Raw genomic sequence first — 115,343 nt, 5'->3', positions numbered from 1 at the left:
GCGCTGCTTCGACGGCTGATCGGCGCGCGGGTCACGGCCGACCCCGCGGCGGCCGCCGAGCTGGCGGGACACTGCGCACGGCTCCCACTGGCATTGCGGGTCGCAGCCGAGCTCGCGGCAACCGACGAGCACACCGGCCTCGCCGCGCTCAACGCCGAGCTCGCCGACCGGCCCCGCCGCCTGGACCTGCTGGATGCGGGCGAGGTCCGGTCCGCGGTGCGTTCGGTGTTCTCCTGGTCGTACCGGCGGCTCCCGGCCGATGCGGCGCGGGTGTTCCGGCTGCTCGGTCTGCATCCCGGACCGGACGCCGACCGGCACGCCGTCGCCGCCCTCGCGGGGGTCACCGTCGATCACGCGGCGCAGATCACCGCCACCCTGGCCCGGGCGCATCTGGTCCACGCCGCCGAGCCCGGGCGGTACGGCCGGCACGACCTGCTCCGGGCGTACGCCATCGATCTCGCCGCCGCGCACGACGCGGAGGCGGACCGGCGGACGGCCCTGACCCGCCTCTTCGACCACTACCTCGGCACCGCCGCGGCCGCGATGGACGCGCTGCACCCGGCCGAGCGGCACAAACGGCCCGCGACGGCGCGTGCGGCGACGCCCGCGGCACCGCGCGCCTGGCTGGACGCGGAAAGGCCGAACCTGGTGGCGATGTGTGCCCACGGGGCGGCCCACGGCTGGGAGAACCACGCGATCGCGCTGGCGAGGACGCTGTTCCGTTACCTCGACATCGGCGGTCACCATGCCGAGGCGCTGGCCGTGCACGCCGATGCCCACCGCGCCGCACGGTTGCTCGGCGACCGGTCCGCCGAGGCCCGCGCGCTGAACAACACCGCCGCCGTCCATTGGTGGCGGGCGGACTACCGGACGGCCGGTGGGCTCTACCGGCAGGCGGCGAGCCTCTTCCGGGCGTGCGGCGACGACGAGGGGGAGACCGACGCGCTGGCCAACCTGGGCGCCGTCCATCAGAGCCTGGGTGACCTGCCGGCCGCGGCCGCCTACCGGCAGGAGGCCCTGGACCGGCACCGCCGCGTGGGCAACGCGATCGGCGCGGCGCACAGCCTCACCGGCCTCGGCGTCATCCGGATGATGCAGGGCTCGGCCGCGGTCGCCGCCGACCACCACCGCGAGGCGATCGACCTCTTCCGCGCGGCGGGCAAGCCGGACGGGGAGGCCGACGCCCTGGCCAACCTGGGCCTGGCACTTCTCCGCCGGGGCGAGCGGGCTGCGGCGCTCGAACCGCTGGAGCGGGCGCTGGCCCTCTATCGGCGGCACGGCTACACCGGCGGCGAGGCGCGGACGTTGACCTACCTCGGCCGCGTCCACCACGCGCTGGACGACCTCACCCGCGCCGCCCGGTCCTTCCGGGAGGGGCTCGCACTCCTGCGGCGGGGCGGCACGCGGCACGGCGAGCCGGCCGCCCTGAACGGTCTCGGCCGCACCACGCTGGCCACCGGCGCCACCGCCGAGGCGCGTCGCCACCACACCGCGGCGCTGGCCCTGGCGCGCGAGCTCGGCGACCGCTACGAGCAGGCCTGGGCTCACCAGGGTCTGGCGGCCACGCTCGGCGCGGTCGAGGGCCGCGACCACCTCGAACGGGCGCTGCTGATCTTCACCGAGCTGGGCACGTCCGACGCCGACGACGTCCGCGCCCGGCTGATCCGGCATGATCGATGCGATGACGGGGAGCCTGTTCGCGGTCAGTGACCTGCACGTCTCGTACCCGAGGAACCGGAGGGTCGCCGACGGCCTGCGACCGGAGACGGCCGACGACTGGCTGATCGTGGCGGGTGACGTCGGCGAGAACTTCGCCGACGTCGAGCGCACCCTCGTGGCCCTGCGTGACCGGTTCGGCACGGTGATCTGGGCGCCGGGCAACCACGAGCTGTGGACCCACCCGAACGATCCGGTGCGGCTGCGGGGCGTGGAGCGCTACGAGGCGCTGGTCCGGATGTGCCGGGACAACGGCGTGCTCACCCCGGAGGACGACTACCCGATCTGGGCAGGCCAGGGCGGTCCGGTCACGGTCGCACCCCTCTTCCTGCTGTACGACTACTCGTTCCGCGTGCCGGGTGCCGCCGACAAGGAGGAGGCGCTGCGCCGGGCGTACGACGCCGGGGTGGTCTGCACCGACGAGGTGATGCTGCATCCGTCGCCGTTCCCGGACCGGGAGTCGTGGTGCCGGGAGCGGGTGGCGCTGACCGCCCGCCGGCTCGACGCGACCGACGCGGCGATGCCGACCGTGCTGATCAACCACTGGCCGCTGCTCCGCGAGCCGACCGAGGTTCTGCGCTATCCCGATTTCGCGCAGTGGTGCGGCACCGAGCTGACCGCCGACTGGCACCTGCGTTACCGCGCGGCCGTGGCGGTCTACGGCCACCTGCACATCCCGCGGACCACCCACCACGACGGGGTCCGCTTCGAGGAGGTGTCGCTCGGCTATCCCAGGGAGTGGCGGCAGCGCGGCGTGCCGCCACGGCCGATGCGCCGGATCTTAGGCCCACCCACCACATTGGATTGACCGCCGTCGAATCCGTCGTGTTCTGCGTCCTACCCGTCGACGCATTCCGCACCAATTTTGTGCACTTTCATTCGGGTGTTTTGTCTCATGTTGATCTCTCCGGGGTGAACGACCAGATTGTTGCCATCTCAGCACAAAGGCGTGATGGCAGAGGAGACAGCTGTTGACCGGCACCCTGGCGGATCTGTTCGCAACCCGGGTCGAGCGTGGCGGTGACGAACTCGCGGTGATCGCCGAGGACGCCTCGGTGTCGTTCCGGGAGCTGGACGAGCGGTCGAACCGGCTGGCCCGCGCGCTGGTCGCCCAGGGGGTCGGACCCGAGGTCGCGGTCGGGCTGCTGCTGAACCGGTCGATCGAGTTCGTGGTGGCGGCGCTGGCCGTGGTGAAGGCCGGCGGCATCTACGTGCCGGTGGACGCCGCGTACCCCGCCACGCGTGCGGCGTTCATGATGTCGGACGCGCGGGTGCGGTGCGTGGTGACGACGATCGCCGCGCGGACCTCCGTACCCCCGGGGGTTTCCGAACTCGTCCTGGACGACCCCAAGACGGCCGACGACATCGCGGGGCAGGACGCCCACGCCCTCGCGGACGCGCACCGGAACGCCCCGCTCCTGCCGGACCACGCGGCCTACGTCATCTACACGTCGGGCTCGACCGGGCTGCCCAAGGGCGTCGTGGTGACCCATCGCAGCGTGACGAACCTGGCGACGGCGCAACGGGACCTGCTCGGGCTGGGGCCCGGCAAGCGGCGCCTGCAGTTCGCCTCGGTCAGCTTCGACGCCTCGGTCTCCGAGCTGTGGACGACGCTGCTGTCGGGTGCGGCGCTGGTCGTCGCGGACGGGTCACGGCTGGTGCCCGGCCGGGCGCTGGTGGATCTGGTGGAGAACCGCGGCGTCACCCATGTGACGTTGCCGCCGTCCCTGCTGTCCGCGGTCGAGGCCGGGGGCGGGCTGCCGGACCATGTGACGCTGGTCGTCGCCGGGGAGGCGTGCCCGCCCGCGACGGTCGCGCGCTGGTCCCGCAACCGGCTGATGCTCAACGCGTACGGGCCCACCGAGACGACCGTGGCCGCCACCGTGAGCGAGCCCCTGGGCGAGGGCGGGACGACGCCGCCGATCGGCCGGCCGATCAGCAACGTCCGCGCCTACGTGCTCGACGACTCCCTGCGCGAGGCGGCGGTCGGCGAGCTCTATCTGGCGGGCGCTGGGGTGGCACGTGGCTATGCGGGCCGTCCGGCCCTGACCGCGCACCGGTTCGTGGCGGATCCGTTCGGCCCGGCCGGCGAGCGGATGTACCGGACCGGCGACGTGGTGCGCCGGCTCGCCGACGGTCAGCTGGAGTTCGTCGGCCGCGCCGACGCCCAGGTGAAGATCCGCGGCGTCCGGGTCGAGCCCGGCGAGGTCGAGGCCGCCCTGATGCGCCTGGCCGGGGTCGGCCAGGCGGTGGTGCTGGTCCACGGCACGGGCGCGGACCGGCGGCTGGTCGCCTACGTGGTCGGGGATTCCGCCCTGGATGCGGGCGGTCTCCGTCGCCGGATGGCGGCCTCCGTGCCGGACCATCTGGTGCCGTCGGTGTTCGTGCTGATGGACGCCCTGCCCGTGACGGGGAACGGGAAGGTCGACCGGCAGGCGTTGCCGGACCCGGGGGTGGCGTCCGGCGAGCGGGCGTACGAGGCCCCGGTCGGTGCCGTCGAGCAGACCCTGGCCCGCCTGTGGGAGGAGATCCTCGGCGTGGCCAGGGTGGGCCGCAACGACGAGTTCTACACCCTGGGCGGGCACTCGTTGCTGGCCACCCAGCTGGTCAACCGGGTCCGGTCGGTGCTCAAGGTGGAGCTGCCGGTCCGGGACCTGTTCGAGACGTCGAACCTGGCGGAGCTGGCCCGGCGGGTGTCGGTGCTGAAGGGCGGGACACGGCCGGTGCTGAGGCGCCAGACCCGCCCGGCGGTGGTGCCGCTGTCCTACCCGCAGCAACGGCTGTGGCTGACCGCGCAGCTGCGGCCGGACGACACGGCGTACCACATCCCGGTCGTCACCCGGCTGAGCGGCGAACTCGACATCGACGCCCTGCACGCGGCCGTCGCGGACATCGTGCGCCGGCACGAGCCCCTGCGCACCGTCTTCCCGATGCTGGACGGGCAGCCGCAGCAGCGGCTCGTGCCGATGGCCGACCTCGGCACGCTGCTGACCCGCGAGGACGTCGCGGCCGACGAACTGCACCGGGCGGTGGACCGGCTCGTTCGCCGGCGCTTCGACCTGACCGCGGACATCCCGCTGCGGGCGCACCTGCTCACCCTCGGGCCGGACGACCACGCCCTGGTCCTGGTGCTGCACCACATCGCGGCCGACGGATCTTCCATGGAGCCGCTGATGCGCGACTTCAGCGAGGCGTACGAACTGCGCCGGGCCGGCCGTGCCCCACAGTGGACCGAGCTTCCGGTGCAGTACGCGGACTTCGCGCTGTGGCAGCGGGAAGCGGTGAAGCTCTTCCGGGACCAGGTCGCGTACTGGACCGGCCTGCTCGCCGGCCTGCCCGACGAACTCCCGCTGCCCACCGACCGGGTCCGCCCGGCCGTCGGCACGTATCGCGGCGGATCGGTGCCACTGGCGGTTCCGGTCGGCGTACACCAGAACGTGGTCGCCTTGGCGAGACGGCACGGCGCCAGCGTGTTCATGGTGGTGCAGTCGGCGGTGGCGGCATTGCTGTCCCGGCTGGGCGCGGGCACCGACATCCCGCTCGGCTGGCCCGTCTCCGGGCGGGTGGACGAGGCCCTCGACGAGCTCGTCGGCTTCTTCGTCAACACCATGGTGCTGCGCGCCGACCTCACCGGCGATCCCACGTTCGACCAGCTGCTGACCCGGGTCCGCGAGCAGGACCTGTCGGCCTTCAGCAACCAGGACGTGCCGTTCGAGAGCGTGGTCGAGGCGCTGAGCCCGGCCCGGGTGCCGGGCCGCCACCCGCTGTTCCAGGTCATGGTGGCGTTGCAGATCGGCCGGTCGGCGGCGTTCGACCTGACCGGCGTCAACCAGAAACGGGTCGCGGTCGGGTCCGGGTCGGCGAAGTTCGACCTGAGCTTCCAGTTCGTCGAGTTCCAGGACGCCGCCGGGCTGCCCGCCGGGATGGGCGGCGAGCTGACCTTCGCCGCCGACCTCTTCGACCGCGCCACCGCCGAACGCATGACCGCCATGCTGGGCCGGCTGCTGGCCGCGGCCGTGACGGAACCGGATCGGCCGATCGCCCGGCTGCCGCTGATGAGCGACGACGACCGCCGGACGGTCGAGGCGGCGAGCAGCGGAGAAGTCCGGGACCGGGCCGGGCGGCCGTGGGCGCATCAGCTCGTCGGGCAGCGGGCCCGGCTGACCCCGGACACTCCCGCCGTGCGGTTCGAGGGGCAGGTCCTGACGTACGCCGAACTCAACCGCCGGGCCAACCGGCTGGCCCACCGCCTGATCGGCCGGGGCGTCGGCACGGACGTCCTGGTGGGCATCAGCATGGAACGTGGCTTCGACCTGGTGGTGACCGTCCTCGCCGTGTGGAAGGCGGGCGGCGCCTTCGTACCCCTGGATCCTGATCTGCCCTTGGCCCGGCGGGCGGCGATGGTCGACGATCTGGCCCTCGAGATCGTGCTCACCCACACCCCGGAACACGACGGGGGACCGGAGCACGACCCGGACGTCCCGGTGGGCGCCGAGGACATCGTGTACGTCCTGCACACGTCCGGCTCGACCGGTGTGCCGAAGGGCGTCGTGAACGTCCGGGGCGCGGTGCAGAACCGGCTCGACTGGATGACCGGGAAGTTCGGTCTGGGCGAGGACGACCGCGTCCTGCAGAAGTCCCCGTTCACCTTCGACACCTCGGTCTGGGAGCTGGTCTGGCCGCTGATGACCGGGGCGACCATCGTCCTGGCCCGGCCCGGCGGTCACCGCGACAGCCGCTACCTGGTCGACGTCATCGCGGCGGAACGGGTCACGTTCGCCGACTTCGTCCCGTCGATGCTGGAGATGTTCCTGCGGGAACCGGGCGTCGAGGGCTGCACCGGCCTGCGTCACGTCATCGCCGGCGGGGAGGCGCTGCCGCGGAGCCTGCGCGGCCGCTTCTTCGAGGCGCTGCCCACCACCCGGCTGCACAACCTCTACGGCCCGACCGAAGCGGCGATCGGCGTGACCTGCTGGGACTGCCGGCCGGACGACGAGGGCCGCAGCGTGCCGATCGGCTTCCCGATCGACAACACCCGGGTGTACGTGCTCGGCCCGGCCGCCGAGCATCTGCCGCCCGGGGTGCCCGGCGAGATCTGCATCGCCGGACGGCCGCTGGCCAGGGGATATCACCACCGGCCGGCGCTGACCGCGGAACGGTTCGTGGCGGACCCGTTCGTGCCCGGCGAACGGATGTACCGCACCGGCGACCGGGGGCTCCGGCGTGCCGACGGCGCGATCGAGTTCCTCGGCCGGCAGGACGACCAGGTCAAGATCCGCGGCGTGCGGGTCGAGCTGGGTGAGGTCGAGGCAGCTTCGGCGGCTCTTCCCGGCGTACGGCAGGCAGCGGTCGCGGTGCACGGCTCGGGCGTGAACCGCCGCCTGGTCGCCTACGTGGTGGCCGACCCCGCGACCGACGTGGCGGTCCTGCGCCGGGAGATGTCCGCCGCCGTGCCCGACCATCTCGTGCCGTCGGCGTTCGTCGTGATGGACGCCCTGCCGGTGACCGTCAACGGCAAGGTGGACCGGCTCGCCCTGCCGGATCCGGGCGCGGCGCTCGACGAGCGTGCGTACGAGCCGCCGGTCGGTGCGGTGGAGCAGACCTTGGCCGGGCTGTGGGAGGAGACCCTCGAGGTGGCCCGGGTGGGCCGCGACGACAACTTCTTCGTCCTGGGCGGCCACTCGCTGCTGGCCATGCAGATGCTGCACCAGATTCGCTCGGTGCTGCACGTGGATCTCCCGTTCCGGGCCGTCTTCGAGAGCGCGACGCTGGCCGACATGGCCCTCCGGATCTCTTCGCTGCCGCAGCTCGCCTTTCCGGGGTCCGACCACGAGGACCGTATGCGCGCGCTCTTCGCCGCGGCGCTCCAGGTCGAGCAGGTGGCCGCCGAGGACAACCTCTTCGACCTCGGTGGCGGCCGGGACACCGTCGAGCTGCTGAGCCGGGCGATCGAGGCGGAGTTCGGCGTCACCATCAACCCGCTCGTGGTCGCGGCCGTGCCGACTCCCCGCAACCTGGCCGGCTGGGTCGCGGCCGAACCGGACGACTCCACGCTGGACGTCCTCGTGCCGTTGCGGCCGGGGGCGACCTCGTCGCTGTTCTGCGTCCACCCGCTGGGCGGGCTCAGCTGGCTCTACTACCCGCTGGTCAACGCCGTCCCGCGGGAGGTCGGGGTGTACGGCGTCCAGGCCCGCGGCCTGCGCCCCGGCGACGCGATGCCGGAGACCCTGACCGCGATGGCCGCCGACTACGTCCGGGAGATCCGGGCGGTCCAGCCGGAGGGCCCCTACCACCTGCTGGGCTTGTGCGCCGGCGGCGAGATCGTCCACGAGATGGCTGTCCAGCTGCAGCGCGACGGGCAGCGGGTGGGTCTGCTGGCGATGCTCGACTCCCGGCCGACCCCGCACCGCCGCGCCACCCAGGTCGCCCGGCTGAACGCCGTCGCCCGGCACTTCGACCTCGACGTCCCCGCCGAAGAACGACCGCTGCTCACCGGCGACATCCTCTACGACCAGCTGCGCCGGCGGCAGGGACCGTACTCGTTCCTGATGCGGCAGAAGGGCCGGGCGATCGTCGACTTCTACGAAAACATGATCAAGCTCGTGGACAACCACCAGTTCGCGGTGTTCGACGGGGACGTGCTCTTCGTCGAGGCCGCGGCGGCGCGAACGCCCGAGCAGTACTTCGCGCCGATGTGGCAGCGCTACGTCACCGGCCACATCGACGTCATGGCACTCAAGTACCTGCACCGGCAGCTCGCCCGTGCGGAAGTGCTGGAAATGATCGGCGCCCGGGTGGCCGAGCACATCGGCCGCGACACCATCGAAAGGCCCGCACAGTGAGCAACCCCTTCGAACGCGACGACATCGGCTACCTCGTCCTGGTCAACGGCGAGAACCAGCACTCGCTGTGGCCGGAGACGATCGACGTGCCGGCGGGCTGGCGGGTGGTCCTCGGCCCGGACACCCGCGACGCCTGCCTGGCCCACATCGATCGGGAGTGGACCGACATCCGACCGGCGAGCCTGCTCGGCTGATGGCAGACCGATCCGGCCTTCTCTTCTTCTGGGGCACGCCCCGCTCGATGTCGACCGCGTTCCTGCGGATGATGCTCGAACGCGGCGACCACGAGGTCTACCACGAGCCGTTCTCCAGCATCGTCGTCCAGGGACACGTCCAGGTCGGCGAGCGGACCGCCACCAGCCACGGCGAACTGCTGAAGCTGCTGGAGGAGCGGGCCCAGGACCGCCGGGTCTTCATCAAGGAGACCACGGAGTACGACTACCTGGGCTGCGGCGGCGAGGACATCCCGGCCGTCGGGTCGCACACGTTCATCGTCCGGGATCCCCGCTCCGTGCTCGCCTCGCACTACGCGATGAACCCGGACATGGCCTGCGCCGAGGTGGGCTACCGCCACCAGGCCGAGCTCGCCTGGCGGGCCTGGGCGGCGTCGAAGTCCAAGCCCCTGGTCATCGAGGCCGAGGCGCTGGCGGCCACGCCGCTCGACGTGATCAAGCGCTACTGCGACCACGTCGGGATACCATTCGTCGCCTCGGCGCTGACCTGGGAACCCGGCGACCAGCTCGTCTGGAGCCGGACCAGGCCGTGGCACCGCGACGTGGCGAACAGCACCGGCTTCACCGAGCCGCGCCGGACGTACGCCGAAACGGTGGACAACAACGCCAAGCTGGCCTCCTGCTACCGCTGTCACCTGCCGTACTACGAACTGCTGCGGACGTGGGCCCGGGCCGCCGACGCCGGGCCCGAGCCCAGCATCTGAGGCCCAGCAGTTAAGGCCCAGCGTCTGAGGCCCGGCATTTGAGGAAGGTTCTTCACGTGGAAGCCCGAACCGGGACCGCCGACGTCTCGCTGCGCCGCATCGCCCGGCTGTTCGCCGGCCAGCGCCCGCGGCTGGCGGTGGTGACCGTCCTCATCATGACGTCGTCCGTGCTCGGCATGGCCTCACCGTTCCTGCTCCGCGAGATCATCGACCGGGCGCTGCCCCGGCAGGACCTCACGCTGCTGATCTGGCTGGTCGCCGGAATGGTGGGCGTCGCCGCGCTGACCGCCACGCTCGGCCTGGTCCAGACCTGGATCTCCACCACCGTCGGCCAGCGGGTCATGCACAAGCTGCGGGTGGACACCTTCGCCCACCTCAACCGGCAGTCCGTCGCGTTCTTCACCCGGACCCGCTCCGGCGAGGTGCAGTCCCGCATCACCAACGACATCGGCGGCGTGCAAGGGGTGGTCACGTCGACCGCCACCTCGATCACCTCGAACCTCACCACCGCCATCGCCTCGGCGGTCGCCATGGTCGCGTTGTCCTGGCAGCTCTCCCTGGTCTCGCTGGTGGTGCTGCCTCCCGCGCTCTACCTGAGCCGGCGCGTCGCCCGCCTGCGCAAGGAGATCACCGCCCAGCGCCAGCGCGAGCTCGCCGACCTCACCGTCACCATCGAAGAGGGCTTGTCGATCAGCGGCGCCCAGCTGAGCAAGACGATGGGCGCCGGCGCCGCGATGGTCGACCGCTTCGCCGCCTCCTCGAGGCGCCTCATCGACCTGCAGCTGCGCTCCCAGCTGGCCGGCCGCTGGCGGATGGCGTCGATGAACATCATCTTCGCGGCCATTCCCGCGGCCATCTACCTCAGCGCCGGCCTGCCACCGACCGCGGGCACGCTCAGCATCGGCACCCTGGTCGCGTTCACCGCCCTGCAGTCCGGCCTGTTCCGGCCGATGATGGGCCTGCTCGGCGTCGGGGTCTCGCTGACCAGCTCGCTGGCGCTGTTCGCGCGCATCTTCGAATACCTGGACCTGCCCGTCGACATCGACGACCCGGCCGAGCCGGTAGATCTGCCGCGGCCGGTGCGCGGCCACCTGCGCTTCGAGAAAGTCACTTTCACGTACGCGGACAGCAAGATTCCCGCGGTCGACGGCATCACCCTGGACGTGCCGCCCGGCACCTCCCTGGCGCTGGTAGGGGAGACAGGCTCCGGCAAGAGCACGGTCGCGGCCCTGATCACCCGGCTGTACGACCCGACGGCCGGCCGGATCACCATCGACGGCGTCGACCTGCGCGACCTGCGACTCAACGACCTCGCCGGGGTGGTCGGGCTGGTCAGCCAGGACACCTACCTGCTGCACACCTCCGTGCGGGAGAACCTGCGGTACGCCCGCCCCGACGCCACGGACGAGCAGATCGAACAGGCCGCCCGGGCCGCGCAGATCCACGACCTGATCGCCGGCCTCCCCGACGGATACGACACGGTGACCGGCTCCAGAGGCCACCGGTTCTCCGGCGGCGAGAAGCAGCGCATCGCCATCGCCCGGACGCTGCTGCGCGATCCCCGCATCCTGGTCCTGGACGAGGCGACCAGCGCCCTCGACTCGTCGACGGAGCGGGCCGTGCAGCGCGCCTTCGACGAACTGGCCCGCGGCCGCACCACGGTGATGATCGCGCACCGGTTGTCGACGGTGCGCGACGCCGACCAGATCGTCGTGGTCGGCCGCGGGCGGATCCTTGAACGAGGCACCCACGACACCCTGGTCGCCAACGGCGGCCGGTATGCCGCGCTCTCGGCCTGACCCCTCTCGCCTGCCCTCTCGCGCGCCTGCCCTCTCGCGCGGGGGCGTTCTCTCACCTCGCCTTCTCACCCCGCCTTCTCACCCCGCCTTCTCACCCCGCCTTCTCACCCCGCCATCTCACCCCGCCCTCTCGCCCGCCTTCGCGTGCCGCTCTCTCACGTCGCCCTTGCGCGCCGCCTACTCACCAGCCCTGGCGCGTCGCTCTCTCACCTCGCCCTTGCGCGCCGCCTTCTCACCCGCATTTGCGCGCCGCCTCTTCACCCGCCTTCGCGCGCCGCCTTCTCACCTCGCCCTTGCGCGCCGCTCTCTCACCTCGCCCTTGCGCGCCGCTCTCTCACGTCGCCCTTGCGCGCCGCTCTCTCACGTCGCCCTTGCGCGCCGCTCTCTCACGTCGCCCTTGCGCGCCGCTCTCTCACCTCGCCTTCGTGCGCCGGAGCGGCGGCCCCTTCCTTGACCTGGTGAGTGCGGCGTGACGCACCGCCCGGAAATCCAGATGCGCGGCGGCACCTGAATTCCGTACGCTGGAAGACTTTGTTTCTCCCAGGAGGTCGCTTTGAATCACTATCCGCGCGAGGTGCGGGAACGCTCCGTCGCCACCCCGGAACAGATGGCCGCGGGCGTGGTCGGCGAGTGGCCGCGCAAGGACCAGCCCATCGTCGTCGAGGAGTACGACCCGGCGTGGCCCGGCCGCTTCGACGACTTCAGCGCCCGCATCAAGAAGGCCCTCGGCGAGGTGCTCCTCGGCATCGAGCATGTCGGATCCACATCGGTCCCGGGCCTGCCGGCCAAGCCGATCATCGACATCGACGTGCTGGTCGACGACACCGCGGACGAGGCCCGCTACCTGCCCGCGCTGGAGGCGGAGGGCTGGCGCCTGATCCTGCGCGAGCCCTGGTGGTGCGGGCACCGGATGCTCGTCGACGACATCGAGGAACTGCACCTGCACGTCTGGCCGAAGGACGCCCCCGAGCCGATCCGGCACCGCCTCTTCCGCGACTGGCTGCGCACGCACGAGGAGGATCGCGCCCTGTACGCCGGGACCAAACGCCGCCTGGCCGACGAGACGGCCGAGCGCCCCGGCGACTACAACCTGGCCAAGAACGAGGTGATCGACCAGATCTTCGAGCGGATCTTCGCCGACCCAGGAGATCGGCAGGGTGGTCGATAGGTAGGACATGAGCAGGTGGCGGCCGTCCTCGCGGGCTGCCGCCGTACTGGTCGGTCTGGTCGCCGCGACCCAGGTCGCGGCGCTGGCCGACCCGGGTCTGCGGCGTGCTGTCCTGTTCACGTCGCTGGTGCTGCTCGACATGATCGGGGCGGTCTGCAGCTTCCGGGCCGAACGGCACAGCCCGTACCCGTGGGCCTGGCGCCTCGTCGGCCTGGCCCGGGTCAGCGCCGTGGCGGCGTTGTTCCACCTCCTCTGGTACGCGCAGACCGGCGAACCGGCCGCCTACTGGCTGGGCATCGCGCTGCGGTCGCTGATGGTCGCGCTGCTCACGGCGGCGACGTTCGCCTCCCGGCTGGCCGAGATCCGTGGCCGCGGGCGGTGGTCGTTCCTCGCCGAGATCGTCATGATCGTCTCCGCGGGCGCGATGCTGGCCTGGTACTTCGTCCTCGGCCCGGCGGTCGGCGCCGACGGGGGATGGTTCGAGCTGGCGCGGATCCTCGCGTACGTCGTAGGTGATCTGCTGCTCCTGACCGCCGTCTGCGCGCTGGTGCTCGGCGGCGCCCTGCCCTGTCTGACCCATCCGGTGACGTCGCTGGCGGCCGGGCTGATGGTGCTCCTCGTGACGGACACCGTGTGGAACGCGATGGACGTCCGCGGCGCCTCCGACCCGGCCGGTTACTGGCCGCTGGACGCCGCGATGGTCACCGGAAGCCTCCTGCTCACCGTGTCGCCGCTGCTGGTCGCGGCGCACACCAGGGAGAGCGGACGGCTGGTCGTGCGGCCGGTCTGGTCCCGGCGGCTGGTGCTGCTGTCGCTGCTGACCGGTGCGGTGATGCTGACCGCGGTCGCGATCCGCGAGCACGCCCTCTACCCCTGGGGCGGCCTGGTCTTCTGCCTGTTCCTGACGTTCGCCGCGGTGATGGTGCACATGACGGCGTCGCTGCGGTCCACGCAGGCCCTGGTGGTCGCCGACCCGCTGACCGGCCTGGCCAACCGCACCGGCCTGGCCAACCGCACCGGCCTGGCCAACCGCACCGGCCTGGCCAACCGCACCGGCCTGGCCAACCGCACCGGCCTGGCCAACCGCACCGGCCTGGCCAACCGCACCGGCCTGGAGTACGCGATCGCCACGGCGGTCCGGCGATCCGACGCGGTGGCGCTGCTGCTCATCGACCTGGACGACTTCAAACTCATCAACGACGCGTACGGCCACGCGGCCGGCGACATCGTCCTCAACGAGTTCGGCCACCACCTGCGGGCAGCCGTCCGCACCAACGACACCTGCGCCCGGATCGCCGGCGACGAGTTCGCGGTGCTGCTGCTCGACGCCAGGTCCCCCGAGCTGGTGGCGCAGCGCATCCTGGCGGCGCTCGCGGCGAGCCCCGTCCGCCTCGGCGAGGACACGGTGACCGTGCCCGCCAGCATCGGCATCACCGACAGCCGCCCCGGCGACACGATCAAGGAACTGCTCCGGCGCGCCGACCTGGCGATGTACGCCGCCAAACGATCCGGGACGCACACCTGGACACGACACGACGAGTCCATGGTGGACCGCCGGGCCCTCGACGCCGCCCTGGCCGAGGAACTGGCCGGCGCCGCCGGGCGAGGCGAGCTGCGCGTCCACTACCAGCCGATCGTGGACATCGGCACCGGCACCCCGGCCGGCTTCGAAGCCCTGGTCCGCCGGCAGCATCCGACCCGCGGCCTGGTCCCGCCCCTCGACTTCATCCCGGTCGCGGAACGCACCGGCCTTGTCTACGACATCGGCCTGCACGTGCTCGACCAGGCCTGCCGCGACATGGCGGACGTGCGGCAGTGCATCTCGGTGAACCTGTCGCCGAGGCAACTGCAACGCGACACCCTGATCCACGACGTGCTGGCGGTCGCCCGGCGTACCGGAATCGCCCTCGACCGTCTGGTCCTCGAGGTCACCGAGTCGGCCATCGTCGACCAGGCGGCCATCGGGGTACTGGCGAAGCTGCGCGGCCACGGCATAGGCATCGCCGTCGACGACTTCGGCACCGGCTACTCGTCGTTGCACTACCTGACCCGCCTTCCCGTAGACATCCTGAAGATCGACCGCAGCTTCGTCGCCGAACTCGACGGCACCCCGACCGGAGCGGCGACCGCCGAGGCGGTCATCCGGCTCGCCCAGGTGCTGCGGCTCCGAACCATCGCCGAGGGCATCGAAACCCCGGAGCAGGCCGCTGAGCTGGTCGCCCTGGGCTGCCACACCGGCCAGGGCTACCTCTACGCGCCGCCGCGGCCCGCCGACGAGGTCCTGAACGCCGTCCGCAACCACTCCGGCGCCGACTCCACCTGACGTTTCAGGCCTCCCTCTCCCCGGACTCCTCCCTCTCCCCGGACTCCTCCCTCTCCCCGGACTCCTCCCTCTCCCCGGACTCCTCCCTCTCCCCGGACTCGGACTCGTCGCCGACGATCGTGCCGACGAGCATCGTGAGCTCGGCACGTTGCCGGGCGGTGAGGTGCTCGGTCAATGCGAACACCCGGTCCCGGATCTCCGCCTCACCCCGCTCGGTCACCTCGCGACCGGCAGCCGTGAGCGACACCAGCACCACCCGCCCGTCGTGCGGCGAGGCCGATCGCCTTACCAACCCCCGTTTCTCCGCCCGGCTGACGAGCCCGGTCACCGACGACTTGTCCAGACCCAGGTGGACACCGAGCTCCAACATGCCGGGCTCACGATCGCGCAGGATGCCGAGCATCCGGACCTGAACGACCGACAGATCATGCGCAGCGCCCGCCGTGGCGATCGCGCGCTGCACCACGAACGACAACTGCACCAAAGCATCCACCGGATCGAGAGGCATGACACCCACTTTAGTACGTGACACAAACCACCTTGCAGTGGTTCGCGCCACAAACTAACTTAGTACGTGCCACCAACTACTTCAGGAGGAGCCATGAAGGTGCACGCCGCAGTGGTCCGCTCGTTCGACCGCCCGCCGCTCTACGAGCCGTTCGAGCTCCCTGATCCGGCCGGCGACGACCAGGCCGAGGCCGAGGTGCTCGCCATCGGCCTGCATCCGCGGGTCCGCAGTGCCGCGGCAGGGCTTCATTACACGAGTACGGGTGAGTTGCCGATGATCCCCGGCGTCGACGGGGTCGCACGGCTCCCCGGCGGTCGCATCGTCTATTTCGTCGCCGACGACGGGCTGCCCGGCCCGATGGCCACCCATGCCGTCGTCGATGTTCGCCGCAGCGTTCCGATCCCGGCCGGCACGGACCTGCCGAGGATCGCCGCGGGCATGAACCCGGCCATGTCCTCCTGGGTCGCGCTGAGGCGCCGCGTGCCGATCGCTCCCGGTCAGTCCGTTCTGATTCTCGGCGCGACCGGTAACGCCGGTCAGATGGCGGTCCAGATCGCCAGGCGACTGGGCGCCGGGCGGGTGGTCGGCGCCGGCCGTGACCGCACCCGCCTGGCCCGGCTGCCTGATCTGGGCGCCGATGACATCGTCGCGCTCGACGACGGCCCGGGCGCGCTGGCCGAGGCTGCCGCCGATGTCGACCTGGTCCTCGACTACCTGTGGGGCAAGCCGGCCGGCGACGCGATCCTGACGTTGTTGCGCGCACGCGCCGACCGCAGTCGCGAGATGAACTGGATCCAGATCGGCTCCGTCGCCGGCCCGACCATTCAGCTTCCGTCGGTGGCTTTGCGCTCGGCGAATTTCCGCCTTCAGGGCAACGGCCAGGGCGCCGTCTCGACCCGCGCCTACCTCGAGGAGCTGCCCGCCCTGATCGAGGAGATCGATTCCGGCGCGATTGCGGTGACCGCCCGGGTCGAGCCGCTGGCCGAGGTGGAGTCGGTGTGGTCGGCGCCGGAGTCGCCCGGTGTCCGCACTGTCTTGATCCCTTGACGTGACAATCCCTGACACAGGGATGTCGACCTTGGTCGATGCTGCGTAACGTGTTGTGTCGGTTGCCCACAGTGGAGGTTTTGCGATGGCTTATCCGGCACTGCCGATCCCGCGCGAAGAGGAATGGCCGTTCGACCCGCCTCCTGAGTATGCGGAGCTCAGGGCCACGTCCCGGGTCGTCCGGGTGGCGTGCCCTACCGGGATCGACGCCTGGCTGGTCTCCGACTATGCGGGGGTGCGCGAGGTTCTGGGGGACGGGCGACGGTTCTCGGTCCAGCCCGGGACCGCCTCTCACGTTCTGCACGGCTTCGACCCGGAGGCGCCGCCGCGGAGCTTCACCCAGATGGACGGGCCCGAGCACATCCGGATCCGGCGCAACTTCGCGCCGCAGGTGACGCACACGCGCCGCCTCGCCGAGCTGAGCCCGTTGGTCGAGCAGATCACCGAGGACGCGATCGACCGGATGCTGGCATCGCCTCAGCCATACCCGTTGCACAGCCAGTTCTCCACGGCGATCACTACCGGCGTGATCGCGGAGCTGATCGGCGTGCCTCCGGAGCAGCGGCATCTCATGCGTGACGCGGCCAGCGCGCTGTTCACGGGCGCTACCACGCCGAAGGAACTGGAGGCCGCGCTCGAGCCACTGTTCGGTTACCTCTACCAGGCGGTGGCGAGCCGCCGCGACGAGCCGGGCGACGACGTGCTCAGCCGGATGATCGTGCACTCCCGTGACGCGGAACGCCCGCTGACGGACGCCGAGCTCACCACGATGAACGGTGCCCTGCTGATCGCGGGCTTCGACACGACGGCGTCGATGATCACGTACGGCCTTGTCGCGCTGCTCTCCACTCCGGGTCAGTGGGATCGCCTCGTCGCCGATCCGTCCCTCGCCGCCTCGGCGACCGAGGAACTGGTCCGCTATCTCGGCGTCGGGCTTGGTCTGTTGCGGCGGGCCACAGTGGACGTCGAGCTGAGCGGCCAGCAGATCAAGGCCGGCGACTACGTGGTGGCGGCGGTGCAGTCCGGCAATCGGGACAAGAGCCTCTACCCCGACGCCGACGTGCTCGATGTGGCCCGCAAGCCAGGGGCGCATCTGGGCTTCGGGCACGGCGCGCACGCTTGCGTGGGTCAGCAGATCGCCCGCATGGAGCTGACCACGGTGCTCGGGGCGCTGGCCCGGCGGGTGCCGTCGTTGCGGATCGCGGTTCCGCTCGACGAGATCGCCTGGAAGCAGGACACGCCGGTCCGTGGCCCTGCGGAGTTGCCGGTGGTGTGGCAATGAAGGTCACCGTCGACCGCGACATGTGCATCGGGGCGGGCAACTGCGTACTGACCGCCCCGGCGGTGTTCGACCAGGACCAGGAGGAGGCCATCGTCGTCCTCCTCGACGAGACCCCGCCCCCGTCCGAGCTCACGGCCGTCCGCGAGGCCGTCGACCGTTGCCCCGCGGCGGTGATCCGCTTGGAAACCTGATCGGTCGCACGCCCTGCGGCCACGTCGGGCAAGCCGTGCTGGTTGCGGGTCAGCGGTGGTGTCGGGGCGTGCGTCGGGCAAGCCGTGCTCGTTGCGAGGCCAGCGGTGGTGTCGCGGCGTGCGTCGGGCAAGCCGTGCTCGTTGCGAGGCCAGCGGCCGCGTCGGCCTTCCGTGGCGGGATCACGCTGGTTTTATGGCGTGTGACCGCGCCAGGCCCTGCGGCGGCCGTCCGCGGAGTTCGTGTGGCCGGTCGCCCCGTCGCCTTCCAGCAATGAGACGGTGCCCGTCGCGCGGCTTCGGGCCACGTCCTGGTCCTACGCCGGCTGGTCCTGCGCCGGGGCGGTCCTGGGGCCGGGGCAGTCCTGGGGCCGGGGCGGTCCTGGGGCGGGGCGGTCCTGGGGCGGGGCGGTCCGCGATGTCAGGCGTTAGTGGCCGGCTGGTCGATGCGGAGCAAACGGCAGCCGTGGGCCGGGACCTCGGCCGAGAGATCCGGGCCGTTCGCCGGCAGGGTCTCGTCCGTCCACAGGTCGGTGATCGCCGCCGCGCGGTGGAAGCCCAGGTCGGCGGCGCGTACACGAATGGCTGTGGGGTGGTTGTCCAGGTTGAAGAGGCCGGCGTAACGGGCGTCGCGGTCGGTGGCCTCCGCGGTCCACGCGACCAGGGCGCCGTCGCGGATGACCTGGCGGTTGTTGTGGCTGCTTCGGAGAATGTCGAGCACCGCGGTGTTGGTGAGCAGGGCGATCGTCTCGGCCGGTGACGTCGGCAGGTCGCCGCCCATCATCAGCGGGGAGCGCCCCAGGCACCACAGCGATATCAGGGTGCGCTGCTCGTCGGGGGTGAGGAGGGACATGCGGTCGTCGCCGCGTTCGGCTCGGATGCCGATGTGGCCCAGCGGGAGCATGTCGGCGTCCGGCCAGGCGCCGGGGCGGGCGTGCGGCGCCCATGCGGCGAGGCGGGCGAACTGCGCCTCGACGTCCTCCCAGCGGTCCCACAGGTCGTCGGAGATGCGCCACATCGCGGCGTTGGCGCGCAGATGATCGAGGCGCTCCAGGGACATGGCCCTGCCGGGGGAGAGGCTCAACGTCATCTCCCGGCCCGAGCGGCGCAGCGCTGTGGCGAACGCTGCGATCTCACGCTCGTGGTAGGGCCAGAGCATGTCGTCGGCCTTGACGAAGTCGACGCCCCAGCCGGCGAAGAGCGTCCCCAGTGAGTCGTAGTAGTCCTGCGCGCCAGCCCGGTCATGGTCGAGGCCGTAGTTGTCGCTGTTCCAGGGGCACACCGCGTCCCGGTCCGCGATGTCGCCGAGCCCGAGGTCGAGCAGACCGCCGGCAGCCGTCGACGGGATAACGCCGCAGTCGGCCGCCGGTGCCGCCACGCTGTGCTCGGCCGCCGGCCGCGAGCCGCTGTGCTCGGCCGCCGGCCGCGAGATGCTGCGCTCCGCCGCCTGCTGCGAGCCGCTGCGCTCCGCCGCCTGCCGGGGCGCGCTGCCCTTAGCCGCCGGAGGTGAGTCGCTGTCAGCAGTCACCTGGGAACCACGACGGCGGCCGTCGGCGGCCAGGCGGGGAACGCCGCGCATGATGTGCAGACCGAAACGCAGGCCGAGATCGCGGATCCGGTCGGCGAGCGGACGGAAACCGGCGCCGTCGGCCGCGGACGGGAAGCGGTTGATCGCGGGTACGGCCGGCCGAGCTCGTCCAGCCGCAGCGGCGCCCCGGCGTTGTAGCCCCCGGCGCGGGCGGTCGGCTCGTACCACTGGATGTCGACGACGATCGTGTCCCAGCCGTACGGAAGCAAATGCCCTGCCATGAACGAAGCGTTGGCCAGCACCTCCGCCTCGGTGACCGTGGTCCCGTAGCAGTCCCAGCTGTTCCACCCCATCGGCGGCGTCTGCGCGACAGTCATCCGTCCATCCTGATGCGTCCGGCCGCCGCAAGCGCGGGGATAGGGGAAGCGCGGGGATAGCGGAAGCGCGGGGAGAGTGGGGAGGGCCGGAAGCGTGGGGAAGAGGGGGAAGCGCGGGGAGAGCGGGGAGACCGGGGAGGGCCGAAAGGCGCGGGGAGGGCGGGATGCGCAGACGCTCAGACGCGATCCGCGGAGGCGGCAAGCCGTCCCGCCAGCGCCCGCACCAGCTCGCGCAACTCCTCCGGCCGCTCGATGACGAACGGCAGATCGAGCGACGCGAGCACCCCCGGAATCCAGTCGAGGCTCTCGGCGCGGATGTCGACGTGGCACCAGGGTTCGCCCTCGCGCACGACGGCGACGCTGGCCGGTAAGCGTTCACGGATCTGAGCCGGCGTCCCCTGAACGCGCAATGTGACTTCGTGTCGATAAGGCGCCGTGGCCAGCCCGTCCAGCACACGCTGCGCGGGGTCGACTCCCGGCGGCCGCGTGAACGACCCCGGCAACGCCCGCGCATGTGCGATGCGGTCGAGGCGAAACGTCCGGTCCTCCCCGATCCCGGCGTCCTGCCCGGTCACGTACCAGCGACCGGAGTGCGCGACCAGCCCGTACGGATGCAGGGTGCGGTCGCGTTCCGCGTACCGGATGGTGACCGGCCGGTGGTGACGCACCGCGTCCGCGATGGTGAGCAGGACCCCGGTCTCGGGTGCGGGCGGCGAAGCGGGCGTGGCCGTGAAGGCGAGCGACTCGAGGACGGCTTCGAGCCGGGAGGCGAGGCGCGCCGGGAGAACCCGCCGGATCTTCGCGGCGGCGGTCTCGGTGGCGGTGCCGGCCGCCGCGGTCGTGAGCCCGGACCGGCTCCCAGCGACCAGGCCGAGCAGCACGGCGAGCGCCTCGTCGTCGCTGAGCATCAGTGGCGGCAGCCGATAACCGCTGGCCAGCCGGTATCCGCCGTAGCGCCCGCGCACCGACTCGACCGGGACGTCCAGGTCGATCAGGTGGTCGACGTAGCGCCGTACCGTGCGCGGGTCGACGCCGAGGCGGTCGGCGAGTTCGGTCATCGTCCGGACGCCGCCCGACTGGAGCAACTCCAGCAGCGTGAGCACCTGAGCGGTCGGGCGGGCCATGTCCGGGAATCTACCCGGAATACTGGACCGAATCTGTCCAGTATCAGTTCTAGCGTCTTGCGCATGGACTTCGTATCGATTCGCGTCATCACCGAGAACGTCGCACGGCTGGCCGACTTCTACGAGAAGGTCACCGGAGTGCCCGCCGAGCGGCTCAACGACGACTTCGCCGAGCTGGTCACCTCGTACGGAACGCTTGCGATCGGCAGCACACGCACCGCGCCGGCGGCGATCCGGCCGGGGGAGAACCGCAGCGTGATCATCGAGTTCCGCGTCGACGACGTGGACGCCGCCTTCCGCGACCTGGCCGGCTTCGTCTCGCCGGAGCAGGAGCCCACCACGATGCCGTGGGGCAATCGGTCGCTGCTGTTCCACGACCCGGACGGCAACCTGGTCAACCTTTTCGCGCCGGTCACGCCCGCCGCGAGCGAGCGGTTCAGCCGCCGATCTCGTTGACCTCGGCGAACGGGCGGTTGACGTTCCAGACCGCGTGAATGATGAAGCTGTGGTTGGTCTCGTTGAAGTAGACCGCCAGGTTCTCCGGGCTGTTCTGCACCGTCGCCACCTCGAAGCCGTTGCTCGGGGTGGCGCTCACGACCCCGACCTTGCCGTCCCGGATGCGGATCACGGCCTGCCCGCCGTCGACCCGGAACGACCGCACATACGTCTCGACGCCGTCACCGGCGGTGGTCACGGTCCAGCCGTCGACCACCCGCGACTCGGCAGCCGGGGGAGCGCTGGTCGGCGAGGTCGTCTTCGTCGGCGGGGTGGTGCGCGGCGGCTTGGTGGTGCGGGTCGGTGAGGGCTCGCCGGTGGGTTCCGCTTCGTCGTCCGGCTCGGCCGCGGGGGTGGCCGGGCTGGGCGATGTCGGGGGTACGGAGGGAAGCGGAAGCGGGTTGCCCGCCCCGGAGCGGCGCAGCTGATCGGCGGAGAGCAGACCGCCGTCGTCGCCGGTCGCGGTGCGCAGCACGGGCAGCATGGCGACCGACGCCAGCACGATGCTGGTCAGCGTCGCGGCCATCCAGCCGAGAAGCGGGAACCAGGTCCGGGGACTACGCACCGGGCAATGATGGCACCTCGACGCCGCCGCGACGAAACGCCGGGGCGTCGATCTAGGGTGTGTGCCATGGCGCTGATCCTGCTGGTCGAGGACGACCGGTACATCACGGCCGCCCTGGTGCGGGCTCTGGGCGATGCCGGGCACGTGGTGCGGCCGGTCGGGCAGGCCGGTGCGGCGCTGAAGATCCTCACCGAGGATCAGCCTGACCTGGTCATCCTGGACCTCGGCCTGCCGGACATCGACGGTGCCGACGCGTTGCGGATGATGCGGCAGGTTTCGGCCGTGCCGGTCATCGTGGCGACCGCGCGGCGCTCCGAGCAGAACATCATCACGTTGCTGGAGGCGGGCGCCGACGACTACGTGACGAAGCCGTTCTCGGCGGGGCACATCCTGGCCCGGATCTCCGCCGTGCTCCGGCGGGCACGCACCGCCCCGGAAGCCACACCCTCAGTGATCACCGTGGGCGGGTTGGAGATCAGCCCCCGGCAGCGGCAGGTGATTCTCGACGGCGCCCCGTTGCAGTTGACCCGGCGCGAGTTCGACGTGCTCACCTATCTGGCCGAGCGGGTGGGCGAGGTGGTCAGCCGCCGGGAGCTGCTCGCCGAGGTGTGGGACCAGGCCCGGGTCGGTGAGGAGCAGACGATCGACGTCCACATCTCCTGGCTGCGGCGCAAGCTGGGCGAGACGGCGGCGGCTCCGCGCTATCTGCATACCGTACGCGGGGTCGGGGTCATGATGGTCGTCCCGAAATGAGGCGGGCGCTGAATCTGCTGGCGCTGGCCATCACGGCGATGGTGGCGCTGGCCTTCCTGGTGCCGCTGATCGTGGCGACCCGGACGATCGCCCACGACCGGGCGATCGGCGAGGCGCGGCAGCAGGCGTCGGCGATGGTGGCCGCGCTGGCCGTGCAATCGGATCCGGCTTTGCTGACGGTGGCGGTGGCCAGCACCCCGGCGGGCAGCGCCGGCCGGCTCGCCGTACACCTGCCCGGGTTGTCGCCCATCGGGACCACCCACGTGGCCGCGGCGGACGTCTCCCTGGCCGACCGCGCACGCCGGCCGATCACCGCGACGGCCCTGGGCGGCCTCGCCTATCTGCAGCCCAGCGTGCTCAGCGACGGGCGCGCGGTGGTGATCGAGGTGTACGTGCCGGAGGGCGAGATGTGGCGCGGGGTGTGGCCGGCCTGGTTCGCGCTGATCGGGCTCGCCGTCGTGCTGGTCGCCGGGTCGCTGCTGCTCGCGGACCGGCTGGGCGGGCGGCTGGTGCGGGCCACCCGGGAGCTGTCCGAGTCGAGCCGCAAGCTGGGCGGCGGTGACCTGTCGGTGCGGCTGACGCCGTCGGGGCCGCCGGAGTTCCAGGACGCGGCGGTGGCCTTCAACTCGATGGCCGACGACCTGAAGCGGCTGCTGCACAACGAGCGTGAGCTGGCCGCGGACCTGTCGCACCGGCTGCGGACGCCGCTGACCGCGCTGCGTCTGGACGCCGACTCGATGCCGCCCGGGCCGGTGGCCGACCGGATGCGGCAGGCCTGCGACATGCTCGACGAGGAACTGGAGCAGATCATCAGCACGGCGCGGGCGGGCACCAGCGCGCGGTTGCGGGCCGAGCACACCGATCTGGTCGAGGTGCTGGCCGACCGGCTGGCGTTCTGGTCGGCGCTGGCCGAGGACCAGGGGCGACGGTACGACGTGCGCGGCGGCGAGCGCCCCGTGTGGGTGCCGGTGGCCCGCAGCGAACTCATCCTGGCCGTGGACGCCATGCTCGGCAACGTGTTCGCGCACACCCCGGAGGGCGTGGCGTTCCGGCTGAGCGTGTCCCCGGGCGGCGTCTACCTCGACGACGCGGGCCCGGGCATCGCCGACCCGGCGACGGCCATGCAGCGCGGTGTCAGCGGCGCCGGGTCGAGCGGCCTGGGGCTGGACATCGTCCGGCGGGTGGCGGAACAGACGGGCGGCCGGCTGGCGATCGGCCGCAGCCCGCTCGGCGGCGCGCGCGTCGCGATGCTGTTGGGCCCTTCATGAACCTTTAAGGCTCCGTTATGGGAGGCGTGGCTACGTTCCTTTTCGTCAGTCACCGCACCTGGAGTTGGGAGACCCCCGTAATGCGCAGAGCGATCACCTATCCGTTGGTGGCACTCGGGGCCGCCGCCTCGACCATCGTGGTCGCCTCGCCCGCGCTCGCACACGGCTACGTCTCGTCGCCGCCGAGCCGGCAGTCCCTCTGCGCCACCGGCGGGGTCGCCGACTGTGGACAGATCCAGTTCGAGCCGCAGAGCGTCGAGGGCGTCAAGGGCCTGAAGAGCTGCGACGGCGGGGTCGCCGGATTCTCGGTGCTGAGCGACGAGAGCCGCGACTGGCCGGCCAAGTCGGTCGCCGGCAAGGTCACCTTCACCTGGGTGATGACGGCCCGGCACCGCACCAGCAACTGGGAGTACTTCGTCGGTGGCAAGAAGGTCGCCACGGTGGACGGCGGCAACGCGCAGCCGGACGCGGTGGTCAACCACACGGTCGACCTGAGCGCCTTCCCCGGGCGCCAGAAGGTGCTGGCGGTGTGGAACATCGGCGACACGGCGAACGCGTTCTACAGCTGTGTCGACCTGAACGTCGGAGGCGGCGGGGGGACGGTTCCTTCCACCCCGTCCGACCCGCCGCCTTCGTCGGAGCCCACCAAGCCGGCCGACCCGAAGCCCGCCGACCCGAAGCCCGCGCCTCCGGTCGAGGAGAAGCCGACCCAAGCCCCGGCCAAGGGTGACTGGGCCGCCAACGTCTCTTACAAGACCGGAGACAAGGTCAAATTCAAGGGTCAGACGTACGAATGCCGGCAGGGTCACACCTCGCTGAGCAGCTGGGAGCCGTCGATCTACACCCTCGCCCTGTGGCTGCCGCTGTGAAATACCGAGCAATCGCGGTCGTCGTCGCGGTCCTGGCCCTGACCGGCTGCGGCACTGACAAGGCGGCGGAGAACACCAAGGTGGCCGCCGCCGTCCAGGCCGGCGACAAGTACAACGACACGGATGTCATGTACCTGCAGATGATGGTCGCCCATCACGAGCAGGGCCTGGAGATGGTCGAGATCGCCGAGAAATCGGCGAAGAAGCCGGAGCTCCTGGCCTTGGCCAAGGCGGTCGACGTGACCCAGGCCGACGAGGTCACCCTGATGAAGGGCTGGCTGGAGGGCTGGTCCAAGCCGACCACGGTCGACCACGCGCCGAACGCGCACGCCGACCACGGCGGCCTGCCCGCGACCGGCCCCGAGGAGATGAGGGCGCTGCGCGACGCCACGGGCGGCGAGTTCGAGACGACCTTCATCAACCTGTTCGTCGCCCACCAGCACAACGCGGTGGAGATGGCGAACATGGAACGGACCGGCGGTGCCAACACCGAGGCCAAGGCGCTCGCCGAACGGGTCCGGCAGTCACGCACCGATCAGATCCGCCAACTGCTGACGATGCTGAACGGCTGATCCGCCCCGGACCGCCGTACGGACCGGGTTCGTCCTTCCCATCCCCAGGGACGAGCCCGGTCCTTCGCTATGCGCAGACCCGGTTGCGGCCGCTGTTCTTGGCGCGATACAGGTTGCGGTCGGCAACAGCGAGGAGCTCGGGTACGCCGTGAGCGACCCCGATGCTGACGGTGACCGTGAGCCCGTCGGTGACCGCACTCCAGTCGTAGCTCTCCACGGCGACGCGCAGCCGCTCGGCCGCATCACCCGCGCCGTCGGAGCCCATCTGGTCCAGCACCACGGCGAACTCCTCACCGCCGAACCGGGCCGCGGTGTCACCGGCCCGGCAGGTGATGCCCAGGATCATCCCGAGGCGCCGCAGCACCTCGTCGCCCGTCAGGTGCGAGTACGTGTCGTTGACCCGTTTGAAGTTGTCCACGTCGACCAGCAGGACGGCGCGGTCCACGGCTTCGACGGCGAGAATCTCGTCCAGGGCGCGACGGTTCGGCAGCCCCGTCAGCGAGTCGTGCCGGCTCTCCCGGAGCAGCTGCGCGGTCTCCCACCGGACGGCGGCCACGCTGGCGCTCCGCTTGGCGGCGTCGGAGGCGATCCGTTCGAACAGCGCCCGGAACGCCTTGAAGTGGTCCAGCGCCCGGCGCAGGTCACCCGCCTTCTCGTACGCCTGGGCCAGATGATCGTGGTAGGTCATGGCCGCGGTCTCGCCCTCGGCCAGCGCCAGCGCCTCGGCGAACATCGCGATCGCCTCGTCGTGCCGGCCCAGCTCGAGGTAGACCCACCCCCGGCTGTCCAGGTAGTGCGTCATCACGGCCGCGGCGTCCTGTTGGGGGTCGAGCCGGAACCCTTCCAGCAGCCGCAACGCCTCGTCGGGCCGCCCGCCCAGGGCCACGCCTTCGGCGAGGTTGGCGACCGCGACGGCTTCGTACCGCCGGTGCCCGTGCCGCCGCGCGATCATCATGGCCTCGGTGGACAGCTCCGCGGCCAGCGTCAGCTCGGCGTCGGCCATCGCGTAGTCGTGCCGCGCCCGGGCCGGCTCGACCCGCCCGAGGTGCCCACAGGCCATCGTGTCGAGCAGCATGCCCACGGCCAGCTCATCGGCGAACCCGCGCGCGAGCTGCAGCCCGCGCAGACAGTGCTCGATCCCCACGTCATGCTGCTGAATGCTGACGCACACGGCCCCGAGCGTGGTCAGCGCCTTGATCCGGGCAGTCCGGTCCCCGGACCGGTCAGCGGCCACCAGAGCCCGGTCCGCTTCGGCCACGGCCTCATCACTCTGCCCGACAGCAACAAGCACCCGGGCATCGATACACCGGGCGATCGCTTCCCCGGCAAGGTCCCCGATGCGCTGCCAGATCTCCAGCGCTTCGAGTACGACCCGCATGCTCTCCGGGTATTCATCCCGGGCCCGATGCACCCCGGCCATGATGGTGAGCGCCCGAGCCAGCGCGGCCTCGGAGTGCCGCCCAGCCCGCGCGTCCTCCATCACCCGCCCCGCAACTTCCATCGCGGCCACCGTGTCGAAGAAGTCCAGCCGCTCCTGGGCATGGTCCAGCGCTTCCGTCACGCTGACCCCAGCCACAGCTATCACGGAACGAGAATCGGCGCATACGGGACACACTTGAGGGTTCCTACGGCGTCAGCGATCCGAACGCGCCTCGTTCCACGCGCGCTCGAACTCGTCCGGTGTGATCACCACCGCGTTGAATTCAGGTTGATCGGAAATCTCGTTCAGCGGGGGAAATGCGACTTCAGCGAGTCCGGCGGTGTCGGTTTCATGACTTTGGTCCGCCCATTCTGATCTACCATTCCGATAGTATTGAACCTTGCGAGTCTCGTACCCGTCGGCACCGAGTTCGCTCAAATAAAGCACGGGCTCATCGGTGAAGTCGTGAGTCCATGTGACCTTGACATACTTCACCGCTCATTCCTTCCGTAGCTACGGACACGGCCTGTGATATCAAGCGGCCCACTATTCAGGATCACGTAGACTCCCTCCCGGCCTTTCTTGACGTCCAGCCCCGTGACGTCGATCTCGACGTAGTGGGAGTATTTACGCCCGAGCCATCCGACTTTCAAGAAAGCTGCCGAGAGCTGGTTGTTTCTCTTGGTTCCAGGCTTGATGTCCGTCAGGTATTGGCCGTCACCGTAGCGGGCATCGGCCGGATTGTTCGCCTTCACTGAAGGGTGCAGTTCGCCGCTGGACAGGATTCTAGGCAGATTATCTTCACTGGTGTAGTGGTAGAGGGTTGTCGGTACCTCGGGCGCGGTCTCCACTTCCTTGACGGTTGCGGCAGCCGGACTCGCCGGGGACTCTGGGGCCTTGTCTCCGGTCGGGGCACGCGGTGCGGGGTCACCCTTGCCGACCGACGGCTTGTCCACCTTGTCGGGCTTCGCCCGCGGGGATGAGGTGTCTGAGGCGCGCGGTGGCGTGGCCTTGCTCGGGCTGGCGCCGGCGGTGGTGGCGGGGGTGGCGCCCTTGCTCGGCTTGCCGCCCTTGCCGATGCGGGACGGGATCAGGCCGTCGGTGACGGCGCTTACCGCTACCTGCTTGAGGTCGATGCTGCCGGTGTCGATGAACTGGGTGACCGCGTCCTCGACGCCGGAGGCGACCGCGTCGCCGGCCTTCTCGATGACGGCCCGGCCGAGGTTGGAGCCGGCCTTCGCGACCAGCGGGCCGGTCAGCTTGCCGACGACCTGGCCGGCGTAGGGGCCGCCCAGCAGACCCGTCACCGCGCCTACGCCGAAGGACTGGGCCGCGTCGCCGAGGTTCTTGATGTCGCCCTGTGCGGCGTCCTTGGCCAGGTTGATGATGGCCGCCGTGCCGACCATGCAGGCCACCGCCCCGGCGCCTGCTGTTGCCGCAGTGCAGGCCAGGCCGGCGACCACCCCGCCGACGATGGCTGCCGCCTCGATCAGCAGTTCCTTGTGGTCCTTGGCCCACTTGGCCGCGTCCTTGACCTTCTGCGAGACGGACGTGACGGCCTTCTTGGCTATCTTCTTCCCCTTGGCGGCCAGCGACTTGAGGCCCGCGCCGAGGGATTTCTTCAGGTTGAACTTGGAGGCGCCGAGGAAGGCTCGGCCGGATATGCCGCCGCCCGTCTTGAGGTTCTTCGAAGCCGCGAGGACGGTTTTGCCGACGGATGTGGTCGCCACGTTGACGGCTGCCGTGCGGACGGCCTGGTTGGCGGCTGCGACCACGGTGGAGGCGGCCTTCTTGACCTTGCCGGTGACCTTTTTGACCCGGTCCTTGAGCTTCTTGAAGGACGGCCAGTGACCGGTGGGGTCGGTGTCCATCAGCGGGGAGTTGTCCGCGTACGCGAAGCGGTTGGCGCTGACCGAGTCGGGCACCGGGTCGTTGGCGACCGAGTCGCGGGAGTCGAACTGGCCGGTGTCGGGGTTGTACCAGCGGGCGTGCATGTTGACCCGGCCGGTGGCGCTGTCCGTGTACTCCTGCTGGAAGCCGAGCGAGCCGGCCATGCCGCTGGAGCGCAGCGGCTTGCCGAGCGGGTCGAATGTGGACGAGCCGGTCAGGGTGGCGCCGGCGCCGGTGAACTGGGCGACGTGGTCGGTGTGCTTGTCGGTCCACGAGTAGAGGCCGGTGCTGCCGTTGACGGTGCCGAAGAGGTCGTCGGTGGCGTCGCGGACGTACGCGGTGGTGCCGTCCGACGCCAGGTTGTTGCCCTGGCCGGTGTAGCTGAAGCCGGCGCGCAGCACCCGTCCGAGCGCGTCGTAGGAGTAGGTCTGGCTGGCGCCGCCGCCCGGGGCCTGCTGGCTGATCGTCTGGCCGTAGGCGTCGCTGCGGGTCAGCGTGGTGGTGCCGTTGACGACCGCCTGCGCCAGGGTGCCGCGGGCGGTGTACGTGTACTGCGTGCCGTCGCTCGACGACATCAGCTGGTCGCGGACGTCGTACGTGAGGGTTCTGGCGCCGATCCTGGTGCGGTTCCCGGCCAGGTCGTACTCGTAGGCGACCGTGGCGACCCCGTTGTTCCAGGAGGTCAGCTGGTCGGCCAGGTCGTAGGTGTAGGTGTTCTCGGTGGTGCCGCCGAAGCCGGTGGTGGTCTTGTCGGTCAGGTTGCCCTTGACGTCGTACAGGTAGTCGATCGCCGCCACTTCGCGTCCGGCGCTGGTGTGCAGCTGGTCGCGGGAGAGCCGGCGGAACGCGTCGTACTCGAAGGTGCGGGTGTTGCCGCCGGCGTAGGCGATCGACGCGGGCTGGGACAGCTCGTTGTAGCCGTAGGTGGCGGACAGGCCGGCCGTCTGGTTGGCCAGGGTGCGCAGCCGCCCGGCGTTGTCGTAGGTGTAGCTGGTGGTGCCGGCGCCGTCGGTCCGGGCGGCCGGTTTGTTGTCCGCGGTGTAGCTGAAGGTCGCCGCGCCGGACGGGCCGGTCGTGGTGCGCAGCAGCCCGCGGTCGTCGTAGGTGAAGGCGTCGGTGCCGCCGGGCGCGGACGCCGAGGTCATCCGGCCGCCGTTGTCGTAGCCGAAGACCCGGTCGGTGGTGGCCACCTCGGCGCCGGTGCCGGTCTGCCGGGCCAGGTTGCCGGCCTCGTCGTACTGGTAGCCGACCGCGACGTTGCCGGGGGAGCGGTCCGCGGCCACCTGCCCGGCCGCGTCGTACACGCGGGTGAAGGTGCGGTCCGCGGTGCTGGGGTACTGCGCCGTCGCCGGCTCGATCACCGACTCGGGCAGGTTCAGGCTGTTGTACGTGGTGAGGAAGGCGTTCCCGCGGCCGTTGGTGAAGCGCGTCCGGTTGCCCAGCGCGTCGTACCCGAACGTGGTGTTGATCGAGCGGGTCGCCGACACCGGCTGGTTCTCCGAGGTGAGCAGCCCAGCAGCGTCGTACGTGAAGGTGGTCCTGGTGCCCCGCTCGTCGATCGCGGCGGTGGTCTTGCCCTCCAGGTCGTACTCGGTGAACGTGCCCGCCAGGTAGTCGCCCTCAGGGTCGAGCTCGTAGGTCTCGACCGGGCGGCCCGCCTTGTCGAACGCCACGCCCTTCTCGGTGTTGTTCGGCAGGATCGTGACGTTCTGCCGGCCGAGGCCGTCGTAGAGGAGCTTGCTGGTGCTGCCCGCCTCGTCGGTGGCGGTGACGACCTGGCCGGTCGCGTTGTACGTCTGCGACGCGATCACCCCAGCCGGCGACGTGGTCGAGCCGAGCCAGCCGCCGGCGTTGTAGCCGTACCGTGTGGTGTGGTTGGCGTTGTCCTGCCGGACCACCTCGGTGCTGGTCAGCGTGCGGCCGAGGTAGTCGTAGGTGGCGGTGTCCACCGCGCCGGTCGGGTCGATGGTGGAGAGCCGGTCGCCGAGCAGGTCGTAGGTGTGTTTGGTGACCAGGTTGCCGGGCTCGGTCTGCTTCACCACCCGGCCGAGCTGGTCGTACGTGATGGTGGTGGTCCGGCCCAGCGCGTCGGTGACCGTTTTGACCTGGCCGAGTTCGTCGTAGGTGCGGGTGGACTGCGGCGTCACCGGGGCGCCGCCGGGCGGGGTGTACGCGGGCAGGATCGTGGTCGTCGGCCGGTCGGCGGCGTCGTACCGGGTCTCGGTGACCTGACCGGCCGCGTTCTTCACCTCGACCGCGTTGCCGAACGTGTTGTAACCGGTGGTGGTCACCGCGCGGACCGACACGGGCGCGCTGCCGGCGGTCTCGGTCTGCACGGCCGGGGCGGTCAGCACCGTCGGCCGGCCGGCCTCGTCGTAGCTGTGGTCGGTGGTGTCGCCGTTCGGGTCGGTGGAGGCCAGCACCAGGCCGTCCTCGTCGACCCGGTACGACGTACGGATGACCCGCGCGTCGCCGCCCGGACCACCCCCGTCGCGGACCGCGGCTACCTCGGAGGTGCTCAGCGCCTTCTGGTAGAGCTGGACGTCGTCGACGGAGCCCTGCCAGAAGTCGGTGACCGAGCCGTTCCACCGGCCGGCGCCGACCGTGATGCCGCCGGACGACGGGAACGGCCGCACGCCGGTGTCGGAGTCCTGCTGGGAGCCGTTGACGTAGAGCCGCATGGTCTGCGAGGCGGCGTCGTACACCCCGGCCAGGTGGGTCCAGGTGCCGGCCGACGGCACCGAGGTGGAGGTGGAGCCGACCGCGCCGGGGGTGCTGGAGTCGGACTGGCTGGTGACGAACTGCCAGCGGTTGCTGGGCCCGTCGTAGCGCAGCTGGAACGGGTTCTGCTTGATGCCGTCGGCGCTGACCGCCTGGCGGGTCGTCCCGGTCGCGCCGAGCTTCACCCAGGCGGCGACGCTGAAGCTGCGGCTGGTGTCGACCGGCGTCGCCGCGCTGGTCAGGCGTCCGTCGATGCCGTTGAGGACGGCCGCGCCGCCGCGCTCGGAGGAGAACGTGACGCTGCCCGACGACGGGGTGAGCTTGCCGTTGCCGACGTCGTCGGCCGCCCGCCCGTCGGTGAGCCCGTCGAGCCTCCACCGGGCGGTGCGATCCGTGCCGGTCAGCCAGAGCCATTCCGAGGTCTGGTTGCCGGCCGCGTCGTACGCGTAGTTCATCCGTTCCAGCGCCGTGCCGGAGCCGACCCGCCGGTTGGTAGCCAGCAGGGCGTCGTCGTTGTCGTACTCGTACTCGGTGACCCGGTTGACGCCGGCCGGGTCCAGCGCCGACGAGGTGCTCCGCCCTGCTGCGTCGACGGTGTACGTGGTCGTGGTGACGCCGTTGTTGGTCTTGCGGGCGGTCAGGTTGCTGTCCGCGTCGTACGTGTTCTGCTCGGTGACGAACGCGGCGTCGGTCGCCGGGTCGCGGCGGGTGATGGTCGCGGTCAGACCGTTGTCGGTGTACGTGTACGCGGTCACCCAGTTCATCGCGTCGACCTCGGTGGCCACGCGACCGGCCGGGTCGTACGTCTTGGCGAGGATCCTGAGTTCCCGCCCGGGCGACGGGTTGTTCGGGTCACCGCGCCAGTCCTCGAGCACCGTCGAGGTCAGCTGCCCGTTGTAGTCGTAGGTGTTGCGGGTGACGTCGCCGTCCGGTTCGGTCTCGGTCACCACGTTGCCGAGCGCGTCGTACGTGTAGAAGGTGCTGTTGCCGACCGAGTCGACGGCCTCCGCCTGCTGGCCGTGCACGTTGTACCTGTAGAAGACGGTCCGCGCCGCGTCGCCGCCGGTCGAGTCCTGCACGTGCTGCTCGACCAGGTAGCCGTCGTTGTCGTAGGACATCGACGTGGACGCGGTGTGCACCGCGCCGGTCACCCGGTTGGTGACCCGCGGCTCGACCTTCCAGATCATCCGGCTGAGCTCGTCGTACCCGTAGGTGGTGGTGCGACCGGCGGCGAACGTCGAGGTCGTCACGGTTTCGTCGGTGACCCGGCCGGCCAGGTCGTACACGTAGGAGGTGACCCGGCCGGACGGCTCGGTCTTGGTGGCGACGTCGCCGTTGCGGTAGTACGTGACGCTCTGCCGGGTGCCGCCCGGCGTGGTCATCTGCAGGGGCAGCCCGGCCGGGACCAGCCCGCCGCCGACCGCGCCGCCGGTCCCGTCGGAGTAGATGGTCCGGGTGACCCGGCCGAGCGGGTCGGTCACCGCGGTCCGGTTGCCCTTGGCGTCGTACGTGTACGTGGTCAGGTACCGGTTGTCGGTGGCCGACGACGAGCGCCCGTCGCGTTCGGTGAGGATGACGTCGTTGCGCGGGTCGGGTGTGAGCTGCGTCGAGGTCGCGTCCGGGTAGTACGTGTAGTAGATCGTCGAGCACCGGCCGGCGGACTGGTCCTGGCAGGTGGCGGAGGAGACGACGTTGCCGCGGACGTCGTGCTCCTCGGTGGTGGTGCTGCCGTTCGGGTCGGTCGTTGTGCGCAGGAAGCCGGCACTGTCGTACCCGAACTTGGTGGTCTTGCCCAGTGCGTCGGTCGAGGCGACCTTGCGGTCGGCGGGCAGTTCGTACTTGTCGGTGAGCCACCGGCCGTTCGGGTCGACGGTGATGACCTGCTTGGCCGGCTGCCCGGTGGACCGGCCGCGCGCGTCGAACTGTGCCTTGACCTGGTCGGCGGAGAGGTTGGCCCGGTAGTAGGCGAACTCGGCGAGGTGACCCGGGAAGAACCCGTTGGTGCTGTCCGCGGCCGCGGACGGCCAGTTCAGCGTGGTGCCCGCCCCGACGTAGGGGTTCCAGGCGTCGCTCGCCTCGACCGTGCGGTTGACCGTGCCGGCCGCGTTGCCGTCCAGGTAGAGCACGGTGTTGCTGCCGGCGGTGAGGGCGACGTGATGCCACTGACCGTCGTTGACCGTGCCGGCCGTGGTGACCGGCGTGGCGCCGTCGCAGTAGCAGAACTGGCCGCGCAGCTTGCCGTCCCGCCCCACGTACAGCGCGGGCACCCAGTTGTCGGTGAGCTCGTCCGGGTCGTTCCAGATCTCGTGGGACTGGAACGAGTAGAGCACGCCGCCGCGGGTGTTCCCGGCGTCCATCTTGAACCACAGGCTGACCGAGACCGGCCCGGCCTGCGGCACGTTCTGGTCGCTCAGCCCGACGTGCGACGCCTCCCCGTCGAAGGCCGCGACCTTGCTGTCCTCGAACGGCCCGCCGGTGCGGCCCAGGCCGACGTCGCTGTACCAGGCGTCGTTGCCGATCACCTGGTTGACCGCGTGCCAGGTGCCGGACTCACTGAACCGCCAGTAGTCCTGCGGCCGGGCGGCGAGAACCGCGGCCTGGTAGACCCTGCTGGTCCCGGAGACGGTCGGCTTGCCCATCTTCCAGACGCCGCCGTTGATGTCGTTGACCGTGTCGACCGTGCCGTCCACCCGGTCGTAGTCGATGGCCGCGGTGGTGCTGCCGGACGGCCGGAGGATCTTGACGACCGGGTGCGAGTCGGTGGTGCCCGAGCTGCGCAGGACGGCGATCTCGTCGGCGGTCAGCGGCCGGTCGAAGTGCGCCGCCTCGGCCAGCGAGCCCTTGAAGAAGCTCGGCGTGACCGCGCTCGACGATTGGTCCGGCCAGCCACCGCCGTTGAATCCGGCGCCCAGGTAGCGGCGGTTGGAGGCGCTCAGGGCGGCCAGGGCGACGTTGCCGGTCTTGGTGCCGGCCTCCACGCCGTCCAGGTAGAGCCACTGTTTGCTGGCCCCGGCGACCAGCGCCGCGTGGTGCCAGTTGCCGTCGTTGACCGCGGCCGCGGTGGCGATCGTGGTGCGGGAGCCGTCCCACAGGCCGCCGTGCAGCTTGCCGCTCACGCCGATGTAGAGCGCCGGCGTGAAGTGCCCGCTGGTGGTGCTCTTCGTGATCGGGTCGGCGGAGTAGCCGAGGAGCACCCCGCGGTCGCCGGGCGCGGCCTTGAACCACAGCGAGACGGTCTGCACGCCGGCCGCGTCGGCCAGCTGCGCCGGCAGTTCCACCCGCGACGAGGTGCCGTTGAACCCGGCGGCGGTGGCGCTGGCGCCGGCCAGCGGCCCCGGCCGGCCCAGGGCCACGTCCACGTAGCCGGCGGTGTCGACGCCCTGGTTGTTGACGACCGCGCTGGCCGCGCTGCTGCCGGAGGTCTCGGTGAGCCGCCAGTACGAGTCGGGACCGGCGTTGCCGACGATCGACGGGTGCTGCGAGGCCGAGGTGTGCTGGTACGCGGTGCAGGTGCCGTCGTTGCCGGGCGGGCAGACCCGGGTCAGCTCGTCGTCCGGCCCGTACCGGTACTCGTGCGTGTAGCTGGTCTCCGGGTCGTCCGGGTCGAGGCGCTCGGTGCTGACGTACTGCACGTGCCAGCGGCCCGAGCCGGTCGCCATCCAGTCGATCCACAGCCGCCGGCCGGACGCCGCCGTGATCGATTCGGTGCGTCCCGCGGCGTAGCCGAAGGTCAGGGCCCTGTTCTGCACGTCGGTCATGGACGTGACGCGGTAGCGGCCGGTCCCGGCGGCCACGGTGAACACGTACGCCGTGCCGTCCTTGTCGACCAGCCGGTAGCCGCCGCTGATCGCGGTGAACGTGGCGAAGCGCCCGCCCGGCGGCACGTACGAGCCGTCGGCGTTGCGGCCGAAGCCGACCTCCTGGCCGTTCGGGTAGGTGACAGTGACGCCCTGGAGCACGCCCGCCCGGTCGCGGACCTCGGTGGCCTTCGCGTCCAGGATGCTCGACCAGCCGGCCCCGAACGCGGTGTCCCGCCGCACGTCGAGGGTGTTGTAGTAGCGCTCCATCGCGAGCGCCGGGCCGACCGTCGGCACCGTGACGTCGGTGACCGTGGTGGTGTAGTTGCGGGTGTTCGGGTCGAAGCCGCGGTCGCCGTTCTGCGACAGGCCGCCGCCGATCAGCGGCTGCGGGAACCGGGGGAGCAGGGCGTTGCTCTCCTGCGAGGTGCTGCCGGCCGAGCCGTCGCTCGCGGTCACCGTCCAGGAGTACGTCTGGCCCCAGCGCAGCGTCCCGGACGGCACCGTCCAGCTGCGGGCGGACCGGGCGCCGGACTGGGCGACGACGGTGCCCGCGGCGTTGGTGACGGCGAAGGCGTACGTGACCGAGCCGCCGTCCGGGTCGTGTCCGGCGGCGAGCAGTTCCGGGGTCAGGGTCGGCACCGAGGCGCCGTTGGCCGGGTACTGCGCGTCGATCTGCGGCGCGACGTTGGCCACGAGCGCGCGGCCGGCGACGGCTCGCGGGGTGGTGGACCGCTCGACGACCCGCTCGAACGTGGGCGCCGGGGGCAGCGCCCCGATGCCTTTGCTCTGCTTACTGCCCGCGCCGCCGTTCGCCCGGGTGTCCTGCGTGACCTTGGCCTTGCCGCCGTCGGCTTGCTTGGGCAGCCCTTTGAAGGCGTCGTCCGACGGGCCGCGGAGCGAGAAGCCGTACCTCTGCCTGATCTGGGCGATCGTCTCGGTGACCGGCGGTGGGCGCTCCAGCGTCCCGGCCAGCTGCAACGGAACCGCGCCGCTGATCGCCAGCGATATCGACGCGGACATGGAAATCGCACGCCGCATTGACCTGGTGGCCATGGCCGTCCCCCCGTAACCGAGTCACCGTCCCCGGTTTATACCTGCCCTCCATCGATAAGCGACGATCAATAAGGTCGTTTTGGCGCTAGCCGTGATCGCTTGATTACTTAACAGTCACGCTCTACTGTGGCCGGTCACCAGGCGGGAGCGAGCGTCGCGTGCGCGGGCGTGGGGTTGATGGTCTTGTCGATGTAGATCGCGTGCCACAGGCAGAACATCGCGACCGTCCACACCTTGCGCGAATTGTCGGCCACGCCGGCCCGGTGGTCCGCCAGCAGTTTCCGCGCGTAGGTCAGGTCGAGCAGGTACCCGGCGTGGGACGTCTCGAACAGCCAGCTCACCCACTCGCCGATCCGGCCCTTCAGCCACACCCGGGTCGGCGTGGGGAACCCCAGCTTCCTGCGGTCCCGGACCGACTCCGGCACGATCCCGCGCATCGCCTCGCGCAGCGCGTGCTTGGTGGTCCTGCTGTGCGCGGGCAGTTTGAGCTCGGTCGGCAGGCCGGCCGCCGCGGCGTACACGGCCTGGTCGAGGAACGGGACGCGCAGCTCCAGCGAGTGGGCCATCGACATCCGGTCCGCCTTGGCCAGGATGTTGCCGGGCAGCCAGGTGTGCAGGTCCACGTACTGCATCGAGGCCACGTCGTCGACGTCGGCGGTCTCCGCGTACAGGTGGGCGGTGACCGTGGTGTGCGGCGGCGCGGTGAAGCGCATCAGGTCGGGCTTCTCGGCCGGCGAGAAGATGCGCGCGTTGCCGTAGTAGCGCTCCTCGATCGGCGTGGTGCCGCGATCCAGGAAGCTGCGGCCCTTCATGCCCTCCGGCATCGCGTGCGAGATCGTCCGCAGGCCCTTCTTCATCCGCTCCGGCAGCTTGTCGATGCTCGACAGCGACGCCGGCTCGCGGTAGATCGTGTAGCCGCCGAACAACTCGTCCGAGCCCTCGCCGGAAAGCACCACGGTGACGTGCCGGGACGCGGTCTGAGCCAGGAAATACAGGGGTACGAGCGACGGATCGGCGACCGGGTCGTCGAGCAGGTGGACGATCCGTGGCAGCTCCCGCAGGACGTCGTCCTCGGTGACGACCGTGGGCGTGATGCGTACGCCGAGCTGGGCAGCCGTGTCGGCCGCGATCTCGATCTCCGAGTAGCCCTCGTCCGCGAACCCGGCCGTGAAGACGTGCAGGTCCGGCTTCACCTCCTGGGCGAGCGCGACCACCGCGGACGAGTCGATGCCGCTGGACAGGAACGCCCCGACCGGCACGTCGGCGTGCATGTGCTTGCGCACGCTGTCGCGCAGCGCGTCCTGGATCGCGTGGTAAGCCGCCTCCGGCTGGAGGTTGAGCGGCCGCAGCGACGGCTGGAAGTACCGCTCCACACGCTGCCCGCCGGCCGCGGTCCAGGTCATCCGGTGGCCCGGCGGGAGCCGCTTGACGTGCCGGTGCAGCGTCCCGGGCTCCGGGACGTACTGGAAGGTCAGGTAATGGGCGAGCGCCTCGGTGTCCAGCGCCGCCCCGGGGTCGCCGGCGAACGGCTCCAGCGCCTTGCGCTCGCTGGCCAGGTGCAGCCCGTCGGTGGTCTCCAGCACGTAGAGCGGCTTGATCCCGAACGGGTCGCGGGCGGCGTGCACGGTGCCGGTGTGGGTGTCGTACGCGACGAACGCGAACATCCCGCGCAGCCGGGGGAGCGCGGCGACACCCCAGTAGTGGAACGCGGCCGCGAGAACCTCGCTGTCACCCTCCGTGGCGAACGTGGCGCCGTGCGCCCGGGTCAGCTCGGAGCGCAGCTGGCGGTAGTTGTAGATCTCGCCGTTGAACACGACGGTCCAGCGCTCGCCGTAGTGCACCGGCTGGACGCTCTCCTCGCGGTCGACGATCGCCAGCCGCTTGAAACCGAAGGCGAGCCCGTCCGCGAACTCGATCCGGGTGTCGTCCGGCCCGCGGTGGTGCATGGTCTCCAACGCGCCCGCGAAGGCGGCGGCGGTCGCCGGGTCGGGCGGGCCGGCGCCGGGGCGGCTGCTCACGAAGACGCTGAGGCCACACATGGGCGTCACTCCTGTCGGTAGCGGCGAGTTACGTGGCGGAACGTACGTTCAGCGCTGTGAAGAACCTGTGGGGAAGTGGCTGAGAATCGCGTTCTCACCGGAACCGGGCGCCTTCTTCACAGGAATCCGGCAATTCTTGGCCCGGTTTGCCTGCGTGAGCGAGAATCGCGCCCGTGACCGCACGTGTTCTGGTGGCTGACGACGATCCGAAGCATGCCCAGCTCATCCGGCTCTATCTGGAGCGAGAGGGGCACCAGGTGATGACTGTCGGTGACGGTCGGGCGGCCTTGGAGATGGCCCGCTCGCGGCGTCCGGATCTGATCGTGCTCGACATCATGATGCCGCTGGTCGACGGCCTGGACGTCTGCCGGATCCTGCGGGCCGAGTCCAACGTCGCCATCCTGCTGGTCACCGCCCGGGCCTCGGAGAACGACATGCTGCTCGGGCTGGACATCGGCGCCGACGACTACCTGGCCAAGCCGGTCAGCCCCCGGGAGCTCACCGCCCGGGTACGCGCCCTGCTGCGCCGCACCGGGGCCGGTGAGGAGTCGTCCTCGATCATCCGGGTCGGTGACTTAGAGGTGGACACGGGCCGCTTCGAGGTGCGCGTGGACGCCGAACCGATCAACCTGACCGCCAAGGAGTTCGGCATCCTCGAGCTGCTGGCCCGCGAGCCCGGCCGGGTCTTCACCCGCGGTCAGATCATCGACAAGACGTTCGGCTTCGAGCACGACGTCTCCGAGCGCACGGTCGACGCGCACGTGGTCAACCTGCGCCGCAAGATCGAGGCGAATCCGGCCGAGCCCCGGTACGTGCAGACCGTCTACGGCCGCGGGTACCGGATGGCCGAGCCGTGAGTTTCCGCCTGCGGATCTTCGCGCTCGTCGTGCTGATCGCGCTCACCGCCATCGGGGCCACCGCGTGGCTCACCCTCAGCCTCACCTCCCGGGAGATCGCCCAGTCCGAGGAGAACGAGGCCACCCACCAGACCCGGATCCTCGAGGAGGTCCGCCAGTACGGCCTGCGGCACGGCCGGTGGCCCGGCATCTCGGTGGTCGTCGGGGAACTGGCCCGGTCGACCGGCCTGCACATCCAGGTGCGGACGATCGACGGCGCGGTGCTGGCCGACTCGGACACCATCGAGGGCCGCCGCTCCGGCCCGGTACGCGGCGCGCCCCTGACCGTCGATCCGCAGCCGGAACTCGCCGGCGTGGTGCGCGTCGGTACGCCGGTGAGCTGGCCGGTCGACGGCCTGGTGAAGCTGCCGGCCGACCTCTTCGGATCCACCGGGGCCGACGGCGGCCCGGCGGTGCTGGCCGTCCGGCAGCTGGCGCAGTACCGCGCCGCCCTGATCGCGGTGCGCTGCATCGCCGATGAGAATCCGGCGGAACCGGCGCTGCTGCTGGACCGGGTGCCCTACCTGACGCCGACGCAGATCAGCGGCCAGCCGGCCTGTGTGACCGCGGCGGCGAACCGGGTCGTCACCGACACGGCGTGGCTCAAGGAGGTCTCGCAGTCCTTCGCGCCGTGCGTCGGGCCGGTCGATCCCGACAAGGTGACAAGCTGCCTGCGGCTGGCGTTCGTGCGGAACGTGGGCGACTTCTCCGCGGTGCCGCTGCGGCTCTACCTGGGCTTCCGCAGCGACCGGGACATCGCCGACCTGGGCTCGCCGGCACTGCTGGGCGTGGCCGGGCTGATGGTGGTGGCGCTGGTCGGCACCGCGCTGATCGCCCGCCGGGTCAGCCGGCCCGTGTGGCTGCTGACCGAGGCGTCGCTGCGGCTGGCCGACGGCAAGCTGGACGTGCGGGTGCCGATCAAGGGGCGCGGCGAGCTCGCGTTGCTGTCCGCGTCGTTCAACGCCATGGCCGAGGCGGTGCAGAGCAGCGAGGAACGCCAGCGCCGGCTGATCGCCGACATCGCGCACGAGATGCGTACGCCGTTGTCGAACCTCCGCGGCTATCTGGAGGGCCTGTCCGACGGCGTCGTCGAGCCCAGCCGTGAGCTGTTCGTCTCCCTGCACGAGGAGACCCTGCTCCAGCGCCGCATCCTCGACGACCTGCAGGAACTCGCTCTCGCCGAGGCGGGTGACCTGACCTACACGCGCACCTCCTTCGACCTGGCCGAGCTGGCCACGAACAGCGCCACGGCCCACCGTGCGGTGGCCGCCGAGGCCGGGGTGGAGTTGGTCGTGGAAGCCCCGGGGGGCACCTGGGTCCGCGCCGACCCGGAACGGCTGCGCCAGGTCCTCGGCAATCTGCTGACCAACGCGATCCGGTACACCGACCGCGGCGGCCTGGTGGAGATCAAGGCCCGCCCCGAGGTCTTCGAGGCGGTGCTGATGGTGCGGGACACCGGCGTGGGCATCGCCCCCGAGGACGTACCCCGGGTGTTCGACCGGTTCTGGCGTGCCGACCCGGCCCGGCAACGCGCCACCGGCGGCAGCGGCCTCGGCCTGACCATCGCCCACCGCATCGTCACCGATCACGGCGGCCGCATCAGTGTCACGAGCACCCCGGGTAAGGGCACCACGTTCGTCGTCCGCCTGCCGCTGGATCCGTGGGGAGGATCGTGACACGGTGATCGGGTGACCACGTCAGAGGAGCCGATCAGGATCGGGCTCGCCCTCGGTGGCGGCGCCGTCCGGGGGACCGCGCACATCGGCGTCCTGGAGGTGCTGGAGAAGGCCGGTCTGGAACCGGCCATCCTCACCGGCACCAGCGCCGGCGCCCTGGTCGGGGCGCTGTACGCGGCCGGGCTGACCGCCGCGGAGATCAGCGCGCAGGCACACTCGCTGCGCTGGGCCAAGCTGGTCCGCCCGGCTCGCACCCGCAAGGCCCTCTTCGACACCCGGCACCTCGGGGCGTACCTGGAGGAGCTGCTCGGCGGGCGCGAGTTCACCGAGCTGGAACGCCCTTTCGCGGCCGTCGCCTGCGACCTGATCACCGGCGAGCGGGTCGTCATGCGGGACGGGCCGGTCTCCACGGCGGTGCTGGCCAGCGCGGCCATCCCCGGGGTCTTCCCGCCGGTCGACCGGGACGGCCGCATGCTGGTGGACGGCGGCCTGGTCGACATGGTCCCGGCCCGGCTGGCCCGTGAGCTGGGCGCCGACATCGTGGTCGCGGTCGACGTCTCCGGCCCGTTGCCGCGCCGGCCGCCGACCACGCTGGTGCACGTGATGGTCGCGGTCAGCGCCATGCAGCCGGGCGGGACGCAGCGGCTCACCGAGGACGCCGATCTGGTGCTTGCGCCCGAGGTCGACGGGTACGCCTTCTGGGAGCTTTCACGGATCACCGAGTTCGAGGATGCCGGCCGGGCCGCCACCGAGCAGGCGCTGCCGCTGCTCACGGCCCTGACCGGCACCGCCGTGGCCCGCCGCGAGTGGGAACGCACCCAATCAGGAGGTTCGCATGTCTGACGGTCAGCTCGCGGCGCGGTTGTACGGCGCCGGTGACGTCCGGGTACAGACCGAGCAGCGTCCGGTGCCCGGCGAGGGGGAGTGGCTGGTCGAGGTGACCTCGGTCGGGCTGTGCGGGTCCGACCTGCACTGGTTCGCCGAGGGCGGCATCGGCGACGCCAAGGTCTCCCGCCCGCTGGTGCTGGGCCACGAGATGGCCGGGGTGGTGCGGGGCGGGCCTGCCGACGGCACGCGCGTCGCGATCGACCCGGCCGTACCCTGCGAAGCCTGCCCCGAGTGCGCGAGGGGCGACGTCAACCTGTGCCCCAACGTGGTCTTCGCCGGTCATGGCGGCTGCGACGGCGGGTTGCGGCAGCTGATGGCGTGGCCCAGTCACCGCCTGATCCCGCTGCCGGACGCGCTCTCGGACGACGAGGGGGCCCTGCTCGAGCCGCTCGGTGTCGCGGTGCACGCCCTGGACTTCGGCCACCTGCGCGTGGCGAGCACGGTCGGCGTGGTCGGCTGCGGCCCGATCGGCCTCTTCCTGATCCAGCTGGCGCGGCTGGCCGGCGCCACCCGGGTGCTGGCCGCCGACCCGCTGCCGCACCGGCTGGAGGCGGCCGTGAAGTTCGGCGCCGAGCCCGCCGGGGACGGCGACCAGGGCACGGCCGACGTGGTCTTCGAGGTGAGCGGCTCGGACGGCGCGATCGACACGTCGCTGCGGCTGGCGCGTGCGGGCGCCCGGGTGGTGCTGGTCGGCATCCCCGACGGCGACCGCACCTCGTTCTCCGCCTCGGTGGCCCGCCGCAAAGGTCTGACCCTGGTCATGTCCCGCCGGATGGGCGAGGTCTACCCGCGCTCGATCGCCCTGGCCACGAGCGGCCGGCTGGACCTGTCGTCGCTGGTCACGAGCGCTTACCCGCTGGGGGACATCGACGCCGCCCTCTCCGCGGCGGTCGCCCGCACCGGCCTGAAGGTCGTCATCCATCCACAGGAGGCTATGGCGTAACGGTCGTCATAGTTTTAACCTTCGTGAAACAGGTTCGTGTTTCGCGAGGGTGGTCGCCATGCTCCGACGTGCGCTTCTCGTCCTTCTCCTCCTCCCCGCCGGCCTCATCCCCCTTCGAGCCGAACCGGCCGCCGCCGCGTTCGCGCCCGACGACTACTGCCTCGGCGAGTGCTCCGACATCCTGCCGCCCGGCGAGAACGGCGACGCCGACCTGGTGCAGATCCTCGCCAACCAGGCCTTCGGCACCATGCCGCCGCACTCCGACGATCAACTCACGCCGTACGCCGACCTCGGCTACCGGTACACCGGGCTGACCGGCGACCAGATCAACTCGTTCTTCAACGACAGCTCCTTCGGCGTCGCCCCCGCCGACGTGGAGCGCACCTACTCGCCACGCGCGGACGTCACGATCGTGCGCGACAAGAAGGCCGGCATCCCGCACATCACCGGCACGACCCGCGCCGGGACGATGTTCGGGGCCGGCTACGCGGGCGGGCAGGACCGGCTCTTCCTGATGGACCTGATGCGCCACGTCGGCCGGGGCACGCTCACCCCGTTCGCCGGTGGCGCCGACGGCAACCGTGAGCTGGAGCAGAGCGTCTGGCGGACGTCGCCGTACCTCGAAACCGACCTGACCGCGCAGATCAACAACCTCAGGGCTTCGGGTACGCGCGGAGCGCAGCTCTACACCGACGTGCAGAGCTATCTCGCCGGGATCAACAAGTACATCGCCGACTGCATGGCCGCCCGGGACTGCCCCGGCGAGTACGTGCTCACCGGGCACCTCGACGCGATCACCAACGAGGGCGGGCCGGAGCCGTTCGTACCCGAGGATCTGATCGCGATCGGTGGCGTCATCGGCGGACTGTTCGGCGGGGGCGGCGGCCACGAGATGCAGTCCGCGCTGGTGCGCATCGCCGCCCGGGCCAAGTACGGCGCCACCGCGGGCGACCAGGTGTGGCAGCAGTTCCGGTCGCAGAACGACCCGGAGGCGGTGCTCACCCTGCACAACGGACAATCCTTCCCGTACGGTGCGGGCGACCCGAACGCCGCCGGGGTCGCCATGCCGGACGCCGGCAGCGCCGCACCCGCCCCCCTGATCTTCGACCGGACCGGCTCGGCGGCCTCGGGTTCCTCCGGCGACAGTGCGATCGCTGACTCCTTGCGTACCCTCAGCTTTGAATCGCACCGCGGCATGTCCAACGCGGCGATCGTCTCCGCCGCACACAGCTCGAGCGGGCACCCGGTCGCGGTCTTCGGACCGCAGACCGGCTACTTCGCCCCGCAACTGCTCATGCTGCAGGAACTGCGCGGGCCGGGGATCAGCACCCGCGGCATCGCGTTCAGCGGGCTCAACCTGTACACGCTGATCGGCCGCGGCCCCGACTACGCGTGGAGCGCCACCTCGTCGATCCAGGACATCACCGACACGTTCGCGCTGCGGCTGTGCGAACCCGGCGGCGCCGCGCCGACGGTGAACTCGAACAGCTACCTCATGCGTGGCCAGTGCCTGCCGATGGAGAGCCTGACCAGGACCAACGCGTGGAAGCCGACCACCGCCGACAGCACCGCGGCCGGGTCCTACCGGCTGACCGTGCAGCGCACCCGTTACGGCCTGGTCGGCTGGCGTGGCCTGGTCGGCGGCGTACCCACGGCGTTCGCCCACCTGCGGGCGACCTACCGGCACGAGGCCGACTCGGCGATCGGGTTCCAGATGTTCAACGAGCAGGACCAGATGGGTACGACCGGCGCGTTCCGGAACTCCGCCTCGCAGATCTCGTTCGCCTTCAACTGGTTCTACGTCAACTCCACGGACACGGCGATGTACACCTCCGGCGCCCAGCCGCTGCGTGCGCCGGGGGCCGACCCCAACCTCCCCACGTCCGCGGGATTCGATTGGCAGGGCTGGGATCCGTCTGCCAATACGTTCTCGCAGCAGCCGGTCGCCGCGCATCCCCAGGCGGTCAACCAGGACTACTTCGTGAGCTGGAACAACAAGCAGGCCGCCGACTTCAGTGCCGCCGACGGCAACTTCAGCTTCGGGTCGGTGCACCGCGGTGATCTCCTGGACGCTCCGCTGCGAGCCGGGATAGCGGCCGGTCGCCGGTACGACCGCGCGTCCCTGCTCCAGCTCGTGCAGTCGGCGGCGACCGTGGACCTGCGCGGCTCCGACGTGCTGCCGGTGCTGCTCCGGGTGATCGACACCGCCCCGGTGACCGACCCCGCGTCCGTGGCTGCCCTGGCCAAGCTGCGCGCCTGGCTGGCGGCCGGCGCACACCGGCAGGAGACAGCGGCCGGATCGAAGATCTATCGGGACGCGGACGCCATTCGTCTTTTCGACGCGTGGTGGCCCCGGCTGGTGGTCGCTGCCTTCCAATCGATGGATCCGGCGTTGTTCACCTCCCTCGTGGACGCCCTGCAGATCAACGAGTCGCCGTCGGGCGGGCAGACCGGGCCGGTGTCGACGCTGCCCACCTCGGCCAACGAGTCGCAGGCGCACAAGGGCTCCTCGTTCCAGTACGGCTGGTGGGGCTGGGTGGACAAGGATCTGCGGGCCGTCCTCGGCGACGCGGTGCCGGGGTGGTCCGTCTCCTACTGCGGCGGCGGCAGCGTGCCGGCCTGCCGGAGCGCCCTGCTGACGAGCCTGTCGGCGGCGCTGGCCGAGCCCGCGGCCACCACGTATCCGGCCGACACGTACTGCTCGGCCAGCGACCAGTGGTGCGCGGACGCGATCGTGCAGTCGCCGCTCGGCGGCATCAAACACCGGATGATCGCGTGGCAGAACCGGCCCACCTACCAGCAGGTGATCTCGTTCCCGGCCGGGCGCGGCGACGACATCAGCAACCTCGCCCTCGGCCGGCCCGTCACCGCATCGAGCACACAGAGCGGCAACCCGGCGGCCAACGCGGTCGACGGGAATGTCGGCACACGGTGGGCCAGTTCCTGGGCGGACAACCAGTGGCTGCGGGTCGACCTGGGGAGCTCGCGCACGGTGGCGCGGGTCCTGATCCGGTGGGAGGCGGCGTACGCGTCCGCGTACCGCGTCGAAACCTCGCCGGACGGCACCACCTGGACCACCGCGGCCACCGTGACCGGGGCGAACGGCGGCCTCGACACGGTCACCTTCCCCGCCCGGAGCGCCCGATATCTGCGCGTGTTCGGGCAGACCCGGGCCACGTCCTACGGCTTCTCCCTCTATGAGCTGGAGGTTTACGCACGGTAATCCACGATCGGGTGTTCGCTGCAACAGTTCGCGCCCCCCGAGCGTCGAACAGGCATGCGGGGGAACGCTTGGCAACGTCTCATGTCCATTGTGGTCGGTTGTGTCCTGGTGGCATCGACCCAGGCCGCGTCGTCGGCACCAACGACGGCGCGGCCCATCTGGCCGGACATCCCGGCCGCCGACTCCCGCTGCGGGCCACCACAGCGCGACCGCCTCCCGGAGACCGGGAAACCGATCACGGTGCGTCTGCAGCCGGCGCAGCCGTTCGTGGTCGGGCGCATCCCCGCCACCACCTGGCGAAACACGCCCGTCGCCGACCTGGGCTGGAAACTGCGGTTCCTCGGGCTGGCCTGGATGCGACCGGTGGCGGTCCGCGCCTACAACGATGGCCGGTCGGACGTGCTGGCCGAGCTGATCGCCCAGACCGTCGCGTTCCACCGGGAGAACCCGGACCCGCACAACGTCAAACACGGGTGGGACGAGGGCACCGCGATGCGCCGCCTGGAAACCGCCAACTGCCTGTACGCGCTGACCCGGGCGCCCGCCCTCATCCCCGGCATGGTCGCCGACGCCGCGGTGCAACTGGACCAGCGCTACTACGGGCCGCCCTACCGCCCCGTCCACAACCACGGCCTGATGGCCTGCATCCAGCTGTTCCGGGCGGCTGACCTGCTGCACCGCCCCTACTGGAAGAAGGTCGCCCTGCTCCGGATGTCCCGGGAGGCGCCCAAGGCGTTCTCCCCGATGGGCACCTCCATGGAACAGGCATCCGGCTACCAGCAGTTCAACGCCTCCCAGTGGGACAAGGCAGCCGACCTGCTCGCCGGCTCGCCCGGCAGCGCCGGCGTGGTCGCCAAGATCCGCGACACCGTCGACAAGGCCTACCGGATGCTGGCGTGGATGACCCAGCCCGACGGGACGATCGCCCAGTACGGCGACTCCGACGAACTCAAAGGCCGGCCCATGGACCTGGGCGAAGCGCGCTCGGTCCGCGACGACAAGGCCGGGCTCATCGCCGGCCGGTGGAGCTGGACCGACCCGCAGACAGCCCACTACACGGTCCGGTACGGCCCCGCCCGCCGCGCACACGGCCACCGCGACCAGGCAGGTGCGGTGACCTTCGCAACCCAGGGCGTGCGAGTGCTGGTCGGCCCAGGGAGATACAGCTACAACCGCGACGACCCGTTCTGGATCTACCAGATGACCCCGCAGGCCACCAATGTGGCGGTCCCGTCCCCAGGCTTCGTGACCCAGGCGCCGGCCGACGTCGCCGTGTCGACCTTCGCCCCGCTCCGCCACGAGATCACCGTCCAGGACAAGATCTACCAGGACCCGCACACCCGGACGATCGCCGTCGACCCGGCCGCGATGACCGTCTCCGACCTCTTCCACAACGCCACCGAATGGCGCCAGTCCTGGCACCTCGACCCGAAGTGGACCCTGCTCTCCCACAGCCCGACGCGCCTGACCTTCCGCCACCCCGCCGGCCGCATCCTCACCGTGACAACGACCGGCCGCGTCGAAGCCGTCCAACACGGCGCCATTGGCAACGCGGCGGCGGGCTGGCACTTCCCCAAGGAGGGCGTCAAGCAGCCCGCCTACCAGATCACCGTGCGCAACGACGGCCCCGAATGCTCGACGCGCTTCGAGGTCACGTCGGCGTCCGGTCCCCGCAGCCACTACTCGGCGGACGGGATGTCGCTCGTCCGGCTGCCCGCCTAACGGACGGCTGCCCGCCGCCGCCTGCGCCAGGCTACCCACTTTGGCCGCCCACTTGGGCCGCCCGCCGGCGGGCTGTCTGCCCCACGTCGGCGGCTACCCGCGCCGGCCGCCCACTTGGGCTGCTCGCGCCGGCCGCCCACTTGGGCTGCTCGCGCCGGCCGCCCACTTGGGCTGCTCGCGCCGGCCGCCCACTTGGGCCGCCCGCGCCGGCTACCCACTTGGGCCACCCACCCGGGCGGGTCGCCCGCGCTGGGCCGCCCGCCGGCGGGCCGTCCGCCCCACGTCGTGCGCTGGCCTGCCCGCGCTTGTTGGCCGCGCCGGTCACTCGCGTCGGCCGCCCGGGCCGGCCACCAAATCGCGCCCGCTGTCCGCCCGGGCCGCCCGCAAGCCGCACGCCTTTGCCCGCGCTGGCTGGCGCGCTGACCGTCCGCCTCCGGCTGTTGCCTAGCTCTTGCGCTCTTGGAGGGCCGTCTGCAGCCAGCGGTAGGAGTCCCTGGGTGTGCGCTCCAGCGTCTCGAAATCGACGTGCACCAGGCCGAAGCGCTGGTGGTAGCCCTCGGCCCACTCGAAGTTGTCCATCAGCGACCAGATGTAGTAACCGCGCACGTCCACCCCGGCCTCGATGGCCTGGCGCAGGGCGCCCAGATGCCCGCCGAGGTAGTCGACCCGGAACGAGTCGCCGATCCCGTCATCGGTGGAGCAGCCGTTCTCGGTGATGTAGATCGGCGGGAGCGCGGACCCGTAGGTCTCCCGCAGGCCGACCAGCAGATCACGCAGTCCGTCCGGGACCACAGGCCAGCCGAACGCGGTCGTCGGCACGCCCTCGATCGGCCGCTGCTCGAACGGCAGGTCGGAGTCGCTCGCGGCGATCCTCATCGGGTTGTAGTAGTTGATGCCCAGCGCGTCCACCGGAGTGCTGATGATCGCCAGGTCGCCGTCGCGGATCACGTCACCCAGCAGGCTCTCGAGGAACTCCGGGTAGGCGCCCAGCAGAATCGGGTCGTTGAAGAGCCGGTTGTGGAAGTTGTCGTAGAGCGTCGCCGCGGCCACATCGGCCTCGTCGTCACTGGCCGGTTGCACCGGCGAGCAGTTGTTCGTGATCATCACCTGGGTGGCGCCGCGCTCCCGCAACGCCCGGACCGCCAGCCCGTGGCCGAGCAGCTGGTGATGTGCCACGGGCAGCGCCCCGAACATCAACGCCTGCCCGGGTGCGCCGCCGCCGAACGCGTAACCGTCGGCCATGTGCACGACCGGTTCGTTCAGCGTGATCCAGCGATGGACACGGTCGCCGAGGCGGTCGGCGACGTGTCCCGCGTACTCCGCGAAGCGCTCCGCGGTCGACCGGCTCAGCCACCCGCCCTGGTCCTCGAGCGCCTGCGGCAGGTCCCAGTGGAAGAGCGTCGGCAGCGCGGCGATGCCCCGCTCCAGCAGCGCGTCGACCAGCCGATCGTAGAAGTCGAGCCCGGGCCGGTTGAGCGCGCCGCTGCCGGTCGGTTGAACGCGCGGCCAGGCGATCGAGAAGCGGTAGGCGTCGACGCCCAGATCAGCCATCAACGCGACATCCTCGGGCCACCGGTGATAGTGATCGCAGGCCACGTCGCCGGTGTCGCCGTTCTTGATGCGCCCGGGCGTGTGCGAGAACGTGTCCCACACCGACGGCCCGCGGCCGTCCTCGGCGATCGCGCCCTCGATCTGGTACGCGGCCGTTGAAACGCCGACCTCGAACCCGTCCGGAAACCCCGTCAGTAGCCCCACGCCGCCGACCATACCTCTCTTCCCCCTCTCTTTCCCGTTCTAGAACTCCCGCCTTCGCTGTGCTACAACTTACCGCATGAGTTCTAGAACTGTCGAGCGAAGCCGCTTCGGGATCTACGGCGGCCGGTTCGTTCCCGAGTCGCTGATTCCGGCCTGCGAGGACGTCGAGCGGGCCTTCACCGAGGCATGGCACGACCCGGTCTTCCGCGACCGGCTCGCCGAGATCCTGAGCGTCTACGCCGGGCGCCCCACGCCACTGACGCCCGCCCTGCGTCTCTCGGCGGAGCTGGGCGTCACCCTCCTGCTCAAGCGCGAGGATCTGGCGCACACCGGGTCTCACAAGATCAACAACGTGCTGGGTCAGGCGCTGCTCGCACAGCGGATGGGCAAGGCCCGGTTGATCGCGGAGACCGGCGCCGGTTCGCACGGCGTGGCCACCGCCACCGCGGGCGCGCTGCTCGGCATGGCGACGACGGTGTTCATGGGTGAGCGGGACATCGAGCGGCAGCAGCTCAACGTGTTCCGCATGCGGACGCTGGGCGCCGAGGTGATCCCGGTGAGCACCGGCAGCCGGACCCTGAAGGACGCGTGCACCGAGGCGCTGCGGCACTGGGTCACGGCCGTCGACGACAGCCACTACTGTCTGGGCTCGGTCATGGGCCCGCATCCCTACCCGTGGATGGTGCGCGAGTTCCAGCGGGTGATCGGCGACGAGGCGCGCAGTCAGGTCACGGCCGTCCCGGACTACGTCGTCGCCTGCGTCGGTGGCGGCTCCAACGCCGCCGGCACGTTCGCGGGCTTTCTCGACACGTCGGCTCGGCTGATCGGCGTCGAGGCGGAGGGCGGCGCGGCGGTGACAGCCGGCTCGGACGGCATCCTGCACGGATTCCGGACGCGAGTGCTGCAGGACGCCGACGGTCAGATCGCGGAGGCGCACTCGATCGCTCCGGGGCTGGACTACCCCGGCGTGGGCCCGGAGCACGCCCACTTCGCAAGCACCGGCCAGGCGCGTTACGTGACGGTGGGCGACACCGACGTCGTGGCGGCCGTGCATCGGCTCGCCCGCACCGAGGGGATCATCTGCGCCCTCGAGTCCGCGCACGCCGTCGCGTGGCTGATCAACGCCGCCGCATCCGGCGAGGTGCCGGCCGGCGCGACGGTGTTGCTGACCCTGTCCGGCCGTGGCGACAAGGACATGGCGACCCTGATGGAGCTGGCATGAACGTCCTGGAGACACACACGCGCCGGGTCCGGGACTCGGGCCGCAAGCTGCTCGTTCCGTACGTGACCGGCGGGCTGGCCGGCGACTGGACCGACTATCTGCACGCCGCGGCCGACGCCGGCGCCGACGTCCTGGAGGTCGGGTTGCCGTTCTCCGACCCGATGCTCGACGGTCCCGCCATCCAGCGCGCCTCGGACGCGGCTCTGGCCCGCGGCGCCACCATCGACAGCATCCTCACCGACGTCTCCCGGCTCAGCCTTCCGGTGCCGGTGGTCGCGATGACGTACGCGAACCTGGTCTTCCGGCGAGGCGCCGAGTGGTTCTGCGCGGCGCTTCGGGACGCCGGCTTCTCCGGGCTGATCGTGCCGGATGTGCCGGTCGACGAGGCCGACGAACTGCTGGCCGCGGCGACCGGGCTCGACCTTGTGCTGCTCGTGTCGCCGGCGACCACTCGGGAGCGACGGCGGGAGATCGCCGGGCGCAGTGGCGGCTACGTCTACGCGGTCAGCCTGATGGGCACCACCGGCGCGCGGGCGGCCCTGCCGGCGTCGGCGGGGGAGCTGGCGCGGTCCGTGAAGGCGGTCACCGATCTGCCGGTGCTCCTCGGATTCGGCGTGTCCTCGCCGGCGACCGCGCGTGCCGCGGTGGTCGAGGCCGACGGTGTTATCGTGGGCTCGACCTTGATGCAGCAGGTGCTGGACGGCTCCTCACCAGGCGATGTCGGGGTGAGCCTCACCGGGATGCGCGCGGCGCTGGACGGTCTCGATGCCTGACGGCGTCGCCGGATGCCGGGGCTGGACGGCGTCGATGCCTGACGGCGTCGCCGGATGCCGGGGCTGGACGGTCTCGATGCCTGACGGGTTCGCCGAGTGGCAAGGCGCTGTGCCGTTCGATGGTGGCGGGGTCGGCTGGCCTGGACGAGCAACAGGGTCGCCGGGGCGCCAGAATGTCGTAGCGGTGCCAGCCGGCGCGCTGGCGGCCCAGGTGATGGCTTCGGCGAGCCGGCGCTGGGCGGTCGACGGTCGCGCCGGGACGCTGGCTTGGGCGGGCGGCCTTGCCGGGACGCCGGCGGTGGACAGGGTTCGCCGGGACGCCGGCGCCGAGGACTGGACTGGCAGACTTGCCGGGACGCTGGGTTGTCGGCGCTGGCAGGGTGGGATGCCGGAACGCCGGTGTCGGACGGCCTGGATTATTGACGGAGCGGCTAGTGGTGGTGAGGGACGGCGAACGGCGCGAGCCGAAGTACGCCACCATTGCGGCGGACCTTCAGCACCGTATTGCGATCGGGGAGTACCGGGCCGGGCAGGCGCTGCCGGCGCAACGGGAGCTGAGCGCGTCCTACGGGGTCACGCTCATGACTCTGCGTCAGGCTTTGGGGCTGCTTGCCGACCAGGGTCTGGTTACTCAGGAGCCGGGCCGCGGGACCTTTGTCTCCGGGCCCAAGGCGGCGCACACGATGGGTCCGTTACGCAGTCTCTCCGACGATCTGCGTGCGCAGGGGCACACGGTGGACACCGTCGTCTTGGCGCGCGAGGAGGGTCCGCTGCCGGGCTGGGTGGCCGAGCGGCTCGGGCTGGCCGCCGGTGCGCCGGGGCTGCGTATCGAGCGGTTGCGTCGGCTCGGGACCACTCCTGCGATCCACCAGACGTCCTGGATCCCGGGGGAGTACGCGGGACGCATGGCGGGCGCGGACCTGGCGGCGACCTCGCTGTACGACGCGCTCGCCTCGACCGGCACGACGGTGGTGCGCGCCGAGGAGCGGCTCTCGCCGGCTCTGCTCGAGGAGGGACTGTCGGCGCTGCTGAACCGCCCGGCCGGGGCGCCGGTGCTGCACAGCGACCGGGTCAGCTTCGGCGGCGACGACACGCCGGTGGTCTTCGACCGGGCAACCATCCTGGGCGAGCTGATCGAGGTCCGCGCCACCCACACCGCCGGCGTGACGAGTTCCTCCTACCGGACCCTCCGCTGACCCTCTCGGCGCGGGCCGGTTGAGCCAGGCGTGGGCCGGTTGAGGCGGGCGCGGGCCGGTTGAGGCGGGCGCGGGCCGGTTGAGGCGGGCGCGGGCCGGTTGAGCCAGGCGTGGGCCGGTTGAGGCGGGCGCGGGCCGGTTGAGGCGGGCGCGGGCGGCGAGCGTGGCCACGCTCGCGCTCGTTGTAGTCCGCGTCGGCCCGGGTGCGGGCGGGGGCGGTGGGCTCGGCTCGGGGTGAATGGCGGCCCACGCGCGGGCTTGAGACGGGCGCGGGCCAGTTGAAACGGGCGCGGGCGGTGAGCCCGGCCCCGCGGTGAACGGCGGCCCGCGCGAGCTTGGAACGGGTGCGGGGCGGGCTGAAACAAGTTGGTATTGCATATCTAGCCGATAGGACTTGAGCGTTATCGGGTGGTGAATCTAGCGTCCTTGTTGTGAGCCTGTTGACCTCGCCGCGCAGGGGTCGGGCGGCTGATGCTGATGATGAGCCGGTTGTGGTTGCGGCGCGGCATCCGTGGCGGTGGGTCGGGACAGTGGCCGTGTTGGTTCTGGTGGCGCAGTTCGTTCATGGGCTTGCCACCAATGCGGGGTGGGACTGGGGGACGTTCGGCGGGTACTTCTTCGAGCGTTCCGTCATGCGGGCGTTGCTGGTCACGTTGCAGCTGACCGTTGCGGGGGCCGTGCTCGGGTTTCTCGGCGGGGTGGTGCTGGCCGCGATGCGGCTGTCGCGTAATCCGGTACTGCTCGCCGTTTCCTGGACGTACATCTGGGTGTTCCGGTCGGTGCCGTTGATCGTTCAGTTGCTGTTCTGGGCGAACCTCGGCTATCTCTACGACCGGTTGCAAGTCGGGGTGCCGTTCGGGCCCGGGTTCTTCTCGGTGGAGACGTCGGGGCTGGTCAGCTCGATGGGGGCTGCCCTGCTCGGGTTGGCCTTGCATGAGGCCGCCTATGCCGCCGAGATCGTCCGGGCGGGGATCATCTCGGTTGATCAAGGGCAGCTCGAGGCGGCCGCCGCGTTGGGGATTCCGCGGGGGCGGCAGTTCCGGCGGATTCTGCTGCCGCAGGCCATGCGGGCGATCCTGCCCAGTGCGGCCAACGAGCTGGTCAACCTGTTGAAGAGCACATCCGTCGTGTACGTGCTGGCGATCGGTGAGCTGTTTTATCAGGTGCAGGTCGTCTACGGGCGCAACGGGCGCGTGGTTCCTCTGCTGATGGTCGCCACCGTCTGGTACGTGATTCTGACCGCTCTGCTGTCGGTTCTTCAGTTCTACGTGGAGCGGCACTTCGCCCGGGGTGCGCTGCGGACGCTGCCGCCGACGCCTCTGCAGCGACTCCGGGCGGCGCTGGGACGGAGCCGGTTGGCGCTGGGACGGGACCGGGCGGCGCTGGGACGGGGCGGGCGACCCGGGGCGGCGCTGGACCGGGATGCGATCCGATGAGCGCGGCGATGGTCGAGGTCGTGGGGGTGCATAAGTCGTTCGGGACGCTCGAGGTGCTCAACGGCATCGATCTGAGTGTGCGGGCGGGGACCGTCACCGTGGTGCTCGGGCCTTCGGGGTCCGGCAAGTCCACCCTGCTGCGGTGCGTCAACCACCTGGAGAAGGTCGACCGCGGGCGGGTCAGCGTCGACGGCGAGCTCATCGGCTACCGGCGGGCCGGTGGCCGGCTGCACGAGCTGTCCGAGCGGCATGTGCTGCGGCAGCGCGCCGGCATCGGGTTCGTGTTCCAGAACTTCCATCTGTTCCCGCATCTGACCGCGCTGGAGAACATCGTCGAGGCGCCGATCTCCGCGCAACGGAGGCCGCGGGACGAGGTGCACGCCGAGGCGTCGGCTCTCCTGGAACGGGTGGGTCTCGCCGGCCGGGCCGGCGCGTACCCGCGGCAGCTTTCGGGCGGGCAGCAGCAGCGCGTCGCCATCGCCCGGGCGCTCGCGCTGAAACCCAAGCTGGTGCTCTTCGACGAGCCGACGTCGGCGCTCGACCCGGAGCTGGTCGGCGAGGTGCTCGACGTGATGCGGGGGCTGGCCCGGAGCGGCACCACCATGATCGTCGTGACGCATGAGATCGGCTTCGCGCGGGAGGTCGCCGACACCGTCGTCTTCATGGACGACGGACGGATCGTCGAGCAGGGGCCACCCGCCTCGGTCCTCGATTCGCCTGCTCACGAGCGTACCCAAGCATTTTTGTCAAAAGTCCTTGCCTGACATCGGGGAGAACCCATGCGACTCCGCTCAGCCCTGCTCGCCGCCGTCGTCCTCGCTGGACTCGCCGCCTGCGCCGCGCCCGAGGAAAGCAAAGTGGCCGCCGCGAATACGATCAACATCGGGCCGGACCAGCAGCGCATCATCCCGGCGAAGGTGGACGCGATCGCGGCGCTCGTGCCGGAGAAGGTCCGCGCCGCGGGGACGCTGAAGGTCGGGCTGGGCGCGGCCGGCTCGGGATCGCCGCCGCTGGCCTTCACCGCCACCGACAACAAGACGCTGATCGGCAGCGAACCCGACCTGGCCTTCGCGGTCGCGGGTGTCCTCGGGCTGACGCCGGAGCTGGAGAACAGCTCGTGGGAGAACCTGTTCATCGGGCTGGACAGTGCCGAGTACGACGTCGGCGCGTCCAACATCACGGTCACCGAGCTCCGCAAGCAGAAGTACGACTTCGCCACGTACCGGCTGGACAACCTGGCGTTCGAGGCGAAGAAGGGCAGCGGCCTCAAGGTGGGCGGGCCGGCCGACGTGGCGGGCAAGCGGATCGCGGTGAGCTCCGGCACCAACCAGGAGAAGATCCTGGTCGAGTGGAGCAAGCAGGCCGGGAAGGAGGGCCTGAAGCCGGTCGACATCAAGTACTACCAGACCAACCAGGCCACCTATCTGGCGCTCGGGTCGGGGCAGATCGACGCGTACCTCGGGCCGAACCCGACCGTCGCCTACCACGTGGCGGTGGCCGGCGAGTCCGAGATCGTCGGGACCTACTCCGGTGCGGGCTCGGCGTTGCAGGGCAAGATCGCGTTCACCACGAAGAAGGACAGCGGGCTGGTCAAGGCGCTGGCGGCGGCGCTGGACGAGTTGATCAGGTCGGGCGACTACGCGAAGATCCTGGCCCGCTGGAACCTCGCCAACGAGGCCGTCACCGCCAGCGAGATCAACCCGCCCGGCCTGCCGATCGACGGGAAGTGACGCCGGTGAGCGCGAAAACCGTCGGCCGTGACGTGCTCGACAACCCCGCCTGGGCCGCGCTGAGCGGTCCCCACGCCAGGTTCGCAGAGGTACGCGGACAGGCCGCGCGCTATCAGACCGACGTTGCGCCGTGGCACGCCCTGGCCGACGCCCGTGACCCGGACGCGTGGACGGACCTGGCGGCGCTGGTCGGGCCGGGCGCCGAAATCACCCTGGCCGGCGTGGGCGAGACGGACCACCGTGGCTGGGAGCGCGGCCCGGCCATCGCCGGCGTGCAGATGATCGACGTAGCCGTACGCGCCGAACCCGACCCGGACGCGGTCCCGCTGGGCGCCGCCGACGTGCCGGAGATGCTGGACCTGGTCCGGCGTACCCAGCCCGGGCCGTTCCGGCAGCGGACCGTCGAGATGGGCACCTACCTCGGCCTGCGCAGCGCGGGCCGGCTCGTGGCGATGGCCGGTGAACGGTTGCACCCGCCGGGCTGGACCGAGATCAGCGCGGTGTGCACCGATCCCGCCTTCCGCGGCCGGGGCTACGGCACGCGCCTGGTCCGGGCGGTGGCCGCCGGCATCCGGGAGCGGGGTGAGACGCCGTTCCTGCACGCCTCCGCCCGGAACCTGACCGCGATCCGGCTCTACGAGTCGATCGGCTTCGTTCTGCGAAAGAGACTGACGTTCGCCGCCTATCGGACTACGGCCGGCTGAGGCGAATCGCGCCGTTTTCTCTACCCGTTCGGCCATCGCCCGGAAGTGGTCGTCGCGCGACCTGATCATGAATTGCGCGCGTACCGTGACTGCGTCCGATCACCCATTTCCTCTTGGCGGAACAATGTCCGTATTCACGGCGAGCGACGTCCTGCACCCGATCGACGAGGCGGCCCGGCGGCACCTCGAAACCATGTCGGGTCTGCAGTCGGCGGTGAAGGCCTATCACAAGGCCTACAGCGAAAGGCTCATCCGCAGCTCGCAACTGGCCGAGAACCTGCGGCTGGGCCCGAGGCAGCTGCCGGAGATCTACCGTCTGCTCCCGCCGATCTGCGAGGCGTTCGGCATCGCCGAACCGGAGCTGTTCCTGGCGATGGGGCCGGTGAACGCATTCACGATCGGTCACACCCGGACGTCCATCACGCTCTACAGCGAATTGCTCGACCACCTTTCGCTGGACGAGATCGAGGCCGTACTGGCGCACGAGTGCGGACACATTCTGTGCGAGCACATGCTTTATCACTCGATCGCGCAGGTGATCGAGCTCGCGGCCCGGCTGGGCGCCCAGGCGAACATTCCGATCGCCTCGACGCTGCTGAGTCTCGCCTCGGGGCCGGTGCGGGTCGCCCTGAGCACGTGGAGCCGCAAGAGTGAACTGTCGGCGGACCGGGCCGCGGCCGCCTACCTGGGCGACCCGGAGGTGGTCACCCGGCTGATGTTCCGATTCGCCGGGATCAAGCACGGCTCGCGGTTCACCCACGACGTTGCCCAGTTCAGCGCGCAGGCGCTGGAGTACGAGGCGTTGCGGGAGTCGCGGTGGGACCGGTTCCTCCAGTGGCAGATCGGGCAGTCGTCCACCCATCCGCTGCTGGCGGTGCGGACCCGCGAGATCCAGGCATGGTCGGCCACGCCCGGCTTCGATCGTCTCGCCGCCCTGGGTGCGCAGGTCCGGGCCGCGTCTCGGTGCGGCGCCTGCGGCCATCGGGTCGACATCGGGTGGCGGCACTGCCAGACCTGCGGGACGGCGCAGACCCCGCCGGCGTTGGAGCGGGTGAGCTGACGTGGGTGTCTTCACGAGCGAGCGGCGGATCTGGACGGACGTCACCGACCTGCGGCCGGTGGTCGACCGGATCATGCAGCATTTCCGGGCCAAGAACTACGTGGTCGCGGCCACCCAGACCGGGACGGGCGGCTGGGACGTCGGCATCACCCGGTCCGGGGTGCTCCGTACGGTCGCCGGCCTCCGCACCGACCTCAAGGTGCGCCTGGAACCAGAGCCGGGCAGGGTCCTCGCTCGGGCCGGGGTCGGCCTGTTCGGGCAGCTCGCCCTGCCGACGGTGATCATGTTCATCTTCTGGCCGGTGATCGTCACCCAGGTGTGGGGAATCGTCCTGTCGGCCCGGGTGGACGACGAGGCCATGACCGTCATCGACGACGCGCTGACCCGGGCCGCCGCGATCCCGGCGCCGGTTCCCGCGACCGGCGATTGCCCGGGTTGCGGTGCGCCCCACGGCGGCGGGTCGTTCTGCACGGGTTGCGGCCACTCCTACATCGTGTAGCGAGTACATCGTGTAGCGAGCTCGATTACGTCGCGGACTGACCGAGGTCGATCAGCAGGCGGGTCATCGGCTCGGCGGCCGGCCCGGCGTAGTGCGGGATCCCGTTGCCCAGGTCGACGTGGGTGGCGCCGTGGCCGCCCGCTGCCGTCACCGCGCGGAAGGCGCGTGCCGGGAAGCCGCTGATCGGCAGCGCGGTGATGTCCCCGCGGTCGCGGACCAGCCAGTAGAGGGCGCGTTCGGTGAACAGCGCGGCGGCCCCGCCGGCCAGCGCCACCAGGGCCAGCGTGGCCTCGCGGTCACTCACCCCGGCGGCCCTGCGGACCCGGCGCTCGAGGCGGTGGCGAGGCGGCGGCGGGACCAGCATCCCCGGCACCCGGCCGGCGTGCTCCTCGAGCACCGCGGCCACCCCGCGCGGCGCGGCCGTGACATCGCACGAGATCGGCGGCGGCAGGGGGCCGACCGGCGCGGGAGCGAGGAGCGGGTTGCCTTCGCCGTCGGTCTTCCACTGCGGCCGCGCCGGTCCCTCCTCGGCCATTCTTCGCCGCACGTACTGGTACAGGTCGACGAAGGTGATGTGGCCGGTGCCGGTGAGCGCCGCCTCGCCCTGCAGCCCGCGGACCAGGTGGCGGGTGAACGGGCTCATCCCCCCGGGCGTCATCGAGTCCGGCGCCACCTGGGTGGACCGGCTGGCGGCCTGGATGAAGACGCCCTTGCCGGCGAGCTCGCCGGTCAGGTCGCCGCCCTTGAAGGCCCCGGCGTAGCAGCAGTCCAGCAGCACGACCACCTGGGCGGCGGCGGTGCGGTCGATCATCCGCCGGATCTCGTCGGCGCCGACCGAGCCGGCCATCCGGCCGTGCACCGAGTCGTGCCCGGACAGCCGCAGCGTGCGGGAGACGTCGGTGAATCCGTGGCCGCTGTAGTAGATCAGCACCACGTCCAGCCGGGACGCGTCGGCCAGCGCTTCCTCGACCGCGCCGCAGATGTCGTGCGCGAAGCCCTGTTCGACACAGGTGACGTCCGCCGCCCGGAACAGGCCGCCGGTCAGCACCCGGCGCATCGCCGCGATGTCGTTCGGCGGGCCGTTGAGGTCGGCCAGGCCGACCGGATCCTTGGGAAAGGTCCAGTTCGCGGCCAGCACCGCCCGGTATCGGCCGTCGATCACGAACCGCCGTCCAGTTGCCGTGCGGCCCACGCGGTGAGCTGGTCGAACTCGGCGCCGCCGATCCGGTCGCCGGTGATCGTCAGCTTCTCGACGTGGCCGTCGCGTTCGTAGCTGATCTCCAGCCGCCGGGTCCGGTCGCGGGTGAGCCAGGCCCGCATGCAGTCGAAGGCGCCGTTGAACGCGCCGGCACTGGCCAGCGCGATCAGCACGGCCTCCAGGGCGCCCTTGCCGTTGCTCGTGGCGGCCGGCGCGCGGCGCACCTCGCCGACGCTGGCGCGGAGGTCGTCGAACAGCTCCTGTTCCTGGCCGGCCCAGGCCTCGCTCTCGGGGTCGAACCGGTCGCTGCCGGGGGAAAGCTCGAGAAGTACGGTCATCGCGTTGTGCTCCATGCTGCCATTCCTGTGACTGCGGTGGCGGAAGATTAGCGCCGGTCGTAGATCAACTATTTCCATCGAACGGCCGACCCTCTTCCGGTTGCATTCGTCGGGCCGGTAAATAGTGCCCGTGGGGCGTGCAAGTCCCCGGTAAGGATGAATCCTTATGGGTGACTGAAAGAATCTCTCAATATCGGTTCGCCGTCACACGTGATCACGTTTGCCCTGCCAGGAACCACTTTCCGTGATGGCGGCGGCCATTTCCGCGCCGCCCGGAATGTGGTCTCCGGCATGTCTGCACGGCCCTCTGTCGTCGCCGAATGGGTGGCCTGCTACCTGCTGTTAGGGTCTGCGCACGGTTCTTACGCGGGGCTTAATCTGATCACCCCATTTGAAGTCAGTGTCGGAAAAGGACCCCCACATGATCGCGAACAGTCGCCGGCGGCACCGTGCCGTCGCGGCGTCGCTGGCCGCCGCGGTGGCGGCGGCCTCAGCCCTCGGCCCGGCGGGCGGCGGCCCGGCCGTCGCGGCGCCCGGCGCGCAGGGCGAGGTGCAGCCGATCCGCCTGGTCATCGCCGTCGACGAGTCGGGCAGCCTGACGCCCGAGGACGTCGAACAGGAGCGGATCGCCGCGGCGAGCGTCGCGATGAGCGAGTTGTCGCCGAAGTCCGAGGTGACGGTGTTCGGCTTCGGCAGCAACACCGGCGGCGTGTCCGCGGTGGACAGCCGTCGCTTCTGCACCCTGGATCCCGGCGCTGCCGCCCAGGACCGCGAGGAGATCGGCGCATGCGTCCAGCGGACCATCACCCGCCGCGCGAAGGGCAAGGGCGACAACACCGATTTCGGGGCGGCGCTGAACCAGGGCATCGGCGCCCTCACCAAGGGTGCTGACGACGGCCGGCCCCGGATGCTGCTGCTGCTCACCGACGGAAAGCTCGACGTGACGGGCGATACCAACTTCGCGGGCGACCCCGAGACCCAGAACCGGTACGCCGAGGATCAGATCCGCGAGCTGGTCCTGCCCAAGGCCCGCGCGGCCGGCGTGCAGATCTGGCCGATCGGATTCGGCGCCCAGATCGACCGCTCGATGCTGGATTACCTGGCCGCGAACGGTGGCCGGACCGGCTGCCAGGGACAGCAGGCCGCGCCGGCGGCGTCGGCGGCGCCCGACGCGAGCACGGCCGTGACCTCCATGATGGACGCCTTCGTGAAGGCCCGGTGCCTGGCTCAGAACCGTTCGCCGGCCGAGTCGCTGCCCGGCGGTGAGACGCTCGAGCTCGAGGTGACGGTGCCGGTGATCGCCACCGACGGCGCCATCAACGTGGTCAAGGGCGACCCCACGGTCAAGGTCACCTACCTCGACCCGAAGGGCCGGGAGGTGCCGGCGGTCGGTGAGCTGGACGACTCCACGTTCGAACTGGCCGGCACGACCGGCATGGTCGAGTCGATGCGGATCCGCAACCCGGTGCCCGGCACCTGGCGCATCCGGCTGAAGGCCCCCGACGACGTCGCCAAGCGGATGGTCAGCGCCACCGCGCTCTGGCAGGGCGTGCTGCGGACCGTCTTCGTGCTGGACCCGCCCAGTCCCCGGCCGGGCGAACGGTTCGCGGTGATCATGCGGCCGCACACCCGGTCGGCCGGGATCACCGACCCGGCCGCGCTCAAGGGGATGTCCTTCTCCGCGGCGCTGACCGGGGCCGGGGTGAAGGACGACATCAGCCTGGCCGACGGCGGCGTGGCGCCGGACATCCAGCGGGGCGACGCGTACTTCAGCGCCTGGTTCACCCTGCCCGCCGACGCCGCCGGCCGTTACCGGGTGGTCGGCCGGGCGACCGGTCCGGGCGTCACCAGCGACCAGCGGGAGACCACGTTCGAGGTGGGCGTGCCCGGTGAGGGGGTGCGGCTGAAGGTTCTGCTGGACGCGGCCGAGGGCCGGGCCGGCGACGAGATCCGAGGCCGGCTGCTGACCACCAACGAGGCCGCCCAGGCCCGCAAGGTGCGCGTCGTCTGGGCCGATCAGGGGCGCGAGGTGGTCACGGTGCCGGCTCCCGGCGCGGTCCTCGCTCCGGGGTCGGGGCAGACCGATTTCGCCGTACGCATCGCCGACGGCGCACCGGCCGGCCGGGTCGGCGGCGTGGTCCAGCTCGTCGACGCCGGCACCGGCACCGTCCTCGCCAACGCGGTCGTCGACCTCGAGGTGCTGCCACCGCCGAGCCTCTGGCCCTGGCTTCTCGGCGCCCTCCTGCTGATCATCGCCGTCGTGCTGGTGATCGTGGCGGTCCGGGCGCGCCGCGCGAAAACCGTCTGCCTGAACGGCGTGCGGATCGCCCTGGCCGAGGACGACCAGCCCCTCCAGCCGGTGCTCACCGCGCCCTCCGGGCCGCGCTTCGAGTTCGACGTCGTGGTGCCGGACAACGGCGACGCGCCCACCCTCCGGCGGGTCACCGGCGGCCGGGCGTACCGCATCGAGCGGGCCCCGGCGGGCGGATTCCTGCTCCGCGTGCCCGACGGCGGGGCCGAGGAGGACCTGCGGCTGCTCAACGGTGCGGCCCATCCGCTCCCGAACCATCCGCGGCTGACCATCACCGCCACCAGCGCCGGCGCGGTCAAGCTGCCGAAGAACCGTGAGCCGGTCCGCGAGACCGACCCGGACGACGTCACCTTCGACTTCGAACCAGTCCCCGGCACCCGCCACGACGACGACCTGTAGCTGCGGAAGGAACCACACTGACATGCACCTCTACCACCCGGTGATGTTCGTCGGTCTGGGCGGCACGGGATGCCGGATCGGCGCCGAGCTCGAGCGCAGGCTGCGTGAGGAGCTCTGCGGCCCGGACGGGCTCAAGCTGCACGGACCCGCCTTCAACCTGAACGAGCTGCACCCGTTCCAGCTGCCGTCCTGCCTCCAGTTCGTCTACGCCGACCTGAGCGAGGACGAGCTCGCCCAGGTGCAGCAGCGCTCGGTGCCCAGCGAGGCGTACGCGGAGGTCGCGTCCAGGACCGCCTACTACGCGTACGACCTGCTGCCGGAGTTCGACAGCTACCCGGCGCTGGCCAAGAACCTGCGGATCAAGGCGCCCGACTTCGTGCGGGACTGGCTGCCGCCGGGCGAGCACGAGCCGCTGGTCGTACCACTCAAGCTCGGCGCCGGCCAGCTGCCCACGGTGGGGCGCGCGGCGCTCTTCGAGACGGTGTCCAACGCCAACGGCGTCGAGGTGATCCGCCGCCCGATCACCAACGCCATCGGCGCCATCACCAACTCCGCGATGGAGCTGCGGGTGCTCAACCCGCACCAGCGGGCCGCGCTGAACTCGGTCGACGTCTTCGTGACCTTCTCGGTCGCGGGCGGCACCGGCGCCGGCATCTTCTACGACTACCTGCACATCGTCTCGTCGGCGTTCCAGCGGGCCGGCCTGACCGCGAAGATCTACCCGCTCGTGCTGATGCCGTCGGCGTTCGAGGACGGGCGCGGCGGCGGGATCAAGGCGTCGCTGAACGCCGGCCGGGCGCTGCTCGACGTCTTCCGCCTGATCGACGACATCAACCAGGACAACCGGTCGCAGAACGAGCTCAGCGCCGACCTGGTGACCCGCGGGCTGCACGTGCGGTACCCGCTGGAGAAGGACATCAAGATGAAGCCGGGCTCGATGCAGACGGCTTTCCTGTTCAGCAAGGCGGCCGGCATCGACCGCGACGACCTGCACCGGTCGGTGGTGGCGATGATCATGTCGCTGGTCGGGACCGAGTCGGTGCAGCAGGGCAAGACCGGCGGGGACACCCAGTCGTTCGCGGACAGTTTCATCAACGAGGTCACCGACCGGTCGAGCCTGTCGCCGACCCGGATCGGGCGCAAGAGCGTGTCCACCAGCCTGGTCGGGTCGCTCACCGTCCCGTTCGACGACCTCGCCGACATGTTCGCGGGGCGGTTGCTCGGCCGGGGCGTACGCGAGCTCATCGCCGTGCCCCCGGGCCGGGCCGAGTCCAACCGCAAGCTGATCCGCGACTTCTTCGACGGGTCGTCCATCGGGCAGGTGTGGCAGCGCGGCGGCGCGCCGTTCGACGACCCGGCCGGCGGCGCCGGACCGAAGGGCGCCGCGGCGATCCGGGCCATGCTCAAGGAACGCGTCGTCCGGATGAACGAGAGCCTGCAGACCCTGGACCAGAACGTGATCCGGACGATGCCCGACCTGGTCCGCGACTTCGCGCCGATGGACGGCGCCCGCACGGTGCTGCGTTCCGCGGACGTGTTCCGGCTCAAGCGGGTCGTCCTCGGCGACCAGGCGCTCAGCGAGGAGATCGACAAGCTGGGCGTCCGCGGCGTCCTCGAGGGCCGGCGGGTTCCGCCGACCCCGCCGGTCAAGCAGTGGGAGACCGACCCGCGCGCGCCGCAGCTCGTGCAGATCCAGGACAAGCTCGGCGGTCTGCTGAAGGCCAAGGTGTCCGAGGCCGCGGTCGGTGACACGGTACGGGCGCAGGACGAATGGTTCCGCTACCGCACCCGGCGGGTCTGGCACGCCGCCTGGAACGACCACCGCAACGTGTGGCAGCAGCGGCTCACCCGGTTCGCCAGCCACCTGCGGTCCCTGGTCGAGGAGCTGTCCAAGCACGAGCGCGAGTGCGAGGAGGCGTTCAACCGGCGGGCCGAGGAGCTCTACCGGGCCCGGGTCGGCGTCACCTACCTGCTGCCTCAGCGCAACGACCTGGAGCTCACCTACACCGAGATGCTGCGGCGGCTGGCCAAGCGCGGCAGACGGGAGAACGCCACCGAGGGAGAAGTGGTCAGCACGCTGCTCGGGGAGGAGGGCTGGGTGCAGGCGCTCGCCGCCGCCTCGCAGACCGGGCGGGGCGCCGAGCACGGCGTACGCCTGATCCTCGCGCACCTGAAGCAGGAGGTCGTGCGGATTCTGCGCGGCGGCGACCAGGACGACGCCCCGCTGATGCCGCACATGAGGCACCTGCTGAAGGCCGCGGCCAAGCGGACCTACGACGTGCCGGTCGCCGAGAGCGACGTGCAGCAGTTCGTCGCGACGATGGCCGGGATGCTCCCCGAGGGCTTCGTGCCGGAGGGCAGCGGGCCGCTGCGGGTGCTCGTGGTCTACCCCGCGGCGCAGCCCGACGAGGAGATCAACAAGTGGCTGAGCGCGCAGCTGCGGCTGACCGGGCGGCGCGACCAGGAGATCCAGTTCCAGGTCGGCGAGACCGAGGCCATCACGGTCGTCCGGCACCGCACCAGGATGGGCGTCACCGAGGTGCCCGAGCTGCGGCAGGTGCTGCTCGACTGGGCCGGCGAGGTGTCCGTGCCCAAGCACGACTCCTATCTCCCGTGGCGGCAGCGGCTCGGGTTCGACCAGGACTGGCTGGCCACCACCGAGACGCACCGCCAGGAGATCCTCCAGCGGCTGCTGTGTGCCGTGTGGAACGGCCAGGTGACCTGCCCGGACGGCGCCGAGTCGCCGTCCCGGATTCGGATCTCGCTCGGCGACGGGCCGGACGCCGAGGCGATGGTGCTCGACCTGACCGCGTTCGGCAAGGCGTCGTCGTGGGGCAGCCTGCTGCGGCAGTACGAGATGTGGACGCTCACCGACGGCGGCGAGATCCGGCTGAACTTCTGTGCCGGTCTGATGGAGACCCTGCCGCGCGGCTTCTCCACGACCGTCGCGGATCCCGATCCGCTCTACTGGGAGCTGAACAGCATGGCGGAGCGGCAGGTGAAGACCCTGCACGAGATGCGCGAGCGGATGCCCGCCGGGAGCCGGAACCGCTGCGACCAGCTCATCACCTTCTGGGAGAAGACGTTCACCGCCGCCCGCGACCGCACGTTCCTCGGTGAGACGCCGAACGGCGACTCGCTGCGCGCGCTGGAGATCACCGTGAAGAACCGCGGGCCGGAGCGGTGAGCGCGGACGTCACGGCCCCGGTCACGAACGCGGTGCCGGTCGTCGACCTCCGGCACGAGTACGCCGGGCTGCTCTCGTACCCGCACTTCAACGACTACGTCCGGGAGAACGCCACCGCGCTGGTGCCGACCGGCGAGCTGGCCGGCGGCATCGACGTGAGCTGCCTCGTCCTGGTCGACGACGCGGCGGCGCTGGCCGCGCACGGCGAGGCGTTCGCCTTCGTGCTGAGCTCCAGCGCGGTCAAGCAGGTGGTCTACGTCGCGGTCGGGATGGCGGACCCGGAGACCCGGACCGCGGTCGTGCTGCCGTCGGTGCTCAACCGGGAGTCCGTCGCCGTGCTGTGGGCCGGTGACCCGGCAGGCATCGCGTGGCGCCCGGACCGCGGGCCCGACTCGGTGGTGCGGATCCCGCCCCCGGCCGGACCCGGCGATCCGGCGCCGCTGCTCGACCTGCTCGACGCGCTGCGGACCCGGGAGGTGTTCCAGCGCGTCGTCGCCGAGGCCAAGAACGTGCACACGCCGGTGACCGCGCCGGCGGTCCGGGTCCGCTCGAACCGGCTCGACGAGCGGACCCTGACCGCGGCCCGGCGCCGCGCGCTGGTCGCCCTCGCCACCGGCGGCGCCGGCGACGGCACGGCGAACGCACGGCCGGCGGGCCGGGACCACGCCCGTCCGACCGGGGCGCCGGCCGGCGGACGGGTCCGTGACCGGATGCTCGCCGCGGAGGCCGCCGTCGACGCCGTCCCCGCGACCGTGGCCGCGGCCGGGCGCTGGTGGTCGGTGTTCACCCCGCGCGCGGGCGGGAACGTCCCGCACCTGGCCGCGGCCGCCGCGGCCGGGGTCAAGGAGTACCGCGCGGTGCTCGCCGACCTCTTCCGGCGGCTGGACAACCGCGGCGACGACCAGCGCCGGGCGGAGCTCCGGGCGGAGGGGATCACCCTGCCGGCCGGCCAGACCGGCGGCGCCCGGGCGGTCGAGGACGTCACCCGGACCGTGCAGCAGTCCCTGGACGAGGGTTGCGGCCTGGAACAGATCGTCAAAGTGCTGCACGGCCGGGGCGCGAACCTGCTCCCGATGGGCAGCGCCGCCCGGATCCCGGCGCTCGACCGGGCGGTCGAGGGGGTCGCCGAGCCGCCGCGCATGGCCGGTGGTCTCGGCGGCCCGCCGGTGCTGGTGCTCACGACGACGGCGTCGCTGCTGCCCGCGCTGACCGGTCCACCGTGGCGGTACGCGTGCCTGGCGGCCTTCGTGATCGTGGTGCTCGGCGCCGTCCTGGTGCGCGGGAAGCGCCGGCACCTCGGGCTGACGCGGCCGGAAGCGGCGCGGGACGTGTTCGCGGTGTTCGCGGTTGCGGCGCTCGCCGGCATCGGCCTGGCCGCGAGCGTCGTGGACCCGGTCGTCACCGGCCAGGAGACCGCGGTGGCGCTGGTCGCGGCCGGTCTCCTGATGGCCGTGCTGGCGCCGGTCCTGTGGTGGCGGCGGCTCGTGCGCCGCTGGGAGCGCAGTCTCGGCCCCGCCCCCGGTGGCCTGCGGCCCGCCCTCGACGCCCTCACCTCCCTTTACAACGAGACCACCGGCGAGTGGTCGGTCATGGACGCCCGGCGGCAGGCCTCGAACACGTTCCGGACCACGGCGTCCGCACTGGACGCGATCCGGGCGGCCTTCCTGTCCCGGGCCCAGCAGGAGCCCGGCGGAGTGCCGAGCCGGCAGGCCGGTGCGGTGATGCCGGCCGGCGGCAACGCGGCGACCGAGGCGATCCGGGCCGACCTCTCCGGGCTGGTGCAGCTCTGCCTCGCGGAACGGTGGGCGGAGGCGCGCGCCGGCGATCTGGACGGGCTGCCCGAGCGGGCCGCACGGCACGCCGGCGACCTGCTCGACGAGTACGAGGGTCACCTGCGGCGGCACGGCGTCGAGGAGCCACCCCCGGGCTGGCCGTCACGCCGGGACGCCGAGCAGCTGAGCTGGTGGCACAGCGGTCTGCGCGGGGTGGTGTTCGGCCACGACCAGCCGGCCCAGCTGCTCTGCGCCGACCATCAGGCGCCGATGCTGAGCCGGGACCGGCGCGCGGTGACGATCAGGTTCGCGCCGCGGCAGGCGTGGGCCGTCTTCACCGACCCCGATCAGCACGACCCGGTCGACCCGGCTGACGTGTCGGCGATGGTGTGGACCTCGACCGGCCGGGCCGCGGGCCTGCTGCACCTGGTTCCTCTGCGGGCCGGCGTGCGCCAGGTGCAGAGCGAGGCATCCTCCGGCGCCCCGTCCGGCGCCTCGTCCGGCGGGGAATGGACCGGCGGTGAGCAGCGGTGACGCAGGACGTGCTCGCCGGTGTGCTGATCGTGGTCGCGGCGCTCGCCGCAGGCATGACGTTCGGCGGGCTGTACGGACGGCCGTTCCGCGACCGGGGGAGGAGGCGGCGTGGCTGACGTCAAGGTGATCCTCGACTTCATCACCCCGGACGGGCAGGAGATCACCTGGAGCGTGCTGGTCGACGACCCGCCCGAGCCGCCCGCCCCCGGACTGCGGTCGCGGCTGCTCGGCCTGGACTCCGGCGAACGTGATGTCGTGCAGCGCCGGCTGGTCCGTGACCCGCGCCGCCCCGAGCAGGGCGAACGCCGGTTGGACGCGGAGATCGCCGCCGGGCTGCGACTGGCCCGCAGGTACCCGGGGGACGACTACCCGGCGATCCTGCCCCGGTTGATCGGCTACCGGGTCGACACCGAGGAGCCGTACGTGCTCTGGCAGGCGGTCACCGGCCACAGCGTCCGGACGGTGGCCAACAGCCTCGACAACGACGACATCGACCGGATGCTCCGCGACCTGCTCCGCGCGCTGGTCCAGCTGCGCGCCGCCGGTGTGGTCCTGCGGAGCATCGGCCCGCGGACGGTGCTGTGGCGCGACGGCCGGGTGGCGATCGGAACCCTGGCCGGCGCCGTGCTCAGCGGCACGCCGCGCACCCGGCTCGGCACCGCGCCGTCGGCCCCGCCCGAGCAGGTCAACGGCGTCGGAGTCGCCGACAGCCGGGACGATCTGTGGAGCGTGGTGGTCCTGCTCGGCGACGTTCTCGACCATGACAACAAGTCGCTGACCGAGCGGTTGGGCGCCCGCTACGCCGCCCTGCTCGGCGACGCGCTCAAACCCCGGGCCGCGCAACGCCCCGACGCGGCGACGCTGCTCGAGGCGGTGCACGGGAGCCCGCCGCCGATGCCGTCGCCGACCGCCGCCGACGAGAGCCTGTCGGCCGGCAAGCGCCGCTTCGACGAGGTGTACAAGCGCCGCGGTACCTCCCCGGTGCCGGTCCGGGAGGCTGCTCCCGTGCGGCAGGAACGCCGCCGCCGCTGGTGGCGCGGCCGCTCCGCGAACCGGCCGGCGCCGAACCGCCGCCGGGACTGCTATCTCTGCCTGGATCCGGTGGAGTGGGCCGAACGGGACCTGTACGCCTGGGCCGAGGGCGCGTACCGGCCGCTCGACGCGCGCACCCTCGGCAGTGGACGGCGCCGCGAGGACCTGCTCCGGCAGGCGTTCCGGCGCTGCCCCAACCCGAGCGGCGGCTCGCCGACCCACTATCTGCCGGCCGCGTACCTGCTCGGTGGCCCGCCGATCAACATCGGCCTGATCGGCGGCAGCGGCGCCGGCAAGACCCATCTGCTGGCCGGCATCATGCGCGAGGTCGAGGCCGACGCGCTGGGCCAGTTCGGCATCATGACGAGCGCCATCGACATCGCCTGGCACGACGAGTTCCGGCGTACCCGGGTCCATCCGCTCTACCACCACGGCCAGACCCTGGAGTACACCCGGCGCACCGACGAGGTCGACTTCGCCGACGGCCTGGTGCTCTCCAACGGGACGCGTCAGCGGCCGCTGATGTTCTTCGACGTGGCCGGGGAGATGCTCGCGCCGGAGCAGCAGCGGAGCCGGGCGATGCGGTTCCTGGCCGTGATGGACGCGCTGATCTTCGTCGCCGATCCGGCCCGGGCCGAGCCGGATGTCACCTTCGAGGCGGTGCTGGACCGGCTGACCCACCGCCGCGGACCGGACGGGCTGCTCGACGTGCCGTCCGCCGTCGTGGTGTCCAAGTCCGACCTGTTCCGCTTCGCCGAGCCGGTGGACCGCTGGATCGGCCGCGACGACCTCGAGCAGCGCTGGCGGGAGCCGCGGCTGGTCGCCACCGAGAGCCGCGACGCGTACGCCTTCCTGCACAGCCGGGACCGGCACGCCCAGCTGGCGCCGCTGCAACGCTGCCGGCGGACCACGCTGCACTTCGCGTCGGCGACCGGCGCCCGCGACACCGACGGCCGCTTCCCGCACGGCGCCCGCCCACAGCGATGCGCGCAGCCGCTGGTGTCGCTGCTGGACATGCTGGGCGCCCTGCCCGCCCCGGACGAAGGTGGTGCGGCGTGACCGTGCGTACCGGCCACCGCGTCGACGTGCTCACCTTCGAGTGGGCGCGGGAACTGGACACCGGCGGCAGCGGGCTCGGCCTGGTCCGCAGCTCGCTGCCGGAGGACGATCGGGCCCGCTGGAGCGCGGAGCTGGTCGGCCGGGTGTCGGTGCCGTCCGGGGACACCGAGCCCAGCACCTGCTACCTGGAGATGCACGACCGGGCCGTGCTGCTGCAGCGCATGCCGGTCCGCGACCAGCTCAACCGGGAGTCCACCCGCACCCGCGCGCTGATCGGCCCCCGGAACGTGGTCACCGTGCAGCGGGCGATCGCGCTGCGGCCGTGGCGTGTCCCGGCCGAGGACCACGCCGGGCCGTACGGGTCGTACCCGGAGAGCTGGATCGCCGCGAGCGACGACGACCGCGCGCTCGCCGCCGCCGCACGGCGCTGCCGGAGCCACGCGATCGCGCTGGTCGCCGGGCTGATGGAGGAGCGGGCCGGCGCGGACGGGTACCTGATCCGGCCGCACGGCGCCGATCCGCGGGCGCTGCTCTGGGCCGCCATCCAGTGCCTGGGCCGTGAGCCGTGGACGTTCTCCACCCGCGAGAGCGCGATCACCGCGAGCGGACTGCCGTTCCTCGTCTTCACCGATGCGCCGGCGTCGCGGTCCAGCTACGTCGCCCGGCGGTGCTCACTGGATCTGAGGGAGCCGTCGACGGCCGCCCGCCGGGCCGTGCCGCAGGCGACGCACCTGGTGGACGGGGCGCTGGCCGGGCGACCGAGGCGCAGGCACCGGGTCCAGGCCACCGCGCGCGCCACTGCACGGCCGGCCGAGCCTCCGCCGGCCTCCCGTCAAGGGCACCTTTCGTACGAGATGCGGGTGACGATGCTGATGGCCTCCTCGGTGCTCTTCATCGTGCTGCTCGCCCTTGCGGGTCGCTGATGAACGGACAGTCCCGGGTCGGTCTGAACCTCGTTCCCGCCGCCCTGCCGGCTGTCGCCGCGCTGACGCTGGTGGTGCCGTTCGGGGAAGCGACCAAACCGGCGGCCATCGCCTTCGTCGGCATCTTCGCGTGTGGGTATCTGCTGCTCTTCGCGGCCACCCTCCGATTCCCGCGTCGTGCGGGTGAGCTGCGGGGGGTGCTGCTGACGGCCGGGACGCTCGCGGCGGTGGGCTTCGTCGTCCGGATCAACGCCGGCCTCGGGCTCGCGTGGCGCGAGTGGACCCTGTTCACCGTGGCCACCGCGGCGTTCCTCCTCGCCGCCCAGCTGGGCGAACGGTTCCCGCAAACAGCGCGGGTGTGGTGGGCGGCGTGCGGGGTGACCGCGCTCGCGGCGGTGGCGCTGGTGGCCGCCGAGGGGCCCGGCGGGTTCCGTTCGGCGGCACAGCTCGCGGGCGCCGCCCCGGTGCCCGTCCTCGCCCTCGGCCTGGCCGGGCTGGCCACGGCCGCCGCCGCGCGGTGGCCGGAGGTCATCCGGCGGCACCGCGTCTACCAGGGCTGGGGCGTGGCGATGCCGCCGCTGGCGGTGTTCGCGTTCACCCGCGATCAGGGAGCGCTCGCGCTGATCGGGCTGCCACTTCTGGCCGTACTCGTGACCCTGCACCTGGCCGCATGGCGCCGGCCGCTCCGGACGCTGCTCCCGGTGGCCGGCGCGGCCGTGGCGAGCGTCGCCGCCGGGGCCGCCCTGCTGACCACCGTGGGTGGCCCGTTCGTCCGGGCGACCCGGCACCGCGATCTGCTGGGACTGCCGGTCGGCGGCACGGAACAGACCGCCGGTTGGCTGAGTCGCTCGACCCTCCTGGTGATCTCGGCGGTGCTGATGCTGCAGGTCGTGGCGCTGCTCGCCGGGGTGGTGCGGCACGATCCCCGCGCCGAGGCGGTTCCGCTCGCCGCGGCGGTCACGGTCCTGCTCGTCGTCCAGCTCGCCGGGCCGGTCGCCGCCGGTTGCGGGGTGCCGATGCCGGCGAGCCTCTGGACGCTGCCGCTGGCCTCCGACGGTGCGAGTTTCCTGATCACCCTGGCCGGCTCCGGGTTCCTGATCGGCGCCGGTTCGGACGTTCCCAAGACCTAGCCCGGGAGCGTCCACCTCTGGGTGGCGCTGCCGGAGCACTGAGAGGTCTGGACCGACTCGCGGCCGGCCGGCGGGCGGGTCAGGCAGCGCCCGGAGGACGCGCTGGTCAGCGTCCCGTTGCTGCCGATCCGCCAGTGTGTGACGTCGCGGTCGCCGCAGCCGGTGATGCGGACGGCGGCCCGCCGGGTGACGTCGGCGCACTTGTCGCGGACCCGCAGCGTTCCGTCCGTGGCGAGCGTGAAGTTCTGTGCGGGCGTCCCGTTGCACGTGAACACCTGGACGCGGTTGCCGTCGGCCGGGTTGTTGGCGAAGAGGTCCAGGCAGCGGCCGTCGTCGGCGACGATCCGGCCGGTCCGGGCGACGGGCGCGGCGGCCGCGGGCGGCGGGGCCAGCAGCAGCGGCGCCTTGGTCTGCTGTGTCGGCGTAGCGCTGGTCGGCCTTCCCGGCGCTGCGCCGGCCGGTGATCCTGGGGTGGCCGGCGTGGTCGTCGATGTGCCCTGCCGCGGCGAGGCGGGCCCGGTGTCGTCACCCTGCTCCGCGGAGTCGCCGGGCGCGGCGTCGTCCGGTGCGGCCGGCTGCGTCGTCTCGCCGGTGGGCGCGTCGTCGCCCGAGGCGTCCGGCTCGGCCAGGGCGCCCGCGGGCGGGGACGTGGACGGCGCCGCCTGCGGGAGGGCTCCGACGATCCGGTCGCCCGGCTCGGACGGGGCGAACACCACGTATCCCGCGGTGGCCAGCCCGGCGGCGGCGACCGCGCCGGCCGCAGCGAGCACGACGCCGCGGCGGCGCTTGGGCGGGGGCGAGCCGTAGATCGCGGGTGCGGCGACGAAGTGGACGGGCTCCTGTGGAGGCGCGACGGTGGACGTCGTGGCCGCGGAGTAGGCGGCGGCCGGCCACCGGACGTCGGCGTGGGTGGTCGCCGCCGCGCGTACGGGGGAATGCAGATAGCGGCGCACCAGCAGCGGTTCGCTGCCGTCGCCCTGCTCGAGGTCAGTCATCGCGGTCACTCATGCCGTCGATCAACCTACCCATCGGGTACCACTGGTGATCAACCGTCCGTTCGGCCGAGATGACCACCCGGAATGGGCGGGGTCGAGGGGCGGGTCGAGGGGCGCGGCTCGGGTTCGCGCCCCTCGACAACCTCGTCGTCAGTGCTGGGGTACGGGGAACCCGAGCCAGCGGTCGATCTGATCAGCAACGGTCACGGTCGAGTCGTAGACCGCGCCCTCGTGGTCGCGGCCCTCCAGGGTCACCAGGGTGATCGGGTACGGCTTGTTCCAGGCCTGGAGCTGGGGGATCAGGAACTGTTCGGTGATGACGTAGGGCACCGCCACGTCCGCCGTGCCGTGCACGACCAGGATCGGCGAGGTCGGCGGCCGCTGTGCGGGGTTGCCGTACTGGCCGAGCTTGCTCACGATCGTGGGCGGCACCTGGCCGTTCGGCACCAGCTGCTCGGCGGTGAGAGGGCGGAACTTCGCCAGGATCTCGTTCAGACAGGCGTTGGCCGGCAGCTCGGCGGCCTTCGACTTGGCGTACGACGTGAAGACCTGCTCGGGTTTGACACTGCTGTCGACGGCGGACAGGCCGGCCACGGCCATCACCAGGTAGCCCTGGCCCTCGGTGCCGGGGATGTCCGGCGCGATGACGTCGAGATTGGAGGCGGGCGCGATCGCCGCGAGGCCCTTGAGTACGAGGTCGCCGTCGTAGCTCGGCGCGATCTCGCCGGCGAAGAGCACGCCCTGGCCGCCCTGCGAGTGGCCGTCGAGCGCGTACTCCTTGCCCAGGCCGGGGTACAGGATGCGGCTGGACTTGGCGATGTCGATGATCGACCGCGCCTCGCTCTCGCCGACCAGGTACGGGTGCGCCTGCGGGGTGCCCAGCCCGGGGTAGTCCGGCGCGGCCACCGTGTAGCCGCGGCGCAGCAACTCGAGGACCGCCTTGCGGGCCTCGGGCCAGAACACCTGGTAGTTGGTCGACGGGACGCAGGCGTCGGTGATCCCGGTGGTCCCGTGCGCCCACACCACGACCCGGTTCCGCTTCAGGGTCGTCTTCGGCGTCAGGATCAGGCCGGTCGCGGTGATCGCGGCGCCACGGATGTCGGTGGTCCGGTACTCGATGCGGACCGCGGTGCCCTTGGCGGCGAGATCCGCCGGGAGAGTGATGACAGTCGCGCTGACGATCGTGCCGGGCGCCGGCGCCGCCGCGACGGCGGCCGGTGTGCCGCCGGATATCAGGCCCGCAGCGATGAGGACGGTGATGAAAATTCTGCGCACGCTCACTCCCTTGGGAAGCCTCGCCATGATCTTGGACAAACTGCCTGTGTGAGGCAGCTTCCAGACATCACGGCGCGGACCGTCCGATCAAGGGCCGCAGGGGTGTGTTACCTCGCCATTCGGATGATCCTTTAGTGGCGAAGTGGTCACGCATTGACGATGCTGAAGGTTTACGCACCACGACAACGCCGTCTGGGTCCTGGAGGAATCATGCGCATCTCCGACGTTCTACGGGTGAAGGGCGATCAGGTCGTCACGGTCACACCGGACACCGATGTGGCCGGTCTTCTGCGAGTGCTGGCCGAGCACAGGATCGGCGCCGTGGTGGTGTCGGCCGACGGCGCCGAGATCGCCGGGATCGTCAGCGAGCGCGACGTGGTGCGGGCGATCGCCGCGCGCGGCGCCGACGTGCTGACCGAGCCGGTCACCCGGATCGCCACGTCGAGCGTGCGTACGGTGAGCCCGGAGGCCTCTCTCGAGGACGTCGAGCGGCTCATGACGGACGGCCGCTTCCGGCACGTGCCGGTGCTGGTGAACGGCGCGCTGGGCGGCGTGGTGAGCATCGGCGACGTGGTGAAGAACCGGATGGACGAGCTGGAGAGCGAACGCAGCGAGCTCGCCGGCTACATCACCGGCGAGCGTCCCTAGCTGGTCGGGGCCTGCCGTGCCGGTCGCCCGGCACGGCAGGCCCCGGGTGGTCAGCCCAGCGGGCAGGTGTTGCGGTAGTCGGAGATCGCCGAGCCGGACGGGCCCGGGCAGATGAACTGGTCGTACCGGGTGTCGTCGTCGACGAACCGCTTGAGCCAGGCCACCGCGTGCTTGCCCGTCGGCGTGTTGGTCGTCTGCGGGAAGAAGTGGCTGGCGTTGTTCAGCTCGACGTAGGACTTCTCCGCCGACGCCGGGATCGAGTTGTAGAACGGGATCGAGTGGCTGGCCACCGGCGCGATCGTGTCCGACTCGCCGCCGATGATCGTCGTCGGCACCCGCAGCGTGCTCCAGTTCTTGGTCCCGTTCCACGGCGCCAGCGGCACCGCGGCCTGCAGGGCCGGCCGGCTGCGCGCGGCCTCCAGGCTGCCGCCGCCACCCATCGAGTGGCCGGCCACGGCGAGCCGGTTCGGGTCGATCCGGGTACGCACGGAGCTGCGCGACGTCAGGTAGTCGAGCGCGGCGAGCAGCTGCCGCCCGCGGGAGTCCGGCTGGTCGTACAGGGTGAGCGTCTCGATGCCGATCACCACGAAGCCGTGCGAGGCGATCCGCGGCCCGAGCCAGGAGATGCTGGACCACCGGGCGGTGAAGCCGGGGGAGATGGCCACCGCGCCGAAGGTGCCCTGGCTGGTGTCGGTGGGGTAGTAGATCGTGCCGCCACCGAAGCCGGAGACGGAGAGGCTGGAGACGTCCTGCGATCCGGTGGCGAAGGGGCCGCGGGACGCTTCCAGGATCGAGTTGGTCGGGTCGGGGCCGCGCTCGTACGGGCTGTCCGCTCGGGCGGGTGACGCGGCGACCGCCGTGCCGGCCACCAGGGCCAGGGCGGTCGCCACGGTCGCTGTCCAGCGACGGAATGGGGTGGAGGACTGCACGCCGTTCTCTCCTTCGAAAGGGGACGGATCGACGGCAGTCAGTCTTTGTCGGGAGGGTCTATCTCGACATCGGCGAAATCACCGGTCCTTGGCAACCAGCTCCGGCGATCAGGGGCGGCGGATGATGATGTCGCCGTACGCGGTGCGGGCGTGGACCTCGACGTGCTGCTCGCCGTCGCGGGGAGCGCCGGACTGGGAGAGCCGGTTCTGCACGCTGCCGAAGGACGTCTGCACGTCCAGGTAGGCGGGCATGCCGTCCGGGACGCCGACCTCGAGCTCGCCCATCGCGGTTTTGAGCCCCACCTCGCCCGGCCCGACCTCGCCGATCCGGATGTCGCCGTGTGCGGTGGCCGCGTCCACGGCGCCGCCGGTCCGGCCGACCAGGATGCCGCCGTTCGACGCGCGGGCCCGCAACGCGCCGCCGACGCTCTCGATGTGGGTCTGGCCGTTCGCGTTCTTGACCCGGGCGCCGTGGCCCACCGTGCCGACGCGTACCTCGCCGGAGCCGGTGGTCACCTCCGCGTCGCCGTCGGCGGCCCGAACGACCACGGTGCCGGCGCCGGTGTGGGCGGTGACCGACCCGGCCCGGTCCAGCCGGATGTCGCCGCAGCCGGACTTGACCCGGCAGTCGCCGAACGTGCCGGTGCTGGTCAGGTTGATGACCCCGCCCTCGGCGTTGAGGCTGGACCCGGTCGCCACGGTGACTTCCACGGTGACGATGCCGGAGTTCTTGCCGTTGAAGGGTCCGATCACCGGCCGCAGCAGCCCGAGGACGGGATTCTGCGGGCCCTTGACGAGCAGGCGGCCGTCCGCGTACTCGACGATGGTCTGCTCGGCGACCCGCTTGTCCGCCTCGCGCTTCGGGTTGGCCGGGCGGACGTGGACGGTGGTTCCGGGGGTGTCGCCGGCGGTGATGCGGACATCGCCGACGGGAAGGTCGATGGTGACGTCGATCGGGCCGGTGGTGTCGAATTCGGGCATGGCTGCGCGAGCCCCCTTCAAGGTGGCTGGTCGGAACGGGAAGTCTTAACGGGCCCAGCCGGTGAACCGGTCGGACCCGAGAGTGATCCGGCGGCCCTGCGGGGAAGCGGCGGTCGGCTGGTGCACGGCGGCCGAGGCGGCCCGGACCAGCCAGGCGTTCACCGAGAGGCCGTCGCGGCCGGCCGCCTCCTCGATGCGAGTCTTGAGCTGGTCGGGCAGCCGCAGGTTGATGCGCGAGACTGCGTCATCACTGTCGGTGACCGGAGGTGGTGGGGCGGGCGCTTCCGGCGCGACCTCGTCGGTCGGCGGCAGGGTGACGACGAAGACCGGCGCGCGGTCCCGGAGGCGCACCTGCACGGAACCCGGTGCCATCTCGGTGGTGATCTCGTCGGCGGCGCTGCCCAGCGCGTCCAGCAAGGCCAGGCGGAAGGCCGACTCCATCGGTGCGGTGAGCCGCTCGGCGAGCGCGCGGGCCTCGGGACCACCCAGTTCGGCGGCGTTGGCGAGCTCGGCGCGAAGCTGCTCGACGTACGGCGTGATGTCCATGGCACCACTATGGCATCACAGTGGTGCCATATGCAAGCCGAGATGATGCCATCACCTGTTTGGCCAGGTGAGGTGGCCTATTGGACAATATGCATAGATACGCTGAGTAACTATCTTTCTGTGCATCCCGGGCAAATCCGCGCTCCGGATCGCGAGAGGTCACCCCCGACATGCCCCTCCTCCGCCGCCTGGCCACCGCCGGGCTGACCGCCCTGCTGCTGGCCGGCCCCCTGGCCGCCCCCGCGGCCGCCGCCGGCGCGCACACCAGCGCCCGCGAACGGCACCGCGTCGACGCCGTCCGGACCCCCAAGCTGCAGTGGTACAAGTGCTACGTCTGGGCCGAGTGCGCCACCGCGCGGGTACCCCTCGACTACGACCGGTCGCACGGCCAGACGACCGAGGTCGCGCTGCTGCGGGTACGCGCCAAGGACCGCAAGCACAAGATCGGCAGCCTGTTCGTCAACCCCGGCGGGCCCGGGGGGTCGGCCACCCAGTTCGCGCTGCTGTCGCCGCTGTTCCTCAGCGAGCCGGTGCTCGACCGGTTCGACATCGTCGGGATGGACCCCCGCGGCGTCGGATTCAGCGACACCGCCGAGTGCTTCACCTCGACCGGGGCGCAGACGAAGGCGCTGGTGGGCATGACGCCGCTCTTCCCGTACGGAAGCAAGGAAGAAAAGGCCTACATCAAGTCGGCCGAGAAGCTGGGCAAGGCGTGCTCCACGACGGGCCGGCCGCTGACCGGCGCGATGTCCACGGCGGAGGTCGCCCGCGACATGGACCTCATGCGCCGTGCGGTGGGCGACAGCAAGCTCAACTACCTGGGCTTCAGCTACGGCTCGGCGCTCGGGTCGTACTACGCCGACATGTTCCCGGACCGGTTCCGCACCATCGCCGTGGACGGCGTGATCGACCCGAAGTCGTGGGTGGGCACCAAGAAGACGCAGAACACCGTGCAGGACGTCCGGCTCGACTCGGCCGGCGGCGCCTACCGCGCGTTCGCCGAGATCATGAACCGCTGCTCGAAGGCCGGCACCAAGAAGTGCGCGTTCGCCGGGGGCAACACGCTCGTCAAGTTCCACAACATCAGCGAGCACCTGAAGCGCAAGCCGATCACCGTGCCGGTGCCGGTGCTGGGCGTCACGCTGAAGGTCACCTACGCGGACTTCATCGGCGATGTGCTCAGTGCCCTCTACTCGCCCGGCGCGGGGGAGGAGGTCACGATGCTGGCCGCCGACATGAGGCTGATGGTCGCCGGTGGGACCGGCATCAAGGCGGCCCAGACCCGGTACGCCACCCGGATCCAGCGGCGGCTCGCCCGCTCGTTCCCGTACGACAACAGCCTCGACGCGTACGCCTCGATCATGTGCACCGACGCCCTGCACCCGGCCGATGCGAAGAAGTGGCCGGCGATGGCGGCGAAGGCCGACCGCAAGGCGCCGTACTTCGGGCGGGCCTGGACCTGGGCCAGCGTGCAGTGCGCGCGGAAGACGTGGACCGTGCGTGACGAGGATGCCCACACCGGGCCGTTCACCACGAAGACGAAGAACACGGTGCTGGTGGTCGGCAGCTACTGGGATCCGGCCACCAACTACCGGGACGCGGTGCGGACCGCCAAGCGGCTGCCGAACAGCCGGCTGCTGTCGAGCAACAACTGGGGCCACACCGCGTACGGCACGTCGACCTGCGCGACCGGCGCCATCGACCGTTACCTGCTGACCAAGCGCCTGCCGGCGAAGGGCACGCTCTGCCGGGCGCCGCAACCGTTCACCACGGCGCTCATGCTGCCGCCGGACGACCTGGAGCTGAGCGCCGCCTCGGTCAGCGCGACCGTCGCCAAGGGGTTCCCGGCGCCGGGAACCCCCAAGCAACTGCCGCCGATCGCCGGTCGCCGCTAGCGCTTCCAGAACGCTTTCCGCTCGCTGGGGCGCTCACCAGGGCGCTCGCTGGGGCGCTCACCAGGAAGCCCGCCGGGAAGCTCATCGGGACGCTGACCGGGCTCGGGAGTGGCGACGAGCCCGGTGAGCACCCGTACCGCCTCGGCCCACCGCTCGGGCAGGCTCGAGTCGTCGCGGCGCAGGAAGGCGACCAGCTCACTCAGCCGGGAGTCGTCCGGCGCGAGCACGTCGAGTCTGCTGGCCAGATCGTCCAGCAGCTCGGCGCGCTCGTGCTCCGGCCGCCCCTCGGCGGCGTGCAGCCGCTCCAGTTCGACCTTCGCAATCGCGCCCAGATCCACTGATGCCCTCGCCCGGCCTCCAGCCACAGCCTTCGCAAACGCCGGCGAACCCGTGCGGAAGCCGCCGTCGCCCGCGCTCCGCCGGGCCATCATCGGCGCGAACCGCGGCGGCGCGCCCGGAGCCGAGGACGGGGGAGGAGCCATCGGCATCGAGGCCGACGCCATGGCGATGAACGGCACGGGCGCCGCGACATCCCCCACCACCCCGGCCGCGGACTCCCAGCCCGACGGCGTCTCCACCGGCTGGACCACCCGGCGGTTCACGCCGTTCTCGTTCACCACGCGGCTGTCCACCGCCACGAACGCGGTGAACCGGCACAGCACCCCGAACCGCAGCGACGTGGCCGTGATCGTGTTCTCCAGCGAGCGGTCGCCGGCCGCGTACCGGTCCTCCAGGTCCCGCAGCCGGGCCCGCGCCCACTGCGCCGCGACCGCCGGCTCCTCCCGGCGCGTCACCGGCACCGTGACCTCGAACTCGCCACCGTCCCGCCGCCGCCCGGTGACCGTGATACTGCCCTCGGCGGCGCCGCTGTAGCGCCCCGCGACGACCAGCGGCACACCCGGGTAGAGCGCCGGGAGCCGATGCGGGCTGCGCGTGCCCTCCACCAGCGTCAGCCCCTCCGAGCGCAGCGTCAGGTCGGTGACCAGCGGGGCGCCGATCCGGCGGTGGATGTGCTCCATCGCCTCGTCCAGCCGGTCCTCGCTCTCGACCAGCTCGGCACGCCCACCGCCGATCGACGCCAGCCGCCCCAGGAAGCCCGCGTTCACCGCCCGGTCGATCCCGATCGTGTGCACCCGGATGTCCCCGATCAGCGGCGTGATCTGCTCCAGGATCTGGTCCTCGTTGCCCACCTGCCCGTCGGTGACCAGCACCAGGACACGGTCACGCTCCTTGTCGGCGAGTGCCTGGAGGCCCTCACGAAGCGGCGCCAGCATCTCGGTGCCGCCCCGGGCGTCCGCACGGGACAGGTGCTCGACCGCCCGGAACCGATGCCTGTCCGTCGCCTCCGACAGCCCCGCCTCCAGCCCGGCCGGATGCTCCACGGCGTGGTCGAAGGTCAGCACCGCGAACCGGTCGGCCGCCGTCAGCGTGTCCACCACGCGTGCCGCGGCCCGGCGGGCGGCCACCATCTTCCAGCCGCCCATGCTGCCCGACCGGTCCAGCAGCAGCACCACGTCCTTGGGTCGCGCCGCCTGGGCCGCCTCCGGGGGCATCACGGTCACCGCGTACGTGCCCTGTTCCGCGTCCGCGCCCTGTTCCGCGTCGTCCGCGTCGGCGTCCGGATCGGGCACGACGACCGCGGTCCGGCCGCCCGGAGCGTACGCGAGTCGCAGAATGAAATCGCGGTCCGCACGCTCGCCGGGCCGGATGCTGATCCGCCGCTCGTCCTCCACGACCGCGTGCAGGCTCGACTTGATGTCACCGAGCTCGAGGCCCGCCGGGTCCACCTCGACGTCGATCGAGAGCCGCAGCGGATTCGGAAAACCGGGCAGCAGCACGGGCGGGGAGATCCGCGACGCGTCCGGCGCAGCGTCGGTGTCCGCCTCGTGCCCCGCACCCACCGGCGTGCCCGGCAGCGGGATCCCCGGCACGTAGCGTGGCGCCACCACCAGCGGGAACCGGAACGTCGCCGCCCCGTCCTCGTACGGCAACGGCCCCACCAGCCGCAGCTCCACGGTCACCCGCTCGCCCGGCACCAGATTGCCCACCCGCATGGTGAACACGTCGGGCCGTTCCTCCTCGGCGATCGAGGCCCGCTTGCCCTCGGCGATCGCCCGGTCGTACGTCTCCCGCGCCGCGCCGCGTTCCTGCAGCTCGGCCTCGACCGTGTGCCCGTCCGCCGTCATCGTCATGCCGGTCACCGCGGCCCGATCAGGCAGCGGGAAGATGTAGGTCGCCTCCAGCGAGACGTCGTGCACGTTGACGAACTCGGCGGACACCACGGTCCGGGCGGTCAGCCCCGAGATGCTGGCCCGCACCGCGAGCCGGTCGAGTGGCAGATTGCCACGCCCCGTCTCCAGCGCACCGAAACCCGCCTCCGGCAGGATCTTGACGCGGCTCAGCTCGCCTGGCTCCAGCGGCGTGACGGACAAGGTCATGACGGCCTCCCATTGTCGGTGATCTCCAAAAGGCCGCGACCGGCCAGCACATCGAGCAGAGGTGCGGCGGCCGCGCTGATCGCGGCCAGATCCGCGGAGTCGGGTACGCCCGGAAGCACCAGAATGGCCCCGCCTCCCAGTCGCACCCCACCCAGGACACCGGCACTGGGACCGGGCGGCGCCTCAGCGGCCGGCGAGCCGACCCGCAGGTCATCGACGGCGATCTCCAGCCCCACGGCGTGGGCCGGCGTCGTCCAGAAGCGGGACCGGTCGATGCTCGCCACGTCGGGCCGCGGACCGCCCGCCACCAGCAGATCCGCCGGCACCCGGGCCACCTCGGCGAGCATCTCGTCATCGGCGCCGGTGAGCTCGGCCTGGATCTGGGCGATCGACAATCCCGCAGCCTGCCGCCGCTTGATCGCCACCAGCTGCAGCAGATGCCGCGGCCCGTAGAGCGCGGTCCGCCCGCTCATGCCGAGGGGCCGGTCGATCAGCCCGATCGTCCTGTACCACCGGATGGCCCGCCGATCCGGAACGTCCCGGACCCGGCCGTTGGGCGCGCCGGAGTACTCGGCGGCCAACGCCCGGCCGACCCGATCCACCAGCTCATCCAGCGTCCACATGGCCACCACTCTGACACTGTTACCGTGACACTGTCAACAAGGACGTTAATCGATCCGACTCGTTGTCCCCGGACTGGTAGCGTGCCGCCCGATATGAAGATCATGGGGGAGACATCAATGCACCGGACCCTGCTCACGCGAAGCGTCGCGGCCCTCGCGGTGGTGGCCGCGATGGCGGGTTGCGACCCGCAGACCGGCTCCGGCGACACCACGACCGCGCCGGCGCCGGCGACCACGAGCGCCGCACCCGCCGTCGACGCGACCAGCGCCGCGGCCGACGACAAGGCCACCGCGAAAGCCTGCGCCGAGATCAAGAAGGATCTGAAGGAGAACTCCGACAAGGTCGCCGAGGCCGAGAAGATCGGTCCGCCGGCCGGGCACATCGCGGTCAGCGCCCAGTGGGCCGCTGGTTCGGCCTCGCTCATCGCGCACTCCACCGGCGCGAACGAGACGGTCCGCGCCGCCGCCGACGAGGTTCAGGCGGAGATGATGAGCCTGAGCGACGAGTACAACGAGTCGGCGAAGGCCAAGCCCAGCAAGAAGAAGCTGGAAGCCGCGATCAGCAAGCTGACCGGCGCCTGCTCGGCGACCTGACCGCATCCCGACCGGCCGATCGGCTGCGCACGTCACCGAGGCGGGCGCAGCCGATTCGCATCACCGGGCTCGAACCGGGTGATCGGGCGTCCGGCTCACGCGCCGCTGCGGCTGGCGATCGCCCTTGACGTGGCCTCAAACCAGGCCGGCGTCGTGCACCAGCAGCGCCACCTGCACGCGGTTGTTCATGTCGAGTTTGGTCAGCAGGCGCGACACGTGCGCCTTCACGGTGGCCACGCTCATGAACAGTTCCGCCGAGATCTCCGCGTTGGACTGGCCGCGGCCGACCGCCAGGGCGACCTCACGCTCCCGCTCGGACAGGTCGTCGAGCCTGCGACGTGCGGCGTCCTCCCGGTTGCTGCCGGTCAGCGGCGCCGCGACGTGCGCGATCAGCCGCCGGGTCACGGTCGGTGACAGGGTGGCCTCGCCCGCCGCCACTCTGCGTACGGCCTGGTGGATCTCGGCGGGCGGGGTGTCCTTGAGCAGGAAGCCGCTGGCGCCCGCGCGCAGCGCCCGCAGCACGTACTCGTCGGCGTCGAAGGTGGTCAGCACGATCACCTCGGGCGCGCCGGGCCGGGCCCGCAGCGTCTCGGTGGCGGCCAGGCCGTCGACGCGCGGCATGCGGATGTCCATCAGCACCACGTCGGGCTGGTGCTCGGCGACCGCGGCGGGCACGTCGGCGCCGTCGGTGGCCTCGCCGACGACGGTCACGCCGCTGGCGCCGTTCAGGATCATGGTGAGCCCGGCCCGCACGAGAGCGTCGTCGTCCACGATCAGAACGCGCACAGGATCGGTCACGCCGCCGCCTCGGTGGTCGGGCGCGGCGCCGGGAGCAGTGCGGGGAAGGCGATGAGGACGTCGGTCACGCTGCCGCCTGGGTGGTCGGGCGCGGCCATGGGAGCCACGCGGTCAGGGCGAAGTCGCCGCTCGGTCCGCGGCCGTGGGTCAGCCTGCCACCCGCCAGCGTGGCGCGTTCGGCCAGCCCGACCAGTCCGGTCCCGGTGCCGGGAATGGCGGCCGCGACGCCCCCGGCCGGCCACGGGTTGCGCACCGAGATGGTCAGCCCGTCGCCGGGTCCGCCGCCGACGGCGACGGTGACCGCGGCGCCGGGAGCGTGCTTGCGGGCGTTGGTGAGACCTTCCTGCACGATCCGGTACGCCGTCCGCCCGGCGCCCTCCGGCACGGCGTCGGCCGCCACGTGCAGCTCCAGGCGTACCCGAGCGCCTGTCGATCTTGACTCGTCGGCCAGGGCGGGCAGCTGCGCGATGGTCGGCTGGGGCCGTTCCGGAGCCGCCTCGGCCTCGGTGTCCGCGCGCAGCACGCCGATCACCTCGCGCAGGTCCTGCAACGCCTGGTGGGCGCTGGCCCGGATCACCCCGGCGGCGGTCGCGACCTCCTCGGGTGAGGCGTCGCCGCGGATCTCCAAGGCGCCGGCGTGCAGGCTGACCAGGGAGATCCGATGCGCGAGGACGTCGTGCATCTCGCGGGCGATCCGGGTCCGCTCCAGTACCCGTGCCTGCGCCACCCGCAGCTGCTGCTCACTTTCCGCGCGCTCGGCCCGATCACGCAGCGAGAGCACCAGCTGCCGCCGGGCGCGGACCACCTGCCCCCACAGCACGATGATCACCACGCCCACCGCACCCCAGGCGAAGGTCTCCCAGTAGGGCCGGTCAGTCTCCGGACGGACCACCCCGAAGATGCCGTTGGCGAGGATCAACGCGACCGCACAGATGGCGGTCACGCTGAACTTGCGGTGCACGGCGACGGTGAACAGCACGATCAACCCGGTGATCCCGCCGGCCACGGTGAAGGTGCCGAGCACCAGAATCCCCAGGAACAGCTGTACCGGCCAGCGCCGGCGCCACCACAGGCCGATCGAGGCGATCGTGCCGGCCACGAAGTCGAGCCAGACCAGCCAGTCGGGTGTGCTCTTCCACTCCGGCAAGAACGACGGATCGCTGCCCAGCAGGTCGACGGTGGTGAGGACGACGAACCCGAAGCCGATCAGGAAACAGTGCGCGTCGACGATCCAGTCGCGGGTCGAGCGCCGGGCCGGCCGGGCCGAGTCGGGGTCGGCGAGCAGGGCCGACGGCAGCAGCCAGCGGTTCTCCGCGCGTAGTGACCCCATGCGGCAAGCCTAGGCGGGCGCGTGGACCGGCGGATACCGACCAAAGTCGCTCATCCCGGGGGCTACTTAAGTCGCGGCGGCCGATACCTGAGACCGACGCGGATAGCCGGGTGGCCTCGGCACATTAAGGCTCATGATTACGGTCGAACACCTCAGCAAACGGTACGGGGCTCATCCGGCCGTCTCCGACGTGTCGTTCAGCTGCGAGCCGGGGACGGTGACCGGTTTCCTCGGCCCGAACGGCGCCGGCAAGTCCACCACCATGCGGATGATCACCGGGCTCACCCCGCCCACGGCCGGTCACGCCACGGTCGACGGCGTGCCGTTCAACAAGCTCGGCAACCCCGGGCGGCGGGTCGGTGTGCTCCTGGACGCGTCCGCCCAGCACTCCGGGCGCACCGGACGTGAGGTGCTGTCGCTGGCCGCGATGACGATGGGCCTCGAGAGCAAGCGGGTGGACGAGAGCCTGGAACGGGTCGGGCTCAACAAGGTCGCCGCGAAGCGCCGGGTGCGGGCCTACTCGCTCGGCATGCGGCAGCGGCTCGGCCTGGCGTACGCGATGCTCGGTGATCCCAAGATCTTGATCTTGGACGAACCGGCGAACGGCCTGGACCCGGAGGGCATCTTCTGGATGCGCGGGCTGCTGCGTGACTTCGCCGACGCGGGCGGCACCGTGCTGCTCTCCTCGCACCTGCTGCGCGAGGTGGAGGCGGTCGCCGACAAGCTGGTCGTGATCGGCGGCGGCAAGATCGTCGCCCAGGGCGACAAGTCCGAGCTGCTGGCCGCGTCCGGCGTGGTGGTGCGTGCCCTCGACCCCGCCGCGCTGGAGATGGTCCTCCGCCGCGCCGGCCTGAGCAGCACTCCGTCGTCCGACGGCGGCGCGGTCGTCCAGTCGGACGCCGAGACGATCGGCCGGGCAGCAGCGGACGCCGGCCTGGTCCTGCTGGAGCTGCGCCCCGCCGGTGGCGGCGGCCTCGAGCAGATGTTCCTCACCCTGACCGCCGGCGATTCGGTCAAGGAGGCCGTGAAATGACTGCTCTGGACACTCGGCCCTCGCTCGACGCCGCGCCCGCTCACCGTTCCGCACCCGTCCCGATCGGCCGCCTGACCGGCGTCGAGCTGCGCAAGCTGTCCGACACCCGGGCCGGCATGTGGCTGCTCATCGTCATCGCCCTCGCCTCGGTCGCCACCGGCCTGATCCTGCTGTTCGCCAGCAGCGACGCCGATCAGACCTTCCAGCAGTTCGCCACGTTCGCCCAGCTGCCGGCCGGCATCCTGCTGCCCGTGCTCGGCATCCTGTCGATGACCGGCGAGTGGTCCCAGCGCACCGCGCTGACCACGTTCACCCTGGTGCCGCAGCGCGGACGCGTCCTGACCGCCAAACTCCTGGCCAATGTGGTCATCGCCCTGGTGGCGGCCGCCACCACGTTCGTCTTCGCGGCGGCCTTCAACCTGATCGCCACCGGCATGGGCGGCGACGGCAGCTGGAGCATCGGCTGGCAGCTGGTCGCCCAGTGCGTCCTGCTGCAGGTGCTGTTCGTCCTGATGGGCGCCGCGTTCGGTGGCCTGCTGATGAACACGCCGCTGGCCATCGTCGGCTTCTTCGCCCTGCCGATGGTGTGGACGATCCTCGGCGCGGCGATCAGCTCCCTGCAGAAGGCCGCGAGCTGGCTCGACATCAACACGACCACCGGGCCGCTGGCCGAGCACGCGCTCACCTCCGGCGAGTGGGCCAAGCTGGGCGTCTCGGCCGCGGTCTGGGTGGTGGTCCCGCTGGTCGCGGGCGCGGTCCGCATGCTGCGGCGCGAGGTCTCTTAAACCCGAGGGGGGTACGGCCGGGAGGCGTCTCGCCTCCCGGCCGTTGTGCTCACCTTCCCCGGCCCGTTGCGCGGGAGGTGGTGGTGTCAGCCGAAGAGGGCGGTGGGGATGTCGGCGTAGAACAGGGCGGGATCGCGGGAGAGCGAGGCCTTGACGTTGGCGGTGGGACTGTCGGCGATCACTTCGAGCTTGCCCGCTTCCAGGCCGTCCAGGGCCAGGGCGACCACCTCGTGGGGTGGGAGCTTCGGGATGTCGAAGGCGGCCATCATGTCGGTGTCCGCGATGGCCAGAGCCAGGGCGGTGACCTGGGTCTTCTGGTCGGCCAGCTCGAGTCTGATGCCGTTGGTGAGGGACCATTCCGCGGCTTTGGAGGCGGCGTAGCCGTTGCTGGAGGGGGCGAAGGCGTACCAGCTCAGCGCCGAGATGACGGTGAGAATGGCGCCCCCGGCAAGACGGGGGGCGAAGGCGCGGGTGACGTTGAGCGTGCCCCAGAAGTTGGTGTCGAACTCGCGGCGGATGTTGTCCGTGGAGGGCCCGAGCAGGGGCGCGTCGGTGGAGATGCCGGCGTTGTTGATGAGGACGTCAAGGTCGCCCACCTGGGCTGCCGCCGCGTCGATGGAAGCCTGGTCGGTGAGGTCCAGCCGGAGGGGGACGACGCCGGGGATGTCGATGCTGTCGGGGCGGCGGGCGGTGGCGTAAACCGTGGCGGCGCCGCGGGCGACGAGAGCCTCGGCAAAAGCCTTGCCGAGCCCACGGTTGGCGCCTGTTACGAGGGCTTTCGTGCCGTTGATCTGCATGCGGCTAGGCTAAAACCTACCGTTGACGTCAGAGGCAAGTATTGCGAGGGGGATCACTGTGCGGATCGGGGACCTGGCGACCCGGACGCGGGTCAGCGTTCGCGCGCTGCGGTACTACGAGGAGCAGGGCTTGCTGGCCTCCATGCGGACCGACAGCGGGCAGCGGGTCTATGCGGACGCGGCCGTCAACCGGGTGCGGCTGATTCAGCAGTTGTACAGCGCGGGACTGTCCAGCAAGACGATCGCGGACCTCCTGCCGTGCGTGGACGCCAAGGTCAGCACGCCGGAGTCGCGCGAACGGCTGGCGGCGGAGCGGGACCGGATCAACATGCAGATCGCCGAGCTGATCATCGCCCGGGACAGGCTCGACGACATCATCGACATGACGTCGAGGCCGAACCCCGAGTGTGACTACGCATGAGCGGGGCGAGATCCGTACGGGCCGGAACGGGCGTCAGGGGCCGGGTGGGACCACGCAGGTGACCGTCGGGGGTAGCGGCGGGACGCTGTGGTTGGCGGGTGGCACGCCGACCATCTGGCCCAGCATGCCGGTGCCGTCGGCCACCAGGGCGTTCAGCAGGTCCTGGACAGGCTTGCGGGGGCTGATCTTGACGATCGCGGTGGCGAAGATGTCGGGGACCGGGATCTCGGTGTCGTCCAGGCGCTTGTCGGACGCCACCGCCGCGACGGCCGTGGAGGCGTAGCTCGCGATCCAGTGGTTGATCTCGCCGGCCATCTCGTTGCTCATCGTGCCCCAGTGCCAGTCCTCCTGCGGGTCGTTGAGCATCGGGGCCTCGTACGGGACGTACCGCGTGACGTCGCTGTGGGGCATGCGCTCGGCCAGGATCTGCTGCGCCCACACCGCGTCGTCGGGAGCGTCGCCCGAAGCGCGATAGGAGAGTTCCGCGCGGCGGTCCAGGGGAAATCCGGATCGCTCGGCGCTCAGCAACTGGCGTTCGCCGGCGGTGGCCGTCTTGATGCGGTGGGGGAGGATGCCCCTGGTCATCAGGTAGGTGGCCACCGCGTCGGCTCGGCGCTGGCCCAGGCCGTCGTTGTACGTGTCGGTGCCCAGCGGGTCGGTGTGGCCGCTGATGTCCAGCACCTGCTCCGAGTGTGCGGTCAGGAAGTCGGCGGCCTGGTTGAGGGCGGTGATCGACGGGCCGTCCAGGACCGCCGAGTCCAGGGCGAAGTGGACCGAGCCCGGCACCTCGTTGACCGCTCGTGAGGTCTGGGCGACGACGCCTCGCTGCTCGCGGCGGATGCGGCCGAGCTCGCGGGCCTGGACGATCTGCTCGCGGGCCGTGATGACCGCCAGCTCCGCCTGGTCGCGGCTCTCGGGGGCGCATTTCAGCTTGCCGTCGCCGTACGCCAGCCACGGGTCCGGGTGGGCCTCGCTCGCCACCCAGATGCCGCGCTCGTTGTCGCGGTCGTGCAGGGTGCCGCTGATCGCACCGGAGATGCCCAGGCCGACCAGCGGCTGGAGCTTCTCGCGGATGTCGTCGTCGAACCACTTGAGGGCGCCCCACATGACGGCGTCCACCATGGCGCCGATACCGACGTCGGGCATCAGGACCTGCGGGCTGATCTGGCGGATCAGTTCGGTACGCAGCCAGTTCTTCGCCCAGGCGATCATCGGCGGGAGCGCCCGGGGCGCGAAGTCGTCCTGGTACCAGGCGATGATGTCGGAGCGTGGCGTGCGCACGTGGCCGGCCGAGAACGAGTCGGTCAGGAAGTGCTGGCCGAAGGCCTCGGTGAGCTGGGCCTGCTGCCACTGCTGCTCGTTGTCGCCGATCCCCGCCATCAGCGCGGTGAGCAGGGCGCTGTCGTGGTGCGAGCTCCACGACCACATCGCGGTGCCGCCGCCGGCGAAGTGCGGGACGTTGTGCATGGCCAGGTCGACGTACTGGGCGCTGTGGTTGTTGTCGCTCGCCATGATGCGCTTCAGCTCGGCCCGGCCCTGCGGTGTCGCCACGGCGGCCTGCAGGTCGGCGACCGACTCGTACTCGTCACCGGCCAGCGACACCACGTCGCCCCAGGTCAGAATGAGACCGTTGCCGAGGTCGACGTCGGCGTGGGTGGCGTCGCCGAGTTGTTTGTGTTCGTCGCGCCCGAAGCGGCGGATGACGGTGGACCCGCCGCCGGCGCTCCCTGACCCGGTCACCTGCCGGCCCTGGGAGAGGGCCGTGGCGATGGCCTCGGCCGAACGCTCGGCGGGGGAGTCGCCGGGCCCGACGGTCAGGGATCCGGCGATCGCCCCGGTGTCCGGCTGCAACGTGTGCGCGACCTCGTGGGCGAGCAGGTGATAGCCCCGTGAGGATGTCGGGTCGTAGGCGCCCCGGGCGAAGTGCACGTCCTGCCCGAGCGTGAACGCGTGCGCTCCCACCTGGTCGGACAGCGCGGCCGAGGTGGACCCGGTGTGCAGCCGCACCGACCCGAGCGACGTTCCGAGACCCCCTTCGAGGCTTTCCCGTACGCCGGCCGGGAGGGGCGAGCCGGCCCCGGCCCCTCGGAGCCCCTCGGTGAAGGCGCGATTGCTGACCTGCCAGGGCTGCGCTTGATCAGCCTCGGAGATCGACGACGAGGCAGGAGCTGGGGGTTTGCGCGCCCGCGACATCATGCCGCCATCTGTATCGCCACCGGCGGAACAAAGCAATACCCGACGGGGTGGTATGTCGCTTTCGCACGGAAAAGGCAGGTACCGTGACGGCCATGCCGCTTGGTGCCACCGCGCTGTCGCTCGTCCTGCCCCTGCTGGTCGTGCCGTCCGGCCCGCGACCCGTCCCGGTCGTGGACGACACCCGTGAGCTCAGCCGCACCACGTTCGCGGTGCCGAAGGACGAGAGAGCGCCGGCCAGGCGCGTCGAGAAGCCGACGCCGGCCGTCGGGACGAGCCGCGAGTGGCTGGGCCTGGACGAGGTCGCGGGCAAGTACTACCGCAAGGCGTACACGCTGCGGGCGGTCGGCGAACACATCGAGGTCTGGGTCGCCACCGACCTGGCGTTCCCGGAGGGCGACTGCCGCAAGGACCCGGTGGCGGTGACCGACGCGCAGGTGACCGGCCTGGTCCGGGAGTTCGACACCACCATCTACCCGCGGGAGACCGCCGCCTTCAGCACGCCGAAGGACCGCAGCGGCACCGATCCGCTGCTGAACGGCGACTTCACCGGCGACGGTGACAAGACGGTGACGCTGGTCGACAACGTGCGGGACGACAACTACCGCGACTTCCCGAAGAACTCGACCTACGTCGCCGGGTTCTTCTCCAGCCAGCTCAACGCACTGGTCGACCGCAACGTCATGACGATCGACGCGTACGACTGGAAGCACCGCAGCGGCGCCAGCCCGCCGGACGACGCCACGGACGACCTGTGCACCAGCCGGCCCGCGCGTCCGCGGCTGTACGAGGCGACGTTCGCCCACGAGTGGCAGCACCTGCTGCAGAGCTACACCGACCCGGTGGAGAAGACCTGGGTCAACGAGGGCCTGTCGGACTACGCGCAGAGCCTGACCGGTTACGTCGACTCCACCAGGGGCGTCCACCACCGCGGCGCCGACGGCCACCTCACCTGCTTCCAGGGCTTCGGCATCGTGAAGACCCCCTACAACACCAACCCCAGGGAGTGCGGCGGGCCGCAGAACTCCCTGAACCTGTGGAACGAGGGGGAACCGGCCGAGGTGCTCGCCGACTACGGGATCGCGTACCAGTTCATGCTCTACCTGCGCGATCGCTTCGGTCCGGACGTGCTCTCCGGGATCCACCGGGACGGGACTCGGCAGGGGATCGCCGGGGTGGCCGCGGCTCTGCCCGTGCCGTTCGCGAGCGTGCTGCACGACTTCCAGACGATGACCCTGGTCGACAAGCCGGCCGGCGACGGCGATCCGCGCTACACCTCCCGTTCCCTGCGGTCGACGGTCAACCTCAAGAACCCTTCCGCGTACGCCCGGCCGGGCGCCGCCCCGAACGGCGCCGACTACGTCCCGCTGAGGAAGAACCCGGAGTCGGTCGTCTTCCGGGGCGCCAAGACCCTGCCGCCGCTGCCGATGACCTGGACGGCGAAGGACGACGCCCTCTTCTCGGGCGACGCCGTGGACGCCGACGCCACGGCGGTGATCGAGGTGACCGTCCCCAAGGCCGACCCGCGGCTGCGGATGAGCGTGAAGTACGGCGCCGAGAAGGGCTACGACTACGGGTACGTGACGGTTTCTACCGACGGCGGCCGGACGTATCGGGCGATCCAGAGCGACAACACCACCGCCGGACCGCTGGGCCCGGGCGTCACGGGGGACACCGGCGGCGCTTTCGTCCCACATGACTACGACCTGACGGCGTACGCCGGCATGAAGGTCTTGTTAGGTCTGCGTTATGTCAGCGACGCCGCGGTGAACGAGGGCGGCTGGTACGTCCGGGGCATCGACGTGGGCGGCGCCAAGATCGCGGCGAACCCGAAGCTGTTCCGGTCCGTCACGCAGGTGCGGCCCACGCCGGTGCACCACTGGGCGGTCCGGCTGGTCGGGATCTCCGGGAACCGGTTCGCGCAGGTCCCGGTCACCCAGCTCGACAAACTGCGCGGGTACGACCGGATCGTCGCGATCGTGGCTTATGACGAGCCCACCGAGACGGTCAAGCAGTACGCGCCCTACACGCTGACCGTCCGCTAGGACGCACCCGCTGCCGTCAGGACACGTCCCGCCGGGCGGACGGGACGGTCGGCGGGCACGCTCGGCCGGCGCGCGGGGGACGGGTCAGCGTGCGACGGACCGGGTCAGCGCGCGGGGGACGGCGGCCAGAGCGGCTCCTCGGCCACGTCCTCGCTGACCTGAAGCACCCGCAGCATGTTGCCGCCGGTGAGTTTCTCCAGGTCGGGGCCGCTCCAGCCGCGGTCGGCGAGCTCGGACAGCAGCCGCGGGTACCCGCTGACGTCCTCCAGCCCGACCGGCAGCGTGTCCGTGCCGTCGTAGTCGCCGCCCAGCCCGATGTGGTCGACCCCGGCCACGTCGCGGGCGTGCTCGATGTGGTCGGCGACGTCGGTGATCGTCGCCTCCGGCCGCGGGTTGGCGGCCAGCCAGCCGGCCAGCTCGGGGCGGTCCTTGGGCTGCGGCGGTCCGGCCCGCTCCGGCGTGACCCCGGGCGTCGGCGCGGCCGGCCACGGCTCCTCGACGACCGGCAGGCCCAGGCGTACGGTCTCCTCGCGAAGCGCCCCATGCCACGCCATGACCTCGGCCGACACGAAGACCGGCACGAACGTCACCTGCACCACGCCGCCGTTGCCGGCCAGCCGGGCCAGCACGTCGTCGGGCACGTTGCGGCGGTGGTCGTTGACCGCCCGGGCCGACGAGTGGCTGAAGATCACCGGCGCGGTCACCACGTCCAGCGCGGCGTGCATGGTCACCGGCGCGACGTGCGAGAGGTCCACGAGCACGCCGACCCGCTGCATCTCGCGGACGATGGCCCGCCCGGCGTCGTTCAGCCCGTCCACCGCCGGTTCCTCGGCGGCCGAGTCGGCCCACGACGTGTTGTTGTTGTGGGTCAGCGTGACGTAGCGGACGCCGAGCCGGGCGAACGCGCGCAGCACGCCGAGCGACGTGGCCAGGCTGTGCCCGCCCTCGATGCCGATCAGTGACGCGATCTTTCCCTCGGCCCAGGAGCGGCGTACATCCGCCGCGGTGCACGCGATCGCCAGGTCGGCCGGGTAGGCCGCGGCCATCCGGTGGACGGCGTCGACCTGCTCCAGGGTCGCCACGACCGCCTCGGGTTCGGGCAGGTCGGACGGCACGTAGACGGACCAGAACTGGGCGCCGACGCCGCCGGCGCGTAGCCGCGGCAGGTCGGTGTGCAGGCCGGCCCGCACCTGGTCCAGGCCGTCGACCTGGTAGCCGTACTGAGCGCGGAGCTGCATGGGCAGGTCGTTGTGCCCGTCGATCACCGGCGCGTTGCGCAGTACGTCAGCAACCAGCGGATTCATACGCACTCCTGGGGTGGCGTGAGGGTGTGATCGAGCTTCGCACGGGCGGCCCGGATCACTGCAACCGCCTGGCACCGTCACGGGCACTGGGCACGCACCGCCCGCACCGGAATCTTCTCTGCATGCCCGGCCGAACATGCGGCCGGACAACGCGGGGGAGATGAAATTGCGGTCTCAGCTTGGAAAGTCGATGTCCGTTCTGGCTGCCGTGGTGACCGGCGCCGGTATCGCGATCAGCGCGCCGACGGGAGCGGCCGCCGCCGCCACCGCCGAGCTGAAGCTGGCCGCGAGCGAGGACACCTACACCTCGAGCAGCCGCAAGTCCGCGAGCTTCGGTGACGAGGACAAGTTGGCGATCGGCACGCTCGCCAAGGACGTGAAGGTTTCCTACCTCAAGTTCGTCGTCCCGGCCGGCACGAGCGTCACCGGCGCCCGCCTGAAGCTGACCCCGATCGGCGACGTGACCGGCAAGGTCTCGGTCAGCCGCGTGCTGAGCAACGCGTGGACCGAGAAGCTGACCTCGGCCGCCGCCCCGGCGCTGGGCCTGACCGTGGCTTCCGCGAGCGGCACGGACGTGTCGTTCGACCTGGGCGCCGAGATCACCGGCCCGGGCACCTACTCGCTGGCCGTGAAGTCGTCCTCGACCTCCGTGGTCACCCGGTTCCGCTCGTCGGAGTCGGCGGCCGGCGCCCCGGTGCTGACCGTGGCGACCACGAAGGCCGAGCCGCCGGTCGTCGTGCCGCCGGTCGTGGTTCCCCCGGTCGTGGTGCCGCCGGTCGTCGTGCCGACCAAGCCGACCCAGCCGTCGAAGGACTGCCAGACCGACGCCATGCTCGTGCCGTCCTGCGGCGTGCTGTGGGGCGGTGCGGCCGGCGGTTTCACCGACACGCCGCGCGACGAGGCCCTGAAGACCTGGGAGAACACCACCGGCCGCACGGCCACCGTCTTCCACCAGTACCACAAGGGTGACGAGCCGTTCCCCACGAAGATGGAGATCGCCATGACGCGGGACGCCGCCAAGCCGCGCGTGCTCCTGCTGAACTGGAAGATCGCGTACGGCTCCACCTGGGCCAAGGTCGCCAAGGGTGAGCAGGACAAGCGCATCGACGCGTTCGTGGCGCGGGTCAAGGCCACGTACCCGGAGAAGTTCTTCCTGGTCCTGAACCACGAGCCGGAGAACGACGTCATCGCCAAGGCCGGCTCCGGCTGGGAGGCGAAGGACTTCGCGGCGATGTACCGGCACACGATCCTGCGCCTGCGCAGCAAGGGCCTGACCAACGCGATCAACGTGATGGCCTACATGGGCAACGAGAAGTGGATGTCGCAGTCCTGGTGGAAGGACCTGTACCCGGGCGACGACGTGGTGGACTGGATGGGCCTGGACTCGTACGTCAGCGCCGAGAAGGGTTACTACCACGAGGGCCTGTTCGCCGACCTGCTGGACCGCAAGGGCAAGACCGGCCCCGGCTTCTACGAGTGGACGACCACCAAGCACGCCAGCAAGCCGCTGATGGTCGCCGAGTGGGGCGTCTACCACCGGATCGGCAAGCCGGCCGACAAGGCCCCGGCCTACGCCAGCGTCCGTCCCGAGCTGAGCAAGCGCCCGCAGATCAAGGCGATCGTGCACTTCGACACCGAGCACGACGACGAGGGTGACCGCGACATCAGCATCACGAGCACCAAGACCGGCCTGGCCGCCTTCAAGAAGCTGGCGACCGACCCGATCTTCAACGTGAAGCTCAACCTCAAGTAAAGGGTTACAGATCGGCTCACGAGCCGCCCGGCGGGCCTGCCGGGCGGCTCGTGCCGTGCCTGAGCCCGTCCATCAGCAGGTCGAGCAGCCGGGACGCCTGCGCCGGATCGGCCGAGGTGGTGATGCCACCGAGTCCGACCAGCACGTCGAGGGGCGGCACGTCGTCCCGGATCGTTCCGGCCGCGACGCCGGCGGCCATCAGGTCGACGACCGCGCCGATCAGCCGCTCCCGGCTTTGCGCGAACGGGTCCCCGCCGGACGCGATCAGCGCCCGCAGGGCGTCGCCCAGGTCGCGCTTGGCGTGCATGTAACCCACGAAGAGGTCCATCCAGGCGCGCAGCGCGGCCTCCGGCGGCAGGCCGGCGAGCAGTTCCGGCACGGCGCCGACGATCCGGTCCAGCTCGTTCCGGTACGCCGCGGCGACCAGCGCCTCGCGGGTGGGGAAGTGCCGGTACAGCGTGCCGATGCCGACCCCGGCGGCCTTCGCGATCGCCTCCAGGGAGACATCCGCGCCCTCGGTGGCGAACGCGTGCACGGCCGTAGCGAGCACCTTGTCGCGGTTGCGCCGCGCATCGGCCCGCAGGGGGCGCGCCTCGGTCATGACTGTTCCCTCCGACACATCCGTGGCAAACGGAGGAACCTCCGGTTAATGTGGAGCACGTACCGGAGGATCCTCCGGTTCCCATCGTAGACGGAGACGCAGCCATGTCCCGCATCACGACGCCCTTCGGCGCCACCTCCACCGCCGCCGAGGTGCTCGGCGACACCGACCTCACCGGCCGCCGCGCACTGGTCACCGGCGGCGCCTCCGGCATCGGCATCGAGACCGTCCGCGCGCTGGCCGGGGCCGGCGCCGAGGTCACCCTCGCGGTCCGCGACACCGCCGCCGGCGAGCGCGTCGCGGACGACGTCATCGCCGTCACCGGGAACAAGCAGGTGCACGTCGTCCCGCTGGAGCTCACCGACCACGCTTCCGTCGACGCGGTGGTCCGCGGCTGGGAGGGCCCGCTGCACATGCTGGTCAACAACGCCGGGGTGATGGCGACGCCGCTGATCCGCACGGCCGAGGGCTGGGAGCTCCAGTTCGCCACCAACCACCTGGGCCACTTCCGCCTCACGACCGGGCTGCACGACGCCCTGGCCGCGGCCGGCGGCGCCCGGGTCGTCTCGGTGAGCTCGGGCGCTCACCTCGAGTCGCCGGTGGTCTTCGACGACATCATGTTCCAGACCCGTGAGTACGACCCCAAGTCGGCCTACGGGCAGTCGAAGACGGCGAACATCCTCTTCGCGGTCGAGGCCGACCGGCGCTGGGCGGACGACGGCATCCGGGTCAACGCGCTGCACCCGGGCTCGATCTCGACCAATCTCCAGCGCCACGTCGACGCGGAGATGATCGCCGCCTGGCGGGCCGCGGCCGGCGTGAGCACCACCACCTCGAAGACGCCCGAGCAGGGCGCCGCGACGTCCGTGCTGCTGGCAGCGTCGCCGCTGGTCGACGGGGTGGGCGGGCGCTACTTCCAGGACTGCGCCGAGGCCGAGCCGTACGTGCCTGGAGTGAACCGTGGGGTCGCCGGCTACGCGCTCGATCCGGAGGCGGCCCGGCGGCTCTGGCGGGAGACACTGCGCCTGCTCGCCGGATAGCACGACCTAATCCTCAAGTGACCCCTGCCACGCCCGATCTCGGTTTATGACGATCAAGTCGTGAGCAGGGGAGGGGTGGGATGGCGGTCCGGCGACGGCGACGGGTCGAAACCGTGTCGATCCTGGTCCTCTTCGTGGCCGTCGCCGCCTGCCTGACCACCGGTCTCGGCGGGGCGACGTTCGGCCGCGACCTGTCGAACATCGTCATCGTCCTGACCGCCGTCGCGGCCGGAGTCGCGTGCCTGCTCAGCGCGGTCACCCGGCCGGGGCGGATGCGGTGGGCGTGGATCGGCATCGGCCTGGGCTCCCTGTCGTACGCGACCGGCGAAGCCCTCTGGACCTACCACGAGACCTTCCGTGGGCTCGACGTGCCGGTGCCCTCGGTGGCCGACGCCTTCTACCTGGGCATGGTTCCGCTCACCGCGGCCGGCCTGCTGCTCGTCCCGGTCGCCCAGCAGTCGGTCGCCAACCGGGTCCGCAGCGTCGTCGACGGCCTGATGGTCGCGGCGTCCCTGCTGCTGATCAGCTGGATCTTCGTGCTGCACCCGCTGCTGCGGACCGGCAGCGACTCGACGCTCGAGATGAACGTGCTGCTCGCATACCCGGTGTCGGACGTCATCCTCGTCACGGTCGTCCTCTACCTGCTCGCCATGCTGCGTCGCGGCGGGCAGGACTGGGCGCCGTTCATGCTGATCGGCACCGCCTCGGTGCTGCTCGGCCTCGCCGACAGCGTGTTCGCCTACCTCAGCCTGGACGACTCGTACGCCTCCGGCGGCGCCGTCGACGTCGGCTGGCTGGCCGGTTTCGTGCTCATCCTGCTGGCCGCCCGGCGCCCCGACATCCCCGCCACCGGGGAACACAGCGGCGCCACCGAGGACCAGCAGCCGTTCGCGATGGCCGTACCGTATGTCGCGGTCCTGGCCGCACTGATGGTCAGCGTCCTGCAGTACGCCCTGACCGGCCCGGACACCTTCGTCACGTGGACCCGCTCGGTGCTGATCGTGCTCATCGTCGGCCGGCAGATCCTCACCCTGCTGGAGAACCGGGCGCTGCAGAGACGGCTCGAGGAGCGGGTCGCCGGGCGTACCGCCGAACTCCAGGCCCGGGAGAATCGCTTCCGCGCGCTGGTGCAGCAGAGCTCCGACTCGGTGGCGGTGATCGACGCCGACAGCACGATCCTCTACCAGAGCGAGTCGGTCGAGCGGATCTTCGGCTTCCCGGTCGAGGAACTGCTCGGCATCCGGCTCAAGGACGCGGTCGGCCGGCGTACGGGCGCGCAGCTCGACGCGGCCATCGCGGCGGTCCTCGACCGGCCGCTGGCCACGATCGTGGTCGAGACGCTGCTGCCGCACTCCGACGGCCGCCGGCGGCTGGCCGAGGTGACCATCACCAACCTGCTGCACGACCCCACCGTCAACGGCCTGGTGCTCAACACCCGGGACATCCACGACGCCAAGGAGCTGCAGGACCAGCTCGTCCACGAGGCGTACCACGACACGCTGACCGCGCTGGCCAGCCGGGCGCTGTTCCAGGAGAGGCTGGACGCCGCCATCGACGACATGGCCATCCTCTTCCTCGACCTGGACGGCTTCAAGGAGGTCAACGACAGCCTCGGGCACGCCGCCGGCGACCAGCTGCTCATCCAGGTCGCCGACCGGCTGCGCGACTCGGTGCGCGACGGCGACACGGTCGCCCGGTTCGGCGGCGACGAGTTCGCCGTGCTGGTCGAGTCGGCCACCGCCATGGACGACGCCGAGGCGATCGCGCTGCGGATCATCGCCGCGCTGGCCGAGCCGTTCCCGGTCGGCGGCCGTGAGCTGCACGTCGGCGCCAGCATCGGCATCGCCTCGGCCGACGACGCCGGCGACGTCCAGCAGCTGCAGCGCAACGCCGACCTGGCCATGTACAAGGCCAAGGCGGCCGGCGGCAGCGGATTCGCGGTGTACGACCCGGCCATGCACGACGAGCTCGTCGAGCGTCTGGAGCTGGAGGCCGACCTGCGCCGCGCCCTGGAACGCGACGAGTTCACCCTGCACTACCAGCCCACCGTCGACCTGGCCGACGGCGCGATCACCGGCTTCGAGGCGCTGGTCCGCTGGCGCCACCCGGTCCGCGGGATCGTCTCGCCGCTCGAGTTCATCGGCATCGCCGAGACCACCGGGCTGATCGTGCCGCTCGGCCGCTGGGTGATGGCCGAGGCCTGCCGCCAGGCGGTCGCCTGGGGCGCGGGAACCACCCGCCGGCTCAAGATGGCGGTGAACGTCTCGGTACGCCAGTTCGACCACCACGACCTGGCCGAACTGGTCGCCGGGGTGCTCGCCGAGACCCGGATGCCCGCCGACCAGCTGTGCCTGGAGATGACCGAGAGCGTGGTGCTCACCGAGACCGACGAGAACCTGGCCCAGCTGCAGCGGGTCAAGGCGCTCGGGGTCACGCTGGCCATGGACGACTTCGGCACCGGGTACTCCTCGCTGGCCTACCTGCGGCGGTTCCCGATGGACGTACTCAAGATCGATCGCTCTTTCGTCGACCGGCTGGGCGGCGACGACGAGGACGTGGCGCTGGTCCGGACCATCGTGCGGCTGGGTCAGAGCCTCGGCATGCAGACCGTCGCCGAGGGCATCGAGAACGCGGTCCAGCTCCGGGCCCTGCGGGAGATGGCCTGCGACTTCGCGCAGGGTTACTACCTTTCCAAGCCGCTGCCCGCCGCCGAGGCCGGCGAGATCCTCGTCACCGGGATCCGGACACCCATCGCCGCCTGAGACTCTTCTCAGGGCGACGGCATCGGATTCGTGCCACGATGGGCGCGAGAGTCCGGGTTCCCATCGCAGGAGTGTCGAGCACAATGAGCGATCACGTTTCCGACAGCGCCGAGTGGCAGGCCGTCCAGGGCCTCGCGGAGAAATTCTCCGCCGTGCACCTGCGAGACCTGTTCGACAGTGATCCGGCGCGCGGCGAACGGCTCACCGGACAGGTCGCCGACCTGTACGTGGACTACAGCAAGAACCTGATCACCGACGAGGTGATCGCCGCGCTGGTGGCGCTGGGGGAGAAGGCGCGGCTGCGCGAGCGCGTCGCCGCGATGTTCGCAGGCTCGCACATCAACGTCACCGAGGACCGGGCCGTGCTGCACACCGCGCTGCGCCTGCCGCGCGACGCGAGCCTGGTGGTCGACGGCCAGGACGTGGTCGCCGACGTGCACGAGGTCCTCGACCGGATGGGCGACTTCAGCGACAAGGTGCGCTCCGGCGAGTGGCGCGGCGCCACGGGCGAGCGCATCGCCACCGTGGTCAACATCGGCATCGGCGGTTCCGACCTGGGGCCGGTAATGGCGTACGAGGCGCTGCGGGCGTACGCGGCGCCGGAGATCGAGTGCCGCTTCATCTCCAACATCGACCCCACCGACCTCTACGCCAAGACCCACGACCTGGACCCGGCGACCACCCTGTTCGTGATCGTGTCCAAGACGTTCGGCACGCAGGAGACGCTGACCAACGCCACCGAGGCCCGCAACTGGCTGCTGGAGAAATTGGGCGACGACTCGGCGGTCGCCAAGCACTTCGTCGCGGTCAGTACCAACGCCGACAAGGTCGCGGCGTTCGGCATCGACACGGCGAACATGTTCGGCTTCTGGGACTGGGTCGGCGGCCGCTACTCGCTGCCCTCCGCGGTCGGCCTGTCGGTGATGATCTCGATCGGCCGCGAGCAGTTCGCCGACCTGCTCGGCGGCTACCACGCCGTCGACGAGCACTTCCGCACCGAGCCGATCGAGCGCAACGTGCCGGCCCTGCTCGGCCTGCTCAACGTCTGGTACGACACGTTCCTCGGCGCCCAGTCGCACGCGATCCTGCCGTACTCGCAGTACCTGCACCGCTTCGCCGCGTACCTGCAGCAGCTCACCATGGAGAGCAACGGCAAGGCGGTCCGCCTCGACGGCTCCCCGGTCGGCTACCAGACCGGCGAGGTCTTCTGGGGCGAGCCCGGCACCAACGGCCAGCACGCCTTCTACCAGCTCATCCACCAGGGCACCAAGATGATCCCGGCGGACTTCATCGGGTTCAACGAGCCCAACCACGACATCGGCGGCATGCACGACCTGTTCATGTCCAACTTCTTCGCCCAGACCGCCGCGCTCGCCTTCGGCAAGACCCTGGAACAGGTCCAGGCGGAGGGTACGGACGCAGCCGTCGCCCCGCACCGTGTGATGCCCGGCAACCACCCGACCACCACGATCGTCGCGGACAAGCTGACGCCCAGCGTCCTCGGCCAGCTCATCGCCCTGTACGAGCACATCACGTTCACCCAGGGCACGGTCTGGCAGATCAACTCGTTCGACCAGTGGGGCGTCGAGCTCGGCAAGGTCATGGCCAACCAGCTCGCGCCGAAGCTGACCTCGCCCGAAACGCCCGCGACGGACCGGGACAGCTCCACGAACGCGCTGATCACGCGGTACCGTGCGGCGCGTGGCCGTTGATTCACTAGCCCTGCGCCTGCGCAGCCTGCTGCTCCGGGACCACCCCGGCGGACGTCCGGCCGACGTCGCCGGGGTGGTCCGCTGGTTCGGCGCGATGCAGGCGCAGGACATGGCGTCGGTGCTCTGGTCCCTGGGCGCGCGACTGCCGCTCACCTCCGGGGCGATCTCCACGGCGCTGGAGGACCGGTCCGTGGTGCGCACGTGGCCGATGCGCGGCACCGTCCACCTGGTCCCGTCGGCCGACGCGCGGTGGATGCTCGATCTCATGGGGGTGCGGGCGCTGGCCGGCGCCGCGAAACGCCGGGAGATCATCGGCCTCTCGGAGGCCGCCGCGGAGCGAGGGGTGGAGACGCTCGGCGAGGCCCTCGCCGGAGGTGGGCGGCTGACGCGGGCGGAGTGCCTGCGCACGCTCACCGAGGCGGGCATCGACGTCAGCGGTCAGCAGGGTTACCACATGCTCTGGTACGCGAGCCAGCGCGGCGTGACGGCCATCGCTCCGCACGTGGGCAAGGAGCAGACGTTCGTGCTCCTGGACGAGTGGGCGTCGTCGCCCGCCGCTCCGTCGCGTGAGGAGGCTCTGGGGATCATCGCCCTGCGGTACTTCCGCTCGCACGGTCCCGCCACGGTCGCCGACCTGGTCCGCTGGACGGGCCTGACCATCCGCGACTGCCGCGCGGGGGTCGCCGCCGCGGGCGACGCGCTCGTGACCCTTCCGGACGGCCAGATCCTCGACCGCGCGCTGCTTGCCTCCGAGCCGCCCGAACTGGACGACTGGCTGGCCCTGCCCGGCTTCGACGAGTACATGCTCGGCTACAAGGACCGCTCCCTGATGCTCTCCGACCCGTCCCACCTGAACGCGGTCGTCCCCGGCGGCAACGGCATCTTCCAGTCCACGATCGTCCGCGCAGGCGTCGTCGTGGCCACCTGGAAACGCACACTCGGCCCGAAGAAGGTCACGGTCACGGTGCAGCCCCTGGCGAAGATCAAGGTCGCCGACCGCAGACAGGTGACCGCCGCCCTCCAGCCGTACGCCGACTTCCTGGAGCTCGATCTCGATGTCCGCCGGCCCTGAGATCACCTGGACCACCGACGGCCTGACCCTGACGGCTGCCGCGGCCACCGTGGTCGGCTACCGCTACGACGCCAACTACGACGTCCTCCACCTGGACCCGGCCCGCCCCGTCGCGGTGGTGGCCGACGGCATGGGCGACGGCCCCGGCAGCGCCACCGCCGGCCGCACCGCGGTCGGCACCTTCATCGCGTCCGCCGCCCCCGGCCCGAAGGCCCTGCTCGCCGCCTGCGCCGAGGTCCAGCGAGCCGTCCACGCCGCCGGCCGCGACATCCCCGGCCTGACCGGCTGCACCCTGACCGCCTTCGTCGGCGACGGCGACCTGGCCTGGCTGGTGCAACTGGGCGACTCCCGCGCCTACCGGCTGCGCAACGGCCTCCTGGAGCTTCTGACCTCCGACCACACGATGGCCTGGCTGGGCATAGTCCACGGCTGGCTGACCCTCGACTCGGAGGCCGGCCACCGGGCGGGCTACCAGCTGACCCGCTACGCCGGCCACCCCGAGTCCCCGGCCCCCGACATCCTGGCCGTCCCCCTGCACCCCGGCGACCGCCTCCTGCTCTGCACCGACGGCGTCCACGGGCAGCTCTCCTACGAGCACCTCCAGGTCGCCCTGACGGCCGACCGCCCGCCCCATGCCACGGTGTCCCGCCTCCTGGCCGACACCCTCCAGACCGGCGAGGACAACGCCACCGCGATCCTCATCGACATTGCCCACCGCTGACCGCGCAGACCACACCGTCCATCCACTGCCGACGGCAGTAGGGTCGGGACGATGGACGACGGATTGGCCCAGTTGGCTGGTCTGCTCCGCGAACGCGACGCGATCGATCAGCGCATCGCGGAGATGACCGGCCGGTCGGCCAGGCAGAGTGACGTCGGCGAGTTCCTGGCCGCGCGCGTGTTCGACATCGACCTCGCACCGAGCACGATTCAGGCCGGCTACGACGGATGGTTCAGGTCCGGGCCGCTACGCGGCCGCACGGTCAACATCAAGACCTACGGAAGCGCGGCCGACGGAATCGACATCAGCTCGCACGGCTGCGACTACTACCTCGTGCTGAGCGGTCCACCCCGGCGGGCCGGAAACGCGAGACACCGCCGATGGTCACTCGCGTCGGTGTATCTGCTGGACAGCCGGCGACTACTTGCCGAGTTCGCGGCTCGCGGCGTCAAGGTGGGAATCGCGACCAGCATCCGTGCGGCCGATCTGGCAGCCGCTCGCCTCTATCCTGTACCGGCGGCGAATGCGCCGTTCCTGCTCGACGAACGGCAACATTCGATGCTCGGCTTGTTCTCCTGACCGGTTGAAGCTGGAGTGGCTGTGCTGGAGCGTGCTCTGACCGAACCGCCTCTGCGTGCTCTGCCCGCTGACGCCGCCGCGCTCCTGCGTGAACTGAACGCGCCGCCCAGGCTGGCCGCGCATCTGCGTGCCGTGCACGACGTCGCTGTCGAGCTTGTCGACTGGCTGGCGGCGCACCATCCGGCTGCGGCCTTCGACCGGCGGGCCGTTCTCTTCGGCGCCGCCACGCATGACATCGGCAAGACCGTGCATCCCGAGGAACTGTCGGCACCCGGGTCACGGCATGAGCGAGCTGGTCAGAAAGTTCTGCTGGACCTGGGATTCGAGCCGCGGCTGGCTCGCTTCGCGGCTACCCACGCCTCGTGGACCGCGCCCGGCCTCGAACTGGACGACCTGATCGTCAGCCTCGCCGACAAGGTCTGGAAAGCCAGGCGCGTGGCCGACCTGGAGGACCTCGTCGTGGGCTCGCTCGCCGGCGCGTCGGGCCGGGAGCCGTGGGCGGTCTTCCTCGGCCTCGACGAGCATCTCGAGCGCTTGGGCTCGGGTGCCGACTCCCGGCTCGCCTTCCAGAACGACTATTCGACGTCGGCGGCGCGGCGCTCCGGAGAGGCGCGGTCCGGTGCTGCCGTCCCATGCGTCGCGGCGAGGCGGGAACTGCGGAGCGCGTGGGCGGCGGCTGAGGGCGGCCGGTCCGGTGGTTGAGCTGAGCGTGAGCGGCCGCGGCCTGAGTCCGGTGCAGGTGGCCGACGGCGTCGGCGTAGTAGCGGGACTCCTCCAGGTGGAAGGCGATCTGGCGGGGTGACCAGGAGTCGCCGTCCCGGTGGTCGAGTTCCTCGGTGGACAGGCGGCGGAGGCGGACGTGGACGATCTGGGCCAGTCTGGTCGGCGGGGTCGCGCCGGTCGGTCACGGGCGTGTCGGACATGGCGTGAGGCTATCCACACCCCCCGACAAAAAGCGGGAGTGGGCAGCTCCGCCCGGAACGGGCGGCAAAGGCTTGGCCCACCGGAGAGGTCGCCGAGGTGGCGGGACTCCGGTGGGCCCGTACTCCTAACGGTTTTGAAGGGTTTTGACGTTGTCTCCGAAGGTCCAGCCGCGCGAGCCGTCCCAGTTCGCGGACCAGGTCATCAGGCCCTTGAGCTGGCCGTTGAAGGAGTTGTACGCCTGGGTGACCAGCGCGGTGGACATGTAGCCGCCGCCGGCTCCGGGCTGGGCGGGGAGGCCGGGGACCTGCTTGTCGTAGGGGACGCGGATGGTGACGCCCTGGATGACCAGGCCGTTGTTGAGGCACTGGGTCTGGGCGACGAAACCCTGGACGGTACCGGCGTTGTAGGAGTCGCCGCCGCAGCCGTACATGGAACCGTTGTAGTACTGCATGTTGAGCCACCAGAGGCGGCCGTTGTCGGCGTACTTCTTGATGATCGGCAGGTACGCGCCCCAGATCGAGCCGTAGACGACGCTGCCGCCGGTCACGTAGGCGGTCTCGGGGGCCATCGTCAGGCCGAAGCCGGAGGGCATCCGGGCCAGCACGCCGTCGATGATGCGGATCAGGTTGGCCTGGGACGCGGACAGGGTGGTGAAGGTGCCGCTGCCGGTCAGGCCGGTCTCGATGTCGATGTCGATGCCGTCGAAGTGGTAGGTCTGCAGGATCGGCACGATGGTGCTGATGAAGCGGTCGGCGACCGTGCTCGAGTTGAGGTCGATGCCGGCCGTGGCGCCGCCGATGGAGAGCAGCAGCGTTTTGCCGGAGGCCTTCGCGGCGCACATCTCCGCCGGGGTGGCCACGCGGACGCCGGCGTCCATGCCGTCCTCCCACAGGGCGGTGCCGTCGGAGCGGATCACCGGGAACGCCGCGTTGAGCACGTTGTAGCCGTGTTGGCCGAGACGCGAGTCGGTGATCGGGATCCAGCCGAGGCCGGGGTGGACGCTGGTGCCGTCCCAGTTCTCCCAGTAACCCTGGAGCACCTTGCCGGCCGGTCTCGGACGCTGGCCGCAGCCCGAGGGCGGCGGGTCGGTCGGCGGCGGGTCGGACGGGGGCGGATCACTGGGCGGCGGGTCGCTGGGACCTGGCGTGCAGGCGCCGAGGTCACGCCACAGGCTGGGAGTGGCCGCCGGGTTCCAGCCCGCGCCGGGGTGGGCGGTGTGGGTGACCAGCGCCTGGTACTGGCGGGCCTGGTAGGTGACCTGGGCGCCGGCGGTGTAGGTGTTGCCCTCGGCCCAGGTGGGGGCGGTGCAGGTCACGGCGGCGGACGCGGGGGCGTACGCCATCACCGCCGTCGCGGCCACGGTCATCGTCGCGGCCGCCAGCAGAGATATCCATCGACGTCGTCGCATGACGTTATCGTCATACTCATGACAATAAATATCAAGGCTTCTTAACAGTACGCATGAGACGGGCGGTTTCGCCGACCGGGATGTCGTGGTTCGCGCCGCCTGCCACCTCCACGTGGGTCGCATCCGACGATCAACGCCGCCAACTCCTTGAGTACGGGTATCGCCCCGGCGCCGACCATGACCAGAGCCGGCACGGTCAGGGGCGGCGGCTCGGTCCGTGGGCCTGGCCCTGCTCTGGCACCGCATCCGCGGCCGCGAACGGGCCCGCCCCGAGTCCGGTCTCCGAGGCGCGGCCCTGCTGCTGAGCATCTTCGGCATCATCGCGATCGTGGTCGGCATCCAGGGCCTGTTCACCCCGGACCGACCTGAACGTGGGTCCGTCCGCTCCCGCCGGCGATCGCGGAAAGCGTGGCGGTCGCGGAGACCACGGCCTGGGGGAGCTGGATGGACTTGATCTGAGCCTCGCCGAGTGACGTGAGGACGGCGGCTTTCACGCCAGATCTCCCGGGATGTTGCCGGTGGCGTTGGGGGCGAACGGGCAGCCGAAGCTCGCGCCGACGGTGGCGGTGACGCCCAGGTCGCCGTCGTGCGCCCGCTCGCTGATGGCGGCGAACGAGCCCACCGCCCCGGCGATCGACATACCCTGGTTGCGCTGGCAGAACGTCTCCGTCGCGACGACGATCGCGTTGACCTCGTCCACGCCCGCGGCGAGCGCGCGGTCGAGGCCGCGCTGGTTCACCACGAGCCCGATGTAGCGCACGTCGGGCCGGCGGGGCACGCCCGCCATGACCGCCTCGGCGTCGGCCGTCTGCGGCACCCGACGAGGCGGCCCGGCGGCGCAGCACCGACCACCACCTCGAGATCGTGGCCGCTCTCCGTGCCCGCGACGCCGACCGGGCCGAGGCGGTCATGCACGCGCACCTGTTGTCGGCCCGGGCGTCGCTGCTCGGCCCCCGGCAGCGCCGGACCCAACCCACCGACCGAGGAGACGGGCTGAGCGACTGCACCGAGCGGCAACCAGCCGGACAAGACGACGGCCTCGCAGGCGAGGGCCGGGAGCGCATGCCTATGGAGGCTCGAGCATGAGTGAAGCCCTTGACCGCGGCATGCCGTTGCAGGACGTCCGAGTGATCGAGCTCGGTCAGCTGCCGGCGGGCCCGTTCTGCGGCCAGCTGATGGGCGACTTCGGCGCCGTGATCATCAAGGTCGAGGACCCCAAGGCGGGCGACCCGATGCGCCAGTGGGGCCGGGAGAAGCCGTACGGCAGGTCGCTGTGGTGGCCGGTCGTCGCCCGCAACAAGAAGTCGGTCACCGCCGACCTGCGCTCACCTGAGGGCCAGGACCTGGTCCGCAAGCTGGCCGCCAAGGCCGACGTCCTCCTGGAGAACTTCCGGCCGGGCACCCTGGAGCGCTGGAACCTGTCCCCGGAGCGGCTCTGGGAGATCAACCCCCGCCTGATCGTCACCCGGGTGACCGGCTACGGCCAGACCGGTCCGTACGCCTTCGGCGCCGACGAGCTGCTCGACGCGCTGCACCAGGCCGGCGTGCCGGCCGGGCGCATCTACAAGGCCGGGGACATGTTCGCCGACCCCCACTTCGCGGCGCGCGAGGCGATCGTCACGGTGCCCGACGCCGAGCTGGGCGACCTGCCCATGCAGAGCGTCTTCCCGAAGCTCTCGGCCACCCCGGGCAAGGTTCGCTCGACCGGGCCGGCGCTGGGGTCCAGCAACGACGAGATCTACCGGGGCCTGCTCGGCCTCGGCGACGACGACCTGGGCCGGCTCTCGGCGGCCGGCGTCATCTGAGACTGAGGGAGGCGCGGATGCGATACCGATTGGGCGTTGATGTCGGCGGCACGTTCACCGACATCCTTCTCATCGACGAGGACAGCGGCGAGTCGTACCGCGCCAAGACCCCGTCCACACCGCAGGACCAGTCGATCGGCGTGCTGAACGGCATCGAGAAGGTCTGCGCGGCGGCGAACACCTCACTGTCCGAGATCGGGCAGGTGCTGCACGGCACGACGGTGGCGACCAACGCGATCCTGGAGGGCAAGGGCGCCCGGGTCGGGCTGGTCACCACCGACGGGTTCCGGCAGGTGCTGCAGATCGCGCGGTCGTTCGTACCCGGTGGCCTGGCCGGCTGGATCATCTGGCCCAAGCCCGAGCCGCTGGCGGCCCTGGAGAACACGGTCGAGGCGATCGAGCGGATCGGCGCCGACGGCGAGATCGTCACCGTGCTCGACGAGGAGGACATCCGGGTCAAGCTGCGTACGCTGCGCGAGGCCGGCATCGAGGCCCTGGCGGTGGCGCTGATCAACTCGTACGTGGACGCGCGCCACGAGAAGCGGATCGGTGAGATCGCCGCGGAGGAGCTGCCCGGCGTGCCGGTGTCGCTGTCCGGTTCCGTCCTGCCCGAACTGCGCGAGTACGAGCGGACCATCACCACGGTCGCCAACGCGTACGTGCAGCCGCAGGCCGGCCGCTACCTGGCCAACATGGCCGGCAAGATCGACCGGAAGCTCTACATCCTGCGCAGCGACGGCGGCCTGTCCAACGCCGGCGCGGCCACCGACAACCCGGTGACGATGCTGCTCTCCGGCCCGGCCGGCGGTGTCAGCGGCGCGGTCTGGGCGGCCACCCAGGCCGGGTTCAGCGACCTGCTGACCTTCGACATGGGCGGCACCTCGACCGACGTGGCGCTGGTGCAGGACGGCATCCCGCGGATCGGCCGGGAGACCCAGGTCGGCGACCTCAAGGTGCGCTCCTCGTCGGTGGACGTGCGGACGGTCGGCGCCGGCGGCGGCTCGATCGCCCACGTGCCCGCGCTGACCAAAGCGTTGCGTGTCGGCCCGCAGTCGGCCGGCGCCGACCCGGGCCCGGCCGCGTACGGCAAGGGCGGTCAGGAGCCGACCGTGACCGACGCCAACGTGGTGCTCGGTCATCTGCCCGGCGAGCTGGCCGGCGGCGAGATCTCGATGGACGCGGCGGCGGCCCGGACGGCGGTCGCCACGGTCGCCGACGCGATGGGCCTGGGCTCGCCGGAGGCGGCGGCCGCGGGCATCGTCGACATCGTCAACGAGAACATGTTCGGCGCGCTGCGGCTGGTCTCGGTGCAGCAGGGGTACGACCCCCGCGACTTCGCGCTGGTCGCGTTCGGCGGCGCCGGACCGTTGCACGCCAACGCGCTGGGCAGGCTGACCGGGGCGTGGCCGGTGATCATCCCGCCGTCGCCGGGCGTGCTGTGCGCGTACGGCGACGCCACCACCGGACTGCGCGACGAGTCCGCCCGCACGTACATCAGGAAGTTCTCCGACCTGACCGACGACGAGCTGCGCGGCATCTTCGCGGAGCTGGCCGGGAGCGCGGCGGCCACCGTCACCGCGGAGGGCGTCGACCCGGCCGACCAGACGGTCAGCTACCAGGTCGACATCCGTTACCACGGCCAGGGTTTCGAGATCACCGTGCCGGCCGACGTCACCGCGTTCGACGGCCGGGGCGGCGGGCTCGAAGCGCTGGCCAAGGCGTTCGACACTGAGCACGAGCGGCTGTTCTCCTTCCTGCTCAAGAACGAGCAGGAGCTGGTCGCCGTCCGCGCCGCGGTCTCCGGGCCGCGCCCGCACGTGAAGGCCACCGAGCTGGCGGCCGGGGCCGAGGACCCGTCGGCCGCGGCCCGCACCACCACGACCGTGTACGTCGACGGCGCCTCGACCGAGGCCACCGTCTACGACCGTGGCCGGCTGCTGGCCGGCAACGTCGTCCAGGGACCGGCGATCGTCACCGAGATGGACAGCACCACGCTGGTCCTGCCGGGACACGCCGCCACCGTGCACCCCAGCGGGTGCCTCCTGATCCGCCCGTTGGGGGAGTGAGCCATGGCAGAGACCATCGAGACCGCGACCAGCCCGGTGACCCGGGTCGACGTCGACCCGGTGACGCTGGACATCATCGAGAACGCGCTGCGCAACGCCCGCTACGAGATGGACGAGGTGCTGTTCCGGACCGCGCTGTCGCCGGGCATCCGTGAGCAGCACGACGAGTTCCCGCTGATCGGCGACCCCGAGGGCAAGATGGTCGTCGGCCAGTTCGGCCTCTCGATCCCGGCGCTGCTCGGCCGGTTCGAGGGCACCATCGAAGAGGGCGACGTGCTGCTCACGTCCGACCCGTACTCCTGCGACGGCGCGATCAGCCACGCCAACGACTGGCTGGTGGTGATGCCGATCTACTTCGACGGCCGGGTGGTCGGCTGGTCGTCGATGTTCGGGCACATGTCCGACGTCGGCGGCAAGACGGTCAGCTCGATGCCGACCGACGCGCACACCATCTTCGAGGAGGGTGTGATCATCCCGCCCTTCAAGCTGTACAGCGGCGGGGTGCTCAACGAGGACGCGCTGCGGATCATCCTCAACCAGGTGCGGCAGCCGGACTGGAACCGGGCCGACCTGAACGGCATCGTGGCGGCCTGCCGCACCGCGTCCCGCCGGATCCAGGAGCTGTGCGCGCGGTTCGGCGTGGACACGTACACGTCGGCATTGGACGCCCTTCTCGACCGGAACTACCAGGCGATGAAGGTGCTGCTGCGGACCGTGTTCGCGGACGGCGAGAAGATCAGCTTCTCGGACTGGATCTGTGACGACGGCGTCGGCTTCGGGCCGTACCAGGTGACCCTGTCGCTCACCCGGACCGGCGACAAGGTGCTCCTGGACTTCACCGGCAGCTCGCCGCAGTCGCCCGGACCGATCAACTACTACATCAACGAGAACCTCGCCAAGATGTTCTTCGGGATCTACATGATCACCGTGGCGGACCCGCAGATCCTCTGGAACGACGGGTTCTATCCGCTGATCGACGTGGTGATCCCGGACAAGTCGTTCTGGAAACCGGACTTCCCGGCCGCGCTGAACGCCCGCAACCACGGCATCGGGCGCATCTTCGACCTGTTCGGCGGCCTGCTCGGCCAGAAGAACCCGGACCTGCTGAACGCGGCCGGCTTCTCCTCCTCGCCGCACTTCATGTATTCCGGCAACTACGCGGACGGCGAGCGCAAGGGTGAGTGGTTCCAGCTCTACTCGATCGGGTTCGGCGGCATCCCCGGGCGGCCGATCGGCGACGGGCCGGACGGGCACTCGCTGTGGCCGTCGTTCGTCAACATCCCGTGCGAGTACCTGGAGTCCTACTACCCGCTGCGCATCGAGCGGTGGGAGACGGTCGCCGACACCGGCGGCGCCGGACTGCACCGGGGTGGCAACGGCGTGGACGTGGCCTACCGCTTCCTGCAGCCGGGCACCATCGCCATCCACGACGACCGCTGGCTCACGTACCCCTGGGGTGTGAACGGCGGTGACCCGGGCGCCCGCGGCCGGAAGTGGGTCGACCGGGCCGACGGAACCCGAGAGATCCTGCCCAGCAAGGTGCACGACGTGGCGGTCGCCAAGGGCGACGTGCTGCACTTCGTCACCTGGGGCGGCGGCGGCTGGGGCGACCCCTTGGCCCGCGACCCCGACCTGGTCGCGCTCGAGGTCCGGCGCGGGCTCGTCTCGGCCGAGGGCGCCGCACGGTACGGCGTGGTGCTGGGCGCTGACGGGTCGGTGGACATCGGGGCCACGGACGAGCTTCGTGCTCGGCTGCGGTCGGAGCGGCCGGAGAAGCCGCCCGTCTTCAACATGGGCCCGCCGATGGCGGAGATCCTGGCCAATTGTCTGGCCGAGACCGGTCTGCCGGCACCGAAGGCTCCGGCTTCGGCATGAGCGATCTGAACGACGACTACGAGGGCGCCGGCTTCGGGCAGAAGCTGGACTGGGGCCTTTCGCCGGCCGTGCTGGTGATTGACATGGTCCGGGCCTACTTCGAGCCCGGCGCCGAGCTCTACATGGGGTCTTGTGAGTGCTTGGAGTCCGCCGCCCGCGTTGTCGACGCGGCGCGCAGGGCCGGCGTACCCGTCATCTTCACGAGGGTGGTCTACGGGCCCGGCGGTGTCGACGGTGGCCTCTTCTTCAAGAAGGTCGGCGCGCTCCGGCACTTCGTCGAGGGCTCCGGCAGCAACCTCGGGGAGATCATGCCGGTGCTGGGTCCTGCCGAGAACGACCTGGTGATCACCAAGCAGTACGCGAGCGCGTTCTTCGGCACCACGCTGGCCAGCACTCTGGCCGCGGCGAAGATCGACACGCTGCTGGTCTGCGGGGTCAGCACGAGCGGATGCGTACGGGCCTCGGCGGTCGACGCCATCTCGTACGGCTTCCTGCCGATCGTGATCCGCCAGGCCGTCGGCGACCGCGACCCCCGCCCGCACGAGGCGAACCTGTTCGACATGGCGGCCAAGTACGCCGAGGTGTGGGACGAGGACGCCGTGCTGAAGAGGCTCGCCTCGTGAGGCCGTCGAGAAGTACGCGGTCGCGGCGGTCTGGGTCTTGATCATCGCGTTCTTCTCGTGGCGCTCGGACACCTTTCGGGTCGCTGTCCACGGTGAAGCTGATCCTCAGCACCCAGACGGTCATCCTGATCGCCGCGCTGGGCGTGATGCTGTCGCTGGCCGTCCAGGAGTTCGACCTGTCAATCGGCATACGCCGGCGTCGTTCCGTTCCCCGGGGACTTCCCGATCCCACCCAGCGCGACGCCGCTTCGGCCGCCCTGCGCTACATGGACCTGACGCCCGGCGCAGCCGTCCGGGACATCCCGGTCGACACTCGTCATCGGCAACTGCACCAACGGCCGCATCGAGGACCTGCGCGCCGCGGCCGACGTGCTCCGGGGCCGTTCGGTGGCTTCCAGTGTCTCCATGCTCGTGGTGCCCGCAGCGCGTCCACGTCCAACCGCAACTTCGAGGGCCGGCGGGGCCTGGGCGCCCGCACCCACCTGGTCAGCCCGCCGGTGGCCGCGGCGACCGCCGTGACCGGCCACCTCACCGCCCCCGGTGATCTGACCTAGCCGGTCTGCCAGGTGTCCTCACCCTTTCGCGAAGAGCGCGTTGACGCCGGCCGGATCGTCGGTCAGCAGGCGGTCGATCTCCGCTGCGGAGACGACGACGTGGCCGAAGGCGGGCGAGTCGGTGTGATCCAGGCCGGGACTGACCAGGCGCAGTTTGCCCTGCGTGCGGTAGACGCTGAACGGCAGGCCGGCGGCGCGCAACCGCAGGGTGAGCTGCCAGTCCGCGCGCGTCGAACACTGCACGAACTTTCCCTGCGCCTGCAGCTTGGGCACCACCTGGTGGAACGAGTCGTCGGTGATCGGGTTGCCCACCACGTCGACGATCCCGAGGCTGGGCATCTGCAGCAGCGGCCGAAGATCGGCGACGAGGTTGCGCGAGAGGATGAAGGACCCGAGCCGGGGATGGCCGGCCAGACCCTCGATCGACGTCAGTCCGCTGTCGGAGATCTCGAGGACCTCGAGGTGCGGGAGGCCGGCGAGGTGGCCGACGTCGAGGTCGCCGCACCCCGACAGGGACAGGATCTCCAGACTCGAACAACGCTCGATGCCGGCCAGATCGCGCACGCCCATGGCCGCGAGCTTGGTGAGCGCCGGCCACTCGGCCTCGTTCGCCGGCAGCTTCCTGAGCAGGACCGGATCCAACGTCCCCGTCATGGTGTCAACAGATCCTTTCAGGTCAACCCGAAATGGCCTTGGCCGCGCGCTCGAAGTCTTCCACAACCTGCAGGAAATTCAGGCGGTGGTGACCGCAGAGGTCTTCGACGCTGAGCCCGGGCTTGCGCTCGATGCTTATCAATTTTCCTTCCGGAGTCGCCGTCACCAGTTTGTAGGTCGCGTCGATGATGCGTCCCCGCAGTTCGGGCGCAATGGTGGCAGAATCACCGTTCCACATCAGGTGACCTGCCAACAGGTGATGCGTCATGATCTTCATGAACTGACCAGCGCTCCCCTGTGGATGATCACGGGTGAACCGGTCGAAGTAACCGCGCAAGGTGTCGTGCCAGTAGCCGTCGCGGCCGTTGAACATCGGGCTGCGGCCGTCGAAGAACGTGCCGACGTGGACGTGCAACTCGTCCTTGCCCAGCGGGCCGGTGATCGGCTTCAGGGTGAGTTCCCAGATCACGTGGCTGGTGAACGACCGGAAGGCGTCGTGCAGCCTGATCCAGTCGGCGGCCCGCTTGGCGTTCTGGGCGACGGCGTTCCTGCTCCCACCGCTGACGGCGAACTCCAGCACATTCGGGATGTAGTTCGTGGGAATCCACTCGTGCTTTCCACCGTCCGCCTCGCGGAACTGATTTTTGATCCAGTCGCGCGAATTGGTGTCCTTCGTCCAGAGCTCCTTGAACTTCGCGAAATCGATGCCACCGATCGTCGCACCCTGGCCGATGGCCTCGAGGAATCCGATGATCCTGCCGTTCACGGCGGCCACGAGGTCCGGGTCGGCGTCCTTGTCGCGCACCGGGAAGGGGTCGAACCGGCCGTAATGGCCGTCACCGGGCACGAAGGCCATCCGCTCATACAGTTCGTTCCCCGGATTCGCGGCGAGCACATCCGGCCGGAGCCGGGCCGCCGCGAGCCTGCCGACCCGGCCGACCAGTTCCACCCGGACGGTGCTCTTGTTCCCGAACACCTCCGTCACCCAGGCGTTGTCCCCGGCCGGGTCGTTGGGGCGCCCGGCGAAGAACTTGCGGTAGATGGTGTCGGCGACCGGCTCCGCGGATGCCCATTCGACGGCCTGCTGCTTCTCCTTGTCGAGAACGCTGGTGTCACCCCAGAGCTTGGCGCGGCCCAGCTGACGCTTCCACCAGTCGTCGAACACGCGATCGAGGAAAGTCCTGCTCCTCGCCGGAGCGCTCTTGATGACCTGTGCCCGGCGTTCCTCCTCGATCGTCGGGTCGAGGTTCTTCGCCCGGGACTTCGCCCGGGCGGACGGGTTGACCTTGCCGACCGCCGTCCAGTTCTCGCCGTCGGGCACGACGTCGAGGGAGGCCAGGCCGTACCGGATGCGGATCGCGGCGAGCATCGGGGTCACGACCGCCTTCGTGACCGGTCGCCCGGCATAGCGGTCGAGTACCTTGACCGCGGCGGCCATGCCCGCATCGAGGCGTTTCTGTTTGCCCGCGGGGGAGTCGTCCCCACCACGTGCCTTGGCCTTGAGTTTGGCCCAGATTTTCTTGCCGAGTCCGACGATCTTTCCGACGACCCAGTCGACGGCCTTCATCACCGGCTTCGACAGCGCCTGGAAGAACGACTTCACCTTGGTGGCGATGCCGCCGATGCCGAGGATGGCGGCGAGCGCGCCGATGAGGACGGGGATGGATTTGGCGA

87 protein-coding genes and 1 pseudogene (1 of these 88 running past the window's edge) are annotated in these 115,343 nt (G+C 71.2%); 58 read left to right on the top strand and 30 right to left on the bottom strand.

Annotated elements, in window-relative coordinates; translation table 11 throughout:
• The 8 genes from QSK31_RS25435 to QSK31_RS25400 all read left to right on the top strand — a co-directional run.
• Positions 1-1,710: the 3' portion of an AfsR/SARP family transcriptional regulator gene (locus QSK31_RS25435; RefSeq protein ID WP_285686827.1), read on the top strand. It extends 1,314 nt beyond the left edge of the window; only the last 1,710 of its 3,024 coding nucleotides appear in the window; its start codon lies off the left edge, out of view; the stop codon is at positions 1,708-1,710.
• Positions 1,682-2,524 carry a metallophosphoesterase family protein gene (locus QSK31_RS25430; protein ID WP_285686826.1) on the top strand — a complete coding sequence of 281 codons (843 nt, stop codon included), beginning with the start codon at positions 1,682-1,684 and terminating at the stop codon, positions 2,522-2,524. Before QSK31_RS25435 ends, QSK31_RS25430 begins: the two co-directional genes overlap by 29 nt.
• Before the next feature lie 163 nt (positions 2,525-2,687).
• Entirely contained in the window at positions 2,688-8,558 is a 5,871-nt protein-coding gene (locus QSK31_RS25425; protein ID WP_285686825.1) for a non-ribosomal peptide synthetase, read from the top strand.
• Positions 8,555-8,752 (top strand): MbtH family protein, encoded by a 198-nt coding sequence (locus tag QSK31_RS25420; protein WP_285686823.1) that lies wholly within the window; start codon positions 8,555-8,557, stop codon positions 8,750-8,752. Before QSK31_RS25425 ends, QSK31_RS25420 begins: the two co-directional genes overlap by 4 nt.
• The gene (locus tag QSK31_RS25415) at positions 8,752-9,495 is read left to right on the top strand and encodes a sulfotransferase-like domain-containing protein (RefSeq protein WP_285686822.1); all 744 of its coding nucleotides are present in this window, start codon (positions 8,752-8,754) and stop codon (positions 9,493-9,495) included. The genes QSK31_RS25420 and QSK31_RS25415 overlap by 1 nt, the downstream gene beginning before the upstream one ends.
• Positions 9,496-9,551: 56 nt before the next feature.
• Positions 9,552-11,294, top strand: a complete 1,743-nt coding sequence (locus QSK31_RS25410; RefSeq protein WP_285686821.1) for an ABC transporter ATP-binding protein — start codon at positions 9,552-9,554, stop codon at positions 11,292-11,294.
• 553 nt (positions 11,295-11,847) lie between these two features.
• Complete coding sequence (locus QSK31_RS25405; RefSeq protein ID WP_285686820.1) at positions 11,848-12,462, top strand: GrpB family protein; 615 nt, start codon at positions 11,848-11,850, stop codon at positions 12,460-12,462.
• Between the two features lie 7 nt (positions 12,463-12,469).
• Entirely contained in the window at positions 12,470-14,785 is a 2,316-nt protein-coding gene (locus tag QSK31_RS25400; RefSeq protein WP_285686819.1) for a putative bifunctional diguanylate cyclase/phosphodiesterase, read from the top strand.
• A 4-nt stretch (positions 14,786-14,789) separates the two neighbouring features.
• Here the strand turns inward: QSK31_RS25400 and QSK31_RS25395 are convergent, their stop codons facing one another.
• Positions 14,790-15,293, bottom strand: a complete 504-nt coding sequence (locus QSK31_RS25395) for a MarR family winged helix-turn-helix transcriptional regulator (RefSeq protein WP_285686818.1) — start codon at positions 15,291-15,293, stop codon at positions 14,790-14,792.
• A gap of 93 nt (positions 15,294-15,386) precedes the next feature.
• Here QSK31_RS25395 and QSK31_RS25390 point away from each other — a divergent pair, with 93 nt between their 5' ends.
• From QSK31_RS25390 to QSK31_RS25380, 3 genes are all read left to right on the top strand, one after another.
• Positions 15,387-16,340, top strand: a complete 954-nt coding sequence (locus QSK31_RS25390) for a quinone oxidoreductase family protein (RefSeq protein ID WP_285686817.1) — start codon at positions 15,387-15,389, stop codon at positions 16,338-16,340.
• Between the two features lie 85 nt (positions 16,341-16,425).
• Positions 16,426-17,622, top strand: a complete 1,197-nt coding sequence (locus QSK31_RS25385; protein ID WP_285686816.1) for a cytochrome P450 — start codon at positions 16,426-16,428, stop codon at positions 17,620-17,622.
• Positions 17,619-17,813, top strand: a complete 195-nt coding sequence (locus QSK31_RS25380; RefSeq protein WP_285686815.1) for a ferredoxin — start codon at positions 17,619-17,621, stop codon at positions 17,811-17,813. The genes QSK31_RS25385 and QSK31_RS25380 overlap by 4 nt, the downstream gene beginning before the upstream one ends.
• A gap of 418 nt (positions 17,814-18,231) precedes the next feature.
• On the opposite strand, the gene QSK31_RS25375 is transcribed toward QSK31_RS25380, so the two are convergent.
• The 3 genes from QSK31_RS25375 to QSK31_RS25365 all read right to left on the bottom strand — a co-directional run bounded on the left by QSK31_RS25375 (position 18,232) and on the right by QSK31_RS25365 (position 20,839).
• The gene (locus QSK31_RS25375) at positions 18,232-19,338 is read right to left on the bottom strand and encodes an alpha-galactosidase (RefSeq protein ID WP_285686814.1); all 1,107 of its coding nucleotides are present in this window, start codon (positions 19,336-19,338) and stop codon (positions 18,232-18,234) included.
• Positions 19,335-19,715, bottom strand: coding sequence for a hypothetical protein (locus QSK31_RS25370; RefSeq protein ID WP_285686813.1), 381 nt, complete (start codon positions 19,713-19,715; stop codon positions 19,335-19,337). The genes QSK31_RS25375 and QSK31_RS25370 overlap by 4 nt, the downstream gene beginning before the upstream one ends.
• 176 nt (positions 19,716-19,891) lie before the next feature.
• Positions 19,892-20,839 (bottom strand): helix-turn-helix transcriptional regulator, encoded by a 948-nt coding sequence (locus tag QSK31_RS25365; RefSeq protein ID WP_285686812.1) that lies wholly within the window; start codon positions 20,837-20,839, stop codon positions 19,892-19,894.
• A 63-nt stretch (positions 20,840-20,902) separates the two neighbouring features.
• On the opposite strand from QSK31_RS25365, the gene QSK31_RS25360 reads away from it, so the two are divergent.
• The gene (locus tag QSK31_RS25360; RefSeq protein ID WP_285686811.1) at positions 20,903-21,295 is read left to right on the top strand and encodes a VOC family protein; all 393 of its coding nucleotides are present in this window, start codon (positions 20,903-20,905) and stop codon (positions 21,293-21,295) included.
• Here QSK31_RS25360 and QSK31_RS25355 read toward each other — a convergent pair.
• Positions 21,276-21,899: a DNA mismatch repair protein MutL gene (locus QSK31_RS25355; RefSeq protein ID WP_285686810.1), complete on the bottom strand. Its 624-nt coding sequence runs from the start codon at positions 21,897-21,899 to the stop codon at positions 21,276-21,278. The two genes, QSK31_RS25360 and QSK31_RS25355, sit on opposite strands and share 20 nt — an antisense overlap.
• A 66-nt stretch (positions 21,900-21,965) precedes the next feature.
• Between QSK31_RS25355 and QSK31_RS25350 the strand changes: the two genes are divergently transcribed.
• The 4 genes from QSK31_RS25350 to QSK31_RS25335 all read left to right on the top strand — a co-directional run bounded on the left by QSK31_RS25350 (position 21,966) and on the right by QSK31_RS25335 (position 25,361).
• A complete protein-coding gene (locus QSK31_RS25350; RefSeq protein WP_285686809.1) occupies positions 21,966-22,652 on the top strand; it encodes a response regulator transcription factor in 687 nt (228 codons plus the stop codon).
• Positions 22,649-23,920, top strand: a complete 1,272-nt coding sequence (locus QSK31_RS25345; protein WP_285686808.1) for a HAMP domain-containing sensor histidine kinase — start codon at positions 22,649-22,651, stop codon at positions 23,918-23,920. Before QSK31_RS25350 ends, QSK31_RS25345 begins: the two co-directional genes overlap by 4 nt.
• Before the next feature lie 80 nt (positions 23,921-24,000).
• The gene (locus tag QSK31_RS25340; RefSeq protein WP_285686807.1) at positions 24,001-24,789 is read left to right on the top strand and encodes a lytic polysaccharide monooxygenase; all 789 of its coding nucleotides are present in this window, start codon (positions 24,001-24,003) and stop codon (positions 24,787-24,789) included.
• Between the two features lie 38 nt (positions 24,790-24,827).
• Positions 24,828-25,361: a DUF305 domain-containing protein gene (locus tag QSK31_RS25335; RefSeq protein ID WP_502873007.1), complete on the top strand. Its 534-nt coding sequence runs from the start codon at positions 24,828-24,830 to the stop codon at positions 25,359-25,361.
• A 67-nt stretch (positions 25,362-25,428) separates the two neighbouring features.
• Here the strand turns inward: QSK31_RS25335 and QSK31_RS25330 are convergent, their stop codons facing one another.
• The 4 genes from QSK31_RS25330 to asnB form a co-directional block, all read right to left on the bottom strand.
• Positions 25,429-26,922 (bottom strand): GGDEF domain-containing protein, encoded by a 1,494-nt coding sequence (locus QSK31_RS25330; RefSeq protein ID WP_285686804.1) that lies wholly within the window; start codon positions 26,920-26,922, stop codon positions 25,429-25,431.
• A gap of 72 nt (positions 26,923-26,994) precedes the next feature.
• On the bottom strand, positions 26,995-27,276 hold the full coding sequence (locus tag QSK31_RS25325) for a DUF6881 domain-containing protein (RefSeq protein WP_285686803.1): 282 nt from the start codon (positions 27,274-27,276) through the stop codon (positions 26,995-26,997).
• Positions 27,273-36,212: a LamG-like jellyroll fold domain-containing protein gene (locus QSK31_RS25320; RefSeq protein ID WP_285686802.1), complete on the bottom strand. Its 8,940-nt coding sequence runs from the start codon at positions 36,210-36,212 to the stop codon at positions 27,273-27,275. The genes QSK31_RS25325 and QSK31_RS25320 overlap by 4 nt, the downstream gene beginning before the upstream one ends.
• A 167-nt stretch (positions 36,213-36,379) precedes the next feature.
• Positions 36,380-38,284, bottom strand: a complete 1,905-nt coding sequence (gene asnB, locus QSK31_RS25315) for an asparagine synthase (glutamine-hydrolyzing) (RefSeq protein WP_285686801.1) — start codon at positions 38,282-38,284, stop codon at positions 36,380-36,382.
• A 164-nt stretch (positions 38,285-38,448) separates the two neighbouring features.
• Between asnB and QSK31_RS25310 the strand changes: the two genes are divergently transcribed.
• The 6 genes from QSK31_RS25310 to QSK31_RS25285 all read left to right on the top strand — a co-directional run bounded on the left by QSK31_RS25310 (position 38,449) and on the right by QSK31_RS25285 (position 47,632).
• Positions 38,449-39,141, top strand: a complete 693-nt coding sequence (locus QSK31_RS25310) for a response regulator transcription factor (RefSeq protein ID WP_285687012.1) — start codon at positions 38,449-38,451, stop codon at positions 39,139-39,141.
• Positions 39,138-40,856 (top strand): sensor histidine kinase, encoded by a 1,719-nt coding sequence (locus QSK31_RS25305; RefSeq protein WP_285686800.1) that lies wholly within the window; start codon positions 39,138-39,140, stop codon positions 40,854-40,856. Before QSK31_RS25310 ends, QSK31_RS25305 begins: the two co-directional genes overlap by 4 nt.
• Before the next feature lie 12 nt (positions 40,857-40,868).
• The gene (locus tag QSK31_RS25300) at positions 40,869-41,699 is read left to right on the top strand and encodes a patatin-like phospholipase family protein (RefSeq protein ID WP_285686799.1); all 831 of its coding nucleotides are present in this window, start codon (positions 40,869-40,871) and stop codon (positions 41,697-41,699) included.
• Positions 41,692-42,687, top strand: a complete 996-nt coding sequence (locus tag QSK31_RS25295) for a zinc-dependent alcohol dehydrogenase (RefSeq protein WP_285686798.1) — start codon at positions 41,692-41,694, stop codon at positions 42,685-42,687. Before QSK31_RS25300 ends, QSK31_RS25295 begins: the two co-directional genes overlap by 8 nt.
• A 58-nt stretch (positions 42,688-42,745) precedes the next feature.
• The gene (locus tag QSK31_RS25290; protein WP_285686797.1) at positions 42,746-45,910 is read left to right on the top strand and encodes a penicillin acylase family protein; all 3,165 of its coding nucleotides are present in this window, start codon (positions 42,746-42,748) and stop codon (positions 45,908-45,910) included.
• Between the two features lie 108 nt (positions 45,911-46,018).
• Complete coding sequence (locus QSK31_RS25285; RefSeq protein ID WP_285686796.1) at positions 46,019-47,632, top strand: heparinase II/III family protein; 1,614 nt, start codon at positions 46,019-46,021, stop codon at positions 47,630-47,632.
• Between the two features lie 444 nt (positions 47,633-48,076).
• On the opposite strand, the gene QSK31_RS25280 is transcribed toward QSK31_RS25285, so the two are convergent.
• Complete coding sequence (locus QSK31_RS25280) at positions 48,077-49,378, bottom strand: GH1 family beta-glucosidase (RefSeq protein ID WP_285687011.1); 1,302 nt, start codon at positions 49,376-49,378, stop codon at positions 48,077-48,079.
• 85 nt (positions 49,379-49,463) lie between these two features.
• Here QSK31_RS25280 and trpB point away from each other — a divergent pair, with 85 nt between their 5' ends.
• The 9 genes from trpB (at position 49,464) to QSK31_RS25235 (ending at position 58,007) form a co-directional block, all read left to right on the top strand.
• Positions 49,464-50,609, top strand: coding sequence for a tryptophan synthase subunit beta (trpB, locus tag QSK31_RS25275; RefSeq protein ID WP_285686795.1), 1,146 nt, complete (start codon positions 49,464-49,466; stop codon positions 50,607-50,609).
• On the top strand, positions 50,606-51,382 hold the full coding sequence (trpA, locus tag QSK31_RS25270) for a tryptophan synthase subunit alpha (protein WP_285686794.1): 777 nt from the start codon (positions 50,606-50,608) through the stop codon (positions 51,380-51,382). The genes trpB and trpA overlap by 4 nt, the downstream gene beginning before the upstream one ends.
• A gap of 434 nt (positions 51,383-51,816) precedes the next feature.
• A complete protein-coding gene (locus QSK31_RS25265) occupies positions 51,817-52,578 on the top strand; it encodes a GntR family transcriptional regulator (RefSeq protein WP_285686793.1) in 762 nt (253 codons plus the stop codon).
• Between the two features lie 431 nt (positions 52,579-53,009).
• Complete coding sequence (locus QSK31_RS25260) at positions 53,010-54,014, top strand: amino acid ABC transporter permease (protein ID WP_285686792.1); 1,005 nt, start codon at positions 53,010-53,012, stop codon at positions 54,012-54,014.
• The gene (locus QSK31_RS25255) at positions 54,011-54,778 is read left to right on the top strand and encodes an amino acid ABC transporter ATP-binding protein (protein ID WP_285686791.1); all 768 of its coding nucleotides are present in this window, start codon (positions 54,011-54,013) and stop codon (positions 54,776-54,778) included. The genes QSK31_RS25260 and QSK31_RS25255 overlap by 4 nt, the downstream gene beginning before the upstream one ends.
• A 15-nt stretch (positions 54,779-54,793) precedes the next feature.
• Positions 54,794-55,744 carry an ABC transporter substrate-binding protein gene (locus tag QSK31_RS25250; RefSeq protein ID WP_285686790.1) on the top strand — a complete coding sequence of 317 codons (951 nt, stop codon included), beginning with the start codon at positions 54,794-54,796 and terminating at the stop codon, positions 55,742-55,744.
• 5 nt (positions 55,745-55,749) lie between these two features.
• Positions 55,750-56,448 carry a GNAT family N-acetyltransferase gene (locus tag QSK31_RS25245; protein WP_285686789.1) on the top strand — a complete coding sequence of 233 codons (699 nt, stop codon included), beginning with the start codon at positions 55,750-55,752 and terminating at the stop codon, positions 56,446-56,448.
• Between the two features lie 124 nt (positions 56,449-56,572).
• Positions 56,573-57,508: a M48 family metalloprotease gene (locus tag QSK31_RS25240; protein WP_285686788.1), complete on the top strand. Its 936-nt coding sequence runs from the start codon at positions 56,573-56,575 to the stop codon at positions 57,506-57,508.
• Between the two features lies 1 nt (position 57,509).
• Positions 57,510-58,007 carry a hypothetical protein gene (locus tag QSK31_RS25235; protein WP_285686787.1) on the top strand — a complete coding sequence of 166 codons (498 nt, stop codon included), beginning with the start codon at positions 57,510-57,512 and terminating at the stop codon, positions 58,005-58,007.
• Positions 58,008-58,032: 25 nt separating this feature from the next.
• On the opposite strand, the gene QSK31_RS25230 is transcribed toward QSK31_RS25235, so the two are convergent.
• Together QSK31_RS25230 and QSK31_RS25225 are read right to left on the bottom strand one after the other, a co-directional pair.
• Positions 58,033-59,169, bottom strand: a complete 1,137-nt coding sequence (locus QSK31_RS25230; protein ID WP_285686786.1) for a caspase family protein — start codon at positions 59,167-59,169, stop codon at positions 58,033-58,035.
• Positions 59,166-59,543, bottom strand: coding sequence for an effector-associated constant component EACC1 (locus QSK31_RS25225; RefSeq protein ID WP_285686785.1), 378 nt, complete (start codon positions 59,541-59,543; stop codon positions 59,166-59,168). The genes QSK31_RS25230 and QSK31_RS25225 overlap by 4 nt, the downstream gene beginning before the upstream one ends.
• Positions 59,544-59,964: 421 nt before the next feature.
• On the opposite strand from QSK31_RS25225, the gene QSK31_RS25220 reads away from it, so the two are divergent.
• The 6 genes from QSK31_RS25220 (at position 59,965) to QSK31_RS25195 (ending at position 71,890) form a co-directional block, all read left to right on the top strand.
• On the top strand, positions 59,965-62,253 hold the full coding sequence (locus tag QSK31_RS25220; RefSeq protein WP_285686784.1) for a VWA domain-containing protein: 2,289 nt from the start codon (positions 59,965-59,967) through the stop codon (positions 62,251-62,253).
• Positions 62,254-62,275: 22 nt separating this feature from the next.
• Positions 62,276-65,440 carry a tubulin-like doman-containing protein gene (locus tag QSK31_RS25215; RefSeq protein ID WP_285686783.1) on the top strand — a complete coding sequence of 1,055 codons (3,165 nt, stop codon included), beginning with the start codon at positions 62,276-62,278 and terminating at the stop codon, positions 65,438-65,440.
• Positions 65,437-67,746, top strand: coding sequence for a hypothetical protein (locus tag QSK31_RS25210; RefSeq protein WP_285686782.1), 2,310 nt, complete (start codon positions 65,437-65,439; stop codon positions 67,744-67,746). The genes QSK31_RS25215 and QSK31_RS25210 overlap by 4 nt, the downstream gene beginning before the upstream one ends.
• A gap of 108 nt (positions 67,747-67,854) precedes the next feature.
• Positions 67,855-69,837 (top strand): TRAFAC clade GTPase domain-containing protein, encoded by a 1,983-nt coding sequence (locus tag QSK31_RS25205; RefSeq protein ID WP_285686781.1) that lies wholly within the window; start codon positions 67,855-67,857, stop codon positions 69,835-69,837.
• Positions 69,834-70,760, top strand: coding sequence for a hypothetical protein (locus QSK31_RS25200; protein ID WP_285686780.1), 927 nt, complete (start codon positions 69,834-69,836; stop codon positions 70,758-70,760). Before QSK31_RS25205 ends, QSK31_RS25200 begins: the two co-directional genes overlap by 4 nt.
• Positions 70,760-71,890 (top strand): hypothetical protein, encoded by a 1,131-nt coding sequence (locus tag QSK31_RS25195; protein ID WP_285686779.1) that lies wholly within the window; start codon positions 70,760-70,762, stop codon positions 71,888-71,890. The genes QSK31_RS25200 and QSK31_RS25195 overlap by 1 nt, the downstream gene beginning before the upstream one ends.
• Here QSK31_RS25195 and QSK31_RS25190 read toward each other — a convergent pair.
• Together QSK31_RS25190 and QSK31_RS25185 are read right to left on the bottom strand one after the other, a co-directional pair.
• On the bottom strand, positions 71,887-72,885 hold the full coding sequence (locus tag QSK31_RS25190) for a ricin-type beta-trefoil lectin domain protein (protein WP_285686778.1): 999 nt from the start codon (positions 72,883-72,885) through the stop codon (positions 71,887-71,889). The genes QSK31_RS25195 and QSK31_RS25190 overlap by 4 nt on opposite strands.
• 150 nt (positions 72,886-73,035) lie before the next feature.
• On the bottom strand, positions 73,036-74,160 hold the full coding sequence (locus QSK31_RS25185) for an alpha/beta fold hydrolase (protein WP_285686777.1): 1,125 nt from the start codon (positions 74,158-74,160) through the stop codon (positions 73,036-73,038).
• Between the two features lie 210 nt (positions 74,161-74,370).
• On the opposite strand from QSK31_RS25185, the gene QSK31_RS25180 reads away from it, so the two are divergent.
• Complete coding sequence (locus QSK31_RS25180) at positions 74,371-74,808, top strand: CBS domain-containing protein (RefSeq protein WP_285686776.1); 438 nt, start codon at positions 74,371-74,373, stop codon at positions 74,806-74,808.
• 50 nt (positions 74,809-74,858) lie between these two features.
• Here the strand turns inward: QSK31_RS25180 and QSK31_RS25175 are convergent, their stop codons facing one another.
• The 3 genes from QSK31_RS25175 to QSK31_RS25165 all read right to left on the bottom strand — a co-directional run bounded on the left by QSK31_RS25175 (position 74,859) and on the right by QSK31_RS25165 (position 77,264).
• Positions 74,859-75,698, bottom strand: a complete 840-nt coding sequence (locus QSK31_RS25175) for an alpha/beta hydrolase family protein (protein ID WP_502873006.1) — start codon at positions 75,696-75,698, stop codon at positions 74,859-74,861.
• A gap of 147 nt (positions 75,699-75,845) precedes the next feature.
• Positions 75,846-76,718, bottom strand: coding sequence for a DUF4097 family beta strand repeat-containing protein (locus QSK31_RS25170; protein ID WP_285686775.1), 873 nt, complete (start codon positions 76,716-76,718; stop codon positions 75,846-75,848).
• Between the two features lie 45 nt (positions 76,719-76,763).
• Positions 76,764-77,264: a hypothetical protein gene (locus tag QSK31_RS25165; RefSeq protein WP_285686774.1), complete on the bottom strand. Its 501-nt coding sequence runs from the start codon at positions 77,262-77,264 to the stop codon at positions 76,764-76,766.
• A gap of 170 nt (positions 77,265-77,434) precedes the next feature.
• Here QSK31_RS25165 and QSK31_RS25160 point away from each other — a divergent pair, with 170 nt between their 5' ends.
• A complete protein-coding gene (locus QSK31_RS25160) occupies positions 77,435-79,159 on the top strand; it encodes an alpha/beta hydrolase (RefSeq protein WP_285686773.1) in 1,725 nt (574 codons plus the stop codon).
• Here QSK31_RS25160 and QSK31_RS25155 read toward each other — a convergent pair.
• Positions 79,156-81,597, bottom strand: a complete 2,442-nt coding sequence (locus QSK31_RS25155; protein ID WP_285686772.1) for a VIT domain-containing protein — start codon at positions 81,595-81,597, stop codon at positions 79,156-79,158. The two genes, QSK31_RS25160 and QSK31_RS25155, sit on opposite strands and share 4 nt — an antisense overlap.
• Positions 81,594-82,220 (bottom strand): helix-turn-helix domain-containing protein, encoded by a 627-nt coding sequence (locus QSK31_RS25150; protein WP_285686771.1) that lies wholly within the window; start codon positions 82,218-82,220, stop codon positions 81,594-81,596. The genes QSK31_RS25155 and QSK31_RS25150 overlap by 4 nt, the downstream gene beginning before the upstream one ends.
• Positions 82,221-82,337: 117 nt before the next feature.
• Between QSK31_RS25150 and QSK31_RS25145 the strand changes: the two genes are divergently transcribed.
• Positions 82,338-82,814, top strand: a complete 477-nt coding sequence (locus tag QSK31_RS25145; protein WP_285686770.1) for a hypothetical protein — start codon at positions 82,338-82,340, stop codon at positions 82,812-82,814.
• A gap of 135 nt (positions 82,815-82,949) precedes the next feature.
• Here the strand turns inward: QSK31_RS25145 and QSK31_RS25140 are convergent, their stop codons facing one another.
• A complete protein-coding gene (locus QSK31_RS25140; protein WP_285686769.1) occupies positions 82,950-83,612 on the bottom strand; it encodes a response regulator in 663 nt (220 codons plus the stop codon).
• A gap of 64 nt (positions 83,613-83,676) precedes the next feature.
• Positions 83,677-84,942, bottom strand: a complete 1,266-nt coding sequence (locus tag QSK31_RS25135) for a sensor histidine kinase (RefSeq protein WP_285686768.1) — start codon at positions 84,940-84,942, stop codon at positions 83,677-83,679.
• 133 nt (positions 84,943-85,075) lie between these two features.
• Between QSK31_RS25135 and QSK31_RS25130 the strand changes: the two genes are divergently transcribed.
• Positions 85,076-85,975, top strand: a complete 900-nt coding sequence (locus QSK31_RS25130) for an ABC transporter ATP-binding protein (RefSeq protein ID WP_285686767.1) — start codon at positions 85,076-85,078, stop codon at positions 85,973-85,975.
• Positions 85,972-86,760 carry an ABC transporter permease gene (locus QSK31_RS25125; protein WP_285686766.1) on the top strand — a complete coding sequence of 263 codons (789 nt, stop codon included), beginning with the start codon at positions 85,972-85,974 and terminating at the stop codon, positions 86,758-86,760. Before QSK31_RS25130 ends, QSK31_RS25125 begins: the two co-directional genes overlap by 4 nt.
• A gap of 86 nt (positions 86,761-86,846) precedes the next feature.
• Here QSK31_RS25125 and QSK31_RS25120 read toward each other — a convergent pair whose 3' ends face one another.
• Positions 86,847-87,557 (bottom strand): SDR family oxidoreductase, encoded by a 711-nt coding sequence (locus QSK31_RS25120; protein WP_285686765.1) that lies wholly within the window; start codon positions 87,555-87,557, stop codon positions 86,847-86,849.
• A 58-nt stretch (positions 87,558-87,615) separates the two neighbouring features.
• On the opposite strand from QSK31_RS25120, the gene QSK31_RS25115 reads away from it, so the two are divergent.
• Complete coding sequence (locus tag QSK31_RS25115) at positions 87,616-87,978, top strand: MerR family transcriptional regulator (protein WP_285686764.1); 363 nt, start codon at positions 87,616-87,618, stop codon at positions 87,976-87,978.
• 33 nt (positions 87,979-88,011) lie between these two features.
• On the opposite strand, the gene QSK31_RS25110 is transcribed toward QSK31_RS25115, so the two are convergent.
• A complete protein-coding gene (locus QSK31_RS25110) occupies positions 88,012-90,174 on the bottom strand; it encodes an eCIS core domain-containing protein (protein WP_285686763.1) in 2,163 nt (720 codons plus the stop codon).
• A 92-nt stretch (positions 90,175-90,266) separates the two neighbouring features.
• Here QSK31_RS25110 and QSK31_RS25105 point away from each other — a divergent pair, with 92 nt between their 5' ends.
• Positions 90,267-92,216, top strand: a complete 1,950-nt coding sequence (locus tag QSK31_RS25105; protein ID WP_285686762.1) for a M6 family metallopeptidase — start codon at positions 90,267-90,269, stop codon at positions 92,214-92,216.
• A 104-nt stretch (positions 92,217-92,320) separates the two neighbouring features.
• Here the strand turns inward: QSK31_RS25105 and QSK31_RS25100 are convergent, their stop codons facing one another.
• Entirely contained in the window at positions 92,321-93,520 is a 1,200-nt protein-coding gene (locus QSK31_RS25100) for a dipeptidase (protein WP_285686761.1), read from the bottom strand.
• Positions 93,521-93,710: 190 nt separating this feature from the next.
• On the opposite strand from QSK31_RS25100, the gene QSK31_RS25095 reads away from it, so the two are divergent.
• Positions 93,711-95,273, top strand: coding sequence for a CBM96 family carbohydrate-binding protein (locus QSK31_RS25095; protein WP_285686760.1), 1,563 nt, complete (start codon positions 93,711-93,713; stop codon positions 95,271-95,273).
• Between the two features lie 16 nt (positions 95,274-95,289).
• Here QSK31_RS25095 and QSK31_RS25090 read toward each other — a convergent pair whose 3' ends face one another.
• Entirely contained in the window at positions 95,290-95,874 is a 585-nt protein-coding gene (locus QSK31_RS25090; protein WP_285686759.1) for a TetR/AcrR family transcriptional regulator, read from the bottom strand.
• Positions 95,875-95,978: 104 nt separating this feature from the next.
• Here QSK31_RS25090 and QSK31_RS25085 point away from each other — a divergent pair, with 104 nt between their 5' ends.
• The 7 genes from QSK31_RS25085 (at position 95,979) to QSK31_RS25055 (ending at position 104,462) form a co-directional block, all read left to right on the top strand.
• Positions 95,979-96,914, top strand: coding sequence for an SDR family NAD(P)-dependent oxidoreductase (locus QSK31_RS25085; RefSeq protein WP_285686758.1), 936 nt, complete (start codon positions 95,979-95,981; stop codon positions 96,912-96,914).
• A gap of 113 nt (positions 96,915-97,027) precedes the next feature.
• On the top strand, positions 97,028-99,676 hold the full coding sequence (locus tag QSK31_RS25080) for a putative bifunctional diguanylate cyclase/phosphodiesterase (protein ID WP_285686757.1): 2,649 nt from the start codon (positions 97,028-97,030) through the stop codon (positions 99,674-99,676).
• 83 nt (positions 99,677-99,759) lie between these two features.
• Entirely contained in the window at positions 99,760-101,388 is a 1,629-nt protein-coding gene (pgi, locus tag QSK31_RS25075; RefSeq protein ID WP_285686755.1) for a glucose-6-phosphate isomerase, read from the top strand.
• Positions 101,378-102,460, top strand: a complete 1,083-nt coding sequence (locus QSK31_RS25070) for a winged helix DNA-binding domain-containing protein (protein ID WP_285686754.1) — start codon at positions 101,378-101,380, stop codon at positions 102,458-102,460. Before pgi ends, QSK31_RS25070 begins: the two co-directional genes overlap by 11 nt.
• Positions 102,444-103,181, top strand: coding sequence for a PP2C family protein-serine/threonine phosphatase (locus QSK31_RS25065; RefSeq protein WP_285686753.1), 738 nt, complete (start codon positions 102,444-102,446; stop codon positions 103,179-103,181). Before QSK31_RS25070 ends, QSK31_RS25065 begins: the two co-directional genes overlap by 17 nt.
• Positions 103,182-103,232: 51 nt before the next feature.
• Positions 103,233-103,760 carry a hypothetical protein gene (locus QSK31_RS25060; RefSeq protein ID WP_285686752.1) on the top strand — a complete coding sequence of 176 codons (528 nt, stop codon included), beginning with the start codon at positions 103,233-103,235 and terminating at the stop codon, positions 103,758-103,760.
• Positions 103,761-103,781: 21 nt separating this feature from the next.
• Complete coding sequence (locus QSK31_RS25055; protein ID WP_285686751.1) at positions 103,782-104,462, top strand: HD domain-containing protein; 681 nt, start codon at positions 103,782-103,784, stop codon at positions 104,460-104,462.
• A gap of 346 nt (positions 104,463-104,808) precedes the next feature.
• Here the strand turns inward: QSK31_RS25055 and QSK31_RS25050 are convergent, their stop codons facing one another.
• The 3 genes from QSK31_RS25050 to QSK31_RS25040 all read right to left on the bottom strand — a co-directional run bounded on the left by QSK31_RS25050 (position 104,809) and on the right by QSK31_RS25040 (position 106,909).
• Positions 104,809-106,092: a carbohydrate-binding protein gene (locus QSK31_RS25050; RefSeq protein ID WP_502873005.1), complete on the bottom strand. Its 1,284-nt coding sequence runs from the start codon at positions 106,090-106,092 to the stop codon at positions 104,809-104,811.
• 350 nt (positions 106,093-106,442) lie between these two features.
• Positions 106,443-106,586 carry a hypothetical protein gene (locus tag QSK31_RS25045; protein WP_285686750.1) on the bottom strand — a complete coding sequence of 48 codons (144 nt, stop codon included), beginning with the start codon at positions 106,584-106,586 and terminating at the stop codon, positions 106,443-106,445.
• Positions 106,583-106,909 carry a beta/alpha barrel domain-containing protein gene (locus QSK31_RS25040; protein ID WP_285686749.1) on the bottom strand — a complete coding sequence of 109 codons (327 nt, stop codon included), beginning with the start codon at positions 106,907-106,909 and terminating at the stop codon, positions 106,583-106,585. Before QSK31_RS25040 ends, QSK31_RS25045 begins: the two co-directional genes overlap by 4 nt.
• A gap of 44 nt (positions 106,910-106,953) precedes the next feature.
• Between QSK31_RS25040 and QSK31_RS25035 the strand changes: the two genes are divergently transcribed.
• The 6 genes and pseudogenes from QSK31_RS25035 to QSK31_RS49255 form a co-directional block, all read left to right on the top strand.
• A complete protein-coding gene (locus QSK31_RS25035; protein WP_352244494.1) occupies positions 106,954-107,178 on the top strand; it encodes a hypothetical protein in 225 nt (74 codons plus the stop codon).
• Positions 107,175-107,897 (top strand): CaiB/BaiF CoA transferase family protein, encoded by a 723-nt coding sequence (locus tag QSK31_RS25030; RefSeq protein ID WP_285686747.1) that lies wholly within the window; start codon positions 107,175-107,177, stop codon positions 107,895-107,897. Before QSK31_RS25035 ends, QSK31_RS25030 begins: the two co-directional genes overlap by 4 nt.
• Before the next feature lie 17 nt (positions 107,898-107,914).
• On the top strand, positions 107,915-109,963 hold the full coding sequence (locus tag QSK31_RS25025; protein WP_285686746.1) for a hydantoinase/oxoprolinase family protein: 2,049 nt from the start codon (positions 107,915-107,917) through the stop codon (positions 109,961-109,963).
• 3 nt (positions 109,964-109,966) lie between these two features.
• Complete coding sequence (locus QSK31_RS25020; protein WP_285686745.1) at positions 109,967-111,838, top strand: hydantoinase B/oxoprolinase family protein; 1,872 nt, start codon at positions 109,967-109,969, stop codon at positions 111,836-111,838.
• Positions 111,835-112,461 (top strand): isochorismatase family protein, encoded by a 627-nt coding sequence (locus tag QSK31_RS25015; protein ID WP_285686744.1) that lies wholly within the window; start codon positions 111,835-111,837, stop codon positions 112,459-112,461. Before QSK31_RS25020 ends, QSK31_RS25015 begins: the two co-directional genes overlap by 4 nt.
• A 201-nt stretch (positions 112,462-112,662) precedes the next feature.
• A pseudogene (locus QSK31_RS49255) lies at positions 112,663-113,015 on the top strand (aconitase family protein); the annotation flags it as partial.
• Between the two features lie 18 nt (positions 113,016-113,033).
• Here QSK31_RS49255 and QSK31_RS25005 read toward each other — a convergent pair.
• Positions 113,034-113,669: a leucine-rich repeat domain-containing protein gene (locus tag QSK31_RS25005; RefSeq protein WP_285686743.1), complete on the bottom strand. Its 636-nt coding sequence runs from the start codon at positions 113,667-113,669 to the stop codon at positions 113,034-113,036.
• Between the two features lie 22 nt (positions 113,670-113,691).
• Positions 113,692-115,343: hypothetical protein (locus QSK31_RS25000; RefSeq protein WP_285686742.1), on the bottom strand; the 1,652-nt coding region annotated here is incomplete at its 5' end.

The organism is Actinoplanes sp. NBRC 103695, assembly GCF_030269485.1.
Classification (GTDB): Bacteria; Actinomycetota; Actinomycetes; order Mycobacteriales; family Micromonosporaceae; genus Actinoplanes.
Note: the sequence above shows the minus strand (reverse complement) of the source record. Positions and strands in the feature narration are given on the sequence as shown.

Coding starts and splice junctions, on each gene's coding strand:
- QSK31_RS25125 (WP_285686766.1), top strand. CDS start 85,972: ATGACTGCTCTGGACACTCGGCCCTCGCTCGACGCCGCGCCCGCTCAC.
- QSK31_RS25340 (WP_285686807.1), top strand. CDS start 24,001: ATGCGCAGAGCGATCACCTATCCGTTGGTGGCACTCGGGGCCGCCGCC.
- QSK31_RS25390 (WP_285686817.1), top strand. CDS start 15,387: ATGAAGGTGCACGCCGCAGTGGTCCGCTCGTTCGACCGCCCGCCGCTC.
- QSK31_RS25395 (WP_285686818.1), bottom strand. CDS start 15,293: ATGCCTCTCGATCCGGTGGATGCTTTGGTGCAGTTGTCGTTCGTGGTG.
- QSK31_RS25165 (WP_285686774.1), bottom strand. CDS start 77,264: ATGGACATCACGCCGTACGTCGAGCAGCTTCGCGCCGAGCTCGCCAAC.
- QSK31_RS25220 (WP_285686784.1), top strand. CDS start 59,965: ATGATCGCGAACAGTCGCCGGCGGCACCGTGCCGTCGCGGCGTCGCTG.
- QSK31_RS25180 (WP_285686776.1), top strand. CDS start 74,371: ATGCGCATCTCCGACGTTCTACGGGTGAAGGGCGATCAGGTCGTCACG.
- QSK31_RS25020 (WP_285686745.1), top strand. CDS start 109,967: ATGGCAGAGACCATCGAGACCGCGACCAGCCCGGTGACCCGGGTCGAC.
- QSK31_RS25085 (WP_285686758.1), top strand. CDS start 95,979: ATGTCCCGCATCACGACGCCCTTCGGCGCCACCTCCACCGCCGCCGAG.
- QSK31_RS25430 (WP_285686826.1), top strand. CDS start 1,682: ATGACGGGGAGCCTGTTCGCGGTCAGTGACCTGCACGTCTCGTACCCG.
- QSK31_RS25160 (WP_285686773.1), top strand. CDS start 77,435: ATGCCCCTCCTCCGCCGCCTGGCCACCGCCGGGCTGACCGCCCTGCTG.
- QSK31_RS25135 (WP_285686768.1), bottom strand. CDS start 84,942: ATGGGGTCACTACGCGCGGAGAACCGCTGGCTGCTGCCGTCGGCCCTG.
- QSK31_RS25295 (WP_285686798.1), top strand. CDS start 41,692: ATGTCTGACGGTCAGCTCGCGGCGCGGTTGTACGGCGCCGGTGACGTC.
- QSK31_RS25345 (WP_285686808.1), top strand. CDS start 22,649: ATGAGGCGGGCGCTGAATCTGCTGGCGCTGGCCATCACGGCGATGGTG.
- pgi (WP_285686755.1), top strand. CDS start 99,760: ATGAGCGATCACGTTTCCGACAGCGCCGAGTGGCAGGCCGTCCAGGGC.
- QSK31_RS25360 (WP_285686811.1), top strand. CDS start 20,903: ATGGACTTCGTATCGATTCGCGTCATCACCGAGAACGTCGCACGGCTG.
- QSK31_RS25385 (WP_285686816.1), top strand. CDS start 16,426: ATGGCTTATCCGGCACTGCCGATCCCGCGCGAAGAGGAATGGCCGTTC.
- QSK31_RS25065 (WP_285686753.1), top strand. CDS start 102,444: ATGTCCGCCGGCCCTGAGATCACCTGGACCACCGACGGCCTGACCCTG.
- QSK31_RS25145 (WP_285686770.1), top strand. CDS start 82,338: ATGCACCGGACCCTGCTCACGCGAAGCGTCGCGGCCCTCGCGGTGGTG.
- QSK31_RS25415 (WP_285686822.1), top strand. CDS start 8,752: ATGGCAGACCGATCCGGCCTTCTCTTCTTCTGGGGCACGCCCCGCTCG.
- QSK31_RS25130 (WP_285686767.1), top strand. CDS start 85,076: ATGATTACGGTCGAACACCTCAGCAAACGGTACGGGGCTCATCCGGCC.
- QSK31_RS25250 (WP_285686790.1), top strand. CDS start 54,794: ATGCGACTCCGCTCAGCCCTGCTCGCCGCCGTCGTCCTCGCTGGACTC.
- QSK31_RS25400 (WP_285686819.1), top strand. CDS start 12,470: ATGAGCAGGTGGCGGCCGTCCTCGCGGGCTGCCGCCGTACTGGTCGGT.
- QSK31_RS25215 (WP_285686783.1), top strand. CDS start 62,276: ATGCACCTCTACCACCCGGTGATGTTCGTCGGTCTGGGCGGCACGGGA.
- QSK31_RS25370 (WP_285686813.1), bottom strand. CDS start 19,715: ATGACTGTCGCGCAGACGCCGCCGATGGGGTGGAACAGCTGGGACTGC.
- QSK31_RS25050 (WP_502873005.1), bottom strand. CDS start 106,092: ATGCGACGACGTCGATGGATATCTCTGCTGGCGGCCGCGACGATGACC.
- trpA (WP_285686794.1), top strand. CDS start 50,606: ATGAACGTCCTGGAGACACACACGCGCCGGGTCCGGGACTCGGGCCGC.
- QSK31_RS25380 (WP_285686815.1), top strand. CDS start 17,619: ATGAAGGTCACCGTCGACCGCGACATGTGCATCGGGGCGGGCAACTGC.
- QSK31_RS25030 (WP_285686747.1), top strand. CDS start 107,175: ATGAGTGAAGCCCTTGACCGCGGCATGCCGTTGCAGGACGTCCGAGTG.
- QSK31_RS25025 (WP_285686746.1), top strand. CDS start 107,915: ATGCGATACCGATTGGGCGTTGATGTCGGCGGCACGTTCACCGACATC.
- QSK31_RS25110 (WP_285686763.1), bottom strand. CDS start 90,174: ATGATGTCGCGGGCGCGCAAACCCCCAGCTCCTGCCTCGTCGTCGATC.
- QSK31_RS25100 (WP_285686761.1), bottom strand. CDS start 93,520: ATGAATCCGCTGGTTGCTGACGTACTGCGCAACGCGCCGGTGATCGAC.
- QSK31_RS25005 (WP_285686743.1), bottom strand. CDS start 113,669: ATGACGGGGACGTTGGATCCGGTCCTGCTCAGGAAGCTGCCGGCGAAC.
- trpB (WP_285686795.1), top strand. CDS start 49,464: ATGAGTTCTAGAACTGTCGAGCGAAGCCGCTTCGGGATCTACGGCGGC.
- QSK31_RS25350 (WP_285686809.1), top strand. CDS start 21,966: ATGGCGCTGATCCTGCTGGTCGAGGACGACCGGTACATCACGGCCGCC.
- QSK31_RS25120 (WP_285686765.1), bottom strand. CDS start 87,557: ATGCAGATCAACGGCACGAAAGCCCTCGTAACAGGCGCCAACCGTGGG.
- QSK31_RS25015 (WP_285686744.1), top strand. CDS start 111,835: ATGAGCGATCTGAACGACGACTACGAGGGCGCCGGCTTCGGGCAGAAG.
- QSK31_RS25095 (WP_285686760.1), top strand. CDS start 93,711: ATGTCCGTTCTGGCTGCCGTGGTGACCGGCGCCGGTATCGCGATCAGC.
- QSK31_RS25170 (WP_285686775.1), bottom strand. CDS start 76,718: ATGCCCGAATTCGACACCACCGGCCCGATCGACGTCACCATCGACCTT.
- QSK31_RS25155 (WP_285686772.1), bottom strand. CDS start 81,597: ATGACCTTGTCCGTCACGCCGCTGGAGCCAGGCGAGCTGAGCCGCGTC.
- QSK31_RS25290 (WP_285686797.1), top strand. CDS start 42,746: ATGCTCCGACGTGCGCTTCTCGTCCTTCTCCTCCTCCCCGCCGGCCTC.
- QSK31_RS25195 (WP_285686779.1), top strand. CDS start 70,760: ATGAACGGACAGTCCCGGGTCGGTCTGAACCTCGTTCCCGCCGCCCTG.
- QSK31_RS25240 (WP_285686788.1), top strand. CDS start 56,573: ATGTCCGTATTCACGGCGAGCGACGTCCTGCACCCGATCGACGAGGCG.
- asnB (WP_285686801.1), bottom strand. CDS start 38,284: ATGTGTGGCCTCAGCGTCTTCGTGAGCAGCCGCCCCGGCGCCGGCCCG.
- QSK31_RS25365 (WP_285686812.1), bottom strand. CDS start 20,839: ATGGCCCGCCCGACCGCTCAGGTGCTCACGCTGCTGGAGTTGCTCCAG.
- QSK31_RS25150 (WP_285686771.1), bottom strand. CDS start 82,220: ATGTGGACGCTGGATGAGCTGGTGGATCGGGTCGGCCGGGCGTTGGCC.
- QSK31_RS25225 (WP_285686785.1), bottom strand. CDS start 59,543: ATGACCGTACTTCTCGAGCTTTCCCCCGGCAGCGACCGGTTCGACCCC.
- QSK31_RS25060 (WP_285686752.1), top strand. CDS start 103,233: ATGGACGACGGATTGGCCCAGTTGGCTGGTCTGCTCCGCGAACGCGAC.
- QSK31_RS25090 (WP_285686759.1), bottom strand. CDS start 95,874: ATGACCGAGGCGCGCCCCCTGCGGGCCGATGCGCGGCGCAACCGCGAC.
- QSK31_RS25255 (WP_285686791.1), top strand. CDS start 54,011: ATGAGCGCGGCGATGGTCGAGGTCGTGGGGGTGCATAAGTCGTTCGGG.
- QSK31_RS25320 (WP_285686802.1), bottom strand. CDS start 36,212: ATGTCCGCGTCGATATCGCTGGCGATCAGCGGCGCGGTTCCGTTGCAG.
- QSK31_RS25190 (WP_285686778.1), bottom strand. CDS start 72,885: ATGACTGACCTCGAGCAGGGCGACGGCAGCGAACCGCTGCTGGTGCGC.
- QSK31_RS25105 (WP_285686762.1), top strand. CDS start 90,267: ATGCCGCTTGGTGCCACCGCGCTGTCGCTCGTCCTGCCCCTGCTGGTC.